Below are 115,343 nucleotides of genomic sequence, written 5' to 3'. Positions count from 1 at the left end.
GTGCTGACCGGCGGCGCGCTCGGCGACCGCTACGGCCGCACCCGGGTGTTCCGCCTCGGCCTCGCCCTGTTCACGGCCGGCTCCGCCGTGGCCGCCCTCGCCGGGTCGATCGGCGTGCTGGTCGGCGCCCGGATGCTCCAGGGCGTCGGTGCCGCGCTGCTCACCCCCGGCAGCCTCGCCCTGCTGCGCCACGTCTTCACCGACGAGCGCGAGCGCGCCAAGGCGATCGGCACCTGGTCCGGGGTCTCCGCGCTCGGTCTGTCAATCGGCCCGGTGGTCGGCGGTCCGATGGTCGAACACCTCGGCTGGGCCAGCGTGTTCTGGATCAACGTGCCGATCGGTGCGGCCGGGCTCCTGCTCGCCGCCCGCGTCCTGCCGGACATCGCCCCGCGCGCGCGTCGGATCGACCTCGCGGGCCTCGCCCTGTCCGCGGTCGGCCTGGCCCTGCTGGTCTACGCGCTGATCGAGGGCCCGGCCCGGGGTTGGACGGACCCTCGGGTGCTCGGCTGCGGCGCCGCGGCCGCCGTCCTGCTGCCGGTCTTCCTGGTGCTCGAACTGCGCCTCGCCGAACCGATGCTGGAGCTGCGTCTGTTCCGCGACGGGGTGCTCGGCGGTGCACTGCTCAGTGGTTTCATGGTCAGCTTCGGGATGTTCGGCGCGCTGTTCTTCCTGCCGCTGCTGATGCAGGGCGTGCTCGGCTGGTCCCCGGCCGCGGCCGGCTATGCGGGGCTGCCGATGACCGCGATGCTGGTGGTCGCCGCGCCGCTCTCCGGCCGGCTGACCGCCGGGTACGGCCCGCGGCTGCCGCTGGTGCTCGGACTCGCGCTGTGCGCGGTGGGCCTCGGTGGGCTGTCGCTGTTCGGCGATCACGCGCACTACCCGGCCTACCTGTGGACGCTGTTCGCCATGGGCCTCGGGATGGGCCTGACCTTCACCCCGGTCTCGATCGCGGTGATGCAGCGGGTCGCCCCGGCGCAGACCGGGATGGCCTCGGCGACCATCAACACCCTGCGCGAACTCGGCGGTGTGCTCGGCATCGCCGTGCTGGGCGCGGTCCTGACCAACCGGATGACGGACTCGCTGACCTCGGCCCTGCGCCGGCTCGGCGTCCCGCCGGAGGCCGTCGGCTCGATCGCGGACGCCCCGGCCGGTGCGGTGCACGGCACCGGCGGTACGGCGGCGGCGCTGCCCGGGCCGGTCCAGGCGGCGGTGGACGACGCCTTCATCGACGGCATCCACCTCGCCGTGCTGTGCGGAGCGGGCATGCTAGCCGTCACCGCCGTCCTGGTCGCCGTCCTGCTCGGCCGGGCCCGTCCGCTCGCCCCGACCGGCTCCGGCCGACCGCAGCCGGAGGAACTGGCCGGGGCCCGTACCGCCTGAGCGGCGCGCCCACGCCGTACCGGAGCCTCAGCGGATGCCCTCCACCGCCGCCTGCGCCGCGCGGGCCAGCTCCCGGCGGGCCCCCGCCCGGGTGGGCTGCGGCCCGGGCGGCGGGATCGGCGGCAGGAAGGTGACGTCCGCGACCAGTCCGCGCACCGCGACCACCCGGGCGAGCGAGGTGAGCAGCCCGTCATCCCCGATGAAGGCGGGCGCGCTGGTCGGCCGCCCGTCCGCCAGCCGGTAGCGGATCGTCACCGGCTGGACGAAGGCGCCCGCCTCCACCGCGGCCTGGAACAGCGCGGGCCGGAACCGGCCGCTCTCCCGACCGCACCAGGTCGACCCCTCCGGGAAGACGATCACCGGGTGACCGGCCCGCAGCACCTCGGCCACCGCCGCCACCGTGTCCGGGAGGGTCCGCAGTCGGTCGCGGTCCAGGAACACGGTGCCGCCCCAGGCCACCAGGTGCCCGAGCACCGGCCACTGCCGGACCTCGGTCTTGGCCAGCGAACGCCCCGGGCGTCCGGCCGCGAGCAGCGGTATGTCCAGCCAGGACACGTGGTTGGCCACCACCAGCGCCCCGCCGACGCCGACCGCCCCGCCCGGTACGGGTGTCCCGGGCGGGCCGAGGTGGACGGTCACCCCGAGGGTGCGCAGCAGTACCCGTGCCCAGAGCCGGATCAGCCGGTCCCGGGCGCCGTGGGGCAGCAGCCGCACCGGCAGGCCGAGCAGCACACCGGCCAGCACCGCCGTCAGGCAGGCGGCCAGCCGCAGCGCCCGCCGGAGGTGGGAGACCTCCGGCGCGCGCTCACCCAGGCAGGTCTCGGGCCGGCAGGGCGCGGTCGGCAGCCAGACGCTCATGACGAGGCGCCCGGGGCGGCCGCTCCGGACAGGAAGTGCCGCAGGTAGCGCGGGTCGGTGCGCTCCAGCGACAGCAGCACGTACAGGTCGGCGCAGCCGAAGTCCGGGTCGTACGCTGGCTCGCCGCAGACCCAGGCGCCGAGCCGCAGGTAGCCGCGGAGCAGGGCGGGCAGGGCGCCGCGCTCGGCGCGCGGCACGCCGGTGGCGTCCCAGCGGCGGTGCGGGGTGACCCGGTACTGCTCGGGGGCCAGGTGCTTGGTGCTGACGGTGTCCCAGACCCGGGCCGCGGTGGCGCCGCCGTCCTCCAGGTCGATCGAGCAGCAGCCGCCGACCCAGGTGTTGCCGGTGTCGGCGAGGTAGCGGGCGATGCCGCCCCACATCAGGTTGATGACCGCGCCGTTGCCCCGGTGGTCGGGGTGGATGCAGGAGCGGCCGAGCTCGACCAGCCCGGGGCGCACCGGCGCGAGCGCTGAGAGGTCGAACTCGCCGTCGGAGTAAAGCCGTCCGGCCCGCCGGGCGGCCTCGGGGCGCAGCAGCCGGTAGGTGCCGACGACGGCGCCGTGCTCGCCCTCGCGGACCAGCAGGTGGTCGCAGTACTCGTCGAAGGGGTCGACGTCGAGCCCGCCGACCGGGCTGTGCAGGACGGCGCCGAGTTCGGCGGCGAAGACCTGGTGGCGCAGCCGCTGGGCGGCGCGCACGTCGTCCTCGTCGCGGGCGAGGCCGACGGTGTAGGCGGCCGGGGCCGGCTGGTGGCGAGGCGCGGGGACCGCCGGGGTGTCGTGGGTGGGGGCGACTGCGGACGGAGCGTACGTGGGGACGGTGGTCATGGCGGACCCTCCAGGGCAGCACGATCGGCGGTGCCGTGGAATCGCCAGGGCACCGTCCCGGCCCGCAGACGTCGGGCATGGACGCGAACCGGTCCCCGTATGTCTCTCCAAGCCGGTTGGCGTTCACGTTGCGGCCCGGCGGATCGCAGATGTGCACCTGTTGAATGGGACCACGCGTGGCCCGGTGGTCATCTGCCGGGCACCGGGCGGTCGTTCGCCCGGGGTGGACAACGGGGGCGCACACCTGCATCGTGCGCCCCCGCGGTCACCACTCGATCAGTGGGCTCAACCCGCCTGCCAGCCCTGCGGGTCGACGCCACCCGGGACGGCCCCGGCCGGCCCGTACGGCTCGCGGGTGTAGACGAAGGAGCCGACGTCCAGGTGGCTGACCGTGCCGTCGGCGCCCCGGACCACCCGCAGGGTCTCGCCGGCGTAGTAGTCGTCCAGTCCGATCCAGGTGCCGTCCGGCTGGGGCCGGAAGCGCGAGCCCCGGCGGCCGCCGGCGAGTTGGGTCAGCTCCAGGACGCGGTCGGCCTTCAGCCGCAGGGCGTTGGCCGCGGCGCCCCAGTACCAGGGGCCGGTGAGTGCGAGCAGGTCCTCGTCCACCTCGGGCAGCGGGCGCCAGGGTTCGGGGAGCCGGGGCTCGTGCTCGGCGGTGGTGGTGATCAACTGGGCGGCCAGCAGAGGGGTGTTGGCGCCGCTGGTGGCGTTGGACAGGGCGAAGGCGGCCAGGCCGTCGTCCTCGCTGATCCACAGGCCGGCCGTGAAGCCGGGCATCGAGCCGGAGTGGCCGTACAGCGATCGGCCCTCGTGGCGCCGCAGTTGCAGGCCGAGGCCGTAGCCGGAGGTCCAGCCGGCGTCGTCCGGGCCGACGGCGGGGCGGCGCATCTCGGCGAGGGAGTCGGCGCGCAGCACCTTGTCGTCGCCGGCGGCGAGGAAGGCCGCCCAGCGGGCCAGGTCGGCGCCGGTGGACCAGAGTTGGCCGGCCGGGCCCATCAGACCGGTGTCGGTGAGCGGTTCGGGCAGCATGACATCGGCCCACGGATGGACGGCGAAGCCCCCGGCGTGCGGGTGTTCGGGCAGCAGCGTGGTGCGGTCCATGCCGAGCGGTGCCAGCACCTCGCGGCGCAGCACCTCGCCCCAGGGCTTGCCGCGCAGCTTCTCCACCAGAGCGCCGAGCAGCGCGTAGCCGGGGTTGGAGTAGTGGTGGCGGCGTCCGGCCGGGTGCTTGAGCGGGTTCGCCCGCTCCAGCAGATCGCCGAGTTCGGGCCGCAGCGAGCCCTCCGTCCGCTCCCACCAGGGCTCGGGGGTCTCGGCGGCGAGCCCGCCGGAGTGCGCGAGCAGCTGGGCGACGGTCGCGCCGTCGGCCGCGGTGCCCGGCAGGTGGCGGGCCAGCGGGTCGGCGAGGTCGAGCAGGCCCTCGTCGTGCAGTCGCAGCACGAGTACGGCGACGAAGGTCTTGGTGAGCGAGCCGATCCGGTACTGGACGTCCGGCGTCGGCGCGTGCCCGTCGATCATGCTGCGGGCGCCGCTCCACACCAGCCGCCCGTCCCGGACCACCCCGGCGACCAACGAGGGGGTACGGCCCTCGGCCTGGGCGACGGCGACCCGGTGCAGCAGGGCGCGGCGGGTGGTGGGCAGCAGCTCGTCGAGCTGGTCGGTCATCTGATCGTTTGTACTCATCGGCATGGACGGACAGTAGCCCAGCCGGGCTCCGGACCTGCTGGATCCAGGCGTCAGCCAGGCAGCGCCGGCAGCTCGGGCCGCTCCAGCCAGGCCTCGAACAGCGGGCCCAGCGGCGTGGTGGTGTACCGGGAGGCGTGCGCGAGCAGGTCGCCGGTGGCGACCACACCGTGCCGGTAGATGCCCGCCCAGTCCCGCAGCATCGCGAAGAACGCGTCCTCGCCGAGCGCCCGCCGCAGCGCGTGCACCACCAGGCCTCCGCGCTGGTACAGCCGGTCGTCGAACATCAGCTTGCGGCCCGGGTCGCCGAGCCGCAGGTCCTGGGGCAGCCCGGCCAGCAACCGGTGCGCGGCGGCGGCGTGCACGGCCGCGCCCGGGCCACCGACGTGCTCGGACCAGAGCCACTCCGCGTACTTGGCGAAGCCCTCGTTGAGCCAGATGTGCCGCCAGTCGGCGATCGAGACGCTGTTGCCGAACCACTGGTGGGCCAGCTCGTGCGCGATCAGCCGCTCGCGCTCCCAGCCGCCGCCGAGGTGGTTGGTGCCGAAGGTGGCCACGCCCTGCGCCTCCACCGGGACGTCCAGCTCCTCGTCCGCGACCACCACCGCGTACTCACCGAACGGGTACGGCCCGAAGACCTCGGCGAAGTGGGCCATCATCTCCGGCTGCCGGGCGAAGTCCCGGGCGAAGGCCTCGGCCAGCGGTTGCGGCACGTACCCGGTCTGCGCCACGTACCCGGTCCGTGGGGCGGCCGGGCGCGCGGCCAGCGGCACCGGCACGTAGTGCCCGATCGACACGGTCACCAGGTACGGGGAGGTCGGCGCGCCCTGCTCGTACACCCAGGTGGTGCTGGACGCCCGGGTGGTCCGGGTGAGCAGCCGCCCGCTCGCCACCACGGTGAACGGGGACGGCGTGGTGACCGCTATCTGGTACGTCGCCTTGTCCGCGGGCCGGTCGTTGCACGGGAACCAGGACGGCGCGCCGACCGGCTGGCTGGCCACCAGGGCGCCCTCGGTCAGCTCCTCCCAGCCCAGGCCGCCCCACGGGCTGCGCACCGGGCGCGGGTTGCCGGTGTAGTGCACCTCGACGGTGAAGGCCGCGCCCGCCGCGAGCGCCTTCGCCGGGCGGATCCGCAGCTTGCCGCCGCGGTGGGTGTAGCGGGCGGCCTTGCCGCCGACCAGTACCCGCCCGATCCGGAACTCGGCCAGGTCGAGCGCGAACTCGGCCAGCGCCGCGTCCGCCACCGCGCTCAGCCGGGCCGAGGCGGCCAGCCGGTTGGGCCCGGGCCGGTAGTCCAGCGCGAGTTCGTAGCGGTGCACCCGGTAGCGGTGGTCGCCGCTGGCGGGGAAGTACGGGTCCGGGCCGTCGGCGGCCGACGGGACGTGCTTGGACTTCACGGGGACGGGCGCTTCCTGCGGGCCGGGACGGGGAGTCGTACGGGGGGTCGTGCCAGCGGGGGTCTCAGGGATGGTCATGACGTGCTCTGCCACGCCTCGATGGGGTTGCCCAGCCACCGCGTGTCCGCGGGGACGGACTCGGCGCGCATCACCAGCGAGGCCGGGCCCAGCGTGCTTCGCGCGCCCACCGTGCTGCCGGGCAGCACGATCCCGCCCGGGCCCAGGGTGGCGCCCTCGCGGAGGACCACAGTATCCATCCGCATGATCCGGTCGTGGAAGAGGTGCGTCTGCACCACACAGCCCCGGTTGACGCTGACCCCGTCCCCGAGGGTGACCAGGTCGGCCTCCGGCAGCCAGTAGCTCTCGCACCACACGCCGTGCCCGACCTTGGCGCCGAGCGCCCGCAGCCACAGGTTCAGCACCGGCGTGCCCGGCACCGCGCCGACCAGCCACGGCACCGCCAGCACCTCCACGAAGGTGTCGGCGAGCTCGTTGCGCCACACGAAGCCGCTCCACAGCGGGTGCTCCACCGCCCGGAACCGTCCGACCAGCAGCCACTTGGCCGCCACCGCGACCAGGCAGGCCACGCCGCCCGCCACCAGCAGCACCAGACCGGAGAGCAGCGCCGCCAGGAGCAGGGAGCCGGTCGCCAGCCGGGACAGCGCCGCCACCGTCAGCAGGCCCAGCGCCCCCGAGGCCAGCACCGGCAGCAGCCGGGCCAGCTCGACCAGTCCGCGCGCCCACAGCAGCCGGGCCGGAGGTTCGTAGGTCAGGCTCTGGTCCGCCTGGTCCGCCGCGCGCGGCAGCCGCATCGGCGGCATGCCCAGGTACGAGCCGCCCTTCTTCGCCTTCTCCGGCGTCGCCGACAGCACGCCCACCAGGCCCCGCTTGGGCACCGAACGGCCCGGCGCGGTCATCCCCGAGTTGCCGAGGAAGGCCCGCTCGCCGACCTTCGCCTCGCCCAGGCGCATCCAGCCGCCGCCCAGCTCGTACGGCGCGATCAGGGTGTCGTCGGCCAGGAACGCGCCGTCCCCGACGGTGGTCAGGCTGGGCAGCGCCAGCACCGTGGACACCTCGGCGCCCCGGCCGACCCGCATCCCCAGCGCCCGCAGCCACAGCGGGGTGACCAGCCCGGCGTACAGCGGGAACAGCACCTCGCGGGCTCGGTCCATCAGCTGGCTGACCGTCCACGCCTGCCAGCTGACCCGGCCGTGCAGCGGGTGCACCCCGGGCACCAGGCCGATGCTCAGCAGCCGGACCAGCACCACCAGCTGCGCCGCGTACAGCGCGCCGTACGCCAGGGTGGCGGGCAGCAGGCCGAGCAGGGCGCCGCCGAGGGCCGGGCCGAGGTCCGCGCCCTGGTCGACGAAGCGGGAGAGCACGACGAGGGCGGCCGCGGCGGGCAGCACCGGGAGCAGGCCGAGCAGGGCGTCACCGGCGCCGTACATCGCGGCCCAGGCGGGCCGGCGGACCGGCTGCTTCTTGGACCAGGACCAGTCGGCCCGACCCAGCTTGACGGCGGGCGCGCCGCCCCAGCGCTGGCCAGTCGGCACCTGGCCGGTGACGCTGGAGCCGGGCAGCACCTGGGAGTGCTTGCCGACCCGGGCACCGGGCAGCAGTGTGGAACGGGTGCCGACCACCGCGCCCGCGCCGACCTTGACCTGGCCGACCTCCAGCCGGTCGCCGTCCAGCCAGTAGCCGGACAGGTCGACCTCGGCCTCGACGGCGCAGCCCCGGCCCAGCTTGAGCATCCCGGTGACCGGCGGCAGCGAGTGGAGGTCCACCTCGCGGGCGACCTTGGCGCCCAGCAGGCGGGCGTAGGGGACCAGCCAGGCGCCGGACAGCTCGGTCGCGCCGCTCAGCTCGGTGAGCCGCTCGGCCGCCCACAGCCGCAGGTGCACGGCGCCGCCGCGCGGGTAGCTGCCGGGGCGCAGGCCGCGCAGCAGCAGCCGGGCGCCCCCGGCCCCGATGGCGAGCCGGCCCGGCGAGCTGTACAGCGCGAGCGCGCCCGCGCCGACCGCCCACCAGGAGGCGGTGGGCGCCCACGGGTAGTCGCCGAGGTGGGAGAGCAGGTTCCCGGCGGCCAGCAGGGCGACCGTCCAGCGCAGGCCGACCACGGTGAACAGCGGGATCAGCAGGAGCAGCTGCAGCAGCTTGGCCCGGGTCGGCACCAGGGCGATGGTGCGGGTCTCACCGCCCTCGGCGGCGGTGCGCTCCAGGTGCCGGGAGAGCTTGCGCAGCGTCGGGTGCTGGTAGACGTCCAGCACGGCCGCGTTCGGGTAGCGGGTGCGCAGCAGGGTGGTCAGCCGGGCGGCGGCCAGGCTGCCGCCGCCGATCGCGAAGAAGTCGTCGCGCGCGCTGGTGACCTGCACCCCGAGGATCTCGGCCCACTGCTCGGCCAGCCAGGCCTCGGTGCCGTACAGCTGCTCGGTCGGCCCGGCGGCCTCCAGCTCGGGCAGCGGCCAGGGCAGCGCGTTGCGGTCGACCTTGCCGGAGGTGCGGGTGGGCAGCGCGTCGACGGGGGCGAGGAGCGGCACCAGGGCGGCGGGCAGCTCGGCACGCAGCCGCTCGACGGCCTGCTCGCGGTCGAAGCCGTCCTGGACCACCAGGTAGCCGACCAGCAGCTGGTTGCCGCCGCGCGCGGTCCGCACGGCCGCAGCCGCGCCGGCCACGCCGGGCAACGCCTGAAGCGCCGCGTCCACCTCGCCGAGCTCGATCCGGCGGCCGCCCAGCTTGATCTGCTCGTCGGTACGGCCGAGGAACAGCAGGCCGGCCGGGTCGGCCTGGACCAGGTCGCCGCTGCGGTAGGCGCGCTCCCAGCCCAGCGAGGGCAGCGGCGCGTACTTCTCGGCGTCCTTCTCCGGGTCGAGGTAGCGGGCCAGGCCGACCCCGCCGATCACCAGCTGCCCGGTGCCGCCGGCGGCGACCGGCAGGCCGGCCTCGTCCACCACGGCGAGGTCCCAGCCGTCCAGCGGCAGGCCGATCCGGACCGGCCCCTCGCCGGTCAGCAGCGCGGCGCAGGCGACCACGGTGGCCTCGGTCGGGCCGTAGGTGTTCCACACCTCGCGGCCCTCGGTGACCAGGCGCTGCACCAGCTCGGGCGGGCAGGCCTCGCCGCCGAAGATCAGCAGCCGGACCTCGTTGAGCGCCTCGGCGGGCCACAGCGCGGCCAGGGTGGGGACGGTGGAGACCACGGTGATCTCCTGCTCGGCCAGCCAGGGGCCGAGGTCGGCGCCGCTGCGCACCTGTGAGCGGGGGACGGGCACCAGGCAGGCGCCGTGGCGCCAGGCCAGCCACATCTCTTCGCAGGAGGCGTCGAAGGCGACCGACAGGCCGGCCATCACCCGGTCGCCGGGGCCGATCGGCTCCTCCTGGAGGAACAGCGCGGCCTCGGCGTCGACGAAGGCGGCGGCGTTGCGGTGGGTGACGGCGACGCCCTTGGGCTTCCCCGTCGAGCCGGAGGTGAAGATGATCCAGGCGTCGTCGCCCGGGGTGGGGCGGCGCCCGCTGACGGCTGCGCGGGTCACGGTGGTGCTGACGGCGCGCTCGGCGCCGAGCACGGCGGCGACCTGGGCCTCGCTGAAGACCAGCTGGGCGCGCTCGTCCGGGTCCTCGGCGTCCACCGGGACGTAGGCGGCCCCGGCGGCGAGCACGGCCAGGATCGAGACGTAGAGGTCGTTGGTGCCGGAGGGAACCCGGACGCCCACCCGGTCGCCGGGGCCGATCCCGACGGCGGCCAGCCGGCGGCGCAGCTGCTCGACCTCGGCGGCCAGGGCGCGGTAGCTGAGCACGGTGCGACCGTCGTCGAGGGCCGGTTCGTCGGGGTGGGCGCGCACGGTGGTGTCCAGGACGTCCACAAGGGTGCGCGGGGCGGCGGCCGGGCGGCCGGGGAACAGCGCGCGCGCCGGTTCGGCCCGCAGTGGCTCGGCGTACTGCTCCGGGTGGATCGGTTCAGCGGTCATGGCAGCCGTGCGCTCCTCGTCCTCGCCCCGTTCCGACCGATGCCCGGCCCCTGGGGCGGTGGGAGCACCGCCTGACCGGGTGACCCCCACTCCGGGGCCGGAGCGGACAACCCGACCGATGGTAGCCCCGGGGTTCCGCCACGGCAGGAGCGGACACTCGGCTCAACTGGGCTTGGAATGGCCGAATCTGACGAACGATCAGACAACAACTGATGCTTTGTCGCTCTGATGTGACGAAGCATCAGTCGAATTGACGAATCGTCAGGGAGAATTCCGGATGGTGATCCATGCCACAGCGGATGCTGCTCCGTTCGGGTGGCGGGCCCGGCGTTTCGGCCTCGGGCCCGGCCCGCCACGCCGAAGGGGTGCTCAGCGGAAGCGGTGCAGGTGCTCGCCGAGGAAGGCCTCCAGGGTGCGCGGGGCGCGCCCGACCAGGCGGGTGAAGGTGTCGTCGGGCGACTCCTCGCGGATCACCGCCAGCTGTTGGATCTCGACCACATGGGTGGCCAGCCAGTCCGGCATTTTGGCCCGGCCGGTCAGGTGGGCGTGCAGTTCGGCCGGGGTCAGGTCGAGGTAGCGGACCGGTCGGCCGAGCAGTTCGCCCAGCAGGGCGGTGAGCTCCGGGTAGCTGTACGCCCGCCCACTGGTGAGCGGGTAGCTGTCGCCGCCCAGCTCCGGGCGGGTGAGGACCTCGGCCGCGACGTCGCCGATGTCCCGGGCGTCCACGTAGTTGCACCGCGCCCGTCCCATCGCGCCGTGCACCACCCCGGCGGCGGCGATGCCGGGGGCCAGGAGCAGCAGCTTCTGCATGAAGGCGTACGGCCGCAGGACCGTGGTGCGGACGCCGCAGGAGCGCAGGCGCTCCTCGATCAGGTGGTGGCCGCGGGAGACGGCGACGGGGGAGTCCGCCTCGGCGGCGGGCGCGGAGACCTTGACGATGTGCTCCACGCCGCCGGCGACGGCCGCGTCGATCGCGTTCAGCTCGTGCCGGACCTGGTGCGGGCCGTTGGCCATGGTGAGGAACAGCTGGTGCGCGCCGCGGAAGGCGGCCCGCAGCGAGTCCGGGTCGGCGGCATCGGCCGCGACGGTCTCGGTGCGGGCGAGCGTACGGTCGTCGAGTGTGGCGGCCAGCCGGGCGGGGGCGCGGCTGAGCGCACGGCTCGCGGCGCCCAGGGCGGCGAGGCTGCGCAGGGTGGCGCCGCCGGTGGTGCCACCGGCGCCCATGATGACGATCACGACGTCTGCCTTTCGGGTCGGTCTGCGGAGCGGAGTCGGTGCTGCGGTTCCCGGGTGGGGCGGCTGCCGCGCCAGCGCCAGGTGGTGATCGTGGCCGCGATCGCCGAGGAGACCGGCAGGTCGACCGGCAGTCGGTGCGGCCAGGGGCTGTCGGTGAGCGGCGGGATCTGCGGCAGCCAGTGCGCGGCGGCGAGACCCACGGCCAGGGCGAGCACCGCGGCCGCCAGGCCGAGCCCGGCGGCCGCGAGGGCGCGGGGTGTCCGGGCGGGGCGGGTGCGGGCGGGGCGGCGGCGCAGTGCGGAGCCGAGGGCGGCGGCCACGGCGGCGGAGGTGCCGCCGATGGTGGTCAGCGCGGCGACGACCAACTGCGGCTGCCGGGTGACCGCTCCGCCGAGGCCGGCCATCACGGCGGGCATGGCGTAGGCGGTCAGGACCTCCCGCCACAGGACGAAGGGTGGGGGTGCGCCGGGGGCCTTCTTGCTCATGGGTCCTCCTTGTGCGGTTCTGATGTCGGGTCTTGATTAGTTGCCTAAGTATTTATGCTTAGGTGCCTAACTATTGGGGCCGGATGAAGGCGGGCCGCCTCGGCCCGCCTTCGGGGTGGGTCGGGTCAGCCCTCGGTGAGGGCGTCGATGCCCGCGACGACCCGGGCCAGCAGGTCGAGGAAGGTGGCCCGCTCCTCGACGGAGAGGCCGCCGACCAGCGACTGCATTCGGGCGAAGTGCTCAGGTGCGAGGTCGCGCAGCTTGTCGGCGCCGCGCGCGGTGAGGATCACCACGTTGCCCCGGCCGTCCTCGGTGGACGGGCGGCGGGCCACCAGGCCTTCCCGCTCCAGGCCGTCGACCAGTCCGGTCACGGTCGCCCGGGACACCCCGAGGCTGGCCGCGAGCTGGGAGGGTGACTTCTCGCCGCCGTGGTCCTCCAGGTCGGACAGCAGGCGGTAGCGGCCGGTGGAGAGCCCGAAGCGGCCGAAGTGCACCTCGCCGGCCTGGCCGAGCCGGGCGCCCGCCGCCATCAGCCGGGCTGCGACCAGGACCGCCTGCGGGTCGGCCGTCAGGCCGTAGCGGGCGATCTGGCGGCGGGCCTGGTCGAGGGTGGGGGAGGCCGGATCTGCCCCTTGGTGCGGCGTCATGAAGGTAATATGGTGCCTAATCAGATCGCCGGTCAAGTGAGCTCGACGGATCGTGCCTAGGCGGCACGGGGAGCGATCCGGGGCGGCGTCCAGTCGGCGTGCTTCAGGACGGTCCGGACCATCGCGCCGGGCGGGGTGAGCCGGATCGCGGCGTTGCGCAGGCCGACCGCCAGCGGGTTGGCGAGCTGCTGGCCCATCCGGCCGGCCCGCCGGGCGTCGCGGGCCACGGTCTGGCTGCGCGGACGGCGCGCCGCGTCGTAGCGGGCGAGCGCGCCCTCGACCGTCCGCCCCTCGGCCACCGCCGCCGCCAGGGTCGCCGCGTCCTCCAGGGCCTGGCAGGCGCCCTGGCCGAGGTGTGGCGTCATGGCGTGCGCGGCGTCGCCGAGCAGGGCGATCCGGCCCGAGACGAACGAGGGCAGCGGGGTGACCAGCTCGTCGACGTCATGGTGCAGCACGTCCTCCGGGCGGGTCGCGGCCAGCAGCGCGGGGATCGGGTCGTGCCAGCGTGCGAAGCGGCGGCGGACCTCGGCCAGCGAGTCCCGATAGCGCACCCCGGCCGGGGCGTTCAGTGAGGCGTGCCACTCGGCCCGGCCGTCCGGGAAGGCGATGTGGCCGAACTCGGCGCCGTGGCCCCAGGTCAGCTCGAAGTCGGCGGTCAGTCCGTCGACCGGGCGCTCGGTGATTGCGCGCAGCACCGTCGAGCCGCTGTACACCGGGCCGGGGTGGGCGGGGAAGAGGCGGCGCCGGATCCGGCTGTGAATGCCGTCGGCTGCCACCAGGAGGTCGGCCTCCAGGGTGGTGTCGTCGCATCCCACCGTGACCCGGGAGGGCCGGGAGGTGTCGACCTCGGTCACCTCCGCGCCGATCACCAGGGACTCGGCGGGCAGCGCCTCGCGCAGGATGCGGTGCAGGTCCGCGCGGGGGATGCCGACGATCGGCGCGCCCAGTTCCCGCTCCAACGCCTTGCCGTCCATCACGGCGAGCCGACGCCCGTCCGGCGTCCGCGTTCCACCGGTGTACTGCCGGCGGGAGGCCGCCTCGACGGCCTCGCCCACCCCGAGGAGCGCGAGCGCCCGCATGCCGTTGGCGTGGAGCGAGATCCCGGCCCCGGCGTCGTCCAGGACTGCCGCCCGCTCGACCACGGTCACGTCCCACCCCGCCAGCCGGAGCCCGATCGCGGTCGCCAATCCGCCGATCCCACCCCCGACCACCACCGCGCTGTTGCTGCTCATGCCCGGCCCTTCCCGTGTCGTCGCGCTGCCTTCTACAGCTGTAGAAGGAGCCTACTACGGGCTTGTCGGGCGGGCGGGGGCGGGCCGTTCCGACGCTGCGGGGCTGGTCCGGGTGCCCGTCGGAAGGCCCGGTGGGCGGTCGCTCGGCGATCTGTGCGCAGCCGCCCTCGGCCGCCGGGGTGGGCGCGCCGTGGATCGGTGCCGGTAGAAAGGGGGGATGCGGCGAGATGAGGAGCAGGGGCAGGTCGGCACCGGTCGGGCGGGGCGGCCCGATCGGCGGACCGTGCTGGCGGATGCGGCGATCGGCGTGCTGGCGGACGCCGGCGTGCGGGGGCTGACCCACCGGGCGGTCGATGCGGCGGCCGGTCTGCCGGTCGGCACCACCTCCGCCTATCTGCGGACCAGGCAGGCGCTGCTCACCGCCCTGGTGTGCCGGCTGGTCGAACTGGACCAGGGTGAGCTGCAGGCCGTGGGGGAGCGGGTGGCGATCCGATCAGAGGGTGAACTGATCGATGGGATCCGTGAGTTGATGAGTCATCGGCTGACCGGCGAGGGTCGGCGGAGGTCGCTGGCGCGGTACGCCTGCGCGGTGGAGAGCGTGCGCGATCCCGAACTGCGGGAGATCCTCGTGCCGCGGGAGAATGCGGGGCGGGCCGTCGTCCGCGCCTTCCTCGCCGGTCGGGGCGTCCCCGACCCCGACGGGCGCACCGCCACCCTGCTGGCCTGCATCGACGGACTGGTCTTCGACCGCCTGGTGGGAGGCGGGGAGACCGGGGCGGACGAGATCCAGGGCCTGGTGGCGGCCGCCCTGCGCGGCGCGAACGGAGGCTAGCCGGTCACGAGTCGCCCTCCTGTGCGAGCTCCAACTCGGCGGCGTAGCCGGCGAGCAGGATGCGCAGCGTGCGGTGGAAGCACTGTTCGGAGTCGAGGCCCTCGCCGGTGGAGAAGGCCTGGGCCAGGTGGGGGTAGGTGTCCCGGTCCAGGTCCGTGAACTCCTCGCGTTGCGGCTCGGTGCCCTCGTGGTGGGGCGTCTCGCCGACCTCGCCCAGGGTGTGTCCCAGGGTCCACCGGACCACGGAGTTCAGCACGTTGAGCGCGTCGGTCAGTGGAACGCCGTCCGCGCACAGTACGGCTACGCCGCGTTCGAGCAGGGCGAGCGCGGCCGGGGTGGCGACCGGGCGGGTCGCGATCACGGTGAGCATGGCCGGGTGGTCGAGCAGCATCCGGCGCAGCGCGACGGCGAAGTCCCGGACCACGTCGGTCCAGGGGCCGCTGGGTTCGGCGAAGAGGTCCCCGGCGGAGAGTTCCAGCATGCGCTCGACCATGCCGTCCAGCAGGGCGGCCTTGCTGGGGACGTAGTAGTAGAGCGTCATGCCCTCGACGCCGAGCGCCGCGCCGAGCTTGCGGTTGGAGAGCGCGACGAGGCTGTGCTCGTCGACGTAGGCGAGGGCGGCATCGATGATCTTCTCGCGGGTCAGGCCCGTCCTGGGGCGTGTGCGTCGGCCCGGCATCTGCTCCTCCTGAGTCCCGGGGTGGCCCCGCGGGGTGGTCCCGACCGGGCCTTGACAACTCTTGCAGCGCAAGAAAACAATAGTCGACGTCAGATTCTTGCACTGCAAGAAACATGCTGGGGGAGGACGTCATGCAGCTCGTCGCCGTGATGGTGCGCAAGCTCAACGAGGGTGTGGAGTACGGGGAGTTCCGCAAGGCCTGGATCCCGGACGAGGTGTTCCCGGACGATCCGCGCACCCGGCTGATCACCGCCACCGCCCTGGAGGACTCGCGGGAGGTCATCACCATCGCGCTCATCGAGGGCGACCACGGGCCGGAGTCCATGCAGGCGTGGATGGAGAAGCTCGCCCCGGTCGAGGAGCGCCGCTTCGAGCGGATCAAGGACCTGGTCGGCCCGCCGAGCCTGAACGCGGTCTACCAGGTCGTCGCCGAGGACAACCTGTCGCAGCCGATCGCTGAATAGCGGTCGGCCCCCGGGCCGCGGGCAACGCCGGAGACCCGCGGCCCGGCTCACCGCCGCCGGCCGTCGGCGCGAAGAACCGTCACGAGTTGAACCGCAGTCGGGTCAATCAACCGTCAAGTTGGTTCATTCACAGAATATTCCGACCATGTATAACGTGAAGTCGCGAACATTTCCGCCGCTTCGAGGTCTTCACACGGAGATCTCCGACTGACAGTCTGGGGCCGCCCTTTCAGTACGGAGGAGGTTCCTTGTCCCGCATATCCACGTTGGCCGGAGCGGTCACCTGCGCGCTCGCCCTTGTCACCGGTACCGCCGTCGCCGCGTCCGCCGCGCCGTTCGACCAGGCGCCGGGGGCCGCGGCCGCCGAGGCGAAGGTCGACCCCGTCGACTGGAAGCCGTGCAACCCGGACCCGAGCAAGCCGGACCCCGGCATCTACGACTGCGCCGTCTACCCCGTGCCGCTGGACTACGACAACCCGTCCGGCGAGAAGGTCGGCATCGCCATGATGCGGCGGCGCGCGAGCGACCCGTCGAAGCGGATCGGCTCGCTGTTCCTCAACCCGGGCGGCCCGGGCGGCAGCGGCTACATGTGGGCGACCACCACCCGTTTCGGCGCCGAGGTGCAGTCCAAGTTCGACCTGGTCGGCTTCGACCCCCGCGGTGTGGCCCGGAGCAACCCGCTCAAGTGCTTCAAGACCCAGGAAGAGGCCGACGCGGTCAACAACCGCATGGTCGGCGTGCCGGTCACCAAGGCCGAGATCGACGACACCCTGGACGCGGACCAGGACTACACCGACGCCTGCAGCAAGAACGCCGGCCCGCTGATCGAACACATGTCGACCATCAACGTGGTGCGCGACCTCGACCGGATGCGCCGCGCCGTCGGTGACTCCCAGCTCACCTTCGCCGGATTCTCCTACGGCACCCTGATCGGTTCGACGTACGCGAACATGTACCCGAACAAGGTGCGCGCGATCATCATCGACGGAAACGTCGACCCCAACCTGCGCCTGCACAACGGCCTGGAGTACGACCGCCAGCGGGCGGGCGGCTTCGAGCTGGCCCTGGACGAGTTCCTGAAGCGCTGCCAGGCCGCCGGCGCCCCGCGCTGCGCCTTCGGCGACGGCGACACCCGCGCCAAGTTCGACGAGCTCCGCGACCACCTGCGGACCAGCCCGATCACGCTGTCCAGCGGTTCCCAGGTGACCCTGAGCAGCTTCACCAGCGAGGTGGCCAGCGCCCTGTACTCGCAGGCCAAGCTGGCTCCGCTGGCGAAGTCGCTGCAGGCCACCTACCAGGTGATGCAGAAGCCGGCCGCAGCCGCCCTGCTGGCCCCGAAGACGACCGTCCCGGACGACGAGGCCAACCAGCTCACGGTGAACGTCCCGCGCGCGCTGCGCGAGGCCCCGGCCGACTCCGAGTACACCGCCGACGACTCCTACATGGGCGTCAACTGCCAGGACAAGCCGTACCCGTCGAACGACCGGGTGTTCGCCAACGTCGCCCGGGCCTGGGAGCAGGAGTCCCCGAGCTTCGGTCGCTACCAGGCCTTCGACGCCCCCGCCTGCGCGAGCTGGCCGGCCCCGGCCCGGGACGCCGAGCGCTTCAGCGGCCCGTGGAACAAGAAGACCTCCAACACCGTCATGGTGATCGGCAACCTCTACGACCCGGCCACCCAGTACAAGTTCGCCCAGCACATGCAGCAGGAGCTGGGCAACGCCGTGCTGGTCAGCGTCGACTCGATCGAGCACTGCGCCGTCGGCCGCAGCACGGCGCTGAACGGCCTGGTCACCCGCTACCTGGTGGACGGCACCGCGCCGCAGCCGGGCCAGCTGCTGAAGCCGGACGCCGAGATCTTCCCGGCGGTCTGAGGGATCTCCCCTCGAACGCCCGGCCGTTGAGGCCGGGGCTGTGGTGGTCGGCCCCGCCGGCCACCACAGCCGTCTCCTCCGGCTGAGGCCCCGGAGCGCGCGGACAATGCGGCAGGAGATCGTCATCGAACCTCCCATGGAACGGATTCTGCGGAGTCGTCAGGGACGGTAGTCGACGCCACTGACAATCGAGTCCCCGGTGACGGCCGCAGCATATCGCCGATGGATTCCCGGATGCAGCGTACTGTCACACTGATTTGTCATTGGATTCATAAAGTCGAATACCCGTGTAAGCGGGAGGCCTGCCGGACTCTCTCGAACGTGGGAAAGTGCGGGGAGGGCCGTCTCCCGGCGGCACGGGCTCACCGTGGGGACGAACCGGTCGAGCGCCAAGTGACTTCGAGACGCTGCTGCGCGACTTCGATGTCTTCCCGGCCGAGCGCAGCGGCGCTCAGGAGTCGGCCTACGACGGGCTGTTCGCTATCCTCGAACTCACCCACGGCTCCAGCGGGAACGTTGGCGAGGCTCTACTACAAGGGCGACTGCCCGCGACTGCGGCGGGCCAAGGCCTCTTGTGGCGGGGAGGAGGTGTTCCACCGTGCCCAGTCGATCCGCCCGCCCCGGGCCCGACCGGGGACCTGTGGTGCGCTGGACCTGAAACGGCCGCAGCCCGAGCGCGGCGGCGGCCCCCGGAGAACCACCACGTCCGACGCCACCACGTCCGACGCCGCCACGCTCAACGCCCCCGGGCCCGACGCCCCTACGCTGCCTGCTCTGCCGCCTCCTCCTTGACGATCCGCCCGTCGCGGAGCTCGATCACGCGGTCGGCGAGCCCCATCAGCGTCGGGTCGTGGGTGGCGACCAGCACCGTGACGCCTTCGCTGCGGACCACCGCGCGCAGCAGCTCCATGATCGAGCGGCCGGTCTCCGAGTCCAGCTGCCCGGTGGGCTCGTCGGCGATGATCAGGCCGGGGTCGTTGGCCAGCGCCCGGGCGATGGCGACGCGCTGCTGCTGGCCGCCGGAGAGTTCGCCGGGGCGCTGGTTGGCGTGGTCGGCCAGGCCGACCAGGGCCAGCAGGGTGTGCGCGCGCTCCTCGCGCTCGGCGGCCGGGACCTTGCGCAGCCGCATCGGGACGCCGACGTTCTCGGCGGCGGTGAGCATCGGGATCAGCCCGAAGGACTGGAAGACGAAGCCGATCCGCTCCCGGCGCAGGGCGAGGCGGCCGTCCTCGTCCAGTCCGGCGAGGTCGATTCCGTCCAGGGCGATGCTGCCGCCGGTCGGCTCGTCCAGGCCGCCGACCAGGTTGAGCAGCGTGGTCTTGCCGGAGCCGGATCGGCCCTTGAGCGCGGTGAGTTCACCGCGCTCGATCGAGAAGCTGATGCCGCGCAGGGCGTGGACGGCCCGATCGCCGGTGCCGAAGCTGCGCCGGAGGTCGGTCACGGCCACCATCGGCGCGGCGGTCGTGGCGGCTGCGGTGTCGGCCTGGTGCTGCGTCATTCGGCGTCCCCCTGTGGGCGGTGGCGACCCGGTTCTGTCCGGGTCAACGGGTGCGATGGCTACGCGGGTTCACGATCCCGAGCGGAAAAGTCGAGAAAGCGAAAGTCCTGGTCAAAGGAGTGCGGTGAAGCCGGAGTTGTGAAGTGTGCATGGCGTTTTGGCGTCGACTCCCCGGCGGGGATGCTACCAATGCAAGGAATTTGTTCATTACTCACTTGATTCGCGCAAGTCCCTTCCGTTCCTGGATCGAATCTGACAGCATCGTCCGCTATCCGGCGACCGATTGCCGGTGATCACTGCGCCGGTGTGCCCGTGAGGTGTCCGTCTGTAGCCGTTTTGTGCTCGGATCGGATCGATGGGTGGGGCTGGGATGCAACCGGGGACGCAACCGGGGGAGGAATTTGATGCTCGGCTTCGTCGTGCGCAGACTGCGCGGGCGACTGCCGCTGGCTGCCGCCGTCCTGCTGACGGTGCTGATCACCACGGCGGTGCTGACCGCCTTGGTGACCTTCAACAGCGGTGTCGGCCGGGCCGGCCTGCGGCAGGCGCTCCAGGGCCCCGGCCATGCCCGGACCACCGTGGTGGTGACCGTCGAACACGGGCTGGACCAGCGGACGAAGGACGAGGAGGCACTCGCCGGCTACCGGCAGAAGCTCTTCGGCGACCTGTCGGTGCGCACCGACAGCCTCCTGCGCAGTCGCTCCTACGGCCTGCCGGTCGTCGGCGCCACGGTGGGTGCGGCGGGTGCATCGGGCACGGCCGGTGACGCCACGTCGGGCGCTCAGCCCGCCGGAGCCAAGGTCGACCTGACGGTCCTCGCCGACGTCGACCGCGGTCGGGCCCGGTTGGTCGCCGGCGCCTGGCCGGGCGTCGCCGCCGGGCCGGTCCAGTCCACCGCCCCGCAGGCCGCCGTGCCGCAGACCATGCTGGCCCGGCTGGGTCTCGGTGAGCAGGCCCTGCCCGCCGACGTCCAACTCGCCGACCGGCTCGACGGAAAGCCGCTGACCGTCCAGGTCACCGGCGCCTACCGGGCCGTCGACCCGGTCGACCCGTACTGGCGGATCGACCCGGTCGGCGGTCACGAGGTCGAGGGCGGCGGCTTCACCACCTTCGGCCCGATGATGGTCGACCAGAGCGTCTTCACCGCGGGCGGCCTGCCGCAGAGCAGTCGCGGCTGGCTGCTCGACGCGGACTTCACGGGCGTCGACCAGGACACCGTGGAGGCCATGGGCAACCGCGCCCAGGGCCTGGCCGAGGACCTGCGGAAGGCCTCGTCGCTGACTGCGACAACCGAACTTCCGAACGTCATCAGTGAGTTGTCCGCCAGTCTGATGGTTGCCCGGTCGACCCTGCTGATCGGCGCCCTCCAGCTGGCCGTGCTCGCCACCGCGGCCCTGCTGCTGGTCGTCCGGCTGATCTCGGCCCGTCAGGAGCGGGAGAACGAGCTGCTCGCCGCCCGTGGCGCCTCCGGCCTGCGGCTCGGTGGCTTCACCGCCCTGGAGCTGGTGCTGCTCTCGTTCCCCGCGACGGTGTTCGCGCCGCTGCTCACCCCGTTCCTGGTCCGCGTCCTGGCCGGTCTCGGTCGGTCCCACCAGGTGGTCCTGGACACCGGCATCGGCTGGGCGCTCTGGCCGGTGGCCGTGCTCTGCGCCCTCGTCTGCATCGTGCTGGCCACCGTGCCGACCCTGCTGCGCGGCGTCGGTGCCGCCCTGCGCCGCCGGGCAGGCCGCCGCCAGGCGATGGTCTCCGGCATCGCCCGCAACGGCGGTGACCTCGCGGTGCTCGCCCTGGCCGTGCTCGCCTACCAGCAGCTCGACCAGTACGGCGGTGGACTGTCCACCGACTCCTCCGGCCGGCTCGGCGTCGACCCGTTGCTGGTCGCCACCCCCACCCTGGCGCTGTGCGCGGGAACCCTGGTGGTGCTGCGGCTGCTGCCCCTGGTCGCCCGGCTGGGCGCCAGGGCCGCCGCCCGGGGCAGTGGCCTCGGCCCGGCCATGGTCGGCTGGCAGCTGGCCCGTCAGCCCGCCCGGGCCACCGGACCCGTGCTGCTGTTGGTGATGGCCGTGGCCACCGGGGTGCTCGCGCTCGGCCAGCACGCCACCTGGACCGCCTCCCAGTACGACCAGGCCTCCTTCGACACGGCCGGCGGCCTGCGCATCTCCGCGGCGCACACCGCGCCGATGGGCCAGGGCGGCCACTACGGCGCGCTGCCCGGCGGCGACCGGCTGATCCCGGTGAACCGCGAGGACCAGGTGCTGTCGAACGGCAACGGGCAGGTGCTCGCGGTGGATTCCTCCGCCCTCGCCGACCGCGTGCCGTACCGCGACGACCTGCTCGGCGGGGTCGACCGGGCGAAGGTGTTCGGCACGCTCGCCCAGCCGGCGCCGACCGGCGCGAAGGCCGGCGTCACGCTGCCCGGCCGCCCGCTGCGGATCGACGCCGACCTGGCCATCCGGCAGGTGTTCGACAACAGCAGCCTGTACCCGCCGGTCCCGTCCCCGCCGGAGGTGACGCTGCTGCTGCGGGACCGCTTCGGTTACGTCCACAAGGCCCCGTTCGCCGACCTCCCGGTCAGCGGCGAGCAGCGCGCCTCGGCCCCGCTGAGCACGCTGGTCGACGCCCCGGTGGGCTCCGCCGCCGCACCGCTGACCCTGGTCGGGGCGACCGTCTCCTTCGGCGACCGAGTCATGGGTGAGGTGACCGTCGGTCGGCTGGCCGTCTCAGACAGCGCGGACGGGCCCGCGACCGACGTTCCGGTGCCGGCCAGCCTCTCCTGGAAGGGGGATGTGGTCGACGGGCCGGCACTCAAGCCCGGGGCCGCGCCGCCGGTCACCGTACGGCCCGAACCGGCCGACGCCGGGCGGCTGTTCACCGTCGACTACGCCTCGGCGAAGGTCCCCCTGCGAGCCGTCGTCGGCATCGCGGGCGTGGAGGCGCCGGGCGTCGTGACCGGCGTCGCCACCCAGGACTACCTGAAGCTCGTCGGCGGCTCGGTCGGCGACGTCCTCCGGGTGTCGTTCGCCGGGGCCGTCGTCCAGGTCAAGATCACCGGGGTGGTCCAGGCCGTGCCGACGACCGGTCGCAACGCACTGGTCGTCGACCTGGCCACCACGGCGCGGCTGCTGGCCGCCCAGGGTCGCACCCTGCCCGGCCACGCCGAGTGGTGGCTGCCGGCCACCGGGCCGGGCGACCGCGCTCCGGCCGAGCTGGCCGCCGCCCTGCGGGCCGCCCCCGGCTCCCAGGACGTCCAGCTCTACGACGAGGTCTCCGAAGGAATGCTCAGCGACCCGGTGGGCGCCGCCCCGCAGAACGCGCTGATGGCCATCGCGCTCGTCACCGCCGTGCTCGCCGCGATCGGCTTCGTCGCCTCCGTGGCCGGCTCCGCCCACGAGCGGGCCCGGGACTCCGCGCTGCTGCTCGCCCTGGGCGCGCCGCGCAAGCAGGTGACCCGCACCGTCGCGGCCGAACAGGCGCTGCTGGTCGGACTCGGCGGGACCGTCGGGCTCGCCCTCGGCGCCCTGCTCGTCCACCTGATCGTCCCGTTCGTCGTCCTGACGCCCGCCGCCCGCCCGCCGATACCCGAGGCCCTGATCGACCTGCCCGTCGGCCAGGCCCTGCTGTTCGCGGCCGCGATCGCCGTCGCCCCGCTGCTGTCGGCCTTCCTCATCGGACGCCGCCGTCGAGACGTGGCCAACCGGCTGCGCCACGTGGAGGAGATGTGACCACCCAGGCCGGCACCCGTGTGCCCACCCCCGACACCGCCCACCGCCCCGCGCGCTGGGTCCGCACCAGGCTGCGGGCGAGCCCGCTGGCCGCGCTGCTCATGGCGGCCCTCGCGTTCGTCACCGTCTTCCTGGCGGCGGCCTTCCCCCGCGTCGCCGACCGGGGCGCGGACGCGGCGCTGCGGGACTTCGTCAGCCAGAAGCGCCTCGTCCAGACCAGCCTGCAGACCACCTCCAAGGTCCTCGACGACGACGACGCGGTCAAGCTCGACCGGGTGCAGCAGAACCTGATCGAGACGGCCGGCCGAGAGCTGACGCTGGCCCGGTCGGGCGAGGCCTACGGCGCCCGCGCCCTGGGCGACCGCGGCATGGGCAATCCGGAGTACGTCCGTTTCGCGGAAAAGAGGACCGACCCGGTCCTCGGCCTGCTCTACCTGCACGATCTGGCCGCCCGGGCCACCCTCACCGACGGCACCTGGCCGCCCCCCGGCGACGTCGGCGGTCCGCTGCCGATCGTGATCAGCAAGAAGGCCGCCGAGACCATCCACATCAAGCTCGGTGACGTCATCGACAACGGCGTCGAGGGCTCGGGTGCCAAGCGGACCACCGTGGTGGTCGGCTTCTACCAGCTCAACGACCCGCTGGATCCGTTCTGGGACGACCTCGGCTGCCCAGCCCGCGCCTGCCTGAACGCCACCCCCGCGCACGAGCACTGGATGACGAGCGGATTCGTCGACGGCAGCAGCCTGCCCGCGATGGTCCGCTGGGGCTCGGGCGGCGAGAACTTCTGGCGACTGCCCGTCGACCCCGCCTCGCTGCACGCCGACCAGCTCGACCGCACCCGCAGCGTCATCAGCTCCTTCCTGACCGGGCACGACGCCACCGCCCTGGCCGGCTCGACCGGGCGCGCCAACCTGCACACCAGCTCGAACCTGCCCGACATCCTCACCCGGGCGGACGAGCGCTACCAGGCCTCGCTGCCGCTCAGCGCGATCGGTCCGGCCGGCGTGGCGGGCGTGGCCACCGTGGTGCTGTTCCTGGCCGCCGCCCTCACCACCGACCGGCGAACCGCCGAGATCCGGCTGCTCCGGGCTCGCGGCGGTTCCCTTGCCGGGGTGCTGCGACGGTTGATCGGCGAGGGTGCGGTCACCGTCCTGCCGGCCGCCGTGCTCGGAACGGCCCTCGCCCTGGTGCTGCTGCCCACCCCCCGGTGGGACCGTTCGGTGCTGGCGGCCCTGGTGGCGACGCTGATCGCCCTGCTGGCCTTCCCGGCCCGTGCGGCCCTGCTGTGGGCACGCGGGCGGGCGAGTGGCGGCCGACGCCGACTGGTCGGCGAACTCGCCGTCCTGGCGGTGACCGTCGCGGCCGTGGCGGAGGTCCGGCGCCGGGGCGTCGGCGCCGGCGCCGGGCTGGATCCGCTGCTGGTCGCCGCCCCGCTCCTGCTCGCCGTCACCGGCGGGTTGTTGCTGGCCCGGATCGAGCCGGTGGTGGTCGGCTGGCTGTCCGCCCTCGCCGGCCGGGGCCGTGGCCTGATCGGCTTCCTCGGCCTGGCCCGAGCCGCCCGCGACAGCTCGGGACGCCGCAAGCCCTCCGTGCTGCCACTGCTCGCCCTGCTGATCGCCGTCACCGCGACCGGCTTCGGCGCCACCGTGCTCGCCACCGTCGATCACGTGCGGACCCGCGCCGCGCGCATCGTCACGGGCGGGGACATCGGCGTCTCCCTCCCGGGCTACGCCACCCTGACCGACTCGTTCACCAAGGCCGCCGGTGCGCTGCCGGGCGTCCGGGCCTCGACCGCGGTCTGGGTCGAGCCCAAGACCCGCATCGTCGACGCCGACCGGAACTACACCGAGGCCTACCTGGTGATGGTGGTCGATCCGGCGGCGTACGCCGAGATCGCCCGGACTCTCGGGGTCGGCGAGTTCGATCCGGCGAAGCTGACCGGGACGTCCGGCGGCCGGGACACCCCGGTGCCCGCCCTGGTCAGCCGCGACCTGGCCAAGCGCCTGGCCGCAGGGTCGTCCCAGGTGCGCACGCCCAACGGCAACGACCTGCGCCTCACCGTCGCCGGGACCGTCGGCGCCACCCCCGCGCTGCCGGACCCGGGCAAGCCGTTCGTCGTCGTTCCCGCCGGCCCCGCCTGGGAGCGACTGCCGGACGCCAAGCGGGTGAACGAGTGGTTCGCCGTCGGCGATGTCGACCCCGAAGGGGTCAGAACGGCCCTGCGGGAGAACGGCGGGGCCCAGCCGGTCGGTCTGGCCAAGCTGATCGCGGACGAGGCCGCGGCCGTCGGCAAGACCGCCCACGGCCTGCCCGCGGGATACACGGTGCACAGCAGCCGGGAGACCGCCGCCGCGCTCGGCGACGACCCGCTGCAGCACGCCGCCGGGCGGCTGTTCTGGTACTCGGCCGCCGCCAGCGCCGGGTTCGCCCTGCTCGCCGTGCTGCTGACGCTGTTCCGGGCCGCGCCCGACCGCACGGCGCTGCTCGCCCGGCTGCGCACCATGGGCCTGCGGCCCCGCCAGGGGCTGGCGCTGATCGTCACGGAGGCGCTGCCGCAGACCTTTGCGGCGGCCGTCGGCGGCGGCCTGGTCGCGGTCGCGGCAGTCGCCCTGCTGGGCGGCGCCTTCGACATCTCGACGCTGGTCGGCGCCAGGGTCGGGGAGGTCATCACCCCCGTGCTGATGCCGGTGCTGCTGCCCACCGCTGGCCTGGCCCTGCTGGTCGGCCTCGGGGTGGTGCTGGAGACGCTGGTCGCCGGCCGGCGCCAGATCGCCACCGAACTGCGGGCAGGGGAGCAGTCGTGACACCGCGACCGGCGGCACGGGCCGCCGCAGTGGGGACCACCGGTACCTGCCGGAGTGTCCGGACGAGCCGGACCGCCGGTACCGGACAGACCAACCAGACCGTCGAGACAGGAGAGCAGCCGTGAAGAGCACCCCCCAGGAGCGGCCGGCCGCCGAGGCCCCCAGCCTGCAGGAGCTCCGGCAGCGGGCCCTCGCCGCCGCCTCGCCCAAGGCGTTCGGAGAAGGGGCGGCCATCGTCTGCGACCGGCTGGTGCGGATCTTCAGCGCCGAGGGGATCGAGGTCCAGGCGTTGCAGGGCCTTGAGCTGACCATCGGGCAGGGCGACCTGGTGGCCCTGGTCGGTGCCTCCGGCAGCGGCAAGTCCACCCTGCTCACCATCCTCGCCGGACTGGACGTGCCGACCGCAGGCACCGCCACCGTGGCGGGCTGCGACCTGCTGGAGATGTCCACCAAGGAACGGCTGCGCTACCGGCGCGAGGTGGTCGGCTTCATCTGGCAGCAGACCGCCCGCAACCTGCTGCCGTTCCTGACCGCCGCCGAGAACATCGCCCTGCCGATGCAGCTGCGCGGCGGCCGGTCCGGGGCCGGGGGAGCGAAGCAACAGGCCGTGAGGGTGGCCGAGTTGATGGAGGCTCTGGAGATCGGCGACCTCGCCCACCGACGGCCCGACGAGCTGTCCGGCGGCCAGCAGCAGCGGGTCGCGATCGCGGTGGCGATGGCCAACAACCCGCCGGTGCTGCTCGCCGACGAGCCGACCGGTGAGCTGGACTCCGATACCGCGGGGGTGATCTTCGAATCCTTTCGCACCGTCAACCGGGAGCTCGGCACCACCGTCGTGATCGTCACCCACGACCCGATGGTCGCGGGGGAGGTGCGCCGCACGGTCGCCATCCGGGACGGGCGGACCAGCAGCGAGGTGCTGCGCCGCACCGTGACGGACGAGCACGGCGAGGAGTCGATCAACGAACGCGAGTACGTGATGCTGGACCGCACCGGTCGGGTGCAGTTGCCGGTCAAGTTCCTGGAGGCGCTCGGGATGGAGCACCGGGTGGCGGTGGACCTCGCGGCCGACCACATCGAGGTCCGGCCGGACGATCTGGCCGGGCACTGACACGGCCTCAGCCGTCACCGTCCATCCGCTGGAAGAGGCCGCTGCCCTCGGCGTCCCTCCGCAGGTCGGGCGGCGTGGCCTCGGCGTCGCGTTCCCCTCGGGAGGTGGCGGTGCAGCGGGCGAAGACGAGCAAGGCGCCGGCCGCCACGGCGAGGATGCCCAGTGCGGTGAGGACACGTAGCCAGGTCAAGGTAGGGCCTCCTGGAGACGGTGCGAGGGAACGCCGCCGAGGTGTATCGGCAGTTCGGCCCGCCTGGTCGAGTGCCCACGGTCGGTTCTTCCCGCCGAACGCCCGCGCGAGAGGCTGTCCGCGCGGGCGCTCGAAGTATTGACGGGGCGCGTCACGCCCCATCGCGCGCCCCTGTGGTGGTGACGGGCCGTCCGGCCCGTGCGTCCACCAGGGCGCGCAGCGCGGGCAGGTCCGGCTTGCCCAGGCTGTTCAGCGGGATCGCGGGGAGGAGCAGAACCGCGTCCGGGGCGCACCGAGGGTCCCCGCGCTCGCCCACCCAGCGGCGCAACTGTTCCGCCGACACCCGCGCGCCCGGGGCGAGGGCCACCGCGGCGTTCACCCGCTCCAGACGGTCCGGGTCGACGGTCGCGAACATCACCGCCTCCCGGACGTCCGGGTGCATCCGCAGGGGTTCCTCGACCTCAAGGGGGAACACATTGTGCCCCTCGACGATCGCCATCGGGTCCCGCCGCCCGGCCACCGTCAGAAAACCGGCCGCGTCCAGACCACCCAGGTCGCCGGTGTGCAGCCAGCCGTCCCGCAGCACCCGCTCGGTCAGCTCCGGGTCGCGCCAGTAGCCGGCCATCGCGGTCGGGGTGCGCACGCAGATCTCCCCGGTCCGGCCGGGCGGCAGCGGTGTGCCCTCCTCGTCCAGGATGCGCACCTCGGTGTCCGGGTACGGACGCCCGGCGGTGATCAGCAGCCGCGGCGCCAGGTGCTCGTCCGGGCTCAGCCGGGAGACCGGACCGCACTCCGTCAGGCTGTAGGTCTGGTGCAGCACCCGCCCCAGCCGCCGGGTCGCCTCCGCCAGCCGGCGCGGCGAGGGGGTGCAGCCGGTGTAGCCGACCCGGCGCAGACTGCCGGTGTCGGTCGCGGCCAGCAGCGGGTGGTCCAGCAGCGCGTAGAGCAGATGCGGCGGCAGGTACACCCGCGACACCCGGTGCCGCTCGATCGCCGCCAGCACCTCGCCGGCGTCGAATCCCTCCTGCAGCACCACCGTGCCGCCCGCCGCCAGGGCGAAGTCCGCCGTCGTACCGCCGCCGTGGCACAGCGGCGTGCAGAGCAGGAACGACGCCCCGGACAGCAGGGCGGGCCGCGGCGGGCGCGCGAAGCGGCGCAGCACGCCCTTCGGTCGTCCGGTGGTGCCGCTGGTGAACCGCACGGCCATCACGTCCTCGGGCCCGTACCGCGGCTCCGAGGGTGCGGGGGAGCAGGCCGCGGCGAGCTCCAGCAGGTCCGCGCCGAGTGCCGTCGGGCCGAGGGCGAAGAGGCCGGCGGACGGGAGCGCTCGCGCGATCGCGTCGGCCGCGGCGGAGCAGGCCGACGGATCGAACACGAGCGCCGTCGTCTCGACGAACCCGGCCAGCGTCACCAGCTCGGAAACCGGACTCTCCGGATACGGCATCGCCACCCGGCACCCGATCAGGTTCGCCGCCAGCCGCACCAACAGTGCCTCCGGCCGGTTCCCGGCCAGAACCGTCACCCCGTCCCCGCGCCCCAATCCCGCCCGCTCCAGCGCACGGGCCATCCGGAACACCGCGTCCAGACAGTCCTGGCCGGTCAGCGCCTCGTCCCCGCGCCGCAGCGCCACCCGCCCCGGGTCCCGCGCCAGCCCGTCCAGCACCAGCCCGGTGTACGTCGGACCTGCCTCTGTCATGCCCACCCTCCCTGTCTGACGGTGCGTCAGCCTAGTGGGTGCCGGCACCGGAAGTGCGCTACGGTCACGGCGGTCACGGGGGGAGAGGGCCGCCTCGGGGGAGATCCGCGCCCAGCCGCCCTGCGGCCCTCGTCCCGCTGGAAGCGCGGTTGGTCCTCACGCCAGGGCGACGACCAGCAGGACGAACGCCGTGATGATGACGCCCGCGCGCACGTAGTGGAGGCGGTCCCAGCGGCCGAGCTGCTCCCGCCAGTCCGCCGGGGCGCTCTCGGGGGTCCAGTGCGCCGCCCGAGAGTTGATCGGGACGAGCAGGGCGACCGACATCACCACGCTGAGGACGAGCAGTCCGGCCGCCGTGGCGACCAGCCCCGCTCCGGCGCCGCCCCAGGCCACCGCAGACCAGGCCGCGCCGAGCACCACCGAGCCGATGTACCAGAACGGCATCACCCGGCCGAGCAGCTTGGCCCCCGCGCTGCGGGCCGCGAGGCCGCCGTTGTGCGGCAGCCCGTCGACGATCGGGTTGACGAAGACCGCCACCGCGAACTCCACGCCCACCAGTAGGCCGACGACCACGACCGTGACGACGGCGAGTGCGTTCTGCATGTCCCCTCCCAGGCTCCGGTGCGACGCGCCATCGCGTTTCTAGCGTCGCTAGGTTCTGACGCAATGCTAGGAGTGTCGATGCTCGAATGTCTAGCACCGCTAGAACCTTCACGCGTCGGCTTCGTCAAGGCCGAGGAGCGCGAGCCCCGTCGAGCAGCGCGGTCCCCAGATCGCTGACGGTGTAGTTCACCTCGCGCCGGTAGCGCCGGCTGGTCACCAGGCCCGCGGCACGTAGCACTGCCAGGTGCTGGGAGACCGCGCCCAGACTCAGTCCGGTGCGGGCCGCCAGCTGCGTGATGGTGCTCGGCGAGCTGGTGTACTCGAGGACCTGGGTGCGGTTGCGGCCGAGCAGGCGGACGACCCCGGCGTCGCCGGAAGGCTGCTGCTCCCACAGGGTGCCGACCGCGCGGGCGGGATAGACGGCTATGGGTGGCGACGTCGGATGGGTCGCCAGGAGCAAGCCGCTGCCCGCGAAGACGCTCGGCAGGAGAGGCGGGCCCCGGCCGCCCAGGGTGACACCGGTGTCCAGCCGGTCGTCCGCGACCAACCGGTCACCCGTCCAGCGCAACGTCGGATGGAGGTTCTCGAACAGCAACCGGACGCCCCCGTCGGCGAACTGGCGGGTCCGGTGGGAGATGTCCGCCTCCAGCAGGGCCCGCATGAGGGGCCAGTGCGGTTCGATTGCGACCTCCCACCAGCCCCGGACGGCCTCGACCAGCAGGGGCAACGACCGCTCGGGGTCGGCGGTCAGCAGCCGTGCGAACGGCGACGCGGACGTGCAGCAGTCGGTCGCCCCGACCTCGGCCCGGACCCGGCAGGCGGGGGTCGACCGCACCACCGCCAGCTCCGCCTCGATCTCGCCGAGCGAGACGTCGGGCGGCGGCGTCAGGAAATCAGGCAGACACGTGCCGGATCGTACGAGGGAGCGCAACGGTGCGGTTCGTCGGGCGAGCTCCCGGTCTCGGGTCAGCAGTCGGGCAGCCCTGATCCACGGAAGGTGGACGGCGTGGCGGGCCGGTTCGGCGAGCGCCCAGAGGCTGGCGACCGTCTCCCAGAGCGGCGAGACGGCGAACCTGACGCCGGCGACGTCGTCGGGCTCGAAACGTACTTCGCTCATGCCTCCCCTGGGGCCATGACCTGCATGTTTTCGCTCTGGCCGAAAGCATGGCCGCCGGTTGCCGCCGGATGGTGGTGTTGCCGGTCATGGGAGCGAACCGTTCGAGCCTGTTCTACCACCGCGATTGCGCCCTCGCCGGTGGCACGCTCGGCCAGCTCCTCGGCGCACGTGACGCGATGTGGGTCGGAGCCGTCGGCGAACTGCTCGCGGTGCTCCCGATCCTCCTCTCACCGCTTCGCGCGATGGATCGACTCCCCACCACCGCGGTGGACGAGGAGCGGGCTGCTGCCGCGGTCGTCTGACCCGAGCGCGAGCGGGCCCGAACGCCGAGCGCCCCCTCGTACCCGCTACGCGGGCATCACCCCGTGGATGCGGGAAACGGTGAACATGCCCGCCAGGACCCGTGCCAACCAGGTGTGTCGAGACCGCCTGGCCACGTGGCCAGGGTCGATGCGCTCGCCTTGCCGATGGGGAACACCTCGTCGAGTTGAGGGACGTGGTTCTGGCCCCAGGGGCAGCCGGGGAACTCAAGGACGGGGTACCGCCGGAGCGGTGGGACTCCTCCGGTATCGCCGCCGGGGTCAGCCGGCGGGGCTGACCGGCTGAGGGCCGGTCGGGTCGTGGTTCCGGCCCTGGAAGGTGCGGCGGTACGCGGCGGGTGAGACGCCGATCGTGGCGGCTAGGTGCTGGCGCAGGGAGGAGGCGCTGCCGAACCCGGCGTGCTCGGCGACCTGGTCCACCGGAAGGTCGCTGGACTCCAGTAGCCTGCGGGCGAGTTCGAGCCGCTGGGTGGTGAGCCACTGGCCGGGGGTCTGACCGGTCTCGGCGAGGAAGCGACGGCTGAAGGTGCGCACGCTCATGCCCGCCTGGGTGGCCAACTGGGCCAACTGGATGGGCTGGTGCAGCTGTCGCAGGGCCCACTCGCGGGCCCGGGCGGTGTCGCTGCCGGTCGCATTGGGGACGGGGCGGGCGATGTACTGGGCCTGTCCGCCGTCGCGCCATGGCGGAACCACGCACATGCGGGCGACCTGGTTGGCGATCTCGCTGCCGTGGTCGCGGCGGATCAGGTGCAGACAGAGGTCCATCCCGGCGGCGGCGCCGGCCGAGGTGAGGACGTCGTCGTCGTCCACGTAGAGCACGTCGGGGTCGAGCGGGGTCCGCGGGTACAGCTTGCGGAAGCGCTCGGTGTACCACCAGTGCGTGGTGGCGGGCCGGCCGTCGAGCAGTCCGGTGGCGGCGAGGACGAAGGAGGCCGTGCAGATCGACACCAGGCGGGTCCCGGGCCTGAGCTGGGCCAGAGCGGCGGCGACCGGTTCCGCGAGTGGGTCGCCGCCGCCGATCGGGTCGTTGATGGGCGCCACGATCAGGGTGTCGGCGGTGGCGATCACGCTCGCGTCGTGCTCGACGGCGATCGAGAAGTCCTCGCTGGTCCGCACCGGCCGGCCGTCCGGGGTGCAGGTGAGCACCTCGTAGAGCCGGTTCCCGTCCGGGCCGTGGGCGAGGCCGAAGGCCTTTGCGGGGATGCCGAGTTCGTAGGGGATGACGCCGGGGAGGGCGAGGACGACGACGCGATGCTTGGCCTGTCGCATGGCCAGATTCTCTCACTGATTGGCGATCTGGCCACTCGTTTCGGTTGGTCGGTGGCGTCAGGCTGTGGACCGAGCGCTGATCAACCGCTGATCGACCGCGAACGAGACGGGGAGTGATCCAGGATGGCGGAGAAGATGCTGGCCGTGGCCTTCGAGGAGCCGGGCGGGCCGGAGGTCCTGAAGGTCGTGGAACGGGAGCGGCCGGTACCCGGTCCGACGGAGATCCTGGTCCGGGTGCACGCGGCCGGCGTCAACCCGGTGGACTGGAAGACCCGGGCGGTCGGTGCCCTGTACGTCCCCGGTGACGGCATCGTGGGGTGGGACGTCTCGGGTGTGGTGGAGGCGGTCAGCCGCGGTGTGACGATCTTCCGGCCGGGCGACGAGGTGTACGGAATGCCGGGCTTCCCGCGGATGGTCGGCGGCTACGCCCAGTACGTGGCCGCTCCGGCACGCCACTTCGCCCCCAAGCCGGCCGGACTCGACCACGTACAGGCGGCGGCCCTGCCGCTGGCCGCGCTGACGGCCTGGCAGGCGCTGGTGGACACGGCGGGCCTGCGGGAGGGGCAGCGAGTCCTGGTGCACGCCGCGGCAGGAGGCGTCGGGCACCTGGCGGTGCAGATCGCCAAGGCGTACGGCGCGCACGTCATCGGCACGGCCAGCGCGGGCAAGCACGAATTCGTGCGGGGCCTGGGCGCGGACGAGGTGATCGACTACAGGGAGGTCGACTTCGCGTCGGTGGTCTCCGATGTGGACGTGGTGATCGACCCGATCGCCGGGGTCTACCAGGAACGCTCGCTGTCGGTCCTGCGGAACGGCGGCACGTTGATCACCCTCCCGGCCCGTGAGACCGAGGCGCTCGCCGCGGCCGCGGCCGCGCGCTCCATCCGCTCGGGCTTCATGCTGGTCGAGCCCGACCGGCGGGCGCTGTTGGCCGTCACGGAGCTGGTCGAGACCGGCAGGCTGAAGGTCCACGTCGACGCCGTCTTCCCGCTGGCGGACGCCGCCAAGGCCCACGAGCTCGGCGAAACCGGAAGGGTCACGGGGAAGTTGGTACTGACCGTCGACTGACGGGATGTCGTTCGCCGTTCGCCGCCCGCCGCCCGGCGGCCGGGGCACCGGCTTCGGGGGGCCGCCCCGGCGGCGCTCCCGACCGGCGCCACGTCAGCGCCAGGGCCCGTGCTGGAAGTCATGCCTCGCCGCCCGGCCTCCGCCGCGCTGACCACGGAGGACGATGAAGGCCCGGGTGTGCTTGAGTTCCACCGGTCGGATGCGAACGGGGCAGTGGTGGGCGGCGAGGTGGATGTGGTGATGGCGCCGCGGGGCGTGGTGGACCTGCGGGGGGCCGACGGGGCGGGGTTCGTGGTGGCGTATCCGGCTGATGCCGTGGTGGTGGTGTCCGGGTTGCCGGGGGCTGGGAAGAGTACGTTGCTGAGGCGCTGGTGCGGGGGAGGGGGTGTGGTGCGGGCGGTGGATCCGCGGGCGGTGCATGAGGCTTGTGAGGCGGTGATGCCGGGGTGGTTGCCGTACGGGGCGTACCGGCCGTGGGCGCGGGTGGAGCACTTCCGGTTGTTGCGCAGGTCGGTGCGGCGGGGCGGGCCGTTGTTGGTGCACGACTGCGGCAGCCGGGCGTGGATGCGGCGGTGGCTCGCGCGGGAGGCCGGGCGGCAGGGGCGTGAGCTGCACCTGGTGTTGCTGGATGTCGGCGCGGACGCCGCGCTCGATGGGCAGCGGGCGCGTGGGCGGCATGCCTCGGCCCGGGTGTTCGCCCGACACTGCCGGGGGCTGGAGCGGCTGTCGGCGGCGTTTGCGGTGGGCGGGTCGATGCCCACGCCGGAGGCGGTGTCGGTGCTGCTGCTCGATGGGGTCTCCCGTTCGCGGGCGGAGGCGGTTCGGTTCGGTGCCGCGCGCTGAGGCCGGCTGCGGGCGCGGAGTCCAGAGGGCTTGAATCGCGGTGGCGGAGGGGGAAGATGGGTGGATGGTGACGATCGATACCTCCCGTCTGGTCCTGCGTCGTTGGCGCGAGGGCGATGTTCCGGCGATGGCCGCGGTGAACGCGGACCCCGAGGTGATGCGGTGGATCCGCGACGGGAGGGTCCTCGCCCCGGAGGAGACGCGCCTGGCGATCGAGCGGTTTGAGAAGGGCTGGGACATCGAGGGCTTCGGCCTGTTCGCGGTGGAGCTGCGGGCGACCGGTGAACTCGTCGGGTTCACGGGCTTGGCCGTTCCGTCCTTCCTGCCCGAGGTACTGCCCGCCGTCGAGATCGGCTGGCGGCTCGGCCGACCGTTCTGGGGTCGGGGCATCGCCACCGAGGCGGCGACGGCGGTGCTGCGGTTCGGGTTCGAGGGGCGCGGCCTGGAGCGGATCATCAGCATCGCCCAGGTCGGCAACTCCGCCTCCGAGCGCGTCATGGCCAAGCTCGGCCTGCGGCCCGAACGCGAGACGACCGTCCCGGGAAACGGCCGCGTCGTGCGGGTCCACGAACTGACCCGCGCGGAATACCTGACTCACCGTCAGGGGTGAGCGGGAAAACCGTTCGCCGCGCTCACCGGCCCGGCTCTACGCTCCGTGCGCTGAAGGGCCGAGCACGGGGGAGCGCATGAGCAGGGCCGAGGTCGCACGGGCAGCCAACGGGTTGGGGGAGCGCTGGCTGGAGCAGCTCGACCCGCAGGGCGGGACGGTGCTGATGCCGGCCGGGGTGTGGCCGCTGCTCGGGTTGTTGGCACCGGCCGGGAGCGTCCCCGTTCAGGGCGAGTTGGTGGAGGCGCTCGGGTTGCCGCCGGTGGCCGCCGCGGAGCGTGCCCGTGAGATGTTGGGTCTGCTGCGGGGGATCCCGGCGGTCCGGACGGCGCTGGGGCTCTGGACGAACGACCGGCTGCGGCTGCGCCCGCAGTGGCGGGCGGGGCTGCCGGCGGATGTGCACGGGCGGCTGAGCGGCGATACCGAGCAGGACCGCAAGCTGCTGGACGCCTGGGCCGTGCGGGAGACCGACGGCCTGATCGACGCGATGCCGGTCGAGCTGGACCCGGGCACCCGCCTGGTGCTGGCCGCCGCGCTCACCGTGCGGACCGACTGGATCCGGCCGTTCAGGGACTTCGGCGGGCCGCGGGAGGACGAGCAGGAGGGCTGGCGGGAGCCCGTCCACTACCTCTCCCGCGCGACGTCGATGCTGGACCGGGCCGCTGTCCTGGAGACCCAGGCCGGTCCGGTCACCGAGTTGCAGGTGTACGGGTACGGGGACATCAGCGTCCACCTGCTGCTCGGCGAGCCCGACGCCCCGCCCGGCCGGGTGCTGGCCGCAGGGATCGGGGCGTTGTCGCAGCGGCACCGCCGGACCACCGTGGACCGGATGCCCGTCGGCACCCCAGGCCCCGGGCTGACGGTCGAATGGCTGCGGCGCTATGAGCCGCGGGACGTCCTGGCCGTGAGCGTCCCGAAGTTCACCGTCGAGGCGGACCACAACCTGCTGGCCCACCGTCGGCTCTTCGGACTGACGACGATGGCCACCCGCTCGCAGGTCGAGCACCGGCTGCCCGGGCTCTCGGACGGCGAGGACGGCGAGCCGCTGTACCTGAACAGCGCCCGCCAGCGGGCCACCGCGACGTTCGGCCGGCGCGGGTTCCGGGCCTCCTCGGTGACGGCCCTGGGCATGGTGGCCGGGAGCGCTGCGGGCGCCCACCGGCTGCCGCCGTACGTTCAGCGGTTCGCCCGGGTGAGCTTCGCCCGCCCCTTCGGGTTCCTCGCCGTCCACCGCCTCTCCGGGCTGGTCCTGGCGGCCGGTTGGGTGACCGAACCCGACCCGGCCGTGGACCCCTGGGCCGGCCCGGTGGACGAGCCGGAGGAGGACTGAGGAGGACTGAGGAGGAGGGACGGGGGCACGTGATGGGCGGGTGTGACGCGAGGAAGTGATCTGGGGTAACACACCGTAATCGCCCCCGTCGTCGCGAGCGCACTGCGAGACTGGGACGAGCAGAGTCCGTCACGGAGAGAGGCCACACCCCGCATGCCCAGCAGCGCCGCCGTCGACAACCCGTGGTTCCGCCGGTTCAACCCGTCCGACTCCGCATCCGCCCGGGTCGTGATCTTCCCGCACGCCGGAGGCTCGGCCAGCTACTACCTGGACCACGCCAACGCGCTCGCGCCGTACGCGGACGTGCTCGCCGTCCAGTACCCGGGGCGGCAGAACCGCTTCGCGGAACCGCCGATCGACTCGGTGCCGGAGCTCGCCGAGCAGGCCTACCGGGAGCTGCGGGAATGGGCGGACCTGCCGCTCACCTTCTTCGGGCACAGCATGGGCTCGGCCGTCGCCTTCGAGGTGACCCGGTGCTTCGCCCGGGACGGTCTGGCGGGGCCCGAGCGGCTGTTCGTGTCCGCGGGCCGCGCGCCCTCACTGCCCCGGGACAGCCGGATGCACCAGCTGCCGGACGACGGCATGCTCAAGGAGATCGTCCGGCTCGGCGGGACGGATGAGCGGATTCTCGCCAGCCCGGCGCTGCGCGAGCTGATCGTCCCGGCGCTGCGGGCCGACTACACCGCCATCGAGACCTACCGCGCCGCCCCGGACGTCGTCGTCACCCAGCCGATCATCGGCTTGGTGGGGGAGAGTGACGGCAATGCGACGGTCGAGCAGGTCGCCCAGTGGGAGCGACACACCACCGGCGGCTTCGACCTGCGGGTCTTCCCGGGCGGGCACTTCTACGTGGCGGACCAGGTCGATGCCGTGGTGCGGGTGATCACCGCACATCTACGCGGTTAGAACCGCAGCCGGAACCGCAGCCAGAACCGCCGTCGGAACCCTGTCGGAGGCCCGACGGCTGGGCTAGGGTTCGCGCTGACGACACGTCGGCAGACCCCCGGGAGGCCCCATGCGTCGGATCGCCGTCGTCGGAGCGGGCCAGGCAGGCCTGCAGCTCGCGCTCGGGCTGGTGGCCGACGGGTACGGGGTGACGCTGGTGGCCGAGCGCACGCCGGAGCAGGTGCGCGGCGGGCGGGTGCTGTCCACCCAGGCGATGTTCGGCCCGGCGCTGCGGATCGAGGCGGCCGCCGGGCTGGACCTGTGGGCGGGCGAGGCGCCGGCGGTCTCCTCGGTGGAGGCGGTGCTCGCGGCGCCGCCGGCCACCCGGGCGCTGGAGTTCACCATGACCTTGGACGAGCCGGCCCAGTCGGTGGACCAGCGGATCAAGCTGGCCCGCTGGCTGGAGCTGCTCGCGGAGCGCGGCGGCCGGGTCGAGTGCCGCTCGCTGGACCGGGCCGGGCTGCACGAGCTGGCCCGCGGGCACGAGCTGACCGTGGTCGCGGCCGGTCGTGGCGAGCTGGCCGGGATCTTCGAGCGGCACAGCGCCCGCTCGCCCTTCGACCGGCCGCAGCGATCCCTCTCCTGCCTGTACGCGCACGGCGTGGGCTCGCCCGACCCGGCCGCCGGGCCCAGAGCGCGGATGCACGCCCTGCCCGGCCTCGGCGAGCTGTACCTGCAGCCGGCCCTGACGCTCTCCGGGCCCTGCGACATCCTGCTCTGGGAGGCGCTGCCCGGCGGGCCGCTGGACGCGTTCGGTGACGGCCCGACGCCCGAGGTCCAACTGGACCGGATCCGCCGGCTGTTGGCCGAGTACCTGCCCTGGGAGGCGGAGCTCTGGCGGGAGGCGGAGCCGACCGACGCCGGGGCCGGGCTCTGGGGTGCGGTGACCCCGACGGTCCGCCGACCGGTGGCGGAGCTGGGCTCGGGCGTGGAGGCCGTCCATGTGCTGGGCCTCGGCGACGCCGTGGTGGTCAACGACCCGATCACCGGACAGGGCGCCAACGGCGCGGCCCGTGCGGCAGAGGCGTACCGGCGGGCGATCGTCGAGCACGGCGACGCCCCGTTCACGGCGGACTGGATGTGCCGCACCGCTGAGCGATTCTGGCAGCAACACGCCCGCCACACCGTCGAGTTCACGGCAGCGATGTTGACCATGCCGGACCACCTGCAGGGCGTCTTCGCGGCCGCCGCCGAGCACGAGCAGGTCGCTCGCCGGCTCGCCAACACCTACGCCGAGCCGAGCGACCACGCCGCCTGGCTGGCCACGTCCGAGCTGACCGCCGCGTACCTCTCGTCGGTCGGGAACTAGCCGTCCTGTGGGTCTTGGCGGACCCGGCAGGGATCCGCAAGGCAGGGCCTGGCCGCACTTGCCCCCGGACGGCCCCCGGGACGACGCTGGAGGGAAGACGGCAACGGGTGCGGGAGGCGTCGCTCGTGGACGGACACGGGCCCGCGGGCCGGTCCGGCAGCGGCCACCGGAGCGTGCCGCACACGGCGGACCTGCGGGTGGAGGCCTGGGCGCCGACGGCCGAGGGCTGTATCGGCGAGCTGGTGTTCGCCGTCGTGGCCAGCTTCGCGGACCTGTCCGGCGCGCGGATCGTCGGCGAGCGCGGGTGCACCGTGCTCGCGGTGAGCGACCCGGACCTGCTCGCGGGCGTGCTGGAGGAGGTGATCTACCGGATGGACGCCGACGGCGAACTGCCGGTCGCGCTCGCCTTCGGCCCGATCAAGGGCCTGGACGGCGCCCGGAGCGTCGAGGTCCGGTTCCGGATGGCCGACGCGGCCACCGCCGCGCTGGTCGGCGCCGTGCCGAAGGCCGTCTCGCTGCACGGCCTGGAGCTGAGCGCCGGGCCGGACGGCTGGACCTGCGCGGCCACCGTGGACGTCTAGGACGTGCGCTGTGCGAACGGCGTGCACTGCGGGAGCGGGGTGAGCGAGGTGGAGATCGCACTGACCGAGGCGGGCCGCTACCGCTGGCGGATCGAGCCGCGCCCGCCGATGCGGGTGCCGGGTGTGGTGTTCGCGAACGACGCGTTGCTGCCGCAGGCCGCCGGGGACAAGGCGCTGGAGCAGGTGGCCAATGTGGCGACGCTGCCCGGGATCGTCCGGGCCTCCTTCGCGATGCCCGATGTGCACTGGGGCTACGGCTTCCCGATCGGCGGGGTCGCCGCCACCGACGTCGAGCAGGGCGGGGTGGTCTCGCCCGGCGGGGTCGGCTTCGACATCTCCTGCGGGGTCCGGCTGCTCGCCGCCGGGGTCTCCCGGGACGAACTCGGCGCCGAGCGGATCCGCCGCCTGATGGACCTGCTGGACCACTCCGTTCCGCGCGGGCTCGGCCGCGGCGGCCTGTGGCACCTCGCCGGGCCGGAGGAACTGGACGAGCTGCTGCTCGGCGGCGCCCGCTACGCCGTGGAGCACGGCCACGGCGTGCCGCGCGACCTGGAGCGCTGCGAGGACCGCGGTGTGCTGGCGGGTGCGGCCCCCGGCGAGGTGAGCACCCGGGCCGTCGAGCGTGGGCTCCAGCAGGTCGGCAGCCTCGGCTCGGCCAACCACTTCCTGGAGGTGCAGGCCGTCGACAAGGTGCACGACGAGCGGACGGCGGCCGCCTTCGGGCTGCGGCCGGGCCAGGTCTGCGTCATGATCCACTGCGGTTCGCGCGGCCTCGGCCACCAGATCTGCACCGACCACGTCCGCACCATGGACCGCGAGCTGCACCGCTACCGGATCGAGCTCCCGGACCGCCAACTGGCCTGCACCCCGGTCGACTCCCCGCGCGGCCGCGCCTACCTGGGCGCCATGACCGCCGCCGCCAACTACGGGCGGGCCAACCGCCAGTTGCTCTCCGAGGCCGCCCGCCGCGCCTTCGCCACCGCCCTCGGGGTCGGGCTGGAGCTGGTCTACGACGTGTCGCACAACCTCGCCAAGCTGGAGACCCACGAGGTGGACGGCGTGACACGGAAGCTGTGCGTCCACCGCAAGGGCGCCACCCGCGCCCTGCCGCCCGGCGACCCCGACCTGCCCGCCGATCTGGCCGAGGCCGGGCAGCCGGTGCTGGTGCCGGGGACGATGGGCACCGCCTCGTACGTCATGGTCGGTCTGCCCGGCAACGAGGCCTTCCGCTCCGCGTGCCACGGCGCCGGGCGGGTGTGGAGCCGCCACCAGGCGCTGCGGATGGTGCGCGGCGAGCGGCTGAAGGGCGACCTGGAGGCGCGCGGCATCGCGGTGCGGCCCGCCTCGATGCGGGCGCTGGCCGAGGAGACACCCGAGGCGTACAAGGACGTGGACGCGGTGGCCGCCGTCACCGAGGCCGCGGGGCTGGCCCGGCAGGTGGCCCGCCTGGTGCCGCTGGGCGTGTGCAAAGGGTGAGTGGCAAGGGGGCGGCAACGGGGGAACGGCAAGGGGGAGGGGGAAGCGGGCACACGTTCCGGCCGCGTCTCTCGACTCGCCCGGGGCAGCCGCGCTTGGATGTCCCACACGCATCCGAGGGGCCGGCCACAGGAGGTGGGCATGCCGGGGAACGCAACCGCACCGGTGATCGAGCTGACCGCGCTCACCAAGCGGTACGGTGCCACGGTCGGCATCGAGGACCTGGACGTGACGGTCGGGGCCGGTGAGGTGTTCGGCCTGCTCGGCCCGAACGGCGCCGGCAAGACCACCACCCTGCGCTGCCTGGTCGGCCTGCTCAGCCCCAGCGACGGCCGGGTGCGGGTGCTCGGCCTGGACCCGGTGGCCGACCACCGGCGGCTCGCCCCCGCGCTCGGCTACCTGCCCGGCGAGCTGCGCCTCTACCCCGAGCTCACCGGGCAGCAGACCCTCGACCTGCTCGCCGCCCTCCAGGGCGCCCCGGTGCCCCGCCAACGCGAGCTGTGCGAACGGCTGAAACTCTCCCCGGCCGACCTCGCCCGCCCGGTGGGGGAGTACTCGCGCGGCATGAAGCAGAAGCTCGGGCTGGTCCAGTCACTCCAGCACCGGCCCGCCGTGGTGGTGCTGGACGAACCCAGCGAGGGGCTGGACCCGCTGGTCCAGGAGACCTTCTTCGAACTGCTCGCCGAGGAGACCGCGGCCGGCCGCACCGTACTGCTCTCCAGCCACGTCCTGCCCGAGGTGCAGCGGACCTGCGGCCGGGTCGCCATCGTCCGCCGGGGCCGGTTGGTGACCGTTCGCTCGGTGGCCGAGCTGCGCCAGGCCCGGGCGCGGCGGGTGCGCCTGGTCTTCGCCGACGGGCAGGGCGCCCGTCCGCTCGGCGCCGCCGAACGCTGGTCGCCGCGCTGGGACGGCCGACGGGTGGAGCTGCTGGTGCCGCCCGACGAGGTGGTCCCGGCCGTACGGAGCCTGCTGGCCGAACTGCCGGTCGCCGACCTGACCGTGGAGGAGGCGGGCCTGGACGAGGCCTTCCTCGACCTCTACCGCTCGACCGACCGGGAGGCCGTCGAAGGGGAGGAGGCGCGATGAGCCCCGGCACCGTCAGCCGCCGCCTCCCCCTGGTCTGGCTCGCCCTGCACCGGCGGCGCCGGATGCTGCTCAGCCTGCTGCTCGGCATGGTGGTCTTCGAGACCCTGATCGTGGTGATCGCCACAACCGTCCCGCCCACCGAGCTGTTCGGCGCCCGCCGTACCCCGCCCGGCGCGTTCAAGGCCTTCAGCGGCTCCAACAGCGATGTCTCCATCGCCAGTTACCCCGGCCTGCTCGGCGCCGGGCTCACCCACCCGTTCTGGATCGCGCTCCAGCTCACCGTGATCGGCGCGCTCGGCGCCGCCGCCGTCGCGGCCGACGTGGAGTCCGGCACCATCGAGCTGCTGATGACCCGTCCGCTCTCCCGCCGCCGACTGCTCGCCGAGCGGGCCGGGGCGCTGATCGCCGCCTCGGTGCTGCTCAACGTCGCTGCCACGCTGACCGTAGCGCTCGGCGTGGCCTTCTCCCCGAAGTTGCGCGACGCCGTTCCGGAGGGCGGGGTGTTCACCGCGGGGCTGCTGGGTTGTGCCTTCGCGTTCTGCCTGACCGGGCCGGTGCTGGCGGTGTCCGCGCTCAGCCGGCGACGGGCGCATGTGATCGGTGCGGCCGTCGCCCTCGGCGCGGTCGGCTTCGCGCTCAACTTCGTCGCCCTGGCCTGGTCCCCGGCCGAACCGCTGCGCTACCTCAGCCCGTTCCACTACTACGCGCCGGGCGACGTGCTCGCGCACGGCGGGGTGCCGTGGGCGGCGCTGGGAGTGCTGCTCGGGGTGGGGCTGCTGGGACTGCTGGCGGCCTTCCGGCTGCTGGAGCGACGGGATCTGGCGATCTGATTCCGCCGCGCCGGCCGCTCTCGCCGTTCTCGTCAGACGAGGTCGAAGGCGGTGGGGGTGTGCCCCGCCCAGATGGCGCGGGAGGACTGCTCGGGGTAGCGGACGGTCTCGGAGCGGGCGTCGAACACCCGGGTGGGCTGCTGCTCCGGCTCGTAGGCGGCCCAGCCGGGGTCGCCGGTGGAGACGAAGCGGATCCAGGCCTGCCGCAGCGCGCAGGAGACCTCGACGGCCTCCGGGCCGGGCGGGTCGCCGAGGAAGTGCCTGCCCATCGGGGTGTCCAGGGTGCCGAAGGCCAGCGGGATGTCCAGCCCGTGGCAGGCGCCGAGCACTCCGCCCATGGCGGGGGCGGGGAAGGCCAGCTCGAAGAGGTAGGAGCTGCCGCCGGCTGCGGCATTGCCCTCGGCCAGGTGGAGCGAGGGCATCCGGAAGAGGGCGTCGGAGCTGACTGCTTCGAGCAGTTCCCCGGCGTCGGCCCCCGGGTGGGCAGTGCGGTAGGCGTCCGGGCCGGCCGGGTGCGGGGCGAACAGGTCCAGGGCGGTGCGGGCCTCCTCGTCGGTGAAGCTGCCGTGCCGTCCGGCGAGGACGCTGAACAGCCGGAACTCGTCGCGGGTGTGGCCGACCAGCAGCTCGGTCCCGGCGGCCCGTCCGGCGGCGAGGGCGGCCCACGGCTCCTCGGTCAGCAGTTCGCCGTCGACCACCGGGGCGGTGGCGATGCCGTTCTGCGCCAGCCGTCCCCAGCGTGCGAGGTGCTTCGGGAGCGCGGTTCCGAGGTCGGTGACCGCGGCGGCCAGACGCCAGGGGTCGATCTCGGCCAGGGCGGTGGCGGTCGGGGCCGTGCCGAGCTGTTCGGCCAGGGCGGCGGTGACTTCGGCGGCCAGCGCGGGGGTGCAGAAGTTGCCCGGGACGCTGTGGGCGACGGCCCGGCGGAACAGGCCGCCGGCCCGGCTCATGGTCAGCAGCGCGGCGACCGATCCGGCACCGGCGGACTGGCCGGCGACGGTCACCCGGTCGGGATCGCCGCCGAACGCGGCGATGTTGCGCTGGACCCACTCCAGGGCCGCGATCTGGTCCAGGAAAGCGCGGTTGCCCGGGGCACCCGCCAGCAGCGCGAAACCCTCCGCGCCCACCCGGTAATTGACGCTCACCACGACCAGCCCGGCTCGGGCCAGCTCGGTGGGGTCGTACACCGGGTCGCCCGAGGTGCCCGAGATGTACCCGCCGCCGTGGATCCAGACCAGCACCGGCAGCCCCGCCGTGCCCGGGTCGGGGGTGCAGACGTTGAGCGTGAGCCAGTCGGTGCCCCGGGCCGATTCGGCGGGCAGCGGGCCGGACTGGGGGACGCAGGGGCCGAACTCATGGGCCTCGCGGACGCCGTCCCAGCGGTCGGGCGGGGCGGGGGCGGCGAAGCGGAGCGGTCCGACCGGCGGTCGGGCGTAGCGGATGCCGCGGAAGACCGGGAGCCCCCGGTCCAGGAAGCCGCGGACGGTTCCCTCGGTGGTGTGGGCGACGGGCTGCGTGAGCATGTGGACACTCCTCCCTCGGAATGCCTCCAGCGTTATAGGTCAATTGTATTATGTCAAACGTATTGGAAAGATGTTCGAGGAGGGCGCTCGGGAAGGCGCCCAAGGAGGAGCAGCAGGCCATGCCCAAGCAGGTGGACCATCAGGAGCGCCGCGAGACCATCGCCCGGGCGCTGTGGCGGGTGGTGGAGAAGCGTGGCGCCACGCACCTGACGCTGCGCGAGGTCGCCCAGGAGGCGGGCATCTCGCTCGGGCAGCTGCAGCACTACTTCGGCTCCCGGGCGGAGCTGCTGGCCTTCGCGATGGACCTGGCCGGGGAGCAGAGCGCGCTGCGGGTCGGCCGGGCGCTCGCCGGGCTCGGCGAGCGCCCGCACCCGCGCCGGGTGCTGCGGGCGATGCTGGTCGAGATGCTGCCGCTGCACGCCGACGCGCGGGCGACCAGCCGGATGAGCGCCGCCTACGTGCTGGAGGCGCTGCACGACGAGCAGGTCCGCGCGCGGGCGCGGGGTGCCCTGCTGCGGGGGCGGGCCATGGTGGAGCAGGTGGTCCGGCAGGCGATCGCCGACGGGCTGATCGCGGCGGACTGCGACCCGGTGGTGGAGACGGACCTGCTGCTCGCGCTCACCGGGTTCACCACGCTGCTGGAGCTGCACGTGGTCGAGCCGGCCGCCGCGCTCACCGCCGTCGACCGGCACCTGGACCGGCTGTTCGCGGTCGGGGTGGCGCGGAGCGGCGTTGACGGCGTGGCACGCTAGCCGGGTAGCACCGCAGCCCGCGACCAGGAGCACCACCATGGACCGACCCGCCCCCCTCCGCCTCGACGCCACCGCCTCCGGGCACCCGGCGGGCATCCTCGACGCCGCCGAGCAGGCCGAACGCCGGGGCATGGACCGGTTGGTGGTCGCCGAGACGGCGTACGACCCGTTCCTCCAGCTGGCCCGGGCCGCCGACCGCACCGAGTCGATCGAACTGGCCACCGGCATCGCGGTGGCCTTCGCCCGTACCCCGATGACGCTGGCCTACCAGGCCTGGGGCCTGCACGCGGCCTCCGGCGGACGGGCCGTCATCGGGCTGGGATCGCAGGTCAAGCCGCACATCGAGAAGCGCTTCGGGATGCCCTGGGACCGTCCGGCCGCCCGGATGCGCGAGTACGTGCAGGCGGTGCGGGCGATCTGGCACAGCTGGCAGACCGGTGAACGGCTGCGCTTCCGGGGCGAGTTCTACACCCACACGGTGATGACGCCGGTGTTCTCGCCGGACCCGATCCCGGCCGGGGTGCCGCGGATCCTGCTCGCGGGCGTCGGGCCGCTGATGACCCGCACCGCCGGGGCGGTGGCCGACGGCTTCCTCAGCCACCCGTTCTCCTCGACCGCCTACCTGTCGGAGCAGGTGCTGCCCGGGCTGACCGAGGAGCGCGAGCGGGCCGAGGCCGACGGCGCCGGGTGGACGCAGCGGCCCTTCGAGGTCGTCGGCAATGTGCTCACCGCCACCGGTCGCACCGAGGAGGAGCTGACCGCCAACCGGGCCGCGGTGCGCGAGCGGCTCGCGTTCTACGCCTCGACCCCCGCCTACCGTCCGGTGCTGGCGCAGCACGGCTGGGAGGTGCTTCAGGAGGAACTGCACACCCACTCGGTGCGCGGGCGCTGGGCGGAGATGGCCGCCCTGATCGACGACGAGGTCTTCGACGCCTTCGCGGTGTCCGGCTCGGTGGAGGACGTCGCGCGGGAGATCCACCGCCGCTACGCGGGCCTGGTCACCCGGCTGTCCGTCAACCTGCCCGAGGACGCGGACCCGGGGCTCGGGCTGGATGTGCTGGCGGCGGTGCGGGCGCTGGGCTGAGCGGAACCGATCTGCCGGCGGTCGCGGTGCACCGCCGATCGGTCAGGACTCGGCCAAGACCGGGCACATCCGGGCAAGCGATTCCCGGCGGAACGGTCGGCAGGCAGGATCGCGCTGAACAGGACACGCACCGTCTCCGGAGCTCCGGTCCTGTCATGACATCGCCACCCGTTGACGATCGTGGGGGTGCCCGCGTGTCCGTGTCCGACGACCGCACCGCCGATGAAGACCCGTACGAATGCGGGGAGTACGTCGAGGTCGACGAACTCGCCGACTTCGAGGAGTTCCTGCGCGTCTGCGCCGAGCTGACCGGCTTCGACGTCCCCGAACTGCGCGCCACCGGCATGGCGCACGAGCACCACCGCACCGTGCTGGCGCACCCCGTCCGCGACGAGCACGCCCTCGTCCACCTCTGGTACGTCGGCACCTGGCCCGGCGAGGCACCCAGCTCCGCCCGCGCCCACGACCAGGGCCTGGTCTGGCGGACCTTCCGCGCCGCCGCGCCCGGCGCCGCCGCCCCCGGCCACGGCAGCTGGGCCGAGGCGCCCCGAGGAGGGGAGGAGCGGTGAGCGCCCACCGGGACGCCGTCGTGGTCGGCGCGGGCTTCGCCGGCAGCCTGGTCGCCCACCGCCTCGGCGCACAGGGCTGGCGGGTCCTCGTCCTGGAAGCCGGACGGACCGCGCCCACCGCCGCCGAGACCGCCACCGCCCACCGTGCGGCCGGCGGCGGCCCGCCCACCTCGCCGTACCCGCACAACCCCGACGCGCCCTCACCCGACGTCACCGACCTCACCGGAGACCCCGACGGCGGCTTCACCGCCACCGGATACCTCCGGCAGTACGGGCCGCTGCCCTACGCCAGCGGCTACCTGCGCGCCAACGGCGGCACCGGACTGCTCTGGACCGGCCTCACCCCGCGCATGCACCCCGAGGACTTCCGCACCGGCGACCTCGGCCACGGCCGCAACTGGCCGATCGGCTACCACGACCTGGAGCCTTACTACCGTGACGCCGAGTGGGAACTCGGCGTCGCCGCCGACGCGGAGGAACAGCGCAGCGCCGTCGGACTGCCCCTCCCGGAGGGCTACGACTTCCCGATGCGGGCCATCCCGGCCAGCCACCTCGACCGGCAGCTCGCCGCAGCCCTCGACGGCCGGACGGTCTGCGACCCAGCCGTGCAGGATCCCGCCCGACTCGCCGTCACCGGCACCCCGCACGCCCGCAACGGCCGGCCCACCGGGCCGGACTCCGGGCCCGGCCCCCTCTGCGCGGGCAGCTCCAGCTGCGTCCCGGTCTGCCCGACCGGCGCCAAGTACACCCCGCTGCGCACCCAGGCCCGCTGGGACACCGGCGTCGAGCTGCGCACCGAGGCGGTGGTCAGCCGGGTCCTCGCCGACCCGGTGACCGGGCGCGTCACCGGTGTCGAGTACCTGGCCGGCGGCACGACCCACCGGGTGACGGCGCACCTCGTGGTGCTCGCCGCGCACGCGATCGAGAACGCCCGGCTGCTGCTCCTGTCCGACCTGGCCAACCGCAGCGACCAGGTCGGCCGGAACCTGATGGACCACCCCGCGCTGCTCACCTGGGGGCTGATGCCCCGCCCGGTCGGCCCGTACCGGGGGCCCGGCTCCACCAGCGGGCTGGAGACCTTCCGCTTCGGCGGGGCCCGTCGGCGCCGGGCGCCGTTCCGGATCGAGATCAGCAACTGGGGCTGGTCCTGGGCCGGCGGTGCCCCCGAGGCCGAGGCCGCCGTGATGCTCGCCACCGGGCTGCGCGGCAAGGAACTGCGCGACCGCCTCGGCGACCGGCTGGGGCGGCAGTTCTCGCTCCAGTTCGAGCTGGAACAGCCCGCCGACCCGGCCAACCGGGTCACCCTCGACCAGGACCGGCGCGACCCGCTCGGCCTGCCCGCCCCGGCGATCCGCTACGACCTCTCCGCCTACGTCCGCGAGGGCATGGCCTCCGCCCGAGCCGTCTCCGACCAGCTCTTCGCCCTGCTGGGCGCCGAGGACCACACCGCCTACCCGGGCGCCCGCTGGCCGGGCCGGCTCGAACACCGGGGCGTCGTCCACGGCTACCGCGGGGCGGGCCACGCCGGGGGCACCCACGTGATGGGCGACTCGCCCGGCAGCTCCGTGGTCGACCAGTGGCAGCGCTGCTGGGACCACCCCAACCTCTACGCCGTCGGCTGCGGTTCGATGCCCTCGCTCGGCACCTCCAACCCCTCGCTCACCATGGCCGCCCTCGCGCTGCGCAGCGCCGAGCGGATGCACCGGGACCTGGTGGAGCTGCACCGGCCGGCGGCCGTGTCCTCCCCGCCCATGCCCGTACCCTTCTCGCCCGCACCCTCATTGCCCCCGGAGCCTCAATGACCGGCCTGCCGCTGCCGCCCGTACCCGAGCCCTACCACCTGCCCTTCCACTACGGCGCGTTGCACAACATCGGCGTCGACTACCTGGTCGAGCCCGAGCGGGCCCGCCAACTGCTCGGCAAGCGCCACCCCGGGCTGGCCGTCGCCGCCTTCGACGGCGGGGCCTGTGTGTCGCTGAACTACCAGCTCTACTTCGCCCAGTACCCGAACGGCGGTGGCATCACCCAGGAGCTGGAGATCAACCTGATCGCCCACCCGGTGTTCGCCGAGGAGCGCATCCCGGTGGTCAACTACGGCCAGTACGCCCGGGGTTACGACCAGACCAAGCTGCTCGGCATCGCCCGGCTGCACGTGCTGTGCGACAACCCGCTCGCCATCGACGCCGGACGCCGGCTGTACGCCGAACCCAAGCGGCCCGGCTGGTTCGAGACCACCATGCCCTCGCTCAACGCGCCCGCCGTGCGCGAGCGGTGGAGCGTCTCCTGCCGCCGAGCCACCCTCGGGGACGAGGGGCTGGACCGCCACGAGGAGGAACTCCTCGCCCTGGAGGTCGACTTGGTCGGCCTCGCCGCCGAGTCGGTCAACAACACCCCGATCACCGGCTACGGCACCGACGACGAGGGCAAGCTGCTCGCCGGACCGCTCAACGTCTACCAGCCGTACCGCTACTACGCCCTGGACGACCGCACCGCCGACCGGGTCCGGCTCGACCTCGGCAACCCCGCGGAGGAGTGCGCCCGCGACCTGGCCCTGCTGATCGCCGACGCTCCGGCCGCCGGGGTCTGGACCTACCAGTCCCCGCCGATCGCCGCCCACAACCGCGCGTACTACATCCGGTGACGGCCGGCCCTGCCGTTTCGTCCGCCCGGTGCCTCGACCAACCTCCGGCGGAGGATCGCCCGGGAGCTGGCGGCGCGCCCGGACCGGTGAGCGAGGCCGACGGCTGCCGTGAGGTCGGGGCGAGGGCGTGGGACCAGCGCCCGGGCCTTGATGGTCCGTGGGCGAATCCTTAAAGAGGGATTCACTCGTCGGAGTGAAGCTGAATTCGAAAACATGTCAGACGCATGAAAGGTGCTGCAGAGGTCCCGCTCAGCGCTCCAGTGGAAGCAGGGCCCCGGCCCGCTTCACCGTGCGGATGACCGGGGCCGTCTCGATGCCCTGGATCGCGTCCAGCGCGGCGACCGGGCCGGTCAGGTAGCGCGCCAGGTCCAGCGAGTCCCGGCAGTTGACGGCTGCGAGCAGGTTGGTCGGACCGGTGGTGTGGGCCACCAGCGACACCTCCGGGTGGTCGGCCATCGCGGCGGCCACCGAGCTGAGCCGGGAGGGCCGCACCGACATCCACAGCCGGGCCTCGGCCCGGAAGCCGAGCGCGGCCGGCGGGATGTCGACCAGGAAGACCAGCGCACCGGCGCGGCGCAGCAGGGCGAGCCGACGGCGCACGGTCGACTCCGACCAGCCGGTGGCGGAGGCGAGTTCGGTGTGGCTCGCCCGTCCGTCCCGGGCGAGCAGGCCGAAGAGCGCGCGGTCACCGGAGTTCAGTGGGACCTCGGCGACGTCGACCGGCGGCGGGGCGAGCAGTGCGGCCTGATCGGGCGTGAGGCGGGCCGGACCGGCCCAGCTGTTCGGCAGGGCGTGGCTGCCGAGCAGCAGGTGGGCCGAGACGGAGGTGACCCGGCCGGTGCGGGGGAGCTTGTGCAGCAGCAGCGCCTCGCCGTCGTCGCCGGTGCGGGTCTGGACGCTGCAGGAGATCTCGGTGCCGCCGGAGAGCAGGTGGACGTAGGAGGTGTCCGGGCGGGCGGCGAGCGCCCTGGCGATGGCGGCCGCCGAGTCCGGCGTGCACCGCAGTCGGATGGTCCAGGCCTGGTGGCCGAGCAGGGCGCCGTTGAACGTGCCCACCACCCGGAGCAGCCCGGCACCGCGCAGACGCCGGTAGCGGCGGGCGACGGTGCTCTCCGAGACGCCGAGGGCCTCACCGATCAGACGCAGCGGAGCGCGGCCGTCGATCTGCAGGGCGTGCACCAGGCCGCAGTCGATCGCGTCAAGGCTGATGATATCCGTCTTCATGGGCTGCCAGTGTGCCAGTATCCGCCGCCGCTGGGTGCGTGGCTGGTGGCGGCCGGGCCGGGTCGGGAACGGTGTGGGGCGTCCACGACGAAGCTCCACGGAGGAAGTCTCATGCGCACCTGGTGGCCCCTGACGGCCGTCTGCCTCGGCACGTTCCTGTTCCTGCTCGACACCACCGTGCTGTCCGTCGCCCTGCCCGACATCGGGACGGCACTGTCGGCCCCGCTGTCGGAACTGCAGTGGGTGGTCGACGGCTACACGCTGGTGCTGGCCGTCCTGATGCTCACCATGGGCGCCCTGGCGGACCGCCTCGGGGCGCGCGCGGTGTACGCCGCCGGGCTGGCGGTGTTCGGCTGCGCCTCGCTGGCCTGCGGGTCGGCGCCGACCGTCGGGGTGCTGGTGGCCGCCCGCGCGGTGCAGGGCGTGGGCGGCGCGGCGATGGCCGTCACCGCCTTCGCGTTGATCGGCTCGGTCTACCGGGGGCCGGACCTGGGGCGGGCGATGGGGGTCTTCGGCGCGGTGACCGGGCTGGCGGCGGCCCTCGGGCCGATGCTCGGCGGCGTCGTCACCCAGTACCTCGGCTGGCGGGCGGTGTTTCTCCTCAACCTGCCGCTGGTCGCCCTCACGGTGGTGCTCGCGCTGCGGGTCCTGCCCGCCGGTCCGCGAGGCACGGGCGGCGCCCGCGTCGACCTCCCCGGCATGGTCGCCTTCGCCCTGGCCGCGGGCTCGCTGACCTACGCGCTGTCCCTGGCCGGGGAGCGGCGCTGGAGCTCGCCGACCGTGCTGGCCCTGCTGGCCGTCGCCGGGATCGCCCTGGCCGCCTTCGTCCGGATCGAACTGCGCAGCGCGGCGCCGCTGTTGGACCTGCGGCTGTTCGCCCGGCCGTTCTTCTCGGCCGCGATGGCGTGCGTGCTCGCCTCCACGGCCGCCTTCGCGGCGCTGGTCTATACCTCGGTGTGGCTGCAGACGGGGCTCGGCCTCGGGCCGGTACGGGCCGGGCTCGCGTTGATGCCGCTCGCGCTGGCCTCGTTCGCCACCTCGCTGGTCAGCGGGCGCCGCCTGCACGGCAGGTCGCCGCGGGTCGTGCTCGGTACCGGGCTGCTGCTGAGCGGGCTCGGGTGCGCGGCGCAGGCGGGTCTGGACGCGCACTCCTCGGCCTGGTCGCCGGCGTTCGGACTGGTGCTGACCGGCGTCGGCGTGGGCCTGATGGGCCCGGCCATGGGCGCCGCCGTGTTCGCGGCGCTGCCCCCGGAGCGGGCGGGCATGGCCGCCGGAGCCATGACCACCTTCCGCCAGCTGGGGCAGACCCTCGGGGTCGCGGCCTTCGGGGTGCTGTTCCAGCAGGGCGGCGCCGCGCCCTTCGAGGGACTGAACCGGGTGTTGCTCGCGGCCGCCGCGGTCGGGCTGCTCGGCTCGGTGCTCGCCTACGTCCTCGTGCCCGAGTCGAATGTGCCCGAGTCGAACGTGCCCGAGCCCACCGCAGCCGAGCCCGGGCCCGCCCGCTGAGCCTCAGGCGTTCGGCGTCGTCCGGACGGCGCGGCGCTCGCGCAGCGTCCGCAGCACCCGGCGGGTCGCCCGGGTGGCGACCGGGGGCAGCAGGTCCAGCGCCAGCCGGCGCGGGGTGGAGCGCTGGACGGACGCGGGCGTCTTGACCTGGTAGTTGAGCCGCAGCACGCGCTGTCCGGCGATGGTGTCCTCGTCCACGGTGTAACCCTCGGCCTGCCAGTCGCGCTCCAGCAGGACCTGCCGGGCGGCCGCGGCGTCGCCCCAGGTGCCGTAGAACTTCATCGGGGTGAGCAGCACCGGGCGCAGGCCGCCGGTGAAGACCGCCTCCCAGACCGCCGCCGAGACGCCCGGGGTGTGCTCGGAACGGTAGTCGTCCAGCGCGACCAGGCCGTCCTCGGCGAGCGCGGCCTTGGCCACCGCGATGTCCCCGGCGACGTGCTCGTACAGGTGGGAGGCGTCGACGTGGACGAACCGGCAGCTGCCGGCCGGGATCCGGCCGTCGGCCAGCACCGAGGTGGGTGCCTGGACGATCTCGGGCAACTCGGCGTGGAAGGCCAGGTAGTTGGATTCGAAGGCGCTGCGGGTGAGCGTCTTCCGGTAGGACATCGCCATCTCGGCGGCATTGTCGGCGTCGCCCGCCTCGGAGTCGAACAGGTCGCAGACGGTCAGCCGCTCGCCGGTCCGCAGGTGGTCGCCGAGCAGTACGGCGCTGCGGCCGAGGTAGCTGCCGAGCTCCAGGATGTCGCCCTTGACCCCGGCCTCGCTCTGGTGGGAGAGCAGGTGCGCGAAGGCGGCGCGGTCCAGACCGAAGAACCAACCGGGGATGTCGTCCAGCTTCAGCGGGACGGGGCGGGCGGCTGCGGTCACTTCACTGGGCACGGCTGCCTCCAGGAGACGGGCGGAGCGCGGTGGTGGATCACGCCGCGGAGGGGCGCCGAGGTCGTGAGACGGATCATCATAGCGACGCGGGGGTCGGGTGGGGCCAGGTATGGAAAGGCCCAATTCCGCTCCGTCGTCCTGCTGTTCGGCCGGGTCGCGCCGACTGGGCCAGGGCCTGTTGAAGATCTGCAAGGCAGGCCCTGACCTCACCGGGCCGAACACCTAACGCTCCAGGTCGGCGATGGTCCCGGTCAGCCAGGCCCGCTCGGCGGCGCCGGAGGCCCGGGCGACCAACAGCATGCCACGCCGGAACGGGTTCGGCTCGCGCTCGGCGGTGACCGGCTCGCCGTCCCGGTCGTAGAAGAAGCTGCTCGGCGCCTCCAGGAAGGCCAGGCGCCGGCGCAGGACGGCGGCCTGGCGGGGCGGGTCGGCCAGGTGGTGCAGGAAGGCGGCGAGCGCGAAGAAGCGCACCTGGTCGGTGATCTCGGTCTGCTCCGGATCGGCCAGTCGGCGCAGCAGCTCGGCCCGGCCCTCCCCGGTCAGCTCCAGGGTCTGGCGCGGCGCCGCCCCGCTGCCGGGCTCGGTGCGGCGGTCGAGCAGCCCGGCCTTCTCCAGCCGGGTGATGGCGGGGTAGAGCGCGCCGTCGCTGACCGGCCGGACGTGGCCGGTCAGGCCGGTGATCCGGGACTTGAGCTCGTAGCCGTGCAGCGGCTGGTCGTACAGGAAGCCGAGGATCGCGAGGGTCAGCACGGTTGAGGCCCTTTCGTCGGAGTGCGCCCCGTGGAGCGGTCATGCTACCTCTTGCCGAGATATATCGATTCGATGTATCTCTGTTTCGGCATAGCTCGAATCGATGCAATGAGCGTCGTCGATGTCGTCGATGTCGTCGATGGGGTTGATGGGGTCGCCTCGCATCGGCGTGGGCGACGGAACAGGGGGAACCATGCACGGGCAACCGTCCCAACCGTCCCAACCGGCCGCACTGGCCGCACTGGCCGGACCGGTCTACGTCGAACTGCTGTCCGGAGTGATCGCCTCGGTGATCGGCACCCTCTGGGTGGCCGGCCTGGGCGGCACCGCCGTCGCCGCCGTCACCCTGGCCGGCACCGTCGAGAACCTGCTGCTCGGGCTCGTCCTGGTGGTCTCCTCCGGCACCAGCGTCCGGCTCTCCCATGCCCTCGGCGCCGGCGACCACGACGAGGCCGCCCGCACCACCCGTGCCGCCTGGCGCCTCTGCGCCGTCGGCAGCCTCGCCCTCGGCGTGCCCGGCTTCCTGCTGCGCGACCGGCTCGCCGCCGCCTTCCTGGACGGTGAGGCCGCCGCCCGGGCCGGCGAGTACCTCACCGTCGCCTTCCCGGCCTTCGCCCTCTTCTTCGCCCAACGCGTCGCCGACGAACTCTTCAAGGGTGCCGGCGACACCCGCACCCCGATGCGGATCGCCCTGCTCTCCAACGCCCTGCTGCTGGTGCTCGACCCGCTCTTCATCCTCGGCCCCGGCCCGCTGCCCGCCCTCGGCGTCACCGGCGCGGCCCTGGCGCTGGCGGCCTCCCGGGCGGTGGCCTTCGCCGTCACGCTGCGCCTGCGCCTGCGCCTGCGGCCGCGCACCGGTGGGGCGGCTCGGGGTGTCGGCTCGGCGGCGCTCCGGATCGTCCGCGCGGGCGCGCCCTTCGGCCTGGACTTCTCCGCCCGGATGGCGGTCGGTACGGCCCAACTCGGCCTGGTGGCGGGCTTCGGCGTGGCGGCGGTGGCCGGGTACGGGATCGGCTACCGGCTGCTCCTGGTCGTCACCATGGCCTTCTACGCCGTGCGCCAGGCCGCCGCGCTCCGCGCCGCGCGCCTCGCGGGCGCCGGTGCCCGCGCCGCCCTGGGCGCGCTCCGGCGTGCCACCGTCCGCTTCGCCGCGCTGCTCGGCGCGGGGGCGGCGGCGCTGTCCGCCGCCCTGGCCGCTCCGCTGACCGCGCTCTTCACCGACGACCCGCGGTGGCCGCCCAGTCCGTCGGCTTCCTGCGCATGGCGGCGCTCTACCTGCTGCCGTACGCCCTGGTGGTCGCCCTCGGCGGCGTCCACCAGGCGGCCGGCGCCGGGCGGCCGCTGGTGCTCTCGGTACTGCTCGGCCTCGGCGCCCAACTCGCCTCGTCGGCCGGACTGTCGGGACCGCTCGGGGTGAACGGCGTGTGGCTGGGCCAGGCGGTCGGCGCGGTGACGCAGCTCGCCCTGATGCTGGTCCTCACCCGCCGTCGGCCCGCGCCGACGACGGTGCGTCGGGCGCGGGCCCTCCAACCCGTCGAGTGACCGGCCCGGCCAGGTCAGGACGCCGTGCCGGGCCGGGGCCGCAGTCGTTCGGCGAACACCCGGGCCGCCGCCAGATCGCCGGCGTCCGGCCGGTGCCGGTTGATCCCGCCGACGAGCCTGAACGGGAGCCAGGTGTCGTACCCGCGCGCCGTGAAGGTGTCGACCACCTCGAAGCCCTTCGGTTCGAGGAGTCGCACCAAGGGGCGGGTGAAGGGCCGGAACCGGGGGTCGGGCAGTCCGCTGGTGGCGAAGACGAACGCCTGACGGGGTGCCGCCGGCGGGATCGAGCGGACGAAGCTGCGCAGTCGCGGGTGGAACGCCCCGGTGAAGATCCCGGAGCCGAAGCCCACCAGGTCGTAGGCGGCGAGTTCGGCCGGATCCAGCTGTTCGGGTTCGACCACCGGGGCGGCCAGGGCCTGGCCCATGACCTCGGCGATCCTCCTGGTGTTGCCGTGGGACACCGAGACGCACACGATGACGGCCTTCATGGCGATGCTCCCTTCGCTCCGCGCTCGCGGTGGTGCGGAACGGCCGCACCCGTCAGGTGGACAGGGCGGAGCGGGGGAACGTGACATCGGCGGGGTTAAGCGCGGGAAACCGGGCGGTCAGCGCAGGGTGGGGGTCCGCCCGAGCGGCTCGTGCAGGCCGGCCCGGAACGCTCCGTCACACCAGACTCAGTCCCTCACCCACGCCCCATCCGACCGATCCCGTTCTCTTCGTGCACACGGTCCTCAACCGCCAGCGGAGTCACTCGGTTATTCCTGCGAAAATCTGGTAGGCGACCGTGCGGATTCGACTGTTACGGTTTCGGCCAAAGAAGCCGCATCCGTCATCAGGTGCTACGGCCGGGTAATGGAGGCGCACCTGCGATTTTGTGGTTCCGCTTTCTCGGAGGGTTGCTTTCCGTTCAATCGCCGGGGGTTGCGAGAGGGTGACGCGCCGTGAAGACTGTTCCGCGTTCGCCGTCCGGCCGTTCGGTTCGTTACGGATTCGCGCCGTCCAGCGCAGCCGTCGCGGCAGGTCCGCACGGTGGTCGTAGAGGGGGATTGTCATGCCGGTTAGCGCGACCGGGCGGGTTTCGGGGTTCTTGTCGGGGCCCGCTCACGGAGTTGTGAACTGCTGGTGATTGAGGTCGTTTTGGTGCTCATAGGTGTCCATGGATTTGTTTTCGATCACGGCTTGTTGGATCGATGTGACGACTGTCAGTGGTATGCGTGAGGGTGGTGGCACTGACGGGGAGGGGGATGGCGTGACTGGGTCGAAGAGGAAGCTCCGGAGGATCGACGTGCCGTTCGTTTCTCTGGGCCCGTCGGGTGTGACGGTCCGTGACCGTCTCAAGGGCCTCACGCCTGAGGACGAGAAGGTGCTGCGGCTGGTCGGCGGGCATCTGGGGGCTCTGGCGTCGAAGGATCTGAAGGTGCGCTGCGCGGATGGCCTGGAGCACAGTAGGGAGACGTGGGCCGCGCGCAAACGTGACCTGACGGTGGAGTCGTCGTCGCGCTGGGCCGGGGGCGTCACCAGGGCCACGCACGACCAGTGGGCGCTGGCCCGGCGCGGGCAGGCCGCGCACCTGGACTTCCTGGACGCCGGGATCAAGACGATCGCTCACCGGCTGTCGCTGCCGGTCGGGGAGAAGGGCACCAAGCGCGCACCTGGTGGCTACCGTTCCACGCATGAATGGTTCCAGAAGACCAGACGCCTGGCGATCCTTACGCAGCGCCGTGCGGCGGTGGCGGCGGACCACGAGGCAGGTCGCGTGCACGTGGTGCGCGGCGGGCGGAAGCTGCTGAACACCCGGCACCACCTGGCCGCCGCCGGTCTCACCGAAGCCGGCTGGCGGGCGCGGTGGGAGAGCGCGCGGTGGTTCCTCGCCGCTGACGGCGAGTCGGGAAAGCGGTTCGGCAACGAGACGATCCGTGTCACCCCGGACGGCGAAGTGTCGATCAAGCTGCCCGCCCCGCTCGCCGAGCATGCCAACGCCACCAGCGGCCGGTACGTCCTGGCCGCGAAGGTAGCGTTCGCGCACCGGCGCACCGAGTGGGCCGACCGGATCGAGGGCCATCGGGCGGTGGCGTACCGGATCCACCTGGACGTGCAGCGGGGGCGGTGGTATCTGGACGCCTCCTGGACCCGGCCCGTGGCGCGGACGATGCCGCTGGAGGCGGCCCGCGAGGGCGGGATGGTCGGGGTGGACACCAACGCCGACCACTTCGCGGCCTGGCACCTCGATGCGCACGGCAACCCGGTCGGCGAGCCCCGCAGGTTTCCCTACGACCTGACCGGCACCGCAAGCCACCGCGACGCGCAGGTCCGCCACGCCATCACCCGACTGCTGCACTGGGCGAAGCGCTGCGGGGTGAGGGCGATCGGCCTGGAGAACCTGGACTTCACCGCCGAGACCACCCGCGAGAAACACGGCCGCCGCAAGCGGTTCCGACAGCTCATCTCCGGCATCCCCACCGGCAAACTCCGCGCCCGGCTCATCTCCATGGCCGCCGAGACGGGCCTGGTCATCGTCGCCGTGGACCCCGCCTACACCTCCCAATGGGGCGCGCAGCACTGGCAGAAACCACTCGCAACGCCCACCCGCATGACCACCCGACACGATGCCGCGAGCATCGCGATCGGGCGACGCGCCCTCGGACACCCGATCCGGCGACGGACGGCACCGCCCCACGACGACCGGAGCGATCGGCGTGGGCATCGGACCGTCCAGGCCTCATCGGGTATCCGGGGGCGTGAGGAAACCCGCCGCCCAGCCACGGACCGTGCACACGATGCGCGCAGCCGGACGGGGACAACGAGAACGCGGGCGACCAGTCGGGCATCCACCACCGTTCGGGATGCACGCAGTGATCAGACCTGGGTCCAAGACTCACTCCTGATCACTTAATTGGAACGGTAAGCGCATTCGGCCGTTCGTCGTTCCCGCAGTAGCGCGGATTGCGGGGCGCATTCGTGTTGTCCGGCCGAGGTGTGCGTCGTGGCGGGTCGGAACGGGTCCCCGCCTGAGGGGTGCTGCGCCGCGTCGCGACCCGCCCGGGCATTCCCGTTGTTCCCGCGTGTCGTGAGCCGGGGAGCGCGGGCGGCCGGAAAATGCGCCGGGCGCACCTCGGCAATCCGGAATTCATCCGCGGACGTCTGCCGCGTCCGCATCTGAGAGCCAGTCAACGGGAGCTTTCGCCTATGCCGTACTCCGTTTCCGCGCCGGTCCGTGAGCGCGCGCCGGTCCAATTACGACGTGAACTGCAACACCGGCTCGACACGCTCGCGTGCACCCACCGGGTGCCCGGCGCGCAGCTGGTCGTGGACACCGGGCCGGAGGCCGTCGTCCTGCACACCGGTGTGGCCGACGCCGCCACCGGCACCCCCTTCACCGCGGACACCGCCGTCCCGGTGGGCTCGCTCACCAAGCCCTACACGGCCGCCCTGGTGCTGCTCCTCGCCGACGACGGCGACCTCGACCCCGACGACCGGGTCGCCGACCTCCTCCCCGAGCTCCGCCGGATGCCTGAAGTAACGATTCGCCAACTCCTCAGCCACACCGGCGGACTGCCCACCGGACCGGACTCCGACGAGGCCGCCCGGACCACCGCGGCGCACTACCTGGCGTCCGTGTGCGCCGCCGGTGACGAGCTCTTCCCGCCCGGAACCGACTTCTCCTACTCCAACGCCGGCTACGTCGCCGCCGGGCGCCTGGTGGAGACGGTGACCGGGATGCCCTGGCGCGAGGCGGTGCGCACCCTGCTGCTGGACCCGCTCGGCACCGTGCCCGCCTTCGTCGGTGCGACCGCCGCCGGGCGTCCGGTCGCCGCCGGGCACGCGCTCAACACCGCGACCGGCCGGGTCCGGCCGGTCGCGCAGAACCTCGCCCCGGTGGAAGCGCCGGCCGGAGCCCTGCTGCTGAGCGCCGCGGACCTGGCCGCGCTCGGCGGTGCCCTGGTCGGCCGCAGCGCCGCCCTGCCGGACGCCGTCGCCGACGGGATGCGCCGCCCGCAGCCCGCCGCCCGGCCGGGGGCGCTCGCGGACGGCTGGGGGCCGGGCCTGGCCCTCTACCGCCAGGACGAGCGGCTGTGGTGGGGACACGACGGCAACGCCATGGGCACCTCCTGCCACCTGCGGGTCGAACCGGACAGCGGTGTGGTGATCGCCTTCACGGGCAACGCCGGGGCCGCCACCGCGCTCTGGCGTGAGCTCGCCGACGACCTGGCCGAGCTGCTCGGCCTAAGGGTGCCGGCCGCGATCGCGCCCGCGGCCTCGGGCGACCCGGTCGCCCTGCCCGAGTGCGCGGGCACCTACGTCAACGGCGGGATCCGCTACCGCGTCGAGCCCGCCCGCGACGGATCGCCGACCCTCTCCGTGGACGGCGACCTGCCGCTACCCATGCGCTGCTTCGCGGACCTCTCCTACGACCTGCTCGCCCCCGACACCGGACGGCCCGAACCCGGCGGGCGCTTCCACCGGGACCCCGCCACCGGCGTGATCGACCGGGTGCAGGTCTCCGGGCGCACCGCACGGCGCGTCGGCCCCGCCTGAGCAGTCCGGGCCGCCCCTCGTGCCGGGCTCACCCCCGGCACGCCCGCACCACCCCCGTACCGGGCTCACCCCCGGCACGCCCGCACCGCCGCCACACCGTTCCCGCGGATCCCAGGGCCGGTCCCGCCCGCCCCGGTGCCCGCGTCGCATCCTCTCCCCGTCCGGAAGGATCCTCCGCCATGACCGACCGGCCTGCCCAGCCCGTGCGTACGTCCGCCCCGTCGTCGGCGCACCGGACGCTCGACGAGCTGTTCGCCGCCCGGGTGACCCGCACCCCCCACGCCCCCGCGGTGACGGACGGGCGGCGCACCTGGACCTACCGGGACCTCGCGGACCGGGTCGACCGGCTGGCCCGCGACCTGAGACGGCGCGGCGCCGGGACGGAGCGGACGGTGGCGCTGGTCCTGCCGCGCTCGATGGAACTCGTCGCGGCGGAGCTCGCCGTGGTGCGGACGGGGGCCGCCTTCCTGCCCGTGGACCCCGGCTACCCCGCCGAGCGGCGGGCGCTGATGCTCGCCGACGCCGCGCCCGCCGTGGTCCTGGACGATCCGGCCCGGGTCCGCGAGGTACTGGAGGCCGAGGCCGCCACCGCCACCGATACCGACACCGCCGCCGAGGCCGGCCCTCCCCGTCGGGCCGGCGCCGACCACGCGGCCTACGTGATCTACACCTCGGGCTCCACCGGAACCCCCAAGGGCGTGGTCGTCACCCACCGGGGGATCGGCGGGTTCACCGAGGCAGCCGTCGAGCAGTACGCGGTGCGCCCGGGCGACCGGGTGCTGCAGTTCTCCTCGCCCAGTTTCGACGCCTCCGTCCTGGAACTGTTCGTCTCCGTCCTCGCCGGTGCCACCCTGGTGATCCCGCCGGACGGCCCCTGGCTGGGCGACGAACTCGCCGCCGTGCTGGACGGACACCGCATCACCCACGCCCTCATCCCGCCGGCGGCGCTGGCCACCGTGCCCGCCGGAGCGGGCCGCCACCTGCGCACCCTGATCGTCGGAGCCGAGGCCTGCCCCGCCGACCTGGTCGACCGCTGGGCGCCCGGCCGACGCATGGTCAACTCCTACGGCCCGACCGAGGCCACCATCGTCGCCACCTGGACCGGGCCGCTGACCGCCGGCAGCGGTACCCCGACCATCGGTGACGCGCTGCCACACGCCCGGGCGTATGTCCTCGACGCCGCCATGCGGCCCCAACCGCCGGGCACCGACGGTGAGTTGTACGTCGGCGGGGACGGCGTCGCGCGCGGCTACCTGGGCCGCCCGGGCCTGACCGCCGCCCGCTTCGTCGCCGACCCCTTCGGGCCGCCCGGGGCCCGGCTCTACCGCACCGGCGACCGGGCCCGCCGGAGAGCCGACGGGGAAGTGGAGTTCCTCGGCCGTCTCGACCGGCAGGTGAAGATCCGCGGCTTCCGGATCGAACCGGGGGAGGTCGAGGCGGCCCTGCGGACGCACCCCGACGTCGACCAGGCCGTCGTCGTGGTCCGGGAGGACGAGCCGGGGCGGGAGCGCCTGGTCGGCTACGTCACGCCCGCCGACCCGGAGCGCACCCCCGACCCGGTGGTGCTGCGCGCGGCCCTGGCCGCCGCCCTGCCGGTCCACCTGGTGCCGTCCGTCGTCGTCGTCCTGGCCGCGCTGCCGCTCACCCCGCAGCACAAGGTCGACCAGCGGGCGCTGCCGGCGCCCGCCCGCCCCACCTCGACCGCACCCTCCGCACCCCGCACCGAGCGGGAACGCGCCCTGGCCGCCATCTGGGCCCAGGTCCTGGGCGCCGACGCGGTGGGGGTGACGGACGACTTCTTCGACCTCGGCGGCGACTCGATCCTCGCCGCCCGCACCCTGACCCGGATCGCGGAGCGACTGGGCGCCCGGCTCAGCCTCCGGGACGTCTTCACCGCGCGCACCGTCGCCGCCCTGGCCCCGCTGCTGGACGAACGGCACGCCACCGCGCCGCCGGAGCCGATCCCGCCCGCCCCGCGCGCCGCGCCGCTGCCGCTGTCCAGTGCCCAACGACGCCTCTGGTTCCTCGACGACCTCACCACCGGCGGAAGCGAGTACAACACCGGCGTCGCCCTGCGGCTGCACGGAACACCCGACCCCGAGGCCCTGGGCCGGGCGCTGGGCAGGCTCGCCGCCCGCCACGACTCGCTGCGCACCACCTTCGCCACCGTCGACGGGCAGCTCGTCCAGCGCGTCGCCGCGGCCGGCGCCCTGCGGCTGCGCACCGCCGACCTCGGCGGGCTGCCCGGCCGGGAGCGCGCCGAGGCGGCCGACCGCCTGCTGGCCGAGGAGCTGAGCCGCCCCTACGACCTGACGGACGGCCCGCTCGCCCGGGCGCTGCTGATCCGGCTCACCGCCGAGGAGCACGTGCTGCTGCTGGGGCAGCACCACATCATCACCGACGGCTGGTCGGTGGGCGTCCTCACCCGCGAACTGGCCGCGCTCTACCGGGCGGAGGTCTCCGGCGAGGCGGACCGGCTGCCCGCGCCGGCCCTCCAGTACCCCGACTTCGCTGTCTGGGAACAGCGCCGCCGGGCAGCCGGGGGCGGACCCGGCGACGCGGCGGACCTCGCCTACTGGAAGCGGTGCCTGGCGGACCTGCAGCCCCTGCAACTGCCCACCGACCGGCCCCGGCCCGCGCTGCGCACCACCGCCGGCGCGGCGCACCGCCACCACCTCCCGGCCGATCTGACGGCCCGGCTGCGGCACCTCGCCGCGGGGCGCGGCACGACGGTGTTCACCCTGTTCGCCGGGGCGTCCGCGCTGCTGTTCTCGCGCTACTCCGGCCAGCGGGACGTGGTGTTCGGCACCGTGACCAACGGGCGCGACCGCCGGGAGCTGGAGGAGGTGACGGGCTTCTTCGTCAACACCGTGGTGCTGCGCGCCGACGTGGACCGGAAGGCCACCGTCGACCGGTTCGTCGAGAGCGTGCGCGCGACCCTGCTGGACGCCTTCGCCCACGCCGAAGTGCCGTTCGACCGGGTGGTCGAGGAACTGGCTCCGCCCCGGGACCCCAGCCGGACCCCGCTGGTCCAGGTCCTGGTCGTCCAGCAGAGCGGCACCACGCCGCCGCCCGCCGGGGGCCTGCGCTTCGAGGACCATCCCTTGCCCCGCCCGGCCGCCCGGTTCGACCTGGTGCTGGAGTTCACCCCGGAGGACGCCGGTGGCTGCGCGCTGACGGTGGAGTACAACACGGACCTGTTCGACGAGCGGACCGTGGCCCGGATGGCACGTCACCTGCACCGCCTGCTGGAGGGGATGGCCGACGGCCCGCAGCGCACCGTCGGCGAACTGCCCATGCTCTCCGAGGAGGAGGAGCGCACGCTGCTCGACGCCTGGAACCCGCCCGCGCGTGCCGGGTGCGACCTCCCGCACACCGTGCTGCCCGGGCTGTTCGAGGCGAGCGCGGCCCGCATCCCCGAGCGGACCGCCGTGGTCTGCGGCCCGGTTCGGCTGGACTACGCGGAGGTGAACCGGCGCGCCAACCGCCTCGCGCGGCTGCTGGTCTCCCGAGGCGCGGGGCCGGAGCGGCTGGTCGCGGTGTGCCTGCCCCGCTCCGCCGAACTGCCGTCGGCGCTGTGGGCGGTACTGAAGTCGGGCGCCGCGTACCTGCCGGTGGATCCGGGGTACCCGGTCGAGCGGGTCCGCTTCATGCTGGCGGACGCCGGGCCCGTCCTGGTCCTCGCCACCCGGGAGACGGCGGCCGCGCTGCCCGAGGGCTGCCCCGTCCTGCTGCTGGAGGACTGCGCCGCCGCCGACTTCGCGGACGCGGCGGACACCGATCCGACGGACGCCGACCGGCTGGGACCGCTGCTGCCGGAGCACCCGGCGTACGTCATCTACACCTCGGGGTCGACCGGCCGGCCCAAGGGCGTCGTGGTCACCCACCGCAGCGTCGTCGAGCTCGCCCGCTGGGCGCTGGGGCGGTTCGGGCCCGGCGGGCTGGACCACGTGGTCGCCGCCACCTCGCTCAACTTCGACGTGTCGGTCTTCGAACTGCTCTGCCCGCTGCTGGCGGGCGGGAGCGTCGAGCTGGTCGCCGATCTGTCCGCGCTCGCCGACGAGCCGGTCCCGCGGCACGTCGGCCTGGTCAGCGGGGTGCCCTCGGTGATCGCCCGGCTGATCGCCGGCAGCGCCGCCCCGGTCGACGCCGACACCGCCGTACTGGCCGGCGAGGCCCTCTCCGCCCAGGCGCTGCGCGACCTGCGCGGCGCCCTGCCCGGCAGCGCGATCGCGAACATCTACGGCCCGACCGAGGCCGCCGTGTACGCCACGGCCTGGTTCGCCGGCGACCGGCTGCCGGAGCAGGCGCCGCCGATCGGGCGGCCGATCGCACGGACCCGGGCCTATGTCCTCGACGGCGCGCTGCGCCCGCAACCCCCGGGTGTGGTCGGCGAGTTGTACCTCGGTGGCGGCGGTCTGGCGCGCGGCTACCTGGGGCGCGCCGGGCTGACCTCCGCCCGCTTCATCGCCGACCCGTACGGCCTGCCGGGCGAGCGGATGTACCGCACCGGGGACCTGGTGCGCTGGAACGCCGACGGCGACCTGGAGTACCTCGGCCGGATCGACCAGCAGGTCAAGGTCCGCGGCTTCCGGATCGAACTGGGCGAGGTGGAGGAGGCACTGCGGCGCTGCGAGGGCGTCGCGGAGGCCGCCGCCACGGTCTGCGAGGGCGACGGCACCCGGCGCCTGGTCGGCTATGTGGTGCCCGTCCCGGGCGGCCGGGTGGAATCCGAGGCGGTGCGCCGGGCGCTCGGCCTGACCCTGCCCGACTACCTCGTCCCCTCGACCGTCGTGCCGCTGCCCGCCCTGCCGCTCAACCCCAACGGCAAGCTCGACCGCGGCCGCCTCCCCGACCCCGGCCCCGCCGTGTCCACCGTCCGCCACGTCGCCCCCCGCACCCCCACCGAAAGCGCGCTCGCCGCCATCTGGGCGGAGGTGCTGCGACTGGAACGGGTCGGCGCGGACGACAACTTCTTCGACCTCGGCGGCGACTCCATCCTCGGCATCCAGGTGGTGGCCCGGGCCCGGCAGACCGGGCTGCCGGTGACCTCCCGGGACCTCTACCGGCACCAGACGGTCGCCGCGCTGGCCCGCTGCGCGGACGCCGCCGAACGACCGGCCGCCCCCGCCCCGGTGACGGCCACCGGGCCGGGTGTCCTGACGCCGATCCAGCGCTGGTGGTTCGACCGGGCCGACGGTCGCGCCGGCCACTTCAACCAGGCGCTCTCCCTCCTCCTGCGCGACGACCCGGACCCGGAGGCGCTGGGGGCTGCCCTGAACGACCTGGTCGCCCACCACGACGCCCTGCGCTCGGTCTTCACGGCCCCCGACGGCGGGGCCGGCGGCGTGCGCTGGCGGATCGACGACCGGGCGCCCCGGATCCGGCTGGGCCGCCACAGCGGACCGGACGGCGACAGCCCGCACTTCGGCCCCTTCGACCTGAGCGGCGGGCCGCTGCTGCGCGCCGTGCTGCACGAGCGCGGCGCGGGGTCGGCGCCGGTCCTGCACCTGGCCGTCCACCACCTGGTGGTCGACGGGGTCTCCTGGCGGGTGCTGCTGGCGGACCTCGACGCCGCCTACCGGGCCCGCCGCGACGGCCGCGACGGGGCGGCGGCGCTGCCGGCGAAGTCCTCGCCGCTGCGGCAGTGGGCCGAGCGGCTCGGCGCCTTCGCCGCCGCGGGCGGCTTCGAGGACGAGACGGAGTACTGGGCGCGGGCCCTCCCGGCGCCGTCCGACCTGGACGAGGTGGACGACGCGGACCGGGTCGAGCCGTTCCCGGACGACCTGGCCGGCGCCGACGGCTACGCCTCGGCCCGCTCGGTGACCGTGCGCCTCCGCCCCGCCGATACCGCCGCCCTGCTGCGCACCCTGCCCGACACCTACCGCACCCAGGCCAACGACGTGCTGCTCAGCGCCCTCGGCCGGGCCTTGTGCGCGTCGAGCGGGCAGGACCGGGTGGTCGTGGACGTCGAGGGGCACGGGCGCGAGGAGCTCTTCGCCGACCTCGACGTCAGCCGCACCGTCGGCTGGTTCACCACCCGGCACCCCGTCGCGCTGGCCGTGCCCACCGAGGCCGACTGGGACACCGTCCTCAAGCAGGTCAAGGAGCAGCTGCGCGCCGTCCCCCGCCGCGGCCTCGGCTTCGACGCGCTGCGCCACCTGGGGCGCCCCGGGACGGCGCCGGACACCCCGGCCGCGCGGATCAGCTTCAACTACCTCGGCCGGATGGACGTCCAAAACGACCCGGACGACGCCGACGGGCTGTACCGCGGCACCTTCCGGGCCCTGGAACTGGACGCCGACCCGCGGGCCGGGCGCCCGCACGCCCTGGAGGTGGTCGGGCAACTCGACGGCGACGCACTGGAGTTCACCTGGTTCTACGCCGAGGGGCGGCACCGGCGCGGCACCGTCGAGGCCTTGGCGGAACGGTTCGCCGCGGAACTGGCCGACCTCGCGCGCCACGCGGCCCGCCCGGGCGCCGCCGGGCGCACCCCGTCCGACTTCCCGCTGGCCCGGCTCGACCAGGCGGCCGTGGACCGGATCACCGGGGACGACCCCGGCGCGGTGGAGGACGTCCTCCCGCTGACACCCACCCAGGCCGGCATGCTCTTCCACGGCCTGGCCGAGGAGGACAGCGGCGCCTACTTCCAGCAGCTGGACTTCGTCCTGGACGGCGTGCCCGACCCGCAGACGCTGGCCGCGGCCTGGCAGTGGGTGACCGACCGCACCTCGGTGCTGCGCGCCCGCGTCCGCTGGCAGGACGTCCCCGAGCCGCTGCTGGTGGTGCTCCGCCGGGCGGCCGTGCCGGTGACCCGACTGGACTGGCGCGAGGTCCCCGAGCGGGAGCACCGCGGCCAACTGGCCGACCTCCTGGACCGCGACCGGGCCCGGGGCCTCGACCTGGCGAGTGCCCCGCTCCAGCGCCTGGTGCTCATCCGCCTCTCCGACACCCGCGTACGGGTGCTCTGGTCCTTCCACCACCTGATCCTGGACGGCTGGAGCCTCTTCCAGGTGCTGTCCGACGTCTTCGCCGTCCACGCCGCCCTGGCCCGGTCCGGTCCGGGTGCGGCGGAGGTCCCGTACGGGACCGTGCCGGACCGCCGGCCCTACCGCGACTACGTGGCCTGGCTGGGCGACCGCGACCCGGCGGAGGCGGAGGAGCACTGGCGCCGCCGCCTCGCCGGGATGGCCGAGGCGACACCGCTGCCCTACGACCGCGAGCCGCTGCGGAGCCACCGGGCGGAGTCCACCCGGGCCGTGCCGTTCACCCTGACCGCCGCCGCGACCCGGGCGCTGGAGGACCTCGCGCGGACCTCGGGCCTCACCCTGGGCACCCTGGTCCAGGGCGCGTGGGCGATCCTGCTGGGCCGTCAGGCGAACCGGGACGAGGTGGTGTTCGGCACCACGGTGTCCGGGCGGCCGCCCGAGCTGCCCGGGGTCGAGGCGATGACCGGCCTGTTCATCACCACCCTGCCCACCCGGACCACGGTGCCCGCCGACCGGAGCCTGCTCGACTGGCTCCGGGAACTGCAGGAGGAGCAGAGCGAGGACCGGCGGCACGGCCACGTCCCGCTCACCCGCCTGCGGGCCGGCACCGAACTCCCCGAGCAGACAGCCCTGTTCGACAGCATCGTGGTCGTCGAGAACTACCCGGTCGACGCCGACGCGGCCGCCGCGCACGGCCTGCGCCTGCGCGAGCTGGACGGCATCGAGACCACCAACTACCCGCTCACCCTGCTGGCCCTCCCGGGGCCCGAGCTGGCCCTGCGCCTGTGCTACGACCCGCGGTTGTTCGACGCCGACACCGTCCGGCGGATGGCCGGGCAGCTCACGGCCCTGCTGACCGGCATGCCCGAGGGGGCCGGGCGCCCGCCCGCGCGACTGCCGCTGCTGACCGCCGGGGAGCGCCGGCGGATCCTCACCGAGTGGAACGACACCGCCGTTGAGCGACCCGAGCGCAGCGTCGCCGAGCTCTTCGCCGAGCAGGTGCGCCGCACCCCCGGCGCGATCGCCCTGGAGACGGCGGACGAGCGCCTCACCTACCGTGAACTCGACGCCAGAGCCGCCGTGTTGGCCGGGCGGCTGGCCGCCCGTGGGGTCCGCGCGGAACGTCCGGTCGGCGTGCTGATGAACCGGTCCGTCGCCCTGGTCGTCGCCCAGCTGGCCCTGGTCCGCATCGGCGGCGTCCACGTGCCGCTGGACGGCCGGGCGCCGCGCGAGCGGCTGCACCGCATGCTGGCCGAGGCGGGTGCGGACCTGCTGCTCACCGATGCGGACCGGGCCCGGACGGCCGTCGAACTGCTCCCGGCGGAAAGGGTGTTGCGGGTCGACCGGCCGGACGCCGCCGACCAGTCGGACCCCGCCGACCGGCCGGCACCCGTCGCGTGCGCGGTCCACCCCGACCACCTCCAGTACCTGATGTTCACCTCGGGCTCCACCGGCACCCCCAAGGGCGTCGCGGTGCGCCAGCGCGATGTCGCCGCGCTCGCCCTGGACCGCGCCTTCGCCGACCACGACCGGGTGCTGGTGCACTCCCCGCACGCCTTCGACGCCGCCACCTACGAGCTGTGGGTGCCGCTGCTGCGCGGCGGCACCGCCGTCCTCGCCCCGCCGGGGGACCTGGACGCCGCCGCCGTCCGGCACGCCGTCACCGAGCGGGGCGTGCGCTGCCTGTGGCTGACCGCCGGGCTGTTCCGCCTCCTCGCCCAGGAGGACCCGGGTTGCCTGCGCGGCGCCCGCGAGGTGTGGACCGGCGGCGAGGCGGTGCCGGGCGCGGTCGTGCGCAAGGTCCTGGAGGCCTGCCCCGACCTCACCGTGGTGGATGGCTACGGCCCGACCGAGACCACCACCTTCGCCACCCGGCGGGCCTTCCGCCCCGGTGACCCGCTGCCCGCCGTGCTGCCGATCGGACGCCCGCTGGACAATACCCGGGTGTACCTGCTGGACGGCGCGCTCCAGCCGCAACCACCGGGCATCACCGGGGAGTTGTACATCGCCGGCGCCGGGCTGGCCCGGGGCTACGCGGGCCGGCCCGGCGAGACCGCCGCCCGCTACCTCGCCGACCCCTTCGGGCCGCCCGGCAGCCGGATGTACCGCACCGGCGACACCGCCCGGTGGAGCGAGGACGGCGAACTCCACTTCGTGGGCCGCGCGGACGACCAGATCAAGATCCGCGGCTTCCGCGTGGAACCCGCCGAGATCGAGGCGCGGCTCACCGCCCACCCGGCCGTCGCCGAGGCCGTCGTCTCGCTGCACGAGGACGCGGGCCGCAAGCGGCTGGTCGCCCACCTGGTGCCGGCCGACGGCGCCGAGCCGCCCTCCGCCGTCGCGCTGCGCACCCACCTGGCGGCCGACCTGCCCGACTACATGCTGCCCGCGGCCTTCGTCACGGTGCCCGAACTCCCCCTGACGGCCAACGGCAAGGTGGACCGCCGGCGGCTGCCCGCCCCCGACCGGTCGGCGGCCGGGGACCGCGCCCACCGCGCCCCGGGCACCGACACCGAACGCCTCCTCGCCGCGATCTGGGCCGAACTCCTCGGCGTGGAACGGGTCGGGCTCGACGACGACTTCTTCCTGCTCGGCGGCGACTCGATCCTGAGCATCCAGGTCGTCTCCCGCGCCCGCGCCGCCGGCCTCGCGCTCTCCCCCCGGGACCTCTTCCGCCACCCCACCGTGGCCGCGCTGGCCGGGGCCGCCGGCACCGCCGTCCCGGTGGCCGGCACCGAACCGGTCAGCGGCGAGGTCGGGCTGACGCCCATCCAGCACTGGTTCCTCGACCCGAACCCGCCGCACGCCGGGTACTTCAACCAGTCCGTGGTCGTGGAGGCGCCCGGCCCGGTCGACCCGGAGGCACTGCGCCGCGCGCTGACGGCCCTGCGGGCCCACCACGACGCCCTGCGCTGCCGGTTCACCGCCGGGGCGGACGGGACCTGGCGGCAGCACTGCGCCCCGGCGGACGGCGCCGCCCCCGACCTGCTGGAGGTCCACGACCTCGGCGACGAGGCCGCGGTCACCGAGGCCGCCCACGCCGGGTTCCGGCTGGACAGCGGCCCGCTGCTCACCGCCCGCCTGCTGGTTCCCAGCCCCGAGTCCGGCCACGGCACCCGGCCCGCCCGGCTGCTGCTGGCCGTCCACCACCTGGTCGTCGACGGCGTCTCCTGGCGGGTGCTGCTGGAGGACCTGGAGACCGCCTACCGGCAGGCCGTGGAGGGCCGGCCGCTGCGGCTGCCCGCCCGCACCACCTCCGTCCGGGAGTGGACCCGCCGCCTGGCCGAGCACACCGCCGCCGGCGGCTTCGCCGACCAGCGCGCCCACTGGACGGCCGCCGCCCGGGCCTGCGCGACCCCGCTGCCGGTGGACGGCGACGGCGGCAACACCGCCGCCGACCTGCGCGCCGTGACGGTCCGGCTGGACCGCGAGCGCACCGACGGCCTGCTGCGCGAGGTCCCCGGGGTCTACCGCACCCGGATCGACGACGTCCTGCTCACCGCCCTGGGCCGGGTGCTGGCCGACTGGACCGGGCGGCGCACCGTCGCGATCGGACTGGAGGGGCACGGCCGTGAGGACCGGCTGTTCGAGGGTCTCGACCTGTCCCGTACGGTCGGCTGGTTCACCTCCCTCTTCCCGGTCGCCCTGACCGTCCCGGACGGGGACTGGGGCAGCGCGCTGAAGGCCGTCAAGGAGCAGCTGCGGGCGGTGCCGGACCGCGGCCTCGGGTACGGCGCGCTGCGCCACCTCGCCCGGGACGAAGGACTGGCCGACGCGCCGGCACCCGGCATCACCTTCAACTACCTGGGCCGGTTCGACTGGTCCGCGGACGGCGCCGCGCTGGTCCGCGCGGTCCCCGGCGGCCTCGGCGGCGCGGAGGCGCCCGGGACGGCGCGCCCGCACCTGCTGGACGTGGTCGCCCGGGTCGACGGCGACGAGCTGGAGATCAGCTGGTACTACAGCGTCGGCCGGCACCGCGAACAGACCGTCACCGACCTCGCGGACGCCGTACTGCGGGCGCTGGAGGAGATCGTCGCCCACTGCGCCCGCCCCGATGCCGGCGGCCGCACCCCCGCCGACTTCCCGCTGGCCCGGCTGGACCAGGCGGCGGTGGACCGGATCGTCGGGGACGGCCGGGCCGTCGCGGACCTGTACCCGCTGACGCCCATGCAGGCGGGCATGCTCTTCCACAGCCTGCTCGACCCGGACGGCCGCACCTACCTCAACCAGGTCCAGCTGGTCCTGTCCGGGGTCACCGACCCGCGGGCGCTGGCCGAGGCCTGGCAGCGGACCGCCGACGCCAACCCGGTGCTGCGCACCCGGCTCACCTGGCAGGACACCGCCGAGCCGCTCCAGGTCGTCCAGCAGCGGGTCACGGTCCCGGTGACCCACCACGACTGGACGGACTGGCCGGCCGACCGCGTCGAGCGGGAGACGGCGCGGCTGCTCGCCGAGGACCGGCGGGCCGGCATCGACCTCGGCACCGCACCGCTGATGCGGCTGTCCCTGGTCCGATTGACCCCGACCCGGGTACGGGTGCTGTGGACCTTCCACCACGTCCTGCTCGACGGGTGGAGCGCCGCCCAGGTCTTCGACGAGGTGTGCGAGCGGTACGCCGCGCTGACCACCGGGCAGCAGCCGAGGCTCACCGAACGCGCCCCCTTCGGCGACTACCTGCGCTGGCTGTCCGAACAGGACCCGGCCCGGACCGAGCGGTACTGGCGTGACGCCCTGGCCGGCTTCCCCGCCCCCACCGAACTGCCCCGGGACCGCCGCCCGGCCGAGGCCCACCGGGCCTCCTCCACCGCGTCGGTGCGGGTGAGCCTCGGTGCCGACCTGTCGGAGCGGCTGCGGACGACCGCCCGGCAGGCGGGCCTGACCGTCAACACCGTGCTGCAGGGTGCCTGGGCGCTGCTGCTCTCCCGCTACGGCGGCGGGGACGACGTGGTGTTCGGCACGATCGTCTCCGGCCGGCCCGCCGAACTCCCGGGCGTGACCGCGATGGTGGGACTGTTCATCAACGCCCTGCCCACCCGGGTGCGGATCGACGCCCGGCGCCCGCTGCTGGAATGGCTGCGGGAGCTCCAGGACGCCCAGTCGGAGGCCCGCCGGTACGACTTCGTCTCCCTGGCGCAGCTGCAGGGCTGGAGCGAACTGCCGGGCGGGACCAGCCTGTTCGACAGCATCGTGGTCTTCGAGAACTACCCGTTCGACGAGGGGACACTGACCCGGCACGGCCTGGGCGTGTCGACCGAACGCGTCCTGGAACCGACCAACTACCCGCTCAGCGTGGTGGTGGCCCCCGGCGAGGCCATCGAGGTCGACCTCGACCACGACCCGGCCCTCTTCGACGCCGGGACGGTCGAGCGGCTCGGGGCGAGCCTGCGGACCCTGCTGGCGGCGCTGGCGGCCGGCCTCGACCGGCCGGCCGCGGACCTGCCGCTGCTGGAGCCGGCCCGGGGCCGCGAGCTGGTGGAACGTTTCGGCGGAGCCGTCGTCGAGGCGCCGCGGCTCACCCTTCCCGAGGCCTTCGCCCGACAGACCGCCCGGACACCCGACGCCCCGGCCGTGCGGTCCGGAGAGGTACGGCTGACCTACCGGGAACTCGACGAACGGTCCAACCGGCTGGCCCGGCTGCTGATCGCGGCCGGCGCCGGCCCCGAGCGGTTCGTCGCCCTCGCGCTGCCCCGCACCGCCGACCTGGTCGTGGCCCTGCTGGCGGTGCTCAAGAGCGGCGCCGCCTACCTGCCGGTCGACCCGGGCTACCCGGCCGAGCGGATCGCGTTCCTCTTCACGGACGTCCGGCCCGACGCCGTGGTCACCGACGCCGGGACCGAAGGACGGCTCCCGCAGGGCCCGTTCACCCGGATCCTGCTGGACGACCCCGGGTGCGCCGCCCGGCTCGCCGCCACCCGCGGCGACGCCCTGGGCGAAGCGGAGCGGCTCGGCGCCCTGCTGCCGGAGCACCCCGCCTACGTCATCCACACCTCCGGCTCCACCGGCCGGCCCAAGGGCGTGGTGGTCGCCCACGCCTCGGTGCTCGCCCTGACCGACTGGGCGGCGGCCGAGTTCGGCGGCCGGGGCCTGCACCACGTGGTGTCCGCCACCTCGCTGAACTTCGACGTGTCGGTGTTCGAGATCTTCTCGACCCTGCTGTCCGGCGGCTGCGTGGAGCTCGTCCGGGACCTGCTGGCCCTGGCCGAGCGCCCCGGCCCGTGGCGGGCCGGCCTGCTCAGCGCGGTGCCCTCGGCGCTGGGCGGCCTCCTCGCGGAGGACGCCGTGCACCTCGGCGCGGACACGGTCGTCCTGGCCGGCGAGGCACTGCCCGCCCGTACGGTGCGCCGGTTGCGCGAGGCCGTCCCCGGCTGCCGGGTGCTGAACATCTACGGCCCCACCGAGGCCACCGTCTACGCCACCGCCTTCGCCTGCGACCCCGCCCCTGACCCCACGGATCCCGATCCGGACCGCGACCCGCCGATCGGCCGTCCGGTCGGCGGCGCCCGGGCCTACGTCCTGGACCACCGGCTGCGCCCGGTGCCCGTCGGCGCGCCGGGGGAGCTGTACCTGGCCGGCACCGGCGTGGCGCGCGGCTACCTGCGCCGCCCCGGGCTCACCGCCGCCCGGTTCCTGCCCGACCCCTTCGGCCCGGCCGGTCGCCGGATGTACCGCACCGGAGACCTGGTGCGCTGGACGGCCGACGGCGACCTCGTCTACCTCGGCCGCGCGGACGACCAGGTCAAGGTGCGCGGGTTCCGGATCGAACCCGGCGAGGTCGAGGCCGCACTGGCCCGCCACCCGCGGGTGTCGGCGGCGGCCGCCCGGGTGGTCGAACACGACGGCCACCGGCGCCTGGTGGGCTACGTGGTGGCCCGCGACGGCGCGCTGCCGGACGCCGCCGAGTGGCGCGCCTTCCTCGGCCGCACCCTCCCCGACCACCTGGTGCCCGCCCTGGTGGTGCCGCTGGAGCGGCTGCCGCTCGGCGCCACCGGCAAGCTGGACCGGCGCGCCCTGCCCGCGCCGGTGTGGGCCGCCCCGGCCGCAGGCGGCGCCCGGCCGCCCCGCACCGACGCGGAGCGCACCCTCGCCGCGATCTGGTGCGAGGCGCTCGGCGTGCCCGAGGTGAACGCCGACGACAACTACTTCGCGCTCGGCGGCGACTCGATCCTGGGCATCCAGATCGTGTCGGCGGCCCGCCGGGCCGGTCTCGCGCTGACCCCCCGACACCTCTTCGCCCACCAGACCCTGACCGAACTCGCCCTCGCCGCCGAGCGGTCACCGACCCCGGCGGTGGCCGCCGAACAGGGCGCGGTGGTGGGCGAGGCCCCGCTCACCCCGGTCCAGCACTGGCTGTTCGACACCCTCGACGGAGACCCCGCCCGCCTCACCCAGTCGGTCTCCTTCCGCCTCGACCCGGACACCGACGAGACCCTGCTGCGGGCCGCGCTGGCCGCCGTCCTGGAGCAGCACGACGCGCTGCGCCTGCGGTTCGAACCGTTCGGCGACGGCCGGTGGCGCCAGCACGGCGCCCAGCCCGGTGAAGCCCCGGACCTGCGCACCCACACGCTGCCCGCCGCCGGGTCGCCGCAGCGGCGCGAAGCCGTGCTGGGCGGGCTGGCCGAGCGTCTCGCCGAGGGCTTCGACCTGGCCGCCGGGCCGCTGCTGCGGGCCGCGCTGTGCCGCTTCGAGGACGAGCGGCACCCCGTCCTGCTGCTGGCCGCGCACCACCTGGTGGTGGACGCGGTGTCCTGGCGCCTGATCCTGGAGGACCTGGACACCGCCCACCGCGCGCTGCGCGCCGGGCAGCGGCCCGACCTCGGCCCCAAGAGCACCTCGTTCCGGGCCTGGGCCGAGCGGCTGGCCGCGCACACCGCGGCCGGCGGCTTCGACGCCGAACGCGCCCACTGGTACGACCTGGACCGCGACGCCGCGACCGCCCTGCCGACCGACCTCGACGGCGCCGACACGGCCGCCGTCGAGGAGTCGCTGACCGTCACTCTGGACACCGAGGACACCCACCGGCTGCTGCGGGACGTCCCGGAGGCGTACCGCACCCGGGTCGACGATGCCCTGCTCTGCGCTCTGGGCCGGGTGCTCGCCCGCTGGACCGGACGGGACCGGGTGGCCGTCGCCCTGGAGGGCCACGGCCGTGAGGAACTGTTCGACGGGGTCGACCTCGCCCGGACCGTCGGCTGGTTCACCGCGATGTACCCCGTGGCCCTGGACGTGCCCCGGGGCGCCGACACCGGCACCGCACTGAAGACCGTCAAGGAGAACCTGCGCGCCGTGCCGCACGGCGGGCTGGGCTACGGCGCGCTGCGCCACCTAGGGCCGGCCGATCCCAAGCTGCCCGACCTGCCCCAGACCGGCTTCAACTACCTGGGCCGGCAGGACTGGCACCCCGCCCCCGGCGGCCTGCTGCACTCCCCGGACGGCCCGCTCACCGGCGGCATGGACCGGGCGGCGCGGCGCCCCCACCTGCTGGACGTGCTCGGGCGGGTCAGCGCGGGGCGGCTGACCTTCACCTGGTCGTACTCCCGCGAGGTGCACCACCGCGAGACCGTCGCCCGGCTCGCCGCCGAACTGCTCGACGAGCTGCGGGAGATCGTCCGCCACTGCGCCGAACCCGGCGCGGGCGGCCGCACCCCCGCAGACTTCCCGCTGGCCCACCTGGACCAGGCGGCGGTCGACCGGCTGGCCGGCACCGGACGGGACGTCACGGACATCCAGCCGCTCACCCCCACCCAGACCGGCATGGTGGTGCACGGCCTCGACGAGGCCGAACACGGCCTGTACGTCGAGCAGATCACCTTCGTGCTGGACGGCGCCCGCGACCCGCGGCTGCTGGCCGCCGCCTGGCAGCACGTCCTCGACCGCACCCCGGTGCTGCGCACCGCCGTGGCCCTGCACGGCGTGCCGGTGCCGCTGCAGGTGGTCCACCGGGAGGTGGAGCTCCCGTACACCGAACACGACTGGAGCGGGCTGACGGAGGCGGAGCGCGCGGCACGGCTGGAGCGGCTGCTCGGCGAACAACGGGCCCGTCCGCTGGCCCTGGACCGGCCCCCGCTGCTGCGACTCGACCTGATCCGGCTCGGGCCGGACGCGGTGCGCGTGGTGTGGACCTTCCACCACGTCCTGCTGGACGGCTGGAGCGTCTTCCACGTCCTGTCGGACGTGCTGGCCGCCCACGCCGCGCTCACCCGCGGCGAACGGCCGAGCCTGCCCGAGCGCCGGTCCTTCGCGGACTACGTCGACTGGCTCGCCGCCCGCGACACCGCGGCCGCCGCCGAGCACTGGCGCGGCGTGCTGGCGGACCTCACCGCGCCCACCGCGCTGCCCTACGACCGCAGGCCCGCCCGGGGCGACACGGCCCGCTCCGGCGAGTGGCTGTCGCACCGGCTGAGCGCGGCCGAGACGCAGCGGCTCCAGGACTTCGCCCGGCAGCACCGGCTCACCCTCAACACCCTGGTGCAGGGCGCCTGGGCGCTGCTGCTCTCGCGCTGGAGCGGGGAGTCGCGGGTCTGCTTCGGCACCACCGTCTCCGGGCGCCCGGCCGACCTGGCCGGCTCGGACGGCATCATCGGCCTGTTCATCACCACCCTGCCCGCCCGGGTGACCGTCGACGGCGGGCAGCCCTGCGCCGCCTGGCTGCGCGCGCTCCAGGAGGACCGGGCCGAGGACCGCCGCTACGACCATCTTCCGCTGACCGAGATGCGCGGGCTGAGTCACGTCGCGCCCGGGACGGGGTTGTTCGACAGCCTGGTGGTGCTGGAGAACTACCCGGTCGGCGACGCCACGGCGGGCGCGCACGGCCTGCTGGTGCGTGAGCTGGACGCCCGGGAGGCCACCAACTACCCGCTCACCGTGGTCGTTTCGCCCGGCGAGCGGCTCACCGTGGAGCTCGGCCACGACCCGCGGTACCTCGATCGCGCGACCGCCGAGCAGCTGGCCGCCCAACTGCTGCACACCCTTGCCGCGTTGGCGGGAACGGACGGCGGCACACGGCTGGACGACCTCGACGTGGTGCCGCCCGGGCAGCGGGAGCGGCTGCTGCGCGGACCGGCCCGCCCGGCGCTGGATGCGCCCGCCCCGGCGACCCTGCCCGCCCTGGTCGAGGCCGCGGCGGACCGGTGGCCGGAAGCCGCCGCACTGAGCGCCAACGGCCAGGAGCTGTCCTTCGCCCAGCTGGAGGCGCACGCCAACCGGCTGGCGCACCGGCTGATCGCGCGCGGCGCCGGCCCCGGCGAGGTGGTCGCCCTGCTGCTGCCGCGCTCGGCGGACACGGTGCTCGCCCAGCTGGCCGTGGCCAAGACGGGCGCCGCCTTCCTGCCCGTCGACCCCAACTACCCCGACGAGCGCGTCGAGTTGATGCTGCGGGACGCGGCCCCCGCGCTCACCCTGGACGCCAAGGAGGTCGCGGCGCTGCTGGCCGCCCCGTCGGACGGCGCCCCCGGCCACCGCCCCACCGACATCGACCGGACCCGCCCGCTCGACCTGGACGACCCCGCCTACGTCATCTACACCTCCGGCTCCACCGGCACCCCGAAGGGCGTGGTCGTCACCCACCGCGGGCTCGCGGCGTTCGCCGCCGCCGAGGCCGAGCACTACCGGGTCGCCCCGGGGGACCGGGTGCTGGCCTTCGCCACCCCCAGCTTCGACGCCTCCGTCCTCGAACTGTGCATGTCCCTGCCGCACGGTGCCCGACTGGTGGTGCCCGAACCCGGACCGCTGCTCGGCGCCCGACTGGCCGAGGTGCTGCGGGAGGAGCGGATCACCCACACCCTGCTGCCCCCGGCCGCCCTCGCCACCCTGCCCTCCGACACCCCCGGCACGCTGCCCGCGCTGAAGACCCTGGTGGTCGGCGCCGACGCGTGCGGCGCCGAACTCGTCGCCCGCTGGGCCCCGCACCACCGCATGGTCAACTCCTACGGCCCCACCGAGGCCACCGTGGTCGCCACCTGGTCCGCCCCGCTGGCACCGGACGGCGCCGCGCCGCCGATCGGTCGCCCGCTGCCCGCCACCGGGGCGTACGTCCTGGACGCCCGGCTGCGGCCGGTGGCCGACGGCGTGCCGGGCGAACTGTGGCTGAGTGGACCGGCCCTGGCCCGCGGCTACCTGGGGCGGCCGGGCCTGACCGCCGCCCGCTTCACCGCCGACCCGTTCGGCCCGCCCGGCAGCCGGATGTACCGCACCGGCGACCTGGTGCGCCGCGACCGCTCCGGCGAGCTGCACTACCTGGGCCGCACCGACCACCAGCTCAAACTGCGCGGCCACCGGATCGAGGCCGGCGAGGTCGAGGCCGTCCTGGCTCACCACCCGGGCGTGCTGGACGCCGTGGTGAGCGTACGGGAGGACGAGCCGGGGCTGCCCCGGCTGGTCGCCCACCTGCTGGTCGCCCCCGGCGCACAACCGCCGACCGGCGCCGAACTGCGCGCGCTGGCCGCCCGCTCCCTGCCCGGCCACATGGTCCCCTCGGCCTTCGCGGTCCTCGACCGCTTCCCGCTCACCGCGAGCGGCAAGACCGACCGCACGGCGCTGCCCGCGCCCCGACCGGCCGAGGAGGAACCGGCCGAGCGGCTGGCGCCCCGCACGCCCACCGAGGAGGCCGTGGCGCAGATCTGGGCCGAGACCCTCCGGACGGCCGTGGGCGTGACGGACGACTTCTTCCTGCTGGGCGGCGACTCCATGCGCGCCCTGCTGATCGCCTCCCGCGCCAACGATGCCTTCGGCGTCACGCTCACCCCCCGCGACGTCCTGGTCTCCCGCACCGTGGCCGCCCTGGCGGACCTGGTGGAGGACCAGGTGCTGAGCGAACTCGAAGACGCCGCGTTCGGCGGCCCCGACGATGACGAACGGTGAGGATCCGACGACCATGACGCCTTCGAAGCGAGACCGCGCCGCAGCCCTGCCCGCCGACCTGAGGGAAGCGCTGCGGCTCCGGCTGGCCGGACGGTCCGGCGCTGCCGAGGGGGGCATCCCGCGCGCCGACCGCAGCCGCCCGCTGCCGCCCTCCTTCGTCCAGCAGCGCCTGTGGTTCCTGGACCGGCTGCGGCCCGGCGACCCCCGCTACAACAGCGCCGTCGCCGTCCGGTTCACCGGCCCGCTGGACCGCACCGCGCTCGCCGGGGCGCTGACCGCCGTCACGGCGCGCCACGAGGGGCTGCGGACCACCTTCGACGAGACCGACGGCCGACCGGTCCAGACCGTACGACCGGCCGAGCCGCCGCCGCTGCCGGTCCGGGAGACCACCGGGCCGCAGGCCCTCGACGCGATCCTGCGCGAGGAGTACTCCCGCCCCTTCGATCTGCGGCAGGGGCCGCTGCTGCGCGCCCTGCTGGTGCGCGAGTCGGACACCTCGCACATCCTGCAGCTGACCGCGCACCACATCGTCACCGACGGCTGGTCGATGGGCGTCGTCCTGGACGAGCTGTGCACCGCCTACGACGCCCTGGCCCGGGGCGTCCGACCGGAGCTGCCGCCGGTAACCGCCCAGTACCCGGACTTCGCGCTCTGGCAGCGCGAGCAGCTCTCCGGCGCCCGACTGGAGAGACAGCTGGCCCACTGGAAGGGGAAGTTGGCCGGAGCGGTGCCGCCGGAGCTGCCGCTGGACCGGCCGCGCCGCGGCGAGGAGGCCGGCCCCGGAGCCGTCCACACCTTCACCGTCCCCGCCCGGCTCACCACCCGGCTGCGCGAACTCGCGGCCGAGCGGCACGGCACGCTCCACACCGCCCTGGTCGCCGCCACCCAGGCCCTGCTGGCCCGCTGGTCCGGTCAGCAGGACGTCACCGTCGGCTCCCTGACACCCGGGCGCTCCCGCACCGAACTGGAGCGGGCCGTCGGCTGCTTCGTCAACACCGTGGTGCTGCGCACCCGGGTGGAGCCCGCCGGCTCCTTCCGCGAGCTGCTGGCGGCCGCCACCGAGACCGGCAACGACGCGCTCGCGCACGGCGACACGCCCTTCGAGCGACTGGTCGAGGCGGTCGGCGCACCGCGTGAGGCCGGCCGCAACCCGCTGTTCGACGTGCTCGTCCTGCTGCACCCGGCGCCGCCCGCGGCCGACGCCCCGCACGGGTTGGAGGTCTCCCCGGTCGCCGTGCCCCGGCAGGCCGCCACCTTCGACCTGAGCGTGGAGTTCGTACCGGACGGGGAGGCGCTGACCGGTGCGCTGGAGTACCGCGCCGACCTCTTCGACGCGGACACCGCGCGACGGATGGCCGACCAGCTGTTGCGGCTACTGGAAGGCGCCGCCGCCGAACCGGACCGCCCGATCGGCACCCTGCCGCTGCTCTCCGCGCGGGAGACCGGACAGCTGACCCGGGAGTGGAACGCCACCGCGCTGCCCGTCGAGGACACCACCTACCCCGAGCTGCTGCAACGCCGGGCGGCGCTGACCCCGGACGCCCCGGCGCTGGTCGCCGGGCCGGAGCGCCTCGACTACGCGACGCTCAACGCCCGCGCCAACCGGCTCGCCCACCACCTCATCGCGCTCGGCGCCGGCCCCGAACGACTCGTCGCGCTGCGCCTGCCGCGCACCGCCGACATGATCACCGCGATGGTCGCCGTCTGGAAGGCCGGCGCCGGCTACCTGCCGCTGGACCCGGCGCTGCCGGCCGAGCGGGTCCGCCGACTCCTGGACGACGCCCGCCCGGCCCTGGTCCTGGACGAGGCGGCGCTGCGCGCGCTGCCCGCCACCGGGCCGGACACCGACCCCACCGACGCCGACCGAACCGCCCCGCTGCACCCGGCGAACACCGCGTACGTGCTCCACACCTCCGGCTCCACCGGCCGCCCCAAGGGCGTCGCCGTCCCGCACCGGGCGCTGGTGAACCTGCTGGCCGCCCACCGCGCGGGCTTCGTCGCCGACGCCGGCGGCGGACCGCTGCGCGTGGCGCTGACCGCCGCGTTCTCCTTCGACACCTCCCTGGAGGGCGTGCTGCTGATGGCCGACGGCCACCCGCTGCACCTGGTCGACGAGGCGACCCGGATGGACCCGGCGGCCCTGGTCGAGTACGTCGTGCGGCACCGCGTCGACTTCCTCGACGTGACCCCCTCCTACCTGCGCCAACTGCTGCCCGCCGGGCTCCTCGACGACCCGCGGCACCGCCCGCGGGTGCTGATGCTCGGCGGCGAGGCGGTCGGACCCCGGCTCTGGCGCGAGCTCGCCGGACGCCCGGACACCGCCGCCTACAACTACTACGGCCCCACCGAGTGCACGGTCGACGCGCTGGCCTGCCGCATCGACGGCGAGGACCGGCCGCTGGTGGGCCGTCCGCTGCCCAACGTCCGGGCGTACGTCCTGGACGGCCGGCGGCAACCGGTGCCGCCCGGGGTGAGCGGCGAACTCCACTTGGCGGGCCACCAGATCGCCCGCGGCTACCTGGGGCGGCCGGGCCTGACCGCCGCCCGCTTCACCGCCGACCCGTTCGGCCCGCCCGGCAGCCGGATGTACCGCACCGGCGACCTGGCCCGCTGGACCGCCGACGGGCGCCTGGAGTACCTCGGGCGCGCGGACGACCAGGTCAAGGTGCGCGGCCACCGGATCGAACCCGGCGAGGTCGAGGCGGCGCTGTTCGACCTGCCCGAGGTCACCGCGGCCGCCGTCGCCGCCGTGCCCGACGCGCGCGGCCACACCCGGCTGGCCGCCTACCTGGTCCTCGCCGAAGGTGCGGCCCGCCCGGCGGCCGAGCTGCGGGCGGCCCTGCGGCGGGTGCTGCCCGACCACCTGGTGCCGTCGTCCTTCACCGCGCTCGACGCCCTGCCGCTCACCGTCAGCGGCAAGCTGGACCGTCGAGCGCTGCCCGCCCCCGAGCCCGAAGTCGGCGCTCGGGAGCGGGAGTTCACCGCTCCGCGCACCCCCGAGGAGGAGACCCTCGCCCGCATCTGGGCCGAGGTGCTGGGCGTGCCCAGGGTGGGCGTCACGGACAACTTCTTCGAGCTCGGCGGCGACTCCATCCTGAGCATCCAGGCGGTCTCCCGGGCCCGCGCCGCCGGCCTGCGGATCGGCTCCCAGGACGTCTTCCGCCACCAGAGCGTCGCCGACCTGGTCGCCGCGGTCCGCCCGGCCACCGCGCCGACCGCCCCCCGGCCTCGGCACGGGGACGGCCCGGCCCCGCTGACCCCGGTCCAGGAGTGGTTCTTCGCCGCCCACGGCCCGCTGAGCCGCTTCAGCATGTCGATGCTGCTCGATCTGCCGCACCAGCTCGACGAACCGGCCCTGGAACGGGCGCTGCGGGCCGTCGTGGCCGCCCACCCGGCGCTGCGCACCCGGTTCACCCGGGGCGCGGACGGCTGGCGCCAGCAGCCGGTCGACGCCCCGGGCACCGCACCACTGACCCGGCCCGACCCGGCCGTGGACCGGGCCGAGGCCGCCGACGCCGCCCGCGCCGCGCTGGACCCGGCCACCGGCGAGCTGCTGCGCGCCGTCCTGCTGCGGGACGTCCAGGCGGGCCCGACCGGCGACGCCCGGCCCCAGCTCTTCCTGGCGGCCCATCACCTGGCCGTGGACAGCGTCTCCTGGCGGGTGGTGCTCGCCGATCTGGAACACGCCTACCGGCAGGCGGCGGCGGGCGCCGAGCCGCGCCTCGAACCCGAGCCCATCCCGTTCACCGACTGGGCCCGCGACCTCGGCGAGCTGGTCCGGTCCGGCGGGCTCGACGAGGACCTGCCGTACTGGACGGCCGGAGCCGGGGCGCCGGCCGAGCCGCTGCCCGTCGACCACCCCGGAGGCACCCCGTCGGCCGGCTCCGCGCGCACCCTGCGCACCCGCCTGGACCGCGCCACCACCGGGGCACTGCTGCGGAAGGTCCCCGAGGTCTACCGCACCCAGGTCAACGACGTGCTGCTCAGCGCACTGGGCCGGGCCCTCGCCGACTGGACGGGCGCCGAGGCGGTCACCGTCGCCCTGGAGGGCCACGGCCGGGAGGACCTGTTCGACGGGCTGGACCTCTCCCGGACCGTCGGCTGGTTCACCACCCAGTACCCCGTCACCCTCGCCCCGGTCGGCCCGGCCGACGACCCGGACTGGGCCGCCACGCTCAAGCAGGTCAAGGAGCGGCTGCGGGCCGTACCCCGCCGCGGCCTGGGCTACGAGGCCCTGGCCCGCCTCGGCTCACCCGACCCGGCCGCCCGCGCCCTGCGGGACGTCCCGCTGCCGCAGGTCTGCTTCAACTACCACGGGCAGTGGACCGCCCCCGCGGCCGGGGACTTCGCCCCCGCCGGCGACGCCCCCGGCCGGGACCTCGCCCCCGGGGAGCCGTTGGACCACCTGCTCGACGTCTCCGCCGTGGTCGCCGACGGCGAGCTGGAACTCACCTGGCACTACAGCGAGCAGGTGCACGAGACGGCCACCGTCCAGGCGCTGGCCCAGGCCACCGCCGACGCGCTGACCGCCGTCGTCGAGCACTGCGCCCGCCCCGGCGCGGGCGGCCGCACCCCCTCCGACTTCCCGCTGGCCGGCCTGGACCAGGCCGCCGTGGACCGGATCGTCGGCGACGGGCGGGAAGTGGAGGACCTGCTGCCGCTCACCCCGCTCCAGGAGGGCATGCTCTTCCACCGCCTGGTCGGCGGCCCGGACGACGTCTACGTGGACCAGGCCGCCCTGCTGCTGGAGGGCGTGGGCGACCCGCACGCCCTCGCCCTCGCCTGGCAGCGGGTCGCCGACCGCACACCCGCGCTGCGCACCTCGGTGCTGTGGGAGGGCGTCCCCCGCCCGTTGCAGGTGGTGCGCCGCGGCGTCCGGCTGCCGGTGACCCACCTGGACCTGCGGGCGCTCGACCCGCGCGAGCGCGCCGACCGGCTGGCCCGGCTGCGCGCCGACGACCTCGCCCGGGGACTGGACATCGCCACGGCGCCGCTGACCCGGCTCACCCTCGTCCAGCTGCCCGAGGCCCGCCTGCAACTGCTGTGGACCTCCCACCACCTGATCCTGGACGGCTGGAGCCTGGCCCAGGTGCTCACCGACGTGTTCGAGGAGTACGCGGCGCTCACCGCCGGGGGCGTGCCGACCCCGGCGGTGCGCCGCCCGTTCGCCGACTACGTGCGCTGGCTGGCCGACCAGGACGCCGAGGCCGCCCGAACGCACTGGCGGGACGTCCTGGCGGGCTTCGCCACCGCCACCCCGCTGCCCGCCGACCGGGTGCGCCGCGGGGCCCACCGGGCCCGGTCGGCGGACACCCACACCGCGGGACTGTCCGAGGAGGCCTCCGAGCGCCTGGCCCGCACCGCCCGGCAGGCCGGGCTGACCCTCGGCACCGTGGTGCAGGGAGCCTGGGCACTGCTGCTGTCCCGCTACAGCGGCGAGCCGGACGTCCTGTTCGGGACGACCGTCTCCGGCCGCCCCGACGAGCTGCCCGGCGTCGAGTCGATGATCGGCATGTTCATCAACACCCTGCCCACCAGGGTCCGGGTGGACGGCCGCCGCACCGCCGCCGCCTGGCTGCGGGAACTGCAGGAGGCCCAGGCCGAGGCCCGGCGCCACGCCGCGGTGTCCCTCGCCGAGCTCACCGGGTTCAGCGACGTGCCGCGCGGCAGCGCCCTGTTCGACAGCATCGTCGCCTTCGAGAACTACCCCTTCGACGACGCCCGCACGGCCGGCACCGGAGTGCGCCTGGCGGAGGTCTCCTCCCGGGACGCCACCAACTACCCGCTGGTCCTGCGCGCCTACCAGGGGGAGCACTTCGGCTTCGACCTCGCCTACGACCCGGAGCTGTTCGACGCCGCGACCGTCCGCGGCCTCGCCGAGCGGCTGTGCCTGCTGCTCACCGAGCTGGCCGGGGGACTGGACCGTCCGCTGCGCGCCCTGGCGTGGACCACCGCCGAGGAACGGCGGCGCCTGCTGGTCGACCGCAGCGGCACCGCGCACGGCCGACCCACCCGCACCCTGGTGGACCTCTTCGAGGCGCAGGCCGCCCGCACCCCGCACGCCGAGGCCGTCACCTGCGGAGCCGAGCACCTCGACTACGCCACCCTGGACGCCCGGGCCGGCCGCCTCGCCCACCGGCTGGCCGAACTCGGCGCCGGGCCCGAGCGGTTCGTCGCCCTCGCAATGCCCCGGTCGGCCGAGCTGGTGGTGGCGGTCCTCGCCGTCCTCAAGACCGGCGCCGCCTATCTGCCGCTCGACCCGGGCCTGCCGGCCGAACGCCGCGCCCAACTGCTGCGCGACGCCTCCCCGGTGGCCCTGGTGGCGCCCTCGGCCGACACCGCCGAGGTGCCCGTCCTCGCCCTCGACGACCCGCGGGTGCGCGCCGACCTGGCCCGGCGCCCGGCCGGCCCGCTCGCCCCCGGCCACCGGCCGCTGCCCGACAGCCCCGCCTACGCCATCTTCACCTCCGGCTCCACCGGCCGCCCCAAGGGCGTCGTGGTGCCCCACGCCAACGTGGTGCGGCTGTTCGAGCAGACCCGGGAGCTGTTCGGCTTCGGCGCCCAGGACGTCTGGACGCTCTTCCACTCCTACACCTTCGACTTCTCGGTGTGGGAGCTGTGGGGCCCACTGCTGCACGGCGGCCGGCTCGTCGTCGTGCCCGAGTCCACCGCCCGCTCCCCGGAGGACTTCCTGCGGCTGCTCGCCGACGAGCGGGTGACCGTGCTCAACCAGACCCCGTCCGCGTTCTACCCGCTGATCCGCGCGGACGCCGAACACCCGGAACTCGCATGCCGCTCGGCGCTGCGCACGGTGGTCTTCGGCGGTGAGGCGCTGGACGTCACCCGCCTCGCCGACTGGTACGCCCGCCACCCGCAGGACGCGCCGCGCCTGGTGAACATGTACGGCATCACCGAGACGACCGTGCACGTCACCCATGCCCCGCTGGACGCGGCGACCGCCGCCGCCGGCGGTCCGGGACCGATCGGCACCGGCATCCCGGACCTGCGGCTGTACGTGCTCGACGCCGACCTGGCCCCGGTGCCCCCGGGCGCGGTGGGCGAGCTGTACGTCGCGGGGGAGGGCCTGGCCCGCGGCTACCTCAACCGGCCCGGACTGACCGCCGCCCGCTTCCTCGCCGACCCGTTCGGCACCCCGGGCACCCGGATGTACCGCACCGGCGACCGGGTGCGCCGGCAGAGCGACGGCACCCTGCGCTACCTGGGCCGCGCCGACCAGCAGGTCAAGATCCGCGGGTACCGGATCGAACCCGGCGAGATCGAGGCCGCCCTGCACACCCACCCGGGCGTGGGCCTCGCCACCGTGGGCGTGTACCAGGACGCCTCCGGCACCCGCCGACTGGTCGCCCACGTCGTCGCCGCCGGTGGGGGCGTGGACCGGCCCCCGTCCGCCGCCGAACTGCGCGCCCACCTGGAACGGCTGCTGCCCGCCTACCTGGTGCCCGCCGCCTACGTCCCGATGGCGGCCCTGCCGCTCACCCCCAACGGCAAGCTCGACCGGCGCGCGCTGCCCGTGCCCGGTCCGGACGGCTTCGCCGCCGGCCGGGCGCGCACCGCGCCCCGCACCCGCGCCGAGCGGTTGGTCGCCGCCGCCTGGACGGAGGTGCTGGACACCACCGAGGCCGGCGCCGAGGACGACTTCTTCGCCCTCGGCGGCGACTCCATCCTCGCCGTCCGGGTCACCGCCCGGCTGCGCGCGGCCTTCGGCTGCGCGGACCTCTCACCCAGGCTGCTGTTCACCCACCCCGTGCTGGCGGACCTGGCCGAAGCCCTCGGCGAGCCGGCCGGCACCGCCCCCGCCGCCGTCCCCGTCCTCGCGGACCCGGACGCCGAACCGCCGCTGTCGTACGCCCAGCAGCGGCTCTGGTTCCTCGACCGCTTCGAGCCGGGCAGCACCGAGTACACCACGCTGTCCGTGCTGCGCCTGCGCGGAGCGCTCGACCGTGCCGCGCTGGGCACCGCGCTGGACGCCCTGGTCGAGCGGCACGAGGCGCTGCGGACCACCTTCGCCGAGCGGGACGGCCGGGCCCGGCAGGTGGTGCGCCCGCCGCACCCGGTCGAGCTGCCCTGCGAGGACCTCGACCCGGCGGGCCTCGACGCGCTGCTGGAGCGGATCGCCGTCACCCCCTTCGACCTCGCCGCCGGGCCCCTGCTGCGGGCCCGGCTGGCCCGGTCGGCCGAAGGCGAGCACGTGCTCGTGCTGGCGGTGCACCACATCGCCACCGACGGCTGGTCGATGGGCGTCCTGGGCCGCGACCTGGCCGAGCTGTACGCGGCGGCCCTGGGCGGCCGCCGCCCGGATCTGCCCGCACTGCCCGTGCGCTACACCGACTACGCGGCCTGGCAGCGCACCCGGACCGACCGGGCCGAGGCCGACCTCGCGTACTGGCGACGGGCCCTGGCCGGCCTGACCCCGCTGGAGCTTCCCACCGACCGGCCGCGCCCGGCGGTGCGCACCCGGGACGGCGCCCTGGTCACCTTCACGCTGTCCGCCGAGCTGACCGCGCGGCTGCGCGCGCGGGGCCGGGAGGCCGACGGAACGCTCTACACCGTGCTGTTGACGGCCTGTCAGATCCTGCTCGCCCGCTGGGCCGGGCAGCGGGACGTCGCCGTCGGCACCGTCACCTCGGGCCGTGAGCACGGCGAACTCCACGACGTGGTCGGCATGTTCGTCAACACCCTGGTGCTGCGCGGCGAGGTCCGCCCGGAGCTGTCCTTCCGCGAGCTGCTGGCCGCCGCCCGTGCCACCGTCCTGGAGGCCCTCGGCCACCAGGAGGTGCCCTTCGAACGGCTGGTGGACGAGCTCCAGCCGGAGCGCGACACCAGCCGCACACCGCTGTTCCAGGTCATGGTGGCCCTGCACAACCTCGGTGCCGAAGTGCCGCGGCTGCCGGGCCTGGTGGTCGAGCCGGTCACCCCGCCGGTCCTGGGCGCCACCTTCGACCTCTCCTTCGACTTCGTCGAGGGCGACGGCGGACTGACCGGCCACCTGGAGTACAACACCGGGCTGTTCGACCCGCGGACCGCCGAGAACCTGGCGGCCTGGCTGCGGGCCCTGCTGGAGGCGGCGGCCGAGGACCCGGCCACGGCCGTCGGGGACCTGCCCCTGATGACGGCCGACCAACGGCACCGGGTGCTGGCGCAGGGGCGGGGCGAGGCGCTGCCCGCGGAGCCGGACACCACCTTCTCGGCCCTGTTCGAGGCGCAGGCCGCCCGCACCCCGCACGCCACCGCCCTGGTCGCCCGGGACGCCGTCCTCGACTACGCCGCCCTCAACGCGCGGGCCAACCGGCTCGCCCGCCACCTGGTCGCCCTCGGCGCCGGCCCGGAGCACCTGGTCGCGGTCCGGCTGCCGCGCGCCGCGGACCTGCCGGTGGCGCTGTTCGCGGTGCTCAAGGCGGGCGCCGCCGTGCTCTTCGTCGACCCGGACCTGCCGGAGGAGCGGGCCGCCCTCCTGCTCGACGACGCCCGGCCGCGGGTCGTGCTGACCGAGCGGATGCTGCGCGAAGTGCCCTGGGACGCGCTGCCCGACCACGACCTCACCGACGCCGACCGCACCTCCCCGCTGCTGCCGCAGCACACCGCCTACGTCGTCTTCACCTCCGGCTCGACCGGCCGGCCCAAGGGCGTGGCCGTCGAGCACCGGCAGCTGGTCAACCTCTGCCGGGACCACCGCGAGGAACTGGTCGCGCCGCACACCGCCGACGGCGGCCGGCTGCGGGTCGCGCTCAGCGCCTCCTTCTCCTTCGACACCAGCTGGGAGGGCCCGCTGCTGCTCGCGCTGGGCCAGGAACTCCACCTGATCGACGAGGACGTCCGGCTGGACCCGCAGGCGTTCCGCGCCCTGGTCGTCGAACGCCGGCTGGACCTGGTGAACGTCACCCCCTCCTTCCTGCGCGAACTCACCGCCGCCGGCCTGCTCGCACCCGGCCCGCACCACCCCCGCCTGCTGCTGGTCGGCGGCGAGGCCCTGCCCGCCGCCACCTGGCGGGAGCTGTGCGCGGCACACGCCGACCTCGGCGTCACCGCCTACAACGTGTACGGGCCCACCGAGTGCACCGTCGACGCCGCCTACGCCCGGTGCGCGGAGCACCCCGGGCGCCCGGTCATCGGCCGCCCCGGCCGCAACCTGCGGGCCTACCTGCTCGACGGCGCCCTGCGGCCGGTGCCGCCCGGCATGCCGGGGGAGCTGTACCTGGCGGGCGCCCAGGTGGCCCGCGGCTACCTGAACCGGCCCGGGCTGACCGCCGCCCGCTTCCTCGCCGACCCGTTCGGCACCCCGGGCACCCGGATGTACCGCACCGGCGACTCGGCCCGCTGGGACGCGAACGGGCAGCTGGAGTTCCTCGGCCGGGTTGACGAGCAGCTCAAGATCCGCGGCTTCCGGATCGAGCCCGGCGAGGTGGAGGCCGCCCTGCTGACGCACCCGGACCTCGCCGACTGCGCGGTCGCCGCGCGCGAGCACGCGGGCCGGACGATGCTCGTCGGCTACCCGGTGCCGGCCGGCGACCGGGTGCCGCCCGCCGACGAACTGCGGGCCTGGCTGCGGCGGACCCTGCCCGACCACCTGGTGCCCGCCGCGTTCGTCCCGCTGGCCCGGATCCCCCGCACCACCAGCGGCAAGACCGACCGGCGCGCGCTGCCCGCCCCGCCGACCCGGCCCGACCGCGCCACCCCGTACGTCGCGCCGCGCCCCGGCGCCGAGGAGCGGCTCGCCGCGATCTGGGCCGAGGTGCTGGGCGTCGAGCGGGTCGGCGCCCGGGACAACTTCTTCGCGCTCGGCGGCGACTCCATCCTCAGCATCCAGATCGTCTCCCGCGCCCGGGCCGCCGGGCTCGCACTCACCGCCAAGGACGTCTTCCGCCACCAGAACATCGCCGAACTCGCCTTGAACACCTCGGAGTCGGCTCAGCTTCCCGATCCGGGTGAACCCGAGCCCGACGAGGCGCCGCTCACCCCGATCCAGCACTGGTACCTCGACGGCCGCCGCCCCGGCGACGCCCTGCGCTTCACGATGACCCAGCGACTGGAACTCGCCCCCGGCACCGACCCGGAGGCCCTGCGCCGTGCCGTCCTGGCCCTCGTGGACCACCACGCCGCGCTGCGCACCCGCTTCCGCCACACCGAGGCCGGTTGGCGCCAGAAGGTGCCGGACCGGCGGCCGGAGGGCGTCCTCACCCGCCACGACGCGACCGGCCTCGACGCCGTCGCCCTGGAGGAGCGGGTGCAGCGGGCCACCGAGGAGGCCCAGCGCTCGCTCGACCCCGTCGAGGGCCGCACCGTCCGCGCCCTGCACTTCGACCGCGGCGGGCAGCTGCCCGGCCAACTCGTCCTCACCGTCCACCACCTGGCCGTGGACGGGGTCTCCTGGCGCATCCTGCTCCCCGACCTCGAAGCGGCCTACCGCACGGCCCGCACCGGAGCACCGGTCGAGCTGACGCCGACGGGCACCTCCTACGGCCGCTGGGCCACCCGGCTGGAGCGGCACACCCGCGCCGGGGCCCTCGACGGCGACACCGCCCACTGGACCCGCACCGGCGCGGCCCCCGCAGGCCTGCCCGCCGGTCGGCCCGCCCCCAACACCCACGCCACCGCGGCCACCGTCACCGTGACGCTGGACGAGCGGACCACCGAGGCCCTGCTGCGCCACGTCCCCGAGGTCTACCGCACCCAGGTCAACGACGTCCTGCTCAGCGCCCTCGGCCGCACCCTGGCCCGCTGGTGCGAGCGGGACACCGTGCTGGTCGGGGTGGAGGGGCACGGCCGCGAGGACCTCTTCGAGGACCTGGACCTGTCCCGGACGGTCGGCTGGTTCACCGCCGAGTTCCCGCTCGCCCTGCACGTCGACCCGCAGGCCGGCTGGCACGACACCCTGCGCTCGGTCAAGGAGCAGCTGCGCGCCGTCCCGCTGCGCGGACTCAGCTACGGCGCGCTGCGCCACCTGCGGCCCGACCGTCCGCCGACCGGCCACGCCGTGCCGCAGGTCGGCTTCAACTACCACGGACAGTGGGACGGTCGCGGCGGCGCCGACGGCCTGGTCCGCGCCCAGCTGCCGCCGGCCGGCCGCGACACCGACCCCGACGAACCCCGCCCCTACCTGCTGGACGTCACCGGCGCGGTCCAGGACGGCCGCCTCGAACTGGCCTGGACCTACCCCGCGGCCGTCTACGACGAGGCCGTCGTGCGCGGGCTCGCCGAGCAGATGTGCGCCGCGCTGCGCGAGTTGGCGCAGCACTGCGCCCGCCCCGGGGCCGGCGGCCGCACCCCGTCGGACTTCCCGCTCGCCGGCCTCGATCAGGAACAGCTGGACCGGCTGGTCGGCGACGGGCACGAGGTCGAGGACGTGCTGCCGCTGACCCCGCTGCAGTCCGGCATGCTCTTCCACGGGCTCGTGGACACCGACGGCGCCTACGTCGACCGGGTCGCGGTGCGGCTGGCCGGCGTCGCGGACCCGACGGCCTTCGCCGACGCCTGGCAGCGCGTCGCCGACCGCACCCCGGCACTGCGCTCCAGCGTGCACTGGCGGGGCCTGCCACACCCCGTCCAGCTGGTCGCCCGCCGCGCCGCGCTGCCCGTCGCCCACCGGGACTGGCGCGAACTGGCACCCGGGCAAAGGGAGTCGGCGACCGAGCGGCTGCTCGCCGAGGACCGCGCCGCCGGGCTGGACCTCACCACCGTGCCGCTCACCCGGCTGACCCTGGCCGCGTTGCCCGGTGACGAGGTCCTGCTGCTGTGGTCCACCCACCACATCGTCCTGGACGGCTGGAGCACCGGACAGCTGCTCACCGAGGTGTGCGAGGAGTACGCCGCGCTGACCGGCGGCCCGCAGGCGCCCCGGCCGGTCCGGCGGCCGTTCGCGGACTTCCTGGGCTGGTTGCGCGAGCAGGACCAGGCCGCGGCCGAGGCCCACTGGGCCGACGCCCTGGCCGGATTCGCCGAACGGACCCCGCTGCCGTACGACCGCCCGCCGGTCCAGGCCCACCGTGCCCGGGCCACCGCCGCCGTCCACCGCGAACTGGACGAGGCGCTGTCCCGCCGACTGCGGGAGAACGCGGCCGCCGCCGGACTGACCGTCAACACCGCGGTGGAGGGCGCCTGGGCCCTGCTGCTGGCGCGCTACAGCGGCGGCGACGACGTGGTCTTCGGCACCACCGTGTCCGGGCGCCCGGCCGAACTGCCCGGCGTGGAGTCGATGATCGGCCTGTTCATCAACACCGTGCCGACCAGGGTGCGGATGCCCGCTCGGGTTCGGGGGGCCTCCGGCGCCGTGCTGCCCTGGCTGCGGGACCTGCAGGAGCGGCAGAGCGACGGCCGCCGCCACGATCACCTGGCCCTGTCCCGCGTCCAGGCGCTGAGCGAACTGCCCGCCGGTGAGGCGCTGTTCGACAGCATGCTGGTGTTCGAGAACTATCCCGTCGACGAGTCGGCCGCGGCCAGGACCGGGGTGCGGGTGGTCGAGGTACGCGCCGACGACGCCACCACCTTCCCCTGGTGCCTGCGCGCCCACCTGACCGAGCGGCTCGGCTTCGACCTGGCCTACGACCCCGGGCTCTTCGACCACCGGACCGTCCAGGACGCGGCGGACCGCCTGGCCCGTCTGCTGGGCGCCCTCGCCGAGGGCCTCGCGGGTGACGTCGACGACCTGGACCCGCTCACGCCGGCCGACCGGGAGCTGCTGGCCGGCTGGCACCCCACCGCCCGCCCGGCGGCGCCCGGCAGCCCGCTGACGGTCTTCGCCGAGTGGGCCCGGCGCACCCCCGACGCGCCCGCGGTGCGCGACGGCGCCCGCGAACTGACCTACCGCGAGCTCGACGAATGGTCGGACCGGGTGGCCGCCCGGCTACTGGCCGAGGGCCTGGTGCCCGAGGCCCGGGTGGCACTGCCGATGGACCGCTCGGCCGAACTGGTCGTCGCCCAACTGGCCGTCCTCAAAGCGGGTGGCGCCTACCTGCCGGTCGACCTGCGGGCCCCCGAGGAGCGCCGCCGCGCCCTGCTCGCCCGGGCCGGCGCCGCCCTCCGGCTCACCGCCGAGCAGGTCGCCGCCGAGCAGGTCGCCGCCACACGCGAGGGAACGGCCGCGCCGGCGTCGGCCCTGCCGCCGGCCGACCCCGACCGGCTGGCCTACGTGATGTTCACCTCCGGATCCACCGGGGAGCCCAAGGCCGTGGCGGTACGGCACCGCGACGTGGCCTCGCTCGCCACCGACAGCCGCTTCGCCGACGGCCGGTGCCAGCGGGTCCTGCTGCACTCGCCGGTGGCCTTCGACGCCGCCACCTTCGAGGTCTGGGCGCCGCTGCTGAACGGCGGCTGCGTGCTCGTCGCCCCCGACGGGCCGGTGGACGCGACGCTGCTGCGAAGGCTCGCCGAGGCCGAGGGGCCGACCGCGCTGTGGCTCACCGCCGGACTCTTCCGGCTGCTCGCCCAGGACGCGCCGGACTGCTTCGCGGGCCTGCGGACGCTGTGGACCGGCGGGGACGTGGTGCCCGCCGCCGCGGTGCGCCGGGTCCTGGACGCCTGCCCCGGGCTGACCGTGGTGGACGGCTACGGGCCCACCGAGACCACCACCTTCGCGACCGCCTTCGCCCTCACCGAGGCGGCGACGGTGCCCGACACGCTGCCCATCGGCCGCCCCCTGGACGACCGGCGCGTCCACGTCCTCGACCGGCGCCTACGGCCCGTCCCGCCGGGCTGCGCGGGCGAACTGTACGTCGCCGGCGAGGGCCTGGCCCGCGGCTACCTGGGCCGGCCCGGCGAGACCGCGGCCCGCTTCCTCGCCGACCCGGCCGGCCCGCCCGGCGCCCGGATGTACCGCACCGGCGACCTGGCCAGGCGGCGCCCGGACGGCACCGTCGAGTTCCTGGGTCGCGCCGACGACCAGGTGAAGATCCGCGGCTTCCGGGTCGAACCCGGCGAGGTGGAGGCCGCGCTCGCCGCCCACCCGCGGGTCACCGACGTCGCCGTGGTCGTCCGCGAGGACCGCTCCGGCGCCAAGCGGCTGGTCGCCTACGTGGTCGGCCCGGCCGGGGCCGAACCGGAGGACCTGCGGGCCTTCGCCGCCCGCACGCTGCCCGACTACCTCGTCCCCGCCGCCTTCGTCCCGCTCGCCGCCCTCCCACTGAGCCGCAACGGCAAGGTCGACCGGTCCGCCCTCCCGGCGCCCGACCGGGACCACGGCGCCGGGCACCGCGCGCGGGTCGAGCCGCGCACCGAGGCCGAGCGCCGCGTCGCCGAGGTCTTCGGGGAGGTCCTGGACACCCCGCCGCCCGGCACGGAGGACGGCTTCTTCGAACTGGGCGGCGACTCCATCCTCAGCATCCGGCTCGCCGCCCGCCTGGCCGAGGCCTTCGGCGCCGACCTCACCCCCCGGGCGGTGTTCGACCACCCCACCCCGGCCGGACTGGCCCGGCTGCTCACCGAGGCGCAGGGCCGCCGGGGCCGCCCGGCCGTCGTCCCGGTCGCCCGGGACGGCGCGGCACCGATGTCGTACGCCCAGCAACGCCTGTGGTTCCTGGAGGAGTTCGCGCCCGGCGGCGCCGAGTACGTCACCGCGCTGGCGCTGCGTCTGCGCGGCGCACTGGACACCGGTGCCCTCGGCGCGGCGCTGCGCGCCCTGGCGGCCCGCCACGAGTCGCTGCGCACCACCTTCGACAGCGTCGACGGCCACGGCGTCCAGCTGGTCCACCCGCCGCACGAGGTGCCGCTGGAGCGGTACGACCTGTCCGAACTGCCCGAGGAGGTACGGGAGTCGGCGCTGCGCGGGCTGCTCGCCGCCGAACGCACCCGTCCGTTCGACCTGCGTCGCGGACCGCTGCTGCGCACCGGCCTGGTCCGGCTGGCCGACGGCGACCACGTGCTCGCCCTGACCCTGCACCACATCGTCACCGACGGCTGGTCGACCGCCGTCCTGCTCACCGACCTGGCCCACCTCTACCGCGCCGAACTCGACCCTGGGGAACCCGGGTTGGCGCCGCTGCCGGTACAGTACGCCGACTACGCGCACTGGCAACGCGCCGCCGTCGACCCCGGCGACGGCCAACTCGCCTACTGGGCCGGGCAACTGGCCGGCGTCGAGCCGCTGCGCCTGCCCGTCGACCGGCCCCGGCCCGCGGTGCGCACCGGCAACGGGGCCACCGCCCGTCTGGACCTGCCCGCCGACACGGCCCGCCGGCTGGTCCGGGTCGGCCGGGACCGGGGCACCACCCTGTTCACCACCCTGGTCGCCGCCGCCCAGGCCTACCTCGCCCGCCTCAGCGGCGACCAGGACATCGCCGTCGGCACCGTCACCTCCGGGCGCGACCGGCCCGAGACCCAGGACCTCGTCGGTTTCTTCGTCAACACCCTGGTGCTGCGCTCCCGGGTCGAACCCCGGAAGCCCTTCACCGAGTTCCTCGGCGAGGTGCGGCGGACCGTCCTGGACGCCTTCGCGCACCAGGACGTGCCGTTCGAGCGCGTGGTGGACGAGCTGCGGCCGGAGCGCGACACCAGCCGCAGCCCGCTCTTCCAGGTCCTGGTCGTGCTGCAGAACACCCCCTCGGCCGACCTCGACCTGCCGGGCCTCGACGTGACGGACGTCGAGACCGAGTCCACGCAGGCGGCTTTCGACCTCGTGCTGGAGTTCGCCGAGACGGAGTCCGGCGCGCTGCACGGCCTGCTCACGTACAACACCGACCTGTTCGACCCGGCCACGGCCGAGCGGATGGCCGAGCAGCTCGGCACCCTGCTGACCGCCGTCGCCCAGGACCCGGAACGCGCCGTCGGCACGCTGCCGCTGGCCGGTGCGGACGAACTGGCCGCCGAGCTGGACCGGGCGCGCGGCACCTTCCGCCCGGTGCCCGAGGCGACGCTCGCCGAGCTGTTCGAGCGTCAGGCCGCCCGCACCCCCGACGCCCCGGCCCTGCTCGACGGCGAGCGGGAGCTGACCTACGGCGAGGTGGACCGGGCGGCCAACCGGCTCGCCCACCACCTCATCCGGCGCGGCGTCGGACCGGAGCGGCTGGTCGCCCTCGCCCTGCCCCGCGGCGCGGCGGTGGTGGTCGCACAGCTCGCCGTCGCCAAGGCCGGCGGCGCCTTCCTCCCGGTGGACCCGGACTATCCGGCGCCGCGGCGGGAGTTCATGACCCGCGACGCCGGAGCCGCCGTGCTGCTCGACGACCCGGCCGGGGTGTGGACCGCGGACGGGCCGCAGACCCCGCCCACCGACGCCGATCGCACCGGCCCGCTCACCCCCGGACACCCGGCCTACGTCATCTACACCTCCGGATCGACCGGGACGCCCAAGGGCGTGCTGGTGACCCACCGCGGACTCGCCGCCTTCGCCGCGGCCGCCGCCGAGCAGTACGCCGTCGGCCCGGGTGACCGGGTGCTCCAGTTCGCCTCACCCAGCTTCGACGCCTCCGTGCTGGAACTGTGCGTCTCCCTGCTCAGCGGGGCCGCACTGGTCACCGGAGAGGAGGGGCCGCTGGTCGGCGAGCGGCTGGCCGAGGTCCTGGCCGGGCGGCGGATCAGTCACACCCTGATCCCCCCGGCGGCCCTGGCCACCGTGGACCCGGAGACGGCCGGCGCGCTGCCCGCCCTGCGCACCCTGGTCGTCGGCGCCGAGGCCTGCCCGGCCGACCTGGTCGACACCTGGGCCCCCGGCCGCCGGATGGTCAACTCCTACGGCCCCACCGAGGCCACGGTCGTCGCCACCTGGACCGGCCCGCTGACACCGGGCACCGGCGCACCGGCGATCGGTCTCCCCAGCGGCGCCACCCGCGCCTACGTCCTCGACGCGGCCATGCGGCCGGTGCCCCCCGGCGTGACCGGGGAGCTCTACCTGGCCGGCCCCGGCCTCGCCCGTGGCTACCTGGGCCGTCCGGGGCTGACCGCCGGGCGCTTCCTCGCCGACCCGCACGGTGCGCCGGGCGAGCGCATGTACCGCACCGGAGACCTCGCCCGACGCGACGCCGACGGCCGGCTGCGGTTCGCCGGACGCGCCGACGACCAGATCAAGCTGCGCGGCTTCCGGATCGAGCCGGGGGAGATCGAGAGCGCGTTGCGCCGCAGCCCCCTGGTGCGCGACGCGGTCGTCACGGTCCGCGCCGACGCCCCCGGCGGCGGCCGACTGGTCGCCTACGTCGTCCCCGCCGACCGGGCGGGAGGAGCGGAGGGACCGGACGCGGACGGGGCGGAGGGAACGGAGGGAACCCCCTCCGCGCTGGAACTACGCGCCCACCTGGCCGAATCACTGCCGCCGCACCTGGTCCCGTCGGTGTTCGTGCCGCTGGAACGGCTGCCGCTCACCCCGAACGGCAAGACCGACCGGCGGGCCCTGCCCGACCCCGGGCCGGCGCAGGGCGCGGCCGGTCCGTACCGCGTGCCGGGGACCGACACCGAACGCCGGATCGCCCGGATCTGGGCCGACGTCCTGGGCATCGAGGAGGTCGGCGCCGACGACAACTTCTTCCTGCTCGGCGGCGACTCCATCCTCAGCATGCAGGTGGTGTCGCGGCTGCGCCGGGACGGCCTGCACCTGGCCACCCGGGACCTGTTCACCCACCAGACCGTGGCCGAACTGGCCACCGTCGTGCGCAGCGCCCCCGAGCACGGCGACGACGGCCCGGTCACCGGCGACGTGCCGCTCACCCCCATCCAGGAGTGGTTCCTGACCACCCCGCGCGCCGCCCACCACCACTTCAACCAGTCGACGCTGCTCGAACTCGGCGTCGACCCGGACCCGCGGGCGCTGCGGGCCGCGCTGGACGCCCTGCTGGAACACCACGACGCCCTGCGGATGCGCTTCACCCGCGAGGAGACGGGCTGGCACCAGTTCAACCCGCCGCCGGCCCGCACCGACGACCTCTTCCTCCGGTACGACCTGACCGGGCGGTCCGCCGAGGACGCCGAGGCCGCCATGGCCAAGGCCGCCGACGAGCTGCACGGCGGATTCGACCTGGCCCGGGGCCCGTTGCTGCGGGCGGCCCTGTTCACCGGCGACCCGGGCCGCCCGGCCCTGCTGCTCCTGGTCGCCCACCACCTGGTCATCGACGCCGTCTCCTGGCGGGTGCTTCGGGACGACCTGGAGAGCGCCTACCGGCAGGCCGTCCAGGGCGCCGCGATCACCCTGGGGGAGCGCGGCACCTCCTTCCGGGAGTGGGCGCAGCGGCTCGCGGCCCATGTCGCCGAGGGCGGCCTGGACCACGAACTGCCGTACTGGGACCAGGCGGTGACCGCCCACCCGGCCGTGCCCGGCGCGCCGGCCGAGCCCGCTGCCGCTGAGCCCGCTGCCGCCGAGACGGCGGCGGTCACCGTGGAACTGGACGAGGCGGACACCGAGGCGCTGTTGCGCGCCGCCCCGGCGGCCTACCGCACCCGCGTCAACGACGTGCTGCTGGCCGCCCTCGCCCTGGCGCTCGCCCGCTGGACCGGGCACGAGCGGATCCGGCTGGACCTGGAGGGCCACGGCCGCGAGGACGTGCTGGACGGCGTGGACCTGTCCCGTACGGTCGGCTGGTTCACCACCGTCTACCCGGTCACCTTCCAGGTCCCCGCCCCCGAGGACCTCGGCCCGGACCGCGACTGGCGCGCCCTGGTGAAGTCGGTCCGCCGCCAGCTGCGCGAGGTGCCGGGGAACGGACTGGGCTTCGGCGCCCTGCGCACCTTCGGCCCGCCCGAGGTCCGCGAGCGCCTGGCCGCCGGCGCGCACGGCCAGGTCGTCTTCAACTACCTCGGCCAGTGGGACGCGCGGCCCGAGGTCGCCGAGAAGGGCCTGGTCCGGGCCGAACTCGGCTCCTTCGGCCAGGACCACGACCCCCGCGACGGCGGCTCGCACCCGGTGGAGGTGGTGGGCGCAGCGCAGCACGGCCGTCTCGCCTTCACCTGGCACCACCGCGCCGCCGTCCACGACACCGCGACCGTGCGCCGGGCGGCCGAGGAGTTCGCCGCCGCGCTGCGCCACATCGCCCGGCACGCCCGGGGAGGACGGTGACCACAGCCAACCCCTGTCAGACCGCCTGTGACACACCACCGATGAAGAACCGACGATGACGAAGGAGCAAGACATGGACGAGAACACCCGCTACCAGGTGCTGCGCAACGACGAGGAGCAGTACTCCCTCTGGCCCGTCGACATCGACGTGCCCGCCGGCTGGCAGCCCGTCGGCAAGGAGGGCACCGAGGCGGAGTGCTCCGCCTACGTCGACGAGGTGTGGACCGACATGCGGCCGCGGAGCCTGCGCGAGCGCATGGAGAACGCCGAAGCCTGACGCGACCATCCCACCACAACCCCCGAGGAGCTCACCGTGACCCCCGTGCTGCGCACCGAACACCTGGAGTTCATCCCCTACCGGCCCGAGGACGAGGACGCCTTCGTCTCCCTCCTGCGCAACGCGGAGGTGTGCCGCTGGATGGGCCAGGACCTCGTGCCCGAGCCGCAGATCCGCACGCTGTTCAAGGCGATCCTGACCGAGGTGTACCCCAAGGAGATCTTCGACGTGTGGGGACTGTGGCTGGACGGCGCCTACGCGGGCCACGCGGAGGTGAAGCGGACCGGCAACGTCGACGGCCATGAGCTGATCGCCGCCCTCGTCCCGGAGTTCTGGGGCCGGGGCCTGGGCTCCGAGGTGGCCCGCGGCCTGATCCGCTACGCCGGCGACGAGCTCGGCCTCAAGGAGGTCTACGGCCTGGTGGGCGCGGAGAACACCCCGAGCCTCGCGATGTGCGAGCGGCTGGGCGCCCGGTACCTGCGCGACTCGGTCGACGAGGACGGCTCGGTGGCGAAGGTGATGGTCATCTCCACGGCCGACGTGAGGTGACCCACCCGCCGACCTGGTCCGGACGCCCCGGCGGGGCGTCCGGACCAGGTCGGTGCTCGGCGTGGCGGGTGCGTCACGGGCGCCTCACAGCCGCCTGAGGGCCTGCTGCGGCTGAGCGGCGGCCCGGCCCGGCAGGTGGGCTGGGCGACGGCGCCGGGGCGTCACCGGGTGGCCGGGCCGAGGTGGGCGTCCAGGGCGGCGCGCAGCAGCGGGTCGACGTCCTCGCCGCCGGTGACCAGCCGCAGGCTGCCCCAGGCGCGCAGCTGGGCGAGGCCGTGCAGGTTGGCCCAGAGAGCGGCGGTGGCGGCGGTCGGATCGTCGCACCGGGGGTGGACCTCGGCGACCAGGCCGGCGAAGGTCAGGAACAGCGGCAGGGTGGTGCGGCGCAGCTCGGCTCCGCTGCCCTCCAGCAGGTCGTGACGGAACATCAGCTCGAACATGCCGGGGTTGGCTGCCGCGAAGCCGAGGTAGGCGCGGGCCAGGGCGGTGAGGCGGGTGCGGGCGTCGGCGCCGGTGGTGGCGGTGAGGGCGTCGGCACCGGCGAGGACATCGGTGAGCTTGCCGAAGCCGTGCCGGGCGATGGCGGCGAGCAGCTCGCGGTGGGTGGGGAAGTAGCGGCGCGGCGCTCCGTGTGAGACCCCGGCGTGGCGGGCGATCTCGCGCAGGCCGAGCGCGTTGACGCCGTCCCGGGCCACCAGCTCGACGCCCGCGGCCACCAGTCGGGCGCGCAGGTCCCTGTCCTGATCGGTCATAGACACTGTCTACCAGGTGGGTGTAGATAGTGTCTACTCGCGCTCCCGCCGCCGCCCCGGGCAGAATCGGGGGCATGGACGAAGGCGGCGAGTCGGCCTGTTGGCTGGACCGGGTGTGCCCGGAGTGCGGGCGGCTGCGCGAGCGGCCCGGCCCGGGGCCGTGCGAGAACTGCGGCGCGGCCGGGGCGGCCGACGGGGAACCGGGACGGCGGCCGGACCGGGGTGGCGGTTCGATGACGCCGACGCCCGGCCCGGCCGACCGGCACTGACGCCGCGCGCTACTGCGGCGGCTGGTCGCGGAACTTGTCCTTGACGTGCTCCTGGGCTGCGTCGACCTGGTGGCTGTACCTGCCCTGAGTGCGCTCGTCGACGGTGTCCCCCGTCTTGTCGACGGCCTTCTCGGCCTGCTCCTCGTGCCCCTTCAGCAGGCTCTTGAGCTTATCCAACATGGACATGCGGTCACCCTCCTGGATGAGAGGCCCCCACCACTCCAGGATCACCGCGGATGCCGTCCTCCGCATGTCGCGGCCGCGCGGCGGGCTTGGCAAGGCGGTCCCGGTCATGTCAAATCGTGAGTTCACGGACCGTCGGAAGGAGTCGCCTTGAAGCTGCGCTGCCGTCGTCAGACCTCCCCGTTCGACCGTTCCACCCCGTTCGACCAGGCCACCCCGATACCGCGCCCGCGCACCGTCCGTCACCGGAGTCGCGCGGGCGCCGCGCTGACCGTCGCCTCCCTCGTCACCCCGCTGCTGCTGGTCGGCACCGGCAGCGCGAACGCCGACCCGGACCCGGCGCGCCGGGGTGCGAAGCTCGCCGAGCGCCTGGTCGAGGCCAGCAGCGCCGAGGACGCGCACGAGACGCTGGCCGCGCTGCAACGCTTCGCCGACCGCGACGGCGGTACCAGAGCCGCCGGTTCGACGGGGCACGACGAGTCCGCGCGGTACATCTACGAGCAGGCGCGGCGGGCCGGGCTCAAGGTGTCCAGGCAGGAGTTCGAGTACACCTTCTTCGAGGCGCGTTCGCAGCGCCTGGACGTGGTGTCCCCGCAGGCCGAGTCGGTGCCGGTGATCGCCATGACGTACTCGGTGAGTGGCCCGGAGGCGGGTCTGACCGCCGACCTGGCCGTGGCACCGGTCAGCGCCACCACCGGCTGCGCGCCCGCCGACTACCCGGCCGGTGCCGTCACCGGCCGGATCGCGCTGATCCGGCGCGGAGGGTGCAGCTTCGCCGAGAAGCAGGCCGCCGCGGCGGCGGCCGGGGCCGTCGGCGCGATCGTCTACAACAACGCCGACGGCGACCTCAACGGGACCCTGGGCGAGCCGACCGCCGGGAAAGTCCCGACCGGAGGGATCACCAAGGCCGCCGGGGAGGCGCTGGCCGCGAAGGCTGCCGCCGGGCCGGTGCGGATCAAGCTCGACGTCCGTACCGTCATGGAGCCGCGCAGGACCTGGAACGTCATCGCCGAGACCCGCGGTGGCGACCCGGAGAACACCGTGATGATCGGTGCCCACCTGGACTCCGTCCCGGCCGGGCCCGGGATCAATGACAACGGCTCCGGCTCGGCCGGCATCCTGGAGGTCGCCGAGAACCTCGGCGTCCGCCCGGTGAGGAACAAGGTCAGATTCGCCTGGTGGTCCGCCGAGGAGTTCGGCCTCCGGGGCTCCGAGGCGTACGTGAAGTCACTCGCCGAGGCGGATCGGAAGAAGATCCGGCTCTACCTCAACTTCGACATGATCGCTTCCCCCAACTACGCGCAGTTCGTCTACAACGGCTCCGGCAGTGCGGGCGGTGGCGCCGGCCCCGAGGGCTCGGCGCAGATCGAGCGGGACCTGACCGAGTACCTGGACGGCCGCGAGCTGCCGCACGACCCCTCCGCCTTCAACGGCCGCTCCGACTACGGACCGTTCATCGACGCGGGCATCCCGGCCGGCGGCACCGACACCGGCGCCGAGGTGATCAAGTCCCCGGATCAGGAGGCCCGTTACGGCGGTACGGCGGGCACCGCCTTCGACGCCTGCTACCACAAGGCCTGCGACGACCTGGACAACATCGACATGAACGCCTTCGACGTCAACATCGGCGTGATCGCCCATGCCGTCGGCACCTACGCCTGGGACCTCTCCTCGCTGCAGCGGCCCGTACCGGCCCGGAGCCCGGCCGCTCGGACCGCGGCCGGCGCGGGTATGAGTGGTACGGGCAGTGGCTCCGGTGGAGGGGCCGACGCCCACGAGGTGACCGCCTGACGCCCGGGTGGGCCCGCTGCCGTCCTCGGGCGGCGGGCCCACCCGCCTGCCGTGCGCATACCGTCCATCCGGAACCTCCCCTCCGACATCGCCCCTGGTGGGGCCGGGTGCGAGCCACCGTAGCGGGCACCACTGACACTGATAGTCGTCACTGGGTCTCCAATCCGGGCCCGCGCCCTGTACGGTGCCGCGCGGAGCGCATCCGCCGAGACCCGGTGGGTGCGCCGAGCCCGGTCCTGACACCATGGGACCGAGATCACGACAACGTGACACCCTCGGAGGAGTCAGCAACATGAGCACGCACTACGACGTCGTCGTCCTCGGCGCGGGCCCCGGCGGCTACACCGCCGCCGTCCGCTCGGCCCAGCTGGGCCTGAAGGTCGCGGTCATCGAGGCCAAGTACTGGGGCGGCGTCTGCCTCAACGTCGGTTGCATCCCCTCCAAGGCCCTGCTGCGCAACGCCGAGCTGGCCCACATCTTCACCAAGGAGGCCAAGACCTTCGGCATCAAGGTCGAGGGCCAGGTGAGCTTCGACTTCGGCGAGGCCTTCCGCCGCAGCCGCTCGGTGGCCGACGGCCGGGTCAAGGGCGTCCACTACCTGATGAAGAAGAACGGCATCACCGAGTACGACGGCTGGGGCACCTTCGTCGACGACCACACCCTGCAGGTCGCGCTCAGTGGCGGCGGCTTCGACGTCGTCACCTTCGACCACTGCATCATCGCGGCCGGCGCCACCACCCGCCTGCTGCCCGGCACCAGCCTGAGTGACCGCGTGGTCACCTACGAGGAGCAGATCCTCACCGAGCAGCTGCCGGAGAGCATCATCATCGCGGGCGCCGGCGCGATCGGCGTCGAGTTCGCCTACGTGCTGCACAACTACGGCGTGAAGGTCACCATCGTCGAGTTCCTGGACCGCGTGGTCCCGCTGGAGGACGTCGAGGTCTCCACCGAACTCGCCAAGCAGTACCGCAAGCTGGGCATCGAGGTGCTCACCTCCACCCGGGTCGAGTCGATCGACGACAGCGACCCGAACGCCAAGGTCCGCGTCACGGTCACCAAGGACGGCCAGCAGCAGGTGCTGGAGGCCGACAAGGTGCTCCAGGCGATCGGCTTCGCGCCGCGGGTCAACGGCTACGGCCTGGAGAACACCGGGGTCAAGCTGACCGACCGCAACGCCATCGCGGTGGACGGCCGCGGCCGCACCAGCGTCGACCACATCTTCGCGATCGGCGACGTCACCGCCAAGCTGATGCTGGCGCACGCCGCCGAGACCATGGCCGTGATCGCCGCCGAGACCATCGGCGGGGCGGAGACCATGGAGGTCGATTTCGTCATGATCCCGCGCGCCACCTACTGCCAGCCGCAGATCGCCTCCTTCGGCTACACCGAGGCGCAGGCCCGCGAGCTGGGCTACGACGTCAAGGTCGCCAAGTTCCCGTTCACGGCGAACGGCAAGGCGCACGGCCTCGGCCACCCGATCGGCTTCGTCAAGGTCATCAGCGACGAGAAGTACGGCGAGCTGCTCGGCGCCCACCTGATCGGCCCCGAGGTCACCGAGCTGCTGCCCGAGCTGACCCTGGCCCAGCAGTGGGACCTCACCGTCCACGAGGTCGCCCGCAACGTGCACGCCCACCCGACCCTGGGCGAGGCGGTCAAGGAGGCCATCCACGGCCTGGCCGGCCACATGATCAACATGTGACGGACAACAGATCCGACGCCGTGCCCCGCCGGGATCCCGCCCGGCGGGGCACGCGTGGCTCAGACCCGGCCCGCGATCAGACCCAGCTGGCCGTCGAAGCGCCGGTAGAGCACCCGGCCCCGGCCGTCGGCGGGGTGGGCGAAGAACAGGAACGGCAGCTCGGCGGCCTCCAGCCGGTCGACCGCCCGCTGCTCGGTCAGCAGCGGCGCGCCGTGCGGGCTGAGGGTGATCGGCGCGGTGCGGCGGCCGAACGGACCGGCCGGGAGCGTCCGGGCCAGCCGGTAGCCGGTCGGCCCGACCCGGTAGACCACGGCGTCGGTCTCGGTCGCCGGGTCGGTGAACAGGTGGATGTCGTAGTCCATCGCGTCCATCGTCCGGGCCGCCGCCTCGGGCGAGCACCACACCAGCGAGGGCTGCTTGCGCCGGACGATCCGGCGACCGCCCGTGGGCGGCACCGGGGGAGTGGGGGCCGGCTGCACCGACCACGGGCGCGGCGCCCAGGCACCGGTGACGGCCCGGATCCTGCCGCGCAGGGAGTCGGCCACCCGGTCGAGCGAGTCACCCAGCCCGGCCGCCGCCCGCTGCACCCGGATCCGCCGCCCGTCCACCTCGGCGTTCGCCTGCGCCAGCACCCCACCGGCCACACCGGCCAACCTGACCCGCAGCGACTCCACCAGCGTCCCGGCCCCGGAGGCGAGTGCCGCGGCCGCCGCGACCCGCGCCCGGGCCTCGGCCAGCGCCTCACCCGCCGACCCGCCCTCGAACGCCCCCACCGTGACCAACTCGCCCATCGCCCAGGCCCTTTCGCTGCCGTCCGACGCGTCCCTCCGGCGCGACCGGCGACCAGGATCCCGGCCGGTCCGGGCCCCCGGCCAGGGCCGAACGACCCCACGACCAGGGCCGGCCGGTCCGAACCCTCGGCAAAGATCCGCAGGACACGCCCCAGGGCCGGGCGGAGCACCTGCTCACCGGTGGGCCGACTCCCGCAGCGCCCGGTGGGTGAGCACTGCCCCCGCCGCGGACAGCACGGCGAGGACGACCCCCAGGACGTGCAGGGCCCCCGTGAACCCGGCCGCGAGCGCCTCACGTCGGGCCGGGTCCACCTGCCCCTGGACGGCGTGGGCGGCGAGCCGGGCCGCCTCGCCGGGAGGGAGGCCGGGCAGGTGGGCGGAGGTCAGGGCGGTGAGCAGCGCGGCCGCGCCCGAGACCGCGACCGACTCGCCGGTGATCCGCAGGGTGTTGAAGATGCCGGCCGCGGCGCCTGCCCGTTCGACCGGCACGGTGCTCACCGCCGCGTCGTCCATCACCCCGAACGCCAGCCCCACCCCGGCTCCGAAGGGCAGCAGCGGCACCGTCAACGCCGCCCAGGAGGCGTCGCCGCGCACGGTGAGCAGCAGCAGGGCGCCCAGTGCGATCAGCGCCGAGGCGGCGGTGAGCACCGTACGGACGGAGAGCGCCGCCGCGAGGCGACCGGCCGGCAGCGGCAGCAGCAGGACGGGTGCCGTCAGCGGCAGCAGGAGCAGACCGCTGGTCAGCACGCCGCGCCCGCCCACGCCCTGGAGGTAGGCGGGCAGGTAGACCAGCAGCACGACGAAGCCGAGGGTCACGGTGAACGGCTGGCACACCACCGCGAGGAACTCGGGCCGCCGGAACAGCCGGACGTCGAACATCGCCCGCTCCGGCCGGCGCAGCTCCACCACGACGAAGGCGGCCATCAGCGCGGCCGCGCCGACCAGCGGCAGCAGGGTGCCCGGTGCCGCCCAGCCGGCGCCGGTGGCCCGGACCAACGCGAACGACAGCGCGGCGAGCCCGGCGGTGAAGCAGCCCAGCCCGGCCAGGTCGATCGGCGGGCGGTCCGGGGCGCGGGACTCCGGCGCCCGGGTGGCGCACAGATAGGCGGGCACGGCCAGCGCCGCGACCAGCAGGAACACCGCCCGCCAGCTGCCCGCCTGCACCAGCGCACCGGCCGCCGGGGGCCCCACCGCAAGGCCGGTGCCGAAGGAGGCGCCCAGCACCCCGAAGGCCAGCTGCCGGCGCCGCCCCGACGTCGAGTCGGCCAGCACCGCCGCGCCCGCCGCCAGGACGGCCGCCGCGCCGCACCCCTGCACCGCGCGGGCCGCGTCGACCACCGCCATCGACGGCGCGAGCGAGACCAGCAGGGACAGCGCCCCGACCAGCGCGATCCCGGCCAGCAGCACCCGGCGCCGGCCGATCCGGTCGGCGAGACCGCCCGCGGCCAGCGGCAGGGCGGCGAAGGTGATGTTGAAGGCGTTCAGCATCCACTGGGCGGCGTCGGTCGAGGCGCCCAGCCCGGCGGCCATGCTGGGCAGCGCGACGGCGGCGCCGGTCACCGAGAACGGCAGCATCATGCCGGCGCAGCCGACCGCGGTGACGGTGGCCCAGTAGCGGCCCCGGCCGACGTCCGTCGCCGTCAGGAGGAGTGGAGAAGTGGTCATGCGGCGATGTTCGGCGGGTGGTGACTGCGGATGGAAGGGAGCCCCGTTCCCTGGGTCCGACAGGGCCACCCTCCGGCCCCCGCGCCCGCGTGGCGCGCCCCCATACTGGAGCGCATGGCCGACCCGAACCCGCTCGCCGGCAGCCTCGGCGAGTACCTGCGCGCCCGCCGTGCCCTGCTCACCCCCGAGGAGGCCGGGCTGCCGCCGACCGCTCGCCGCCGGGTGCCGGGGCTGCGGCGCGAGGAGGTCGCGGAACTGGTCGGGCTCAGCACCGACTACTACGTGCGCCTGGAGCAGGGGCGCGCCGACCGGCCCTCGGACGAGGTGCTGGACGCGATCGGCCGGGCGCTGCGGCTCGGCCCCGCAGAGCGCGCCCACCTGTACGACCTGGCCCGCCCGCCGCGCCGGTCGGCGGCGGGACGGCAAGCCGGGGGACGGACGGAGGCGCTGCGCCCGGCACTGCGGCGGGTGGTCGAGGCGATGGCGGCCACCCCCGCCCTGGTCATGAACGACCGCAACGACGTGCTGGCGTGGAACCGCCTGGCCGCCGCACTGATCGCGGACTTCCCCCGACTCCCGCCGCGCGAGCGGAACATGGCGCGCCGGATCTTCCTCGACCCCGAGGCCCGCGAGGTCCACCTCGACTGGGCGGAGGCCGCCCGTACCACCGTCGGCATCCTGCGGATGGCCGCGGGGCGGCGGCCGCACGATCCCGAGCTGGTCCGGCTGATCGGTGAACTCTCCCTCGGCAGCGCGGAGTTCCGCTCCCTGTGGGCGGGCCGCCAGGTGCACGAGAAGAGCCACGGCTCCAAGCGCTTCCACCACCCGGCCGTCGGGGAGGTCGCCCTGGACTACGAGACCTTCCGCTCCCCGGGCACCGCGCACCAGCTGCTGGTGGTCTACACGGCCGCGCCCGGGAGCCGCGCCGAGGAGGCGCTGAGCCTCCTCGGCGCGCTCACCGCCGAACCCGCCGGCCGGTGACGGCGTTTCGCCCGCGGGGCCGGTACGGACTTTCGGTGCCGGGGCCGGGCTGCCCCGGGCGCCGTCAGGGTCAGGGCAGCAGGAGGATGCGGCCGAGCTGGGAGCGCTCCTCCAGCAGCCGGTGGGCGGTGGCCGCCTCGGCGAGCGGGAGGCGGGTGTGCACCGCGGTGCGCAGCCGGCCGGACGCGAAGTGTTCGGCGGACTCCTCGATGTCCCGGCGGGCGAGCTCCGGTCGGGCCGCGCGCCAGGCGAGCAGTGAGAAGCCGGTCACCGTGTGGAGGCCGAACAGCCGCATCACGGGCACGCTGCCCGGCTCGCCGTCGGCGGCGCCGTACACTACCACCCGGCCGAGCGGGGCCAGCACCTCGAAGCCGCGTTGCAGGATCTGACCGCCGACCGAGTCCAGGACGACGTCCACGCCCTTCGGCGCGGCCGCGCGGACCTGCTCGGTCCAGTCGGGGGCGGTGTAGTCGACGGCGACGTCCGCGCCGAGTTCCCGGACGAAGTCGAGTTTGGCCGCCGAGCCGGCGGTGGCGATCACGGTGCCCGCGCCGAGCACCTTGGCGAGCTGGACGGCCAGGTGGCCGATCCCGCCGGCGGCGGCGTGGACCAGCACGGTCTCGCCGGGGGCGACGCGGCCGGTGCGCAGTGCGCCGAGCGCCACCGGGGCGCCCATCGGCAGCATGCTGGCCGCGCCGAGGTCGAGTCCGTCGGGGACCGGGGCCAGCCAGGCGGCGTCGGCGAGGACGAACTCGGCGAAGGCGTCCTCGGCCAGCGCCGCGACCCGCCGCCCGAGCAGCTCCTCGGCCGTGCCGGGGCCGACCGCGTCGACGGTACCGACCACATCGCCGGTCAGGACGCCCGGCAGCGGCCGGTGGAAGACCGATCCGGCGGGCGCGCCGCGCCGGAACCTGGTGTCCACGAAGTTCGCCCCGATCGCCTCCGTGCGCAGCAGGACCTGGCCGTGCCCCGGGGTCGGGGTGTCGGCCTCCTCCGCCGTCAGGACCTCGGGGCCGCCGTACCGGTGGTAGCGGATTCGTCGCATGGTGCCTCCCTGGTTGGGGCCGGCCCGGGATTAACTGGACCGGCGGTCAGCTTCCATCGGGGACCGTACTGGACCGCCGGTCCAGTTGTCCACGGGTACGATCCACGGGTACGAGACGACGAGGGACGGGCAGCCCATGGCCGAGGGCCGACGCGAACGCGCCGACGCGATCCGCAACCGGCGCGCGATCCTGCGGGCCACCGAGGAACTGCTCGCCGGCCACCGGCCCGAGCAGATCTCGATGGAACAGGTCGCGGCCGCCGCCGGGGTGGGCAAGGGGACGGTCTTCCACCGCTTCGGCAGCCGGATGGGCCTGATGCTCGCTCTGATGCAGGAGCGGGCGCTCGACCTGGACGAGGCCCTGCGCAGCGGGCCGCCGCCGCTCGGCCCCGGCGCCCCGCCCCGGGAGCGGATGCTCGCCTTCCTGGACGCGATGGTCGCCGTCGTCGCCCGGAACAAGAGCCTGCTGGCCGCGCTCGGCCACGCCGCCGCCACCGCCCCGAGGCCGCCCGACCAGGGCCCGCCCGGCGACCACCCGGTCTACCGGTCCTGGCACGGCCACCTGAGCGCGCTGATCGCCGAACAGCGCCCTGACCTGGACGCCGAACTGCTCGGCCACCTCCTGCTCGGCTCCCTGCAGAGCGACCCGATCCTGCGGCTGATGGAGCGGGGCGAGGGGCAGCGGCTCGCCGACGGGCTGCGGGAGCTGGCCACCTCGCTGGTCGACCGCTGACGTCCGCCGGTCGACCGCCGGCGTCCGCGCGGTGATCCGGGCCCGCCGACTGGGCCGAACGTGCGACAGTCGGGGGCGCGAGGCCGTTGCACGCCCCTCGACGGGCCGCGCCCCCTAACCTGGGGCGCGACCTCTCCGCCCCGGAGCCGTGCGCCCGGCGGGGACCGGGGCGGCCCGTCGGGGGCCGCGCGGACCGTCGCAACGTCGGATCAGCGGATGAGTGGAGGGGCGCTTGCGGGAGCGGTCCGCGGAGGCGCAGCAGCAGTCGCTACCGGTGCTGGTCCAGTACGGCCACCGCTCCTGGCTGGTGCCCGCCGCGCTGCTGGTGGCGGTCGTGGTGGTGGACGGGCTCACGCCCCACTCCTTCGCCTCCGTCAGCTGGCTGGTCCTGGTCCCCGTGGTCGCCGCCGGGCTCTGCGGCCCGCAGCTCACCGTGGTGTTCTCCTGCCTGTCGATCGCCGCCTACCTGGCGCTGGACAGCATCTGGGCCAAGTCCCAGGGGACCGAGGACTTCCTGCTGGTGATCGCGGGGGCCGTCCTGGCGGTGCCGATCAGCGTCTTCCGCGCCCAGGCCGCCGCCTATGTCCATCATCTGCAGGGCACCGCCGAGACCACCCGGCAGGTGGTGCTGCGACCGGTGCCGCCGGGCTGGGGCGGCGTGGACTCGGCGGCGCGCTATCTGGCGGCGGACATCGAGGCCCGGGTGGGCGGTGACTTCTACGACGTCGTGGCCACCCCCTTCGGTGCCAGGGTCATCCTCGGTGACGTCCAGGGCAAGGGACTGCCGGCCGTCTCCATGGCGGCGGCCCTGGTCGGCTGCTTCCGGGAGGTCGCCTTCCACGAGGAGGACCTGGCCACCGTCGCCTCCCGGCTTGAGGAACGGCTGCTCCGGCAGAACCGGCTCGCGGCCCAACTGGGCGGGCGGGAGGAGCGGTTCGCCACCGCGGTGGTCATCTGGTTCCCCGACGACGTGCCGGAGCAGATCGAGATGGTCAACTTCGGCCACGACGGCCCCCACGCCCTGGGCCCGGCCGGGGTGCGGCAGTTGCCGACGGGCAGCGGTGCGCCGATGGGCTTCGCCCAGCTGGCCGGCGGGCTCCCGGAGATCCGGCGGCTGCGGTTGGCGGAGGACGAGACGGTGCTGATCGTCTCCGACGGGGTGACCGAGGCCCGTGACCGGCAGGGTGCCTTCTTCGACCTCCGCGCGCACCTGGACCGCCTGGCCGGCCTGCCCGGGGCCGCCGACCCCGAGCGCCTGGTGGACGAGATCGCCGCCGCCGTCGTCCGGCACACCGGCGGTCGCCGGACGGACGACACCGCGCTGCTCGCCGTCCGCCGGCCCCGCGAAGCGCTGTCGGACTGAGCGCCGAGGCGGCGCCGCGCCGGTCTTCCTTCGGGGGCCCCGGCGCGGCTTCCGCCCGGGCCGGGGGAACTCCGCAGAACGGCCTGACGCCCTCCCCGCCCTCACCCGCTGTGAGTCCCCGTGGTCGCGCTGCTCGTCCTGGCGTCCCTGCTCTTCGCGTGGGCCGTGGCCTCGGACCGGCCGGCCCGGTGGAGCATCACCGGGCCGATCGCCATCGCGCCGGCCGGCGTCGTCCTGACCCCCGGCACCGACCCGTCGTCCCGCTGAACCCGGAGACCCGCGCCTTCGAGCGGGTGTCGAACCGGTGCCGGCGGTCGTCCTGTTCACGGACGCGACCGAGGCCAGGGGCTGCCAGCCGATGGGCAGGTCGATCGGCCAGGGCCGGCTGCTGAGCCCGGCGCTGCCTGCCTCGGTCGCCCTGGCCATCCTCGCCGGCGCCCTGCTCTTCCCCGGCCGGCGCCGGTGGCTGCCGGCCGTGGCCGCACTGGTGGTGATGCCCATGGACCTCGCCTCGGCGCTGATGTTCCTGCGGGACGAGGGCGTTCCGGCGCGCGTGCGGAACGCCCTGAACGTCGAGGGCGGCTACAACGTCACCGTGCTGCTCGGCGTCATCCTGCACGGCGTCACCCCGGAACCGATCGCCCGCTGGTTCCAGCGTCACCCCCAGCCGCGGACCGTACCCGCCGAGGCCGGCTCCACCAGGTGAGCCCCGAGCCTCAGCCGTGCGGTCCTCAGCCGTGCAGCGAGGCGAGGGCCGCGCCCAGCCGCCGGGCCGCCTCGTCCGCGACCTCGCCCAGCCCACCGCCGGAACCGGCGAGGGTGACCAGCGTCTGCGGGTCGACGGCCTCCACCACGGTGGCGTCGCCGTCCGTGCGGACCACCACGTTGCAGGGCAGCAGCAGCCCGATCCGGCGGTCGGCCTGGAGCGCCCGGTGGGCCAGTGCGGGGTTGCAGGCGCCGAGGATCAGGTACTCCTCCAGCTCCTCGCCGAGCTTCTCGCGTAGGGTCGCCTGGACGTCGATGGTGGTCAGGACACCGAAGCCCTGCTCCTTCAGTGCCGCGGTGACGGCCTCCACCGTCTGCCGGAACGGACGGTCGAGCCGGACGCCGAGCCCGTAGTCCACGATTCCTCCTCGGAGTGCCTTCTCGGGATCGCGCCCAGTATCGGCGGCGCCGGGGCCACCCGCCTCCCGGCGCCGCGTTCGGCCGCGTCAGGCCCGCAACTGCGCCACGGCGAGCGAGGGGCGGGGGATCCGGCTGATCACCGAGCCGATCAGGGTGCCGATCGAGACCCCGAAGACCGCCGACACGGCGGCCAGCACCGACTGCGCGCCGTTGCCGACCTCGATCTGCGCGGTGTTGAGCAGGCCGAAGGAGCCCGGCACCACGATCCAGAACGCCGGGAGGTAGAGCACCTGCCAGAGCGGGCCGCCGGGCAGCCAGTGCACCACGGTGGCCGCGACCGCGGCGCTGACCGCCCCGGCCAGGCCGCCGATCGCCGCGCCGTGGACCGAGCCCACCACCACCTGGACGGTGATGCTGACCGCGATCACCGCGACGATCCAGGGGATGGCCGACGGCGGGGTGTTGACGTTGACGACGACGCCGGCCACCGCGAGTGCCAGCCCGAGGGCGATCACCCACCAACTGGGCTTGGCCACTTGGATGTTGGCCAGGGCGGAGGCCGGCATGCCGATCGCGGTCGCGGCGGCGGCCACCCCGGCGAGGAAGAGCGCCAGCTGCACCGCGCCGGACACCAGCCGGGCCGTGCCGGCGCTGGCGGCGCCCGCCGCGATCTCGGAGAGCCCGGTGACCAGCAGGCCGCCCGGCAGCAGGATCGCCAGGGTGGCCACGATGGTGCGCAGCGGGCCGTCCAGCAGTGAGGCCCGGGCGAGCGAGAGGACGAGCAGCGCGACCAGGAATCCGGCCGTGACGGGCAGCAGCGGTCGCAGCCGGGGCAGTCGGCGGGCCAGCAGGGTCAGCCCGACCACGATCAGCGAGCCGGCGCCGGCGGCCAGCACGTTCGCCGTCACCGGCTGGAGGAAGATGCAGACGCCGACCCCGACCGGCAGCGCCCCGAGGTCCGCGACCCAGGTGGGCCAGCGGGCCGGGGCCCGGCGGATCCGGTCCAGCTCGGCCAGTGCCTGGCTCCCGTCGACCTCGCCGGCGCGCAGCCGGTGGACCAGGTGGAGGACGTCCGCGGTCTGCTCGAACCGCAGGGCGGCGCCGACCGGCTGGAACCGGGTGCCCTCGTCCGTGTCCAGGGCGACGAACAGGCCGTTGGTCAGGGCGGCGACCCGTACGTCCGGAGCCCCCATCGCCCGCCCCAGACCGTGGAGTTCCTCCTCGACGTCGTGGACGGGAAGGCCGCCGCCCAGGAGGGCTTCGCCCAGTTCGAGCAGCAGGCGGCGGAGCGGGTCCGGTGGGGCCTCGATGCCCCGGACCGATGGAGACTTGCTAGACATGGCAGGTATCGTCCCATCCCGCCCGAATCGGTCCGACTGTGCCCCGGTCTGTTCGCGGCTACGGGGCACAGCGGGGGCACACGGGCCGGGACCGGACGGGTCAGTTGACGTAGACCGCCGGGCTGCCGGGCTGGGCGGTGTCGGTGACCGGGCCGTAGCTCGCGGAGAAGTACCCGTCGGCGGGGCAGAGGCCGGAGCCATCGCTCTTGGCGAAGTGCTCGTTGGTGAAGGTCAGGCTGTGGGCGGTGTTGTCGGCGGCGCCGGTGAAGGCGCCGCTGAGCTGGTAGCTGCAGGTGATGGTGCCGAACCAGGTGTTGAGGACGGCGGTGGCCTGGATCGGGCCGGCGCTGCCGCCGGTGAGGGTGACCGGCAGGCCGGTGCCGTCGTCGATGGTGACGCCGTAGGGGAGGGTGTCGACGGTCAGGCTCTGTACCGAGGTGACGCCGGTGACGTTGCTGGTGCAGGAGTCGAAGGTGAGGCCGGTCAGGGACTCGGTCGCGGTGCCGGGGGCCGCCGGGTTGGTCAGCACGGTGGCGGCGAGCTGGGAGGTGGCGCAGGTGACGCCGGTCGTGCTGGTCGCGGTGGAGTAGAAGGTGGCGGAGGTGTTCGCGGCGAGCGGCGCGGCGAGCGCGTCGCCCGCCGCGAGGGCGGCGCCGCCCGCGCTGTCGGCGGTCAGCACCGCCGGGGCGGCGTCGCCCGGCGCGGCTGAAGCGGGGACTGCGGCGACCAGGGCGAGGGCGGCGACGGTGGCGGACACGGCAAGGTGGGGGCTGAAGCGCATGGGAAAGCCTCTTCCTCGGTGAGGGGTCGAGAAGACGAACTTCCGCTGCTCCCGGGAGGCGGGTGAACGGGGAGCTGTCTACGTTCTAGGGCCGTGTCGGTGTGCCGTCAAGGCGGTGCGGGCAACTTGCTGACTTTTCGTCAACAAGCGCTGCGGGGCAGTGCCCGGTCGCCGCGTGCCAGGTGCGGGAGCCCGTCGTCCGAGTAGCGGCGAGGAAGCTCAACCACCTTCCGCCGGACACCAGGCCGCTGCCCTCGGTGACCCACTACGACCAGTTGCTCGGACCCCGCCGCGCCGGCGGACCAAGGCCGCCGGGTTCCCCCGGGACGAGTCGCTGCGGACCTTCGACCTCGACGCCAACCCCAACATCGACCCCGCTGTGACCAACACCCTTGCCGGCTGCGAGTGGATCAGGAAGAGCCGGCCGCTCTGCCTGGGCGGCGACTCCGGCACCGGCAAGTCCCACATGCTCATCGCCCTGGGTGCCGAAGCCGCGATGCAGGGCTACCACGTCCGCTCGGGCAGGTCATGCGAGCTGAGGTGCGCGGTCCATGCGGTAGTTGCCGACACGGCCGGACCGTAGCGCATCCCGGTCATTGACCGGGTGTGCACAAGCAACGTTCATGGTCACCGCATACAGGTCACCACCGGTCCCGGCCGGCGCGTCCGGCACGCTGGACAGGACCGGCGCCAGTTCCGGGTGGTCGATCGGCGGCATCGGAGCCTGCCCAGCCCCGCTGGCCTGGCTGCCTTCCTTGAACTCGCGTCGACCCTCGGCGATCGAGTCGGCCAGGGTGGCCGCGTCGAAGTGCTGCCAGGCCGACCGCACCTGGATGCCCAGCCGCTCCGACAGGACGCTTTCAGGTTCAGTAATGCTGCAATACGAGCCGACTACGGTCGGGCGGGGCGAGAAAGGACGAGCAGACGCTGCGCGCGCTCATGGTGGACAACGAGGACGTCAAGGCGACGCAGGATCCACTGCAGACGGCCCACCAGGACGACATCGCCCGTATGTTGGGCGTCTGTAGTGGCAAGCAGGGCGAACACCAGCTCGTGAGCGCGCTGGTGAACCAGGACGGGGGCTATCCCGAGCCCCCACCGACGGACATGCCCACGCCGAAGCAAAAGCCCTCGTTGCTCCTGCAGTCAGCATCCTTCGCCCACGACCAGGACCGCGACGGGTACTTCACCAGCGAAGGCACCAGAGTCTACTTCCGCTGCTGGACCCAGCCCCATGAAGCCGACCACTTCTCGGTCCCGTACTTCATGAGTGTCGTCGTCCTCGGTCGGGCCGCCGGGTACGGCCGCGACCAAGGACGGTTGACCCTCCACCAGCGCCAGCTGCTGGCCGACTCGGCCTTGAAGCTGGCCAAGGTGGTCTCCACCGAGCTGCGTTGCGATGCCGGTACCCAGCTTCCGGCCGAGCCGCCGGCGGACTCCTACGGCCCCGCGACGACCGACTGGATGCAGCCGGCGGAATGAGCGGAACACGGGAGGCTGGCCGGCCACCTGAGCGGTACGGGCCCGAGCGCCCGCGCCAATCGGCTTGCCCACGGAGGCAAGGTCCTGGTCCGGCTCGACGAGGCGGATCCCCCGCTGCGGCTCGCTTGCCCCTCGCCGGCCGTGCCCGCCGGAGCGGGCAGCGAGCCGACCCGTCGACGCTCTCGTATTCTTCCCGCATGACGAGCCCTCAGCACGATCCCGAACGGGACGAGGCCATGGCCCGCAGCGCCATCGACGCATACCTCACCAACCGCACGCGGTACTGGGAGCGGGCCGCTCAGCAGACGAAGGCAGCCGAAGCCCAGGCCGCCCACCGGGCCGCGCGCAACCGGCTCGCCCGGTGGAAGAACGATGGAGTCCTCGACGACTGGGTCGCGAGCGCCGTCGTCGAGGCCGCCGAGCAGGACGCCGCCCGAATCGGTCGCGAGACCGCCGCCGCGAAGGCCGGTCCAGCCCTGCACGCAACCGCCATCCGTCACACGGAGGCAATCCGGCGCTGGCTCCACGCCCAAGGCCACAGGCTCGCCGACAACACGCCGGAGAACCCGGTTTCGACAGTTGGCGGGCACACGACCGGGCGTGATCGGATGTCTTCGCAGGTCAGCGTGATTTGAGTGGTCTGGAGCGGTATCGGTCTGCGGACACGCGAGTTCAGGTGTTCTGCTGCTGTGGCCTGGACTGACTGGGCATCATGCGGGCA

72 protein-coding genes and 1 pseudogene (1 of these 73 running past the window's edge) are annotated in these 115,343 nt (G+C 74.6%); 43 read left to right on the top strand and 30 right to left on the bottom strand.

The features are described 5' to 3' along the window. Positions 1 to 1,380 carry the 3' portion of an MFS transporter gene (locus ABZW30_RS11190; protein ID WP_355670795.1) on the top strand. 186 nt of this gene lie to the left of the window's left edge, so 1,380 of the gene's 1,566 nt are visible here — the last part of the coding sequence; its start codon lies beyond the left edge, outside the window; the stop codon is at positions 1,378 to 1,380. 27 nt (positions 1,381 to 1,407) lie between these two features. On the opposite strand, the gene ABZW30_RS11185 is transcribed toward ABZW30_RS11190, so the two are convergent. The 9 genes from ABZW30_RS11185 to ABZW30_RS11145 all read right to left on the bottom strand — a co-directional run bounded on the left by ABZW30_RS11185 (position 1,408) and on the right by ABZW30_RS11145 (position 13,707). After that, a complete protein-coding gene (locus tag ABZW30_RS11185) occupies positions 1,408 to 2,238 on the bottom strand; it encodes a lysophospholipid acyltransferase family protein (RefSeq protein ID WP_355670794.1) in 831 nt (276 codons plus the stop codon). After that, on the bottom strand, positions 2,235 to 3,065 hold the full coding sequence (locus ABZW30_RS11180) for a GNAT family N-acyltransferase (RefSeq protein ID WP_355670793.1): 831 nt from the start codon (positions 3,063 to 3,065) through the stop codon (positions 2,235 to 2,237). The genes ABZW30_RS11185 and ABZW30_RS11180 overlap by 4 nt, the downstream gene beginning before the upstream one ends. Positions 3,066 to 3,350: 285 nt before the next feature. Then, positions 3,351 to 4,730: a serine hydrolase domain-containing protein gene (locus ABZW30_RS11175; RefSeq protein WP_355670792.1), complete on the bottom strand. Its 1,380-nt coding sequence runs from the start codon at positions 4,728 to 4,730 to the stop codon at positions 3,351 to 3,353. A 71-nt stretch (positions 4,731 to 4,801) separates the two neighbouring features. Then, positions 4,802 to 6,223 (bottom strand): M1 family metallopeptidase, encoded by a 1,422-nt coding sequence (locus ABZW30_RS11170; protein ID WP_355670791.1) that lies wholly within the window; start codon positions 6,221 to 6,223, stop codon positions 4,802 to 4,804. Continuing rightward, positions 6,220 to 10,107, bottom strand: coding sequence for a Pls/PosA family non-ribosomal peptide synthetase (locus ABZW30_RS11165; RefSeq protein WP_355670790.1), 3,888 nt, complete (start codon positions 10,105 to 10,107; stop codon positions 6,220 to 6,222). Before ABZW30_RS11165 ends, ABZW30_RS11170 begins: the two co-directional genes overlap by 4 nt. 369 nt (positions 10,108 to 10,476) lie before the next feature. Continuing rightward, positions 10,477 to 11,343 carry an NmrA family NAD(P)-binding protein gene (locus ABZW30_RS11160; RefSeq protein WP_355670789.1) on the bottom strand — a complete coding sequence of 289 codons (867 nt, stop codon included), beginning with the start codon at positions 11,341 to 11,343 and terminating at the stop codon, positions 10,477 to 10,479. Further along, positions 11,340 to 11,828 carry a hypothetical protein gene (locus tag ABZW30_RS11155; RefSeq protein ID WP_355670788.1) on the bottom strand — a complete coding sequence of 163 codons (489 nt, stop codon included), beginning with the start codon at positions 11,826 to 11,828 and terminating at the stop codon, positions 11,340 to 11,342. Before ABZW30_RS11155 ends, ABZW30_RS11160 begins: the two co-directional genes overlap by 4 nt. A gap of 125 nt (positions 11,829 to 11,953) precedes the next feature. Next, entirely contained in the window at positions 11,954 to 12,475 is a 522-nt protein-coding gene (locus ABZW30_RS11150; protein WP_355670787.1) for a MarR family transcriptional regulator, read from the bottom strand. A 56-nt stretch (positions 12,476 to 12,531) separates the two neighbouring features. Beyond that, entirely contained in the window at positions 12,532 to 13,707 is a 1,176-nt protein-coding gene (locus ABZW30_RS11145; RefSeq protein WP_355670786.1) for an FAD-dependent monooxygenase, read from the bottom strand. A gap of 217 nt (positions 13,708 to 13,924) precedes the next feature. Here ABZW30_RS11145 and ABZW30_RS11140 point away from each other — a divergent pair, with 217 nt between their 5' ends. Continuing rightward, the gene (locus ABZW30_RS11140; protein WP_355670785.1) at positions 13,925 to 14,539 is read left to right on the top strand and encodes a TetR family transcriptional regulator C-terminal domain-containing protein; all 615 of its coding nucleotides are present in this window, start codon (positions 13,925 to 13,927) and stop codon (positions 14,537 to 14,539) included. A gap of 4 nt (positions 14,540 to 14,543) precedes the next feature. Here ABZW30_RS11140 and ABZW30_RS11135 read toward each other — a convergent pair whose 3' ends face one another. Beyond that, positions 14,544 to 15,218, bottom strand: a complete 675-nt coding sequence (locus ABZW30_RS11135; protein ID WP_355670784.1) for a TetR/AcrR family transcriptional regulator C-terminal domain-containing protein — start codon at positions 15,216 to 15,218, stop codon at positions 14,544 to 14,546. A 131-nt stretch (positions 15,219 to 15,349) separates the two neighbouring features. On the opposite strand from ABZW30_RS11135, the gene ABZW30_RS11130 reads away from it, so the two are divergent. After that, positions 15,350 to 15,682 (top strand): hypothetical protein, encoded by a 333-nt coding sequence (locus tag ABZW30_RS11130; RefSeq protein ID WP_355670783.1) that lies wholly within the window; start codon positions 15,350 to 15,352, stop codon positions 15,680 to 15,682. Positions 15,683 to 15,930: 248 nt separating this feature from the next. After that, complete coding sequence (locus tag ABZW30_RS11125; protein ID WP_355670782.1) at positions 15,931 to 17,553, top strand: alpha/beta hydrolase; 1,623 nt, start codon at positions 15,931 to 15,933, stop codon at positions 17,551 to 17,553. Positions 17,554 to 18,313: 760 nt separating this feature from the next. Here the strand turns inward: ABZW30_RS11125 and ABZW30_RS11120 are convergent. Next, entirely contained in the window at positions 18,314 to 19,051 is a 738-nt protein-coding gene (locus tag ABZW30_RS11120) for an ABC transporter ATP-binding protein (protein ID WP_355670781.1), read from the bottom strand. A gap of 404 nt (positions 19,052 to 19,455) precedes the next feature. Between ABZW30_RS11120 and ABZW30_RS11115 the strand changes: the two genes are divergently transcribed. From ABZW30_RS11115 to ABZW30_RS11105, 3 genes are all read left to right on the top strand, one after another. Continuing rightward, positions 19,456 to 22,773 (top strand): ABC transporter permease, encoded by a 3,318-nt coding sequence (locus ABZW30_RS11115; protein ID WP_355670780.1) that lies wholly within the window; start codon positions 19,456 to 19,458, stop codon positions 22,771 to 22,773. Continuing rightward, positions 22,770 to 25,580, top strand: a complete 2,811-nt coding sequence (locus ABZW30_RS11110) for a hypothetical protein (protein ID WP_355670779.1) — start codon at positions 22,770 to 22,772, stop codon at positions 25,578 to 25,580. Before ABZW30_RS11115 ends, ABZW30_RS11110 begins: the two co-directional genes overlap by 4 nt. A gap of 121 nt (positions 25,581 to 25,701) precedes the next feature. Beyond that, positions 25,702 to 26,691, top strand: a complete 990-nt coding sequence (locus ABZW30_RS11105; RefSeq protein ID WP_355670778.1) for an ABC transporter ATP-binding protein — start codon at positions 25,702 to 25,704, stop codon at positions 26,689 to 26,691. A gap of 7 nt (positions 26,692 to 26,698) precedes the next feature. Here ABZW30_RS11105 and ABZW30_RS11100 read toward each other — a convergent pair whose 3' ends face one another. The 4 genes from ABZW30_RS11100 to ABZW30_RS11085 form a co-directional block, all read right to left on the bottom strand. Next, positions 26,699 to 26,881, bottom strand: a complete 183-nt coding sequence (locus ABZW30_RS11100; protein ID WP_355670777.1) for a hypothetical protein — start codon at positions 26,879 to 26,881, stop codon at positions 26,699 to 26,701. Between the two features lie 151 nt (positions 26,882 to 27,032). Then, complete coding sequence (locus tag ABZW30_RS11095; RefSeq protein WP_355670776.1) at positions 27,033 to 28,577, bottom strand: AMP-binding protein; 1,545 nt, start codon at positions 28,575 to 28,577, stop codon at positions 27,033 to 27,035. A gap of 156 nt (positions 28,578 to 28,733) precedes the next feature. Further along, on the bottom strand, positions 28,734 to 29,180 hold the full coding sequence (locus tag ABZW30_RS11090; RefSeq protein WP_355670775.1) for a DUF1772 domain-containing protein: 447 nt from the start codon (positions 29,178 to 29,180) through the stop codon (positions 28,734 to 28,736). 124 nt (positions 29,181 to 29,304) lie between these two features. After that, positions 29,305 to 30,297, bottom strand: a complete 993-nt coding sequence (locus ABZW30_RS11085; protein ID WP_355670774.1) for an ArsR family transcriptional regulator — start codon at positions 30,295 to 30,297, stop codon at positions 29,305 to 29,307. Positions 30,298 to 30,383: 86 nt separating this feature from the next. Between ABZW30_RS11085 and ABZW30_RS11080 the strand changes: the two genes are divergently transcribed. Beyond that, a complete protein-coding gene (locus tag ABZW30_RS11080; protein ID WP_355670773.1) occupies positions 30,384 to 30,599 on the top strand; it encodes a hypothetical protein in 216 nt (71 codons plus the stop codon). 279 nt (positions 30,600 to 30,878) lie between these two features. Here the strand turns inward: ABZW30_RS11080 and ABZW30_RS11075 are convergent, their stop codons facing one another. Continuing rightward, positions 30,879 to 31,886, bottom strand: a complete 1,008-nt coding sequence (locus ABZW30_RS11075) for a helix-turn-helix domain-containing protein (protein ID WP_355670772.1) — start codon at positions 31,884 to 31,886, stop codon at positions 30,879 to 30,881. Between the two features lie 123 nt (positions 31,887 to 32,009). Between ABZW30_RS11075 and ABZW30_RS11070 the strand changes: the two genes are divergently transcribed. The 10 genes from ABZW30_RS11070 (at position 32,010) to ABZW30_RS11025 (ending at position 41,961) form a co-directional block, all read left to right on the top strand. Beyond that, positions 32,010 to 32,954 (top strand): NADP-dependent oxidoreductase, encoded by a 945-nt coding sequence (locus ABZW30_RS11070; protein WP_355670771.1) that lies wholly within the window; start codon positions 32,010 to 32,012, stop codon positions 32,952 to 32,954. A gap of 108 nt (positions 32,955 to 33,062) precedes the next feature. Then, positions 33,063 to 33,797: an AAA family ATPase gene (locus ABZW30_RS11065; protein ID WP_355670770.1), complete on the top strand. Its 735-nt coding sequence runs from the start codon at positions 33,063 to 33,065 to the stop codon at positions 33,795 to 33,797. 64 nt (positions 33,798 to 33,861) lie between these two features. Then, positions 33,862 to 34,407 carry a GNAT family N-acetyltransferase gene (locus ABZW30_RS11060; RefSeq protein ID WP_355670769.1) on the top strand — a complete coding sequence of 182 codons (546 nt, stop codon included), beginning with the start codon at positions 33,862 to 33,864 and terminating at the stop codon, positions 34,405 to 34,407. Between the two features lie 76 nt (positions 34,408 to 34,483). Next, a complete protein-coding gene (locus tag ABZW30_RS11055) occupies positions 34,484 to 35,734 on the top strand; it encodes a serpin family protein (protein ID WP_355670768.1) in 1,251 nt (416 codons plus the stop codon). Positions 35,735 to 35,887: 153 nt separating this feature from the next. Beyond that, a complete protein-coding gene (locus tag ABZW30_RS11050; protein ID WP_355670767.1) occupies positions 35,888 to 36,640 on the top strand; it encodes an alpha/beta fold hydrolase in 753 nt (250 codons plus the stop codon). 109 nt (positions 36,641 to 36,749) lie between these two features. Then, entirely contained in the window at positions 36,750 to 37,988 is a 1,239-nt protein-coding gene (locus tag ABZW30_RS11045) for a styrene monooxygenase/indole monooxygenase family protein (RefSeq protein WP_355670766.1), read from the top strand. A 125-nt stretch (positions 37,989 to 38,113) separates the two neighbouring features. Continuing rightward, the gene (locus tag ABZW30_RS11040) at positions 38,114 to 38,569 is read left to right on the top strand and encodes an archease (protein ID WP_355670765.1); all 456 of its coding nucleotides are present in this window, start codon (positions 38,114 to 38,116) and stop codon (positions 38,567 to 38,569) included. Positions 38,570 to 38,617: 48 nt separating this feature from the next. Further along, positions 38,618 to 40,045, top strand: a complete 1,428-nt coding sequence (locus ABZW30_RS11035) for an RtcB family protein (RefSeq protein WP_355670764.1) — start codon at positions 38,618 to 38,620, stop codon at positions 40,043 to 40,045. Positions 40,046 to 40,186: 141 nt separating this feature from the next. Next, the gene (locus ABZW30_RS11030; protein WP_355670763.1) at positions 40,187 to 41,131 is read left to right on the top strand and encodes an ABC transporter ATP-binding protein; all 945 of its coding nucleotides are present in this window, start codon (positions 40,187 to 40,189) and stop codon (positions 41,129 to 41,131) included. After that, positions 41,128 to 41,961, top strand: coding sequence for an ABC transporter permease subunit (locus tag ABZW30_RS11025; RefSeq protein WP_355670762.1), 834 nt, complete (start codon positions 41,128 to 41,130; stop codon positions 41,959 to 41,961). Before ABZW30_RS11030 ends, ABZW30_RS11025 begins: the two co-directional genes overlap by 4 nt. 32 nt (positions 41,962 to 41,993) lie before the next feature. Here ABZW30_RS11025 and ABZW30_RS11020 read toward each other — a convergent pair whose 3' ends face one another. Further along, positions 41,994 to 43,484, bottom strand: coding sequence for a carboxylesterase family protein (locus ABZW30_RS11020; protein ID WP_355670761.1), 1,491 nt, complete (start codon positions 43,482 to 43,484; stop codon positions 41,994 to 41,996). Positions 43,485 to 43,603: 119 nt separating this feature from the next. On the opposite strand from ABZW30_RS11020, the gene ABZW30_RS11015 reads away from it, so the two are divergent. The 5 genes from ABZW30_RS11015 to ABZW30_RS10995 all read left to right on the top strand — a co-directional run bounded on the left by ABZW30_RS11015 (position 43,604) and on the right by ABZW30_RS10995 (position 48,530). After that, entirely contained in the window at positions 43,604 to 44,236 is a 633-nt protein-coding gene (locus ABZW30_RS11015; protein WP_355670760.1) for a TetR family transcriptional regulator C-terminal domain-containing protein, read from the top strand. Positions 44,237 to 44,273: 37 nt separating this feature from the next. Beyond that, the gene (locus ABZW30_RS11010) at positions 44,274 to 45,320 is read left to right on the top strand and encodes a TIGR03617 family F420-dependent LLM class oxidoreductase (protein ID WP_355670759.1); all 1,047 of its coding nucleotides are present in this window, start codon (positions 44,274 to 44,276) and stop codon (positions 45,318 to 45,320) included. 194 nt (positions 45,321 to 45,514) lie between these two features. Beyond that, a complete protein-coding gene (locus ABZW30_RS11005; RefSeq protein ID WP_355670758.1) occupies positions 45,515 to 45,889 on the top strand; it encodes a hypothetical protein in 375 nt (124 codons plus the stop codon). Next, positions 45,886 to 47,691: a GMC family oxidoreductase gene (locus tag ABZW30_RS11000; RefSeq protein WP_355670757.1), complete on the top strand. Its 1,806-nt coding sequence runs from the start codon at positions 45,886 to 45,888 to the stop codon at positions 47,689 to 47,691. The genes ABZW30_RS11005 and ABZW30_RS11000 overlap by 4 nt, the downstream gene beginning before the upstream one ends. Then, positions 47,688 to 48,530: a hypothetical protein gene (locus ABZW30_RS10995; protein WP_355670756.1), complete on the top strand. Its 843-nt coding sequence runs from the start codon at positions 47,688 to 47,690 to the stop codon at positions 48,528 to 48,530. The genes ABZW30_RS11000 and ABZW30_RS10995 overlap by 4 nt, the downstream gene beginning before the upstream one ends. 249 nt (positions 48,531 to 48,779) lie before the next feature. Here ABZW30_RS10995 and ABZW30_RS10990 read toward each other — a convergent pair whose 3' ends face one another. Next, positions 48,780 to 49,754, bottom strand: coding sequence for an AsnC family transcriptional regulator (locus ABZW30_RS10990; RefSeq protein ID WP_355670755.1), 975 nt, complete (start codon positions 49,752 to 49,754; stop codon positions 48,780 to 48,782). A gap of 111 nt (positions 49,755 to 49,865) precedes the next feature. On the opposite strand from ABZW30_RS10990, the gene ABZW30_RS10985 reads away from it, so the two are divergent. Next, complete coding sequence (locus tag ABZW30_RS10985) at positions 49,866 to 51,260, top strand: DHA2 family efflux MFS transporter permease subunit (RefSeq protein WP_355670754.1); 1,395 nt, start codon at positions 49,866 to 49,868, stop codon at positions 51,258 to 51,260. A gap of 3 nt (positions 51,261 to 51,263) precedes the next feature. Here ABZW30_RS10985 and ABZW30_RS10980 read toward each other — a convergent pair whose 3' ends face one another. Then, a complete protein-coding gene (locus tag ABZW30_RS10980) occupies positions 51,264 to 52,139 on the bottom strand; it encodes a class I SAM-dependent methyltransferase (protein WP_355670753.1) in 876 nt (291 codons plus the stop codon). A gap of 222 nt (positions 52,140 to 52,361) precedes the next feature. Further along, positions 52,362 to 52,889, bottom strand: a complete 528-nt coding sequence (locus ABZW30_RS10975) for a PadR family transcriptional regulator (protein ID WP_355670752.1) — start codon at positions 52,887 to 52,889, stop codon at positions 52,362 to 52,364. A 193-nt stretch (positions 52,890 to 53,082) separates the two neighbouring features. On the opposite strand from ABZW30_RS10975, the gene ABZW30_RS10970 reads away from it, so the two are divergent. Beyond that, positions 53,083 to 54,306 carry an MATE family efflux transporter gene (locus ABZW30_RS10970; RefSeq protein WP_355670751.1) on the top strand — a complete coding sequence of 408 codons (1,224 nt, stop codon included), beginning with the start codon at positions 53,083 to 53,085 and terminating at the stop codon, positions 54,304 to 54,306. Then, positions 54,303 to 54,431, top strand: coding sequence for a hypothetical protein (locus ABZW30_RS10965; RefSeq protein ID WP_355670750.1), 129 nt, complete (start codon positions 54,303 to 54,305; stop codon positions 54,429 to 54,431). Before ABZW30_RS10970 ends, ABZW30_RS10965 begins: the two co-directional genes overlap by 4 nt. Before the next feature lie 14 nt (positions 54,432 to 54,445). On the opposite strand, the gene ABZW30_RS10960 is transcribed toward ABZW30_RS10965, so the two are convergent. Further along, the gene (locus ABZW30_RS10960; protein ID WP_355670749.1) at positions 54,446 to 54,919 is read right to left on the bottom strand and encodes a flavodoxin family protein; all 474 of its coding nucleotides are present in this window, start codon (positions 54,917 to 54,919) and stop codon (positions 54,446 to 54,448) included. A gap of 722 nt (positions 54,920 to 55,641) precedes the next feature. Between ABZW30_RS10960 and ABZW30_RS10955 the strand changes: the two genes are divergently transcribed. The 6 genes from ABZW30_RS10955 (at position 55,642) to ABZW30_RS10930 (ending at position 98,622) form a co-directional block, all read left to right on the top strand. Further along, positions 55,642 to 57,324, top strand: coding sequence for an IS200/IS605 family accessory protein TnpB-related protein (locus tag ABZW30_RS10955; protein ID WP_355670748.1), 1,683 nt, complete (start codon positions 55,642 to 55,644; stop codon positions 57,322 to 57,324). 293 nt (positions 57,325 to 57,617) lie between these two features. After that, the gene (locus ABZW30_RS10950) at positions 57,618 to 58,967 is read left to right on the top strand and encodes a serine hydrolase domain-containing protein (protein WP_355670747.1); all 1,350 of its coding nucleotides are present in this window, start codon (positions 57,618 to 57,620) and stop codon (positions 58,965 to 58,967) included. Between the two features lie 179 nt (positions 58,968 to 59,146). Continuing rightward, positions 59,147 to 77,812, top strand: a complete 18,666-nt coding sequence (locus tag ABZW30_RS10945) for a non-ribosomal peptide synthase/polyketide synthase (RefSeq protein ID WP_355670746.1) — start codon at positions 59,147 to 59,149, stop codon at positions 77,810 to 77,812. Between the two features lie 13 nt (positions 77,813 to 77,825). Next, a complete protein-coding gene (locus tag ABZW30_RS10940) occupies positions 77,826 to 97,796 on the top strand; it encodes a non-ribosomal peptide synthase/polyketide synthase (RefSeq protein WP_355670745.1) in 19,971 nt (6,656 codons plus the stop codon). A gap of 73 nt (positions 97,797 to 97,869) precedes the next feature. Further along, positions 97,870 to 98,073 (top strand): MbtH family NRPS accessory protein, encoded by a 204-nt coding sequence (locus tag ABZW30_RS10935; RefSeq protein WP_355670744.1) that lies wholly within the window; start codon positions 97,870 to 97,872, stop codon positions 98,071 to 98,073. 36 nt (positions 98,074 to 98,109) lie between these two features. Next, entirely contained in the window at positions 98,110 to 98,622 is a 513-nt protein-coding gene (locus ABZW30_RS10930; RefSeq protein WP_355670743.1) for a GNAT family N-acetyltransferase, read from the top strand. 161 nt (positions 98,623 to 98,783) lie between these two features. Here the strand turns inward: ABZW30_RS10930 and ABZW30_RS10925 are convergent, their stop codons facing one another. Then, a complete protein-coding gene (locus ABZW30_RS10925; RefSeq protein WP_355670742.1) occupies positions 98,784 to 99,374 on the bottom strand; it encodes a TetR/AcrR family transcriptional regulator in 591 nt (196 codons plus the stop codon). Positions 99,375 to 99,448: 74 nt separating this feature from the next. On the opposite strand from ABZW30_RS10925, the gene ABZW30_RS10920 reads away from it, so the two are divergent. Next, positions 99,449 to 99,643: a hypothetical protein gene (locus ABZW30_RS10920; protein WP_355670741.1), complete on the top strand. Its 195-nt coding sequence runs from the start codon at positions 99,449 to 99,451 to the stop codon at positions 99,641 to 99,643. Positions 99,644 to 99,652: 9 nt separating this feature from the next. Here ABZW30_RS10920 and ABZW30_RS10915 read toward each other — a convergent pair whose 3' ends face one another. Continuing rightward, a complete protein-coding gene (locus tag ABZW30_RS10915; protein ID WP_355670740.1) occupies positions 99,653 to 99,829 on the bottom strand; it encodes an antitoxin in 177 nt (58 codons plus the stop codon). Positions 99,830 to 100,093: 264 nt separating this feature from the next. Between ABZW30_RS10915 and ABZW30_RS10910 the strand changes: the two genes are divergently transcribed. Further along, the gene (locus tag ABZW30_RS10910; RefSeq protein ID WP_355670876.1) at positions 100,094 to 101,617 is read left to right on the top strand and encodes a M28 family peptidase; all 1,524 of its coding nucleotides are present in this window, start codon (positions 100,094 to 100,096) and stop codon (positions 101,615 to 101,617) included. A gap of 292 nt (positions 101,618 to 101,909) precedes the next feature. Further along, positions 101,910 to 103,316 carry a dihydrolipoyl dehydrogenase gene (gene lpdA / locus ABZW30_RS10905; RefSeq protein ID WP_355670739.1) on the top strand — a complete coding sequence of 469 codons (1,407 nt, stop codon included), beginning with the start codon at positions 101,910 to 101,912 and terminating at the stop codon, positions 103,314 to 103,316. A 59-nt stretch (positions 103,317 to 103,375) separates the two neighbouring features. Here the strand turns inward: lpdA and ABZW30_RS10900 are convergent, their stop codons facing one another. Next, on the bottom strand, positions 103,376 to 104,107 hold the full coding sequence (locus ABZW30_RS10900) for a sigma 54 modulation/S30EA ribosomal C-terminal domain-containing protein (protein ID WP_355670738.1): 732 nt from the start codon (positions 104,105 to 104,107) through the stop codon (positions 103,376 to 103,378). Between the two features lie 174 nt (positions 104,108 to 104,281). Beyond that, positions 104,282 to 105,772, bottom strand: a complete 1,491-nt coding sequence (locus tag ABZW30_RS10895) for an MFS transporter (protein WP_355670737.1) — start codon at positions 105,770 to 105,772, stop codon at positions 104,282 to 104,284. Between the two features lie 114 nt (positions 105,773 to 105,886). Between ABZW30_RS10895 and ABZW30_RS10890 the strand changes: the two genes are divergently transcribed. Continuing rightward, positions 105,887 to 106,753, top strand: a complete 867-nt coding sequence (locus ABZW30_RS10890; RefSeq protein WP_355670736.1) for a helix-turn-helix transcriptional regulator — start codon at positions 105,887 to 105,889, stop codon at positions 106,751 to 106,753. Positions 106,754 to 106,823: 70 nt separating this feature from the next. Here the strand turns inward: ABZW30_RS10890 and ABZW30_RS10885 are convergent, their stop codons facing one another. Beyond that, positions 106,824 to 107,798, bottom strand: a complete 975-nt coding sequence (locus tag ABZW30_RS10885; RefSeq protein ID WP_355670735.1) for a zinc-binding dehydrogenase — start codon at positions 107,796 to 107,798, stop codon at positions 106,824 to 106,826. Between the two features lie 136 nt (positions 107,799 to 107,934). Here ABZW30_RS10885 and ABZW30_RS10880 point away from each other — a divergent pair, with 136 nt between their 5' ends. From ABZW30_RS10880 to ABZW30_RS10865, 4 genes are all read left to right on the top strand, one after another. Then, positions 107,935 to 108,531: a helix-turn-helix domain-containing protein gene (locus ABZW30_RS10880; RefSeq protein WP_355670734.1), complete on the top strand. Its 597-nt coding sequence runs from the start codon at positions 107,935 to 107,937 to the stop codon at positions 108,529 to 108,531. Between the two features lie 232 nt (positions 108,532 to 108,763). Further along, a complete protein-coding gene (locus tag ABZW30_RS10875) occupies positions 108,764 to 109,894 on the top strand; it encodes a PP2C family protein-serine/threonine phosphatase (RefSeq protein ID WP_355670733.1) in 1,131 nt (376 codons plus the stop codon). A gap of 120 nt (positions 109,895 to 110,014) precedes the next feature. Next, the gene (locus ABZW30_RS10870) at positions 110,015 to 110,161 is read left to right on the top strand and encodes a hypothetical protein (RefSeq protein WP_355670732.1); all 147 of its coding nucleotides are present in this window, start codon (positions 110,015 to 110,017) and stop codon (positions 110,159 to 110,161) included. Between the two features lie 37 nt (positions 110,162 to 110,198). After that, positions 110,199 to 110,600 carry a hypothetical protein gene (locus ABZW30_RS10865; RefSeq protein ID WP_355670731.1) on the top strand — a complete coding sequence of 134 codons (402 nt, stop codon included), beginning with the start codon at positions 110,199 to 110,201 and terminating at the stop codon, positions 110,598 to 110,600. Between the two features lie 25 nt (positions 110,601 to 110,625). Here the strand turns inward: ABZW30_RS10865 and ABZW30_RS10860 are convergent, their stop codons facing one another. The 3 genes from ABZW30_RS10860 to ABZW30_RS10850 form a co-directional block, all read right to left on the bottom strand. Further along, entirely contained in the window at positions 110,626 to 111,018 is a 393-nt protein-coding gene (locus ABZW30_RS10860; RefSeq protein WP_355670730.1) for a DUF302 domain-containing protein, read from the bottom strand. A gap of 87 nt (positions 111,019 to 111,105) precedes the next feature. Next, entirely contained in the window at positions 111,106 to 112,359 is a 1,254-nt protein-coding gene (locus ABZW30_RS10855) for a threonine/serine exporter family protein (protein ID WP_355670729.1), read from the bottom strand. Positions 112,360 to 112,459: 100 nt separating this feature from the next. Next, positions 112,460 to 113,140 carry a Tat pathway signal sequence domain protein gene (locus tag ABZW30_RS10850; RefSeq protein ID WP_355670728.1) on the bottom strand — a complete coding sequence of 227 codons (681 nt, stop codon included), beginning with the start codon at positions 113,138 to 113,140 and terminating at the stop codon, positions 112,460 to 112,462. Positions 113,141 to 113,435: 295 nt separating this feature from the next. Here ABZW30_RS10850 and ABZW30_RS10845 point away from each other — a divergent pair. Beyond that, positions 113,436 to 113,657: pseudogene (locus ABZW30_RS10845) on the top strand (ATP-binding protein); the annotation flags it as partial. Between the two features lie 9 nt (positions 113,658 to 113,666). Here ABZW30_RS10845 and ABZW30_RS10840 read toward each other — a convergent pair. Then, a complete protein-coding gene (locus ABZW30_RS10840; RefSeq protein WP_355670881.1) occupies positions 113,667 to 113,969 on the bottom strand; it encodes a hypothetical protein in 303 nt (100 codons plus the stop codon). Between the two features lie 110 nt (positions 113,970 to 114,079). Between ABZW30_RS10840 and ABZW30_RS10835 the strand changes: the two genes are divergently transcribed. Together ABZW30_RS10835 and ABZW30_RS10830 are read left to right on the top strand one after the other, a co-directional pair. After that, complete coding sequence (locus ABZW30_RS10835; RefSeq protein WP_355670727.1) at positions 114,080 to 114,622, top strand: hypothetical protein; 543 nt, start codon at positions 114,080 to 114,082, stop codon at positions 114,620 to 114,622. A 197-nt stretch (positions 114,623 to 114,819) separates the two neighbouring features. Continuing rightward, entirely contained in the window at positions 114,820 to 115,257 is a 438-nt protein-coding gene (locus ABZW30_RS10830) for a hypothetical protein (RefSeq protein WP_355670726.1), read from the top strand. The last annotated feature ends 86 nt before the right edge of the window (positions 115,258 to 115,343 follow it).

It is taken from the genome of Kitasatospora sp. NPDC004669, assembly GCF_040609455.1.
In the GTDB taxonomy this organism is placed as follows: Bacteria; Actinomycetota; Actinomycetes; order Streptomycetales; family Streptomycetaceae; genus Kitasatospora.
The sequence above is the reverse complement of the archived record's forward strand: the minus strand, read 5'-3'. Positions and strand labels throughout refer to the sequence as shown.

What these genes read in the sequence shown, in the direction of transcription:
- ABZW30_RS10835 (WP_355670727.1), top strand. Translation starts at nt 114,080, where the DNA reads ATGGTGGACAACGAGGACGTCAAGGCGACGCAGGATCCACTGCAGACG.
- ABZW30_RS10855 (WP_355670729.1), bottom strand. Translation starts at nt 112,359, where the DNA reads ATGTCTAGCAAGTCTCCATCGGTCCGGGGCATCGAGGCCCCACCGGAC.
- ABZW30_RS10915 (WP_355670740.1), bottom strand. Translation starts at nt 99,829, where the DNA reads ATGTCCATGTTGGATAAGCTCAAGAGCCTGCTGAAGGGGCACGAGGAG.
- ABZW30_RS10990 (WP_355670755.1), bottom strand. Translation starts at nt 49,754, where the DNA reads ATGAAGACGGATATCATCAGCCTTGACGCGATCGACTGCGGCCTGGTG.
- ABZW30_RS10925 (WP_355670742.1), bottom strand. Translation starts at nt 99,374, where the DNA reads ATGACCGATCAGGACAGGGACCTGCGCGCCCGACTGGTGGCCGCGGGC.
- ABZW30_RS11095 (WP_355670776.1), bottom strand. Translation starts at nt 28,577, where the DNA reads ATGACAGAGGCAGGTCCGACGTACACCGGGCTGGTGCTGGACGGGCTG.
- ABZW30_RS10945 (WP_355670746.1), top strand. Translation starts at nt 59,147, where the DNA reads ATGACCGACCGGCCTGCCCAGCCCGTGCGTACGTCCGCCCCGTCGTCG.
- ABZW30_RS10935 (WP_355670744.1), top strand. Translation starts at nt 97,870, where the DNA reads ATGGACGAGAACACCCGCTACCAGGTGCTGCGCAACGACGAGGAGCAG.
- ABZW30_RS11140 (WP_355670785.1), top strand. Translation starts at nt 13,925, where the DNA reads ATGCGGCGAGATGAGGAGCAGGGGCAGGTCGGCACCGGTCGGGCGGGG.
- ABZW30_RS10830 (WP_355670726.1), top strand. Translation starts at nt 114,820, where the DNA reads ATGACGAGCCCTCAGCACGATCCCGAACGGGACGAGGCCATGGCCCGC.
- ABZW30_RS11135 (WP_355670784.1), bottom strand. Translation starts at nt 15,218, where the DNA reads ATGCCGGGCCGACGCACACGCCCCAGGACGGGCCTGACCCGCGAGAAG.
- ABZW30_RS10985 (WP_355670754.1), top strand. Translation starts at nt 49,866, where the DNA reads ATGCGCACCTGGTGGCCCCTGACGGCCGTCTGCCTCGGCACGTTCCTG.
- ABZW30_RS10900 (WP_355670738.1), bottom strand. Translation starts at nt 104,107, where the DNA reads ATGGGCGAGTTGGTCACGGTGGGGGCGTTCGAGGGCGGGTCGGCGGGT.
- ABZW30_RS10885 (WP_355670735.1), bottom strand. Translation starts at nt 107,798, where the DNA reads ATGCGACGAATCCGCTACCACCGGTACGGCGGCCCCGAGGTCCTGACG.
- ABZW30_RS10960 (WP_355670749.1), bottom strand. Translation starts at nt 54,919, where the DNA reads ATGAAGGCCGTCATCGTGTGCGTCTCGGTGTCCCACGGCAACACCAGG.
- ABZW30_RS11085 (WP_355670774.1), bottom strand. Translation starts at nt 30,297, where the DNA reads ATGAGCGAAGTACGTTTCGAGCCCGACGACGTCGCCGGCGTCAGGTTC.
- lpdA (WP_355670739.1), top strand. Translation starts at nt 101,910, where the DNA reads ATGAGCACGCACTACGACGTCGTCGTCCTCGGCGCGGGCCCCGGCGGC.
- ABZW30_RS11075 (WP_355670772.1), bottom strand. Translation starts at nt 31,886, where the DNA reads ATGCGACAGGCCAAGCATCGCGTCGTCGTCCTCGCCCTCCCCGGCGTC.
- ABZW30_RS11130 (WP_355670783.1), top strand. Translation starts at nt 15,350, where the DNA reads ATGCAGCTCGTCGCCGTGATGGTGCGCAAGCTCAACGAGGGTGTGGAG.
- ABZW30_RS11050 (WP_355670767.1), top strand. Translation starts at nt 35,888, where the DNA reads ATGCCCAGCAGCGCCGCCGTCGACAACCCGTGGTTCCGCCGGTTCAAC.
- ABZW30_RS11025 (WP_355670762.1), top strand. Translation starts at nt 41,128, where the DNA reads ATGAGCCCCGGCACCGTCAGCCGCCGCCTCCCCCTGGTCTGGCTCGCC.
- ABZW30_RS11015 (WP_355670760.1), top strand. Translation starts at nt 43,604, where the DNA reads ATGCCCAAGCAGGTGGACCATCAGGAGCGCCGCGAGACCATCGCCCGG.
- ABZW30_RS11115 (WP_355670780.1), top strand. Translation starts at nt 19,456, where the DNA reads ATGCTCGGCTTCGTCGTGCGCAGACTGCGCGGGCGACTGCCGCTGGCT.
- ABZW30_RS10880 (WP_355670734.1), top strand. Translation starts at nt 107,935, where the DNA reads ATGGCCGAGGGCCGACGCGAACGCGCCGACGCGATCCGCAACCGGCGC.
- ABZW30_RS10895 (WP_355670737.1), bottom strand. Translation starts at nt 105,772, where the DNA reads ATGACCACTTCTCCACTCCTCCTGACGGCGACGGACGTCGGCCGGGGC.
- ABZW30_RS11180 (WP_355670793.1), bottom strand. Translation starts at nt 3,065, where the DNA reads ATGACCACCGTCCCCACGTACGCTCCGTCCGCAGTCGCCCCCACCCAC.
- ABZW30_RS10890 (WP_355670736.1), top strand. Translation starts at nt 105,887, where the DNA reads ATGGCCGACCCGAACCCGCTCGCCGGCAGCCTCGGCGAGTACCTGCGC.
- ABZW30_RS10850 (WP_355670728.1), bottom strand. Translation starts at nt 113,140, where the DNA reads ATGCGCTTCAGCCCCCACCTTGCCGTGTCCGCCACCGTCGCCGCCCTC.
- ABZW30_RS11155 (WP_355670788.1), bottom strand. Translation starts at nt 11,828, where the DNA reads ATGAGCAAGAAGGCCCCCGGCGCACCCCCACCCTTCGTCCTGTGGCGG.
- ABZW30_RS11165 (WP_355670790.1), bottom strand. Translation starts at nt 10,107, where the DNA reads ATGACCGCTGAACCGATCCACCCGGAGCAGTACGCCGAGCCACTGCGG.
- ABZW30_RS11080 (WP_355670773.1), top strand. Translation starts at nt 30,384, where the DNA reads ATGGGAGCGAACCGTTCGAGCCTGTTCTACCACCGCGATTGCGCCCTC.
- ABZW30_RS11145 (WP_355670786.1), bottom strand. Translation starts at nt 13,707, where the DNA reads ATGAGCAGCAACAGCGCGGTGGTGGTCGGGGGTGGGATCGGCGGATTG.
- ABZW30_RS10940 (WP_355670745.1), top strand. Translation starts at nt 77,826, where the DNA reads ATGACGCCTTCGAAGCGAGACCGCGCCGCAGCCCTGCCCGCCGACCTG.
- ABZW30_RS11020 (WP_355670761.1), bottom strand. Translation starts at nt 43,484, where the DNA reads ATGCTCACGCAGCCCGTCGCCCACACCACCGAGGGAACCGTCCGCGGC.
- ABZW30_RS11175 (WP_355670792.1), bottom strand. Translation starts at nt 4,730, where the DNA reads ATGACCGACCAGCTCGACGAGCTGCTGCCCACCACCCGCCGCGCCCTG.
- ABZW30_RS11150 (WP_355670787.1), bottom strand. Translation starts at nt 12,475, where the DNA reads ATGACGCCGCACCAAGGGGCAGATCCGGCCTCCCCCACCCTCGACCAG.
- ABZW30_RS11060 (WP_355670769.1), top strand. Translation starts at nt 33,862, where the DNA reads ATGGTGACGATCGATACCTCCCGTCTGGTCCTGCGTCGTTGGCGCGAG.
- ABZW30_RS11010 (WP_355670759.1), top strand. Translation starts at nt 44,274, where the DNA reads ATGGACCGACCCGCCCCCCTCCGCCTCGACGCCACCGCCTCCGGGCAC.
- ABZW30_RS10995 (WP_355670756.1), top strand. Translation starts at nt 47,688, where the DNA reads ATGACCGGCCTGCCGCTGCCGCCCGTACCCGAGCCCTACCACCTGCCC.
- ABZW30_RS10950 (WP_355670747.1), top strand. Translation starts at nt 57,618, where the DNA reads ATGCCGTACTCCGTTTCCGCGCCGGTCCGTGAGCGCGCGCCGGTCCAA.
- ABZW30_RS10955 (WP_355670748.1), top strand. Translation starts at nt 55,642, where the DNA reads ATGCGTGAGGGTGGTGGCACTGACGGGGAGGGGGATGGCGTGACTGGG.
- ABZW30_RS11090 (WP_355670775.1), bottom strand. Translation starts at nt 29,180, where the DNA reads ATGCAGAACGCACTCGCCGTCGTCACGGTCGTGGTCGTCGGCCTACTG.
- ABZW30_RS11185 (WP_355670794.1), bottom strand. Translation starts at nt 2,238, where the DNA reads ATGAGCGTCTGGCTGCCGACCGCGCCCTGCCGGCCCGAGACCTGCCTG.
- ABZW30_RS11045 (WP_355670766.1), top strand. Translation starts at nt 36,750, where the DNA reads ATGCGTCGGATCGCCGTCGTCGGAGCGGGCCAGGCAGGCCTGCAGCTC.
- ABZW30_RS10970 (WP_355670751.1), top strand. Translation starts at nt 53,083, where the DNA reads ATGCACGGGCAACCGTCCCAACCGTCCCAACCGGCCGCACTGGCCGCA.
- ABZW30_RS10920 (WP_355670741.1), top strand. Translation starts at nt 99,449, where the DNA reads ATGGACGAAGGCGGCGAGTCGGCCTGTTGGCTGGACCGGGTGTGCCCG.
- ABZW30_RS11030 (WP_355670763.1), top strand. Translation starts at nt 40,187, where the DNA reads ATGCCGGGGAACGCAACCGCACCGGTGATCGAGCTGACCGCGCTCACC.
- ABZW30_RS11170 (WP_355670791.1), bottom strand. Translation starts at nt 6,223, where the DNA reads ATGACCATCCCTGAGACCCCCGCTGGCACGACCCCCCGTACGACTCCC.
- ABZW30_RS11055 (WP_355670768.1), top strand. Translation starts at nt 34,484, where the DNA reads ATGAGCAGGGCCGAGGTCGCACGGGCAGCCAACGGGTTGGGGGAGCGC.
- ABZW30_RS11070 (WP_355670771.1), top strand. Translation starts at nt 32,010, where the DNA reads ATGGCGGAGAAGATGCTGGCCGTGGCCTTCGAGGAGCCGGGCGGGCCG.
- ABZW30_RS11120 (WP_355670781.1), bottom strand. Translation starts at nt 19,051, where the DNA reads ATGACGCAGCACCAGGCCGACACCGCAGCCGCCACGACCGCCGCGCCG.